This is a genomic window from Paenibacillus sp. MAH-35 (assembly GCF_058135425.1).
Genome location: NZ_JBYUPU010000014.1, coordinates 57,672 through 164,131, shown reverse-complemented (window position 1 = coordinate 164,131; position 106,460 = coordinate 57,672). Strand labels below are relative to the sequence as shown.

Genomic DNA, 106,460 nt, shown 5'->3' with positions numbered 1-106,460 from the left:
AATTTATTTCAACAAAGGGGCTGGTGCTCTGCCATGGACGCGCAACCTTTATGGGACCGGCAGCTGATGCTGGATTATCAGTTTTATTTCGAGCGCAAGGAACAATTTGAAATGCAGGCGGATACGTATCCGGTATGGGTGCTCTTTGCCGTCGAGACAGGGAAGTTCCGGTATCGGATCGATGCGGAAAGCGGGGAAGCCGGCGCGGGTGAGCTGATTTTTTGCCCGCCGGGCAGCACGTTTCATCGCGAAATGGTGTCGCCTCTAAGACTCCACTATATCGGCTTCCGATTCGCCGGAAGCGGACCAGCCGAAGCGAGGCCGATGCTGCCATCCGTCAAATCGCACCCGGCGGACGACAAACGGCTTTTTTCGGACTTCGCCTACTTGCGCAAGCTTCATCTCGCAGGCGATGCCCGCAGCTTCCACCGCAAACAGACGGTACTTAACGATATTTGGCAGCTTGCATGCGAGGATTGGGAGGAAGACAGGCATCTCGAAGATCAGCTGGAGCCTCCTCCCGTATCGGAAGACGAGCTGATGAACCGGGCGACGGAATGGCTCCATCGTCACGCCCATGCCCCGTTCGGCATGAACGACCTTTCCAGCCAGCTCGGACTAAGCCCCGTCCAGTTTACACGCCGGTTCCGGAAAGCGTTCCGCATGACGCCATCGGATTTCGTGCGGACGTTGCGCATCCGCAAAGCGGCGGAACTGCTGCTCGATACCGACTTGACGCTGGATCAGATTGCCGGCCGGTGCGGCTACGAGAACGGTTTTTATTTAAGCCTTGTATTTGCCAAAAGTATGGGGATGCGGCCTTCCAAATATCGCGAGATGAACCGGGTATAGACGGCGTGTGTGCACCCCCGTCTCCGTAGGAAAAGCTTCCAAACGAAGTCTTTTCCACCCGTCCAAGCGGGTTTTGGCAAAAATAACGGGTACGAATCGCTCTTATTCGCATTTCCTCCCCCGCTTGAAGCAGGGCGGAAGGTCCAAACCGCTACGAGCATGAACAACTTGCGACACCTGCTCACCTGAAAAGGCGGATGAGCCCTTATCTGCTTTAGCACGGTGAGAATTTGAGCATTCTAATCAAAAAGACCGGCCCCATGTCAGTCTGCATGAGGACCGGTTCTTTGCTCGTTCTGCCGTTCTGCCGTTCTGCTGTTCCCCCGTTCCGCCGCTCCCGTCCGCCGAAGCCGGAATGTTCCGCTCTGTGCTCCGTCGTCATGGCTGCGGCAAATGCCTGACGCAATCATAAAGCTTATACGCCCACTTCCCGTCGTTACAAACGACCTTCGTAACGGAAGTATTGCGCAAGTCGTCGCCTGTCGATTCGTCCTTCATCAATTCCTTTAACGTCTGCCCCAGGAAATACCCGTGAGTGACGACGAGCACGTTTTGGCCTGCATAACGAGAGGCGATATCCTCGATAAAGCCGATCCCGCGCGCACGCATGGACTCATGGGTTTCCTGGCCCATATCCAGCTCCTTCCAGGCAGCCCCCCATCGCGCCACCCGTTCTTCCTCCGTCGTGTCGGCGATTTTCCCTCTGTCCATCTCGCGCAGCCGCCGGTCGAAGCAATCCACCGGCTTGCCGATCGCCGCAGCTATAAGCTCCGCTGTTTCCCGGGCTCTTCTCAGATCGCTGGAGATAAAGACGTCCCACTGCTCCTCGGCGAGACGCCCGGCCACGAGCTGCGCTTGCGCCCTTCCTTCCGCATTTAGCGGGTTCGGCGTATGTCCTTGCGCTCGCTTCTCCAGATTGTGATCGGTCACGCCGTGTCTGACGAAAGTGATTACAGCCATGCTGGTTCTGCTCCCTCCTCATTCGTAATATGCCGCTTTTGCTCCAAGCCGGCTTCAGGCTCGGTTTCCGACCTGGCTGGCCGAAGCCAGGATAGACGAAACTGTCGCCGTCTCGCCTTTTTCCGGATGATAAGCATAAATGCCTCTCGTACGTTGCGATCCTGGATGACGGCTGTGCAGCGTTATGACCGCCTTGGGCGCAATCCCCTCGATCAGATCGGCGATCGCATCAGGATGCGCATGCCCTCCGTTGCACAACGAATGGCCTGTAATGCCGAACGTTTTCAAATATTTGGCCACATCGGGATGCTCCAGCTTTACGCTGTAATCGGACTGGATGAAATGCGATCGCCCCTGCAGATCGCCAAGCGTTTCCAGCTCGATCAGATGGGCAAGGTCGGGGAATTTGAAAAAGTATACGTATTGCTGTTTACGCCCGGCCAGTTCCTCCAGCGAAATCGTCCTGTAAGGCATCGTCGTCATCGGGTTCGTCACAGTTGCGTCGATCACCCGGATATCCGCGCCGAGAGCCGGATGCCCCTCCAGAATGCGCAGCCCCTCACGATTGGCGGCATGCCAGATCAGGGCATGGGACGCCTCCATCACGATCTCCCGCCCGTTCTTGTTGGCAATGGCTATCAGGTTAGCCATTCGTTCCAGATCGCGGGGCGACATTTGCACATACACGAGTCCTTCCGCTTCGTCCACAATATCGGAGTATCGGGCCAACAGTTCGTCTTCCGTCATCTGACGCGTAACCTCGGCGGACGGGTCGGCCGCCAGACGCGTGCCTTCCGTAATCAGCAGGTCGACCCGTTTCTCCCGGCATAGCCGGATGAACCGGTCGATCCGCTCCGGATGTTTGCCGTGCCGCCGCCAGTCTCCTGTATAAGCGATTTTGCGGACGCCGTCATCGATGAGGATTCCCGCTGATCCCGTCGCATTATGGTCCATCTCAATAATCTGCATCGTAAATTCGCCGAAATCGACGACGCTTAGATCCTCGCATGCCTGAATCTGCGCCGCAGTATCCGGAGAGTGCCCTCCCGCCACCATGCCCCGATACAAGGCATAGGCGTCGCGGTTCATGTAGACGGGAAGGCCCGGCTTCGCATAAGGAAGAACCGCCATATGGTCCGTATGCATGTGCCCGATAAACACGCTGATCTGCCCGTACGAAGGAAACTGCCGTTCGCCCCATACCTGGCGCACCTTCCGCATATCCAACCCGCCCAGCTGCTCCGGATCGTACAGCTGAACCAGCGGCGCGGTCATCCCGCCCAGCATATATTGCCGCAGCTCCCGGCCGGGCGTCGCTCCTACCGGCTCGTACAGCGTCAGCTGCTTGGGGAACAGCAGACTGCTATGCTCTACGCCAAAATCGAACAAAAGCCCCTGATCACCTTTGCCGTAAACAACCTGTACGCCTCCCGACTTCCCTACCCCGCCGAAAAAAGTCAATTGCCCTTCGGGCATAACGTTCTCCTCCTCCGCTCCTTCAGTCTGCTCCCGCCATCCGGAACCGCTTCATCGCACATGCTTCCTCTCCTCTTTCAAACCATTTCCGCATGCAAAGGAAGCCTGGCCGGAGCAGTGGTTACCCGTGCCCGTCCAAAGATAGGATCGCCCCGTGCTCCCGCAGCTTTTGCCGGATCGTTTGCACATCCACCTCTTCGGGCGTGATATTTTGCTTCGCCGCTATCGCGGCCCCGATGCCCACCCCTTCGCCTACGGCCATACAAGTAGGCATCACACGGGAGGAACCGAATACAACCGGGTCCACGCTGATGCACCTGCCGCTTAACATGAGCCGCTTGATGTCTTTGGAAATCGTCGCCCCGTAGGTGATGCCATAAGGGCCGGCAAGCGAACGGATCAGTGTCGAATCCCCCGAGCCGCTGTGAATATCGATAATATACGATCCTAAAGCGATCGTGTCTTCGGGAATGATTCCTTGCACCGCCGCGTCTTCGCGTATCATCTGCATACCTTTGATCCGGCGGGTTTCGCGGATGCCCAGAAACGGCGCGATGGAGGACAAATAAATATGTTCAAAGCCGGGGATATGCTCCTTCAGCATCCGGATGAGGGGGAGGATCTGCAAATGCGACTCGACCTCGCCCCGGCTCAGCTCCTCGATCCGGGTGCCGTCAAAGTTCAGGATGCGAATGCAGTTTAAAGCGATATGCCCCTCCCGCGGCAAGTTGATATAAATAATCGTATCCCGATCAATCGGGCATTTCCCTTCTTGTCTCAGCCGGGATATCGTATTTTTTAATCCGACGAATACATGATTTTCGCTGGCCCGCAGAAATTCCGCCGTATATCCGGGACGTATTTTCATCGAGGAACCGTGCTTGAGCTCTTCCGGGTGTTCCTCCAGAAAATTCATAAACCGCTCCAGCTCGAAGCCTCCGACCGTAAACATTAAGGTGGGGGGTTGCGTCTCGCCGTTCGCATACTGCCCCTTTTCAAATTCGGCTCCCGCCATAAACGCAACGTCGCCGTCCCCCGTCGCATCGACAAATACGTCGGCAAACAGTTCGATTTCTTTGCCTTTGCCCTTCACAATAACCGATTGTAGCTCGCCGTTCTTGACGGTGGTCCCGATAATTTCGCAATGGAGCAGCGGACGCACCCCGTATTTTTTTACTTTTTCGAAAAGCACGATTTTCATTAGATTCGGGTCAATCACCGTCGTCGAATTGTGCAAGGGACATGCCCGGTGGCCGAACGAACCGTCCAGTTCGATCAGACGGTCCACGATCTCCTGGGGCAGCCCGCCGGTCACCTGCCGTCCCCCAGCGTCCAAAAAAGCCAATAAAGGCAAGCCGATCGTCATATTTCCGCCTAAAAAGCCTTGCCGGTCTACCAGAATGGTTTCCGCGCCTTCACGCGCCGCCGCGATCGCCGCTCCAATCCCCCCGGCGCCGCCGCCCAGGACGAGCACCTGCGTTTTTATTTGTTCTCGTTTGACATTATCCTGCATACGGGTCCCTTCTTTCTTCTCATCATGTCGGTTCTTTGAAAGGGAATATCGCTGATCCATAACTTCATTTCATTATATAGAGGCGATCATCGCCCGAACATGCAAGATTATTTCATTTGCGCATATATTTTGTTTCACCACGAGGCACTGTAGCAGTTTACAACTAGCGACAACATGAAAAGCCCTGTCGGGCGGATTCATTCCCCAGAATGATCCGTCCAAGCAGGGCTTAACGAGAGACTGACGATTCATTGTGTAGAAGTGTTAGTAGGCCGTTCCAAGTGAAAAGTTACCTTCTTCTGCTCAGACAGGTTGTCCGGAATCCCTTGATTGAATAAGGATTGTAAGGTAGGGGATTCCAGACAAAACTCGCCAGAAGGTCATCTTTTCCCTTTCCACTTGGTTGTCCACATGGAATCGACAGCCTCTAAGGAGCAAGCTTACTTTGGAATAGCTGACGATACCCGCCGGTGCGAACGGCTTTCCAAAACCTTAATAGCCAAGCACCGTAACATAAAAGTCGCTATCAACCGGAGTATCGCCCGGATTGGCAATCTGCACCCGAAAACCGTTCGCGGCGGACGATACGACCGAATAGACCAGTGCCGCGCCGCCTCTTGCCGTAATTTGCGGGACGATGCTGTCCGCCGAGCTCAACGATTCGCCAAGGACGATATCGACCAAGCCGGTACCGGCTCTCGTTACGGAAGCAATCCCCTTTCCCGCCTTCAGGATCGCATCGGTGCCGTTCAAGCGGATATGCCCATAGGCGACTGGCGTCAGAAACCACGACCCTCCTGCTTCGTTGGCCGCTGTGTTCACCTTGGCGTTCATCGCTCCGTAGAAGGCGTTGTCCTTCCCGACCTTGACTCCGTAGCCGGACGCCGGAGCCGGAAGCGATACGCCGGCGGTCATAAACGGTTGATCGCGATTGCGAAACGTATTGCCGTTTATGACACCGCTTACATTGGCTGAAGCCACGAGCACTCCGAAAGCGACATTGTAGTCGCTCACCTGAACGTTGTCTACGACATTGCCTGTGAACGAAAAATCTTTGACCGTATTCCGCAGTGTAAGCGCGGATCGCAGTGAATTGCGAAACACATTGCCGCTGACGGTCACATTTTCGAAGAAGGAGATGCTGACCGCACCGTCGTTCGGATGGTAGCCGTAGCCTTGGATATAGTTGTCCGCGACAATCAGGCTGCGCCCGATCAGATCGTCCGTTCCGCCCGGGCTGAAGGCGGTAATGGCCGCTCTCCGGTAAGGGTCCGACGGCTCCAGGATCAGCTCGTTGCCGACGCATACGATATTACGCGGCGGAGCCTTGCCGTTCGTATCGTTGGAGCCGCCCTCGTCGATGCCGATGGCGATATACGATCCCCGCGTCACGTTGCCGATGAACCGGATATTGCGCCCCCCGTGGGTATCCAGCGACTTCCATGTCGTTGCCCCCTTGACATGGTTGAAGGCGATATCTACGTTATCCGACGGCCGGCCGATCGTCAGATTCGGATCAGGCACGCTCGTGCTGCCATGAAGCCGCGTGACGGCGATGCCGTACACGTTGTAGTTCGGCTTTGCACCTGCAAAGCCGGGGGACAGCTGCTGTATCGTATTGCCGACGCATGTGCCATCGACGATGCCGTACAAGCGGATGCCGTCCCGGCCGCATCTGCTGATCTTGTTGTTAATCGCGCGGAAAGAGGTGACGTTGTCGGCTAGGATGCCCGACTGGCCGAAGCCCTCGATCCGGCAATTCTCGACGACGATTCGTTCCCCTACGTCGGTAAGCGCTTGCATTTGAGCGGCGTTGTAGCCGAGAACTCCCCGCTGATACCACCGGCCCCGTATATCGATGCCGATATTTTCAGCGTATTGGGCGTTCCAGATCGCTGCATCCTGGTCTCCGTTCACCCAGTCGGGCACGCCCGTGCCGTACCACGGACCGCGTATGTCGAAGCCGTCGATCGCAATGTCCCGGCTCCCGGGCTCGATGGCGAAGCCCGCATAAGCGCCCGGATTCGGCTGCAGGATGATCACGTCGCCCTCCGCCGCCAGACGGGTGCCGGATCGAACGATCGGCGTGCCGCCCGTAAAATCGTAAGTACCCGGCGAGAAGCGAATCGTCCTTCCTTGCGCGCCGTCGAGCGCCGTCTGCACGTCTGCATAATTTTTGCCGCCTGTGTAGATCAGCGTTCCCAGCACCCCGGCCACCGTTCCTCCGCCGTAGCCGATAAGCTCCGCTCCCTTGGCCGGGTCCGCCCCATCGGCCAGATCGGCGGCGAGCTGTTCGCAGCAGTCCTCCGCCCTTCCGCCATAGACGGACTCCGTTACGGAGCCGGGCATAGCTGCTGCGGAATAACCGAAGCTTGCGGCCGAGGCGGCTCCAGCCACCGCCATCGCCATCCCGGATAGCAGCTTGCGCCGGCTGATTGCCGTTTTCCTTTCGGACATGTGCACGACCTCCTGTTATGGGGCAACATCCCTTATTGTTTTAATGCCTCCGCTATTACTTTCACAGCATCCTCATCCGCCTGGCGCAGTGCCGTGTTCAGATCGAGCTCACCTTTTTGCAGTTTCAGTCCGTAGGTCGTGTACAGATCGATCAGCTTTGCGTCGTAAAGCGCTTTGGGAGCGTTCGGTGCAAATTTTTTCTCAAATACGGCTTTCAGGTTTTTATCCTTGAACGGCGATTCCGTACCGAACGTTTTCAGCACCTCATCGTTTTTCAAGACCGGCATAATGCCTTTTCGGGCCAGCTCCATCTGAAACTCGTCGGATACCATATATTTCAATACTTCCATAGCGGCCGCCTTGCTCTTCGATGTTTTCGTAATGCCGAAGTAGGTCGGATAAGAAGGCGAGCCCGTATTCGGGAGATTGGAGAAGGATGGCAGTGCGACGATATCCCAGTTGAACGCCTTAAGCTGCTGCTCCCATGCGTAGATCAGACTGGACAAGTAAGGGAACATCGCTACCCTCTGCTTATCGGTAAAATCGTAGATATCCGGAATTTTCCCCGAAGTTCTCATATAATCGGTTACGACGGAATCTTGGAAAGGGTCCATGAACAGCGTGCGATAGAACGTTTTCCAGCGTTCGTCCTTATTGATGGTGGGCGCGTTGGATGCCAGATCGGCATTCGGGATCGAGAGCGGATTTAACCGGAACATATGCTTCTGGGAATGGGTCATGCCGAAATAGGAGACGCCGTCTTCGATGCGGGCCATCTTCTTGGCCGTTGCGATCGTTTCCTCCCAAGTGGCGCCGGATTTCGGATACGGCACGCCGAACTTGTCGAATAACGTCTTATTGTAATAAAGGACGAGATTGCTGGTGAAGACGGGCAAGCCGTACATTTTCCCGCCGGAAGCCTGCCGCACCGCATCGATGATCGTCGGCTCGAACTTGTTCAGGTCGACCTTGTGCTCGCGGATCAGTTCGGTCATGTCGTACTCGAGCGCGGCCGGCATCATAAAGTTCTCATAATTCCCGATCGATTGGAAGAAAATGTCGAACGTCGTATTTGTCGCGATCATTTGCTCAAGCGTGATGCCTTGGCTTTGAATGTACTTGATCGTATATTCGGGAAATTTCTTGCGCAGCGTATTGCCGAAACGGTAGTCGAAGCTTTCCGCCGGATCGTTATTGTTCGAATAAAACACCACCTCCGCCGGTTCTCTTTTGGCCGGCGTTTGCTCCTGGAGCTGAGAGGAATCCGAGTCGGTTCCCCCTCGCTTCCCTTCCCGTTCACCCGAGCAGGCCGACGCCAATACGATGGCGGCAACCATGATCGCTACCGGTGCGGCATACCTTTTAACAGACATGTTGAACATCCCCCTTATGAGTTACGGTTATTCTCTCTGACGATCAAATGAGACAAAGGTATACGGAAGGCTGCCCCTTCGGCAATGTCGTACACGTATCCTTTGGAAAAATCGTTCGCATCCGCATACTGCCGCACCAAGGACGCTTCCCCGATATCGAGACGGAAACGCGCGCCGCCGAGTCGTTCGGCATGCTCAATCCGATAAGCCGCATTGCGGATTCCGTCATTCGCCACATAAACGAAACGGCCGATCCAGTCTTCCCATGTATCGCAGGCGCCGTCCCCGGGCAATGCGTCCAGTTCCACCACGAGTACGTTGCGAAAGGAAAGTTCCCGCGTAAAATCAACGACCGTCCCCGCCGCAAACGCGCGCCTCTCGCCGGAGAAGTCCGTGAACCGGCCGTCATTCGCATAGACAAACACCTCGCGACCGTCCCGCTCCGCGTATACACCGAAAAATCCGGCAAACTTCAGCGTCCCGTCCACGATATACTCGGTATCCGACGACAGCGTGCAGACGACCGTATCCGACCTGCCGCCCTCCAGCGCGATGCGGATCGCTCTCGCTTCGAAGTTCCCTGCAATCGTCCCGTCAGCCCTCCTCACCTCCAGCGATTCGATAGACCGGATAAACCGGCGATCCCGGTAAGGCTCTATCACGGAGCTGAAAATCGATTCGAGATCGTTCCCCTGCCGGTGCGCGATGACATACTTCAGGGACGGCGGGTTGGTCGGTTTCTGCGGAGGCACGCCGTCGGCCAAAGCTACGTCGTCAACCTTTCCGAGCATGGTCAATCGCAGATGGACGTCTCTCGCATCCGGCGAAAGGCCGCGAAAGTCAACGGCCGCCCAATCGACGCTGAACTGCTCAGGGGGAACCGTATCGCGCTCCACATTCCGCAAGTAATGATAGCCGCTTCCCTGATACAGCTTCTCCTCGGGATCGGCATCGTTCGGAATCCCGTAGGGGACGTCCGGTCCGGCGTAGGTTCCGGCGAACTGTCCCGTTGCGTCCGTCTGCGGCACGAGACGCAGTCCTTCGACGGTAACGCCGCCTACCGTCCCGTGGAAGCTGTAGCGGTGATCGCCGCCTCCCTTGATACGAAAAAAATCGATCGTGTAGCTGTTCGTCTCATCCACCCGGATCATAGCCGTCGTCCTCCGGTACAGATCGGTTTGCGGATACGCCTGCGGGTCCTCCACCTCGATCAGCTGTACTTGCGGACCGTCGTCGAAATGACGCGGAAGGCCGACCCAGGAACCTTTCTGCTTCCGGTTGTCCACGACTACCGTATTGTGACTGATCGTATTGTTCTCCCACTCATGCCGCTTCGGCCACATCCCCGTCGCCTCCGGATATCCGAGATCAGGGCTCAAATCCAGACCGAAAGCGTGCACGCCGATATTCAGCTTATCGCGATGGGCATGACTCGTCCCCGAACGCCCGTAATACATCCAGATGTCCCGCCTCGTATCTCCGAAGGCCGGGTCCGCTTTGTCTCCATCCCGCAGAACGGCAAAGCCGAAGCCGGTCATCTGATCGCTCCGCGGCTTCCACTCGCCGTGCGTGTCGATCTCATGTCTGATCCTAGCCGCCAGGCGGTCCGCCTCTTCCGAGAATATATCGCCGTGAATGCCCTCTGCCGAATTCCCGTTTAGAAAATAGGCGACTTGAGCCATCACCGGTTCGCGATATAGCTCGTAGGCTTTCACAGCCACCTTCAGATCTATCAGGCGGAAAGCGTTGCCGGTCAATCCCGTATCCCCGATCTGGGCTGTATACCGGTCCAGCATGATCAGCGGAAGCTGGGAGTGGAACATGCGCTTCAGCCTTACGTTCCGGTACAAATCGGCGCCCCCCGGCCTGTTGTCGTATCCGGACAATAGATCGGAAATAAGCACATAACCTTCCAGCCAGCCGCTGTTGTAGCCGGGAGAGCCTTCGTCGCCATGGCCGTCCCTGTCCACGAGATTGACGAGCGAGGCCAGCATGTTGCCGCCGGATATATGATGGACGGGCTTTTTCAAGTACGCGCCCGGTTGGAAGACGAATTGCAGCCACTCCTCCGTCGTACCGGGCTCGTCGAGCACGACGGCCGCCATCGCCAGAGCGCTTTGGTGGTAGCCCGTATTGCCGCGGATGCGCGCGGTTCGTACCCCCGGATATACTTCCCGGATTATGCCGTTCTCGATGTTCAGGCGGATCGCCTCCGCCGTGCTTTTCGTATTGCCTAGGCCGTACCGCCGCGCTTTTTGCGCAAGGAAGTCAATCGTTTCCCTGTCGTCCATCATCGGGTAGAACGCATCGTAAGCGCTTGCGTATAATTTGACGAGACGGGTTTCCCATATCGAGCCGATCGTTTTGCCGAGACCGTCTCCGCCGTGAGAATTAAGGAATACCGCTTTGTCATAAGGCAGTGTATCCATATCGGGATAAACGTCTGCGATCCGGTCCAGCAGGATGACTCCTGTCCGGGCATAACGAATATCGCCCGTATACAGATAAGCGTCCCGAAGGCCGGTAAGTACGTCCATCACGACGTTTTTCCACAAAAAGTGATGGTAATAGGCGACGAATGTCCACCGGTTGCCTTGTTCGTCCACCCATCCGAAGCCGTCGTCGACCCCCCACGACTCCCCTTTGTCGGGATAACGCGAGTTTACGAGAAGCCTTCGGTCCGCGAGTCGCGGATCGAAGATGCCGTGCCGGTCGAGGCCGCTGGCGTAATAGGCGGCGAAGTCGTTGGTCGGGAATTGGCAGCCGCTGCTCGGGTCGGTTATTGTCCAGGGTTCGTCCAGATTCAGCGTGTAACCGTAAGGGCCGTACATAGCGAGAAACGCTTTCCCGGTAATCGGTGAACCTTCCACCTGGTTCGTAGCGTAGCTGCGTGGAACGGACTGGGGAGGAATCAGGCTCCACCAGAAGTCCGCTCCGCGCGCCAAAGCCTCGTCCGCCTTGGCGGTCGCCCGTTCCATCAAGTCGCGGGCCCATGAGCAGGTTGCGATATTCGCCCGCGCATTGGCGATTTTACTTGGGGTGTATAGGGTGACCCTGCGCTTTGCGTTCGTGATAACCATTCGTTCCTTCTCAACTCGCTTTCGGTTCAGACTGCAGATGACGGACTATTTTACGGACCGCATAAGCGGCGGCGTCCCGTTCGAAGTTCGGATCGTCGGAACGCCATAACGCACCGTGACGGATGGGTCTTGCGATTGTTCGCCGCTTCCTCCCTCCGGAACCGGAATATACAGCACCGCCTCGATCTTCTCTGCTTCCTCCGTCCCGGCTGCCACGGAGATTTCCCCATCGTCCGCGACGCTTACGATTCGCAGGCCTCGTCTGGCCCGTTCCCAGTCGTTGATCCGCTTCCCGGTCCAAAATTCGAAGCCTCGCGCCTTCGCTTCCTGAACCGTGCGCCGGAACGCTTCCCGGACGGGCGGTTTTTGATGAAGATGCACTTGGTGGAACAGGAAATGGGCAACCCCTTCAGCACGGCGCACTTCCTCCAGGAAAGGAACGATTACACTGGTGTCCGTCCACTTGCCATGATCCAGATCCTGGGTCAAAAACCCGATCTCCAGCACATTGTACCGCCGGTTTCGTTCCTCCGACCAGGCGATCGGCCGGTAGGGGTGGCACGTTCCGAACAAAAAGCCGACGTTTCCCTTCTTGCTCGGTCCTCTCGTCTGGTCGCTCTCGATGCCGTACTTTTCACACCAGCGGAACAGTTCGCCCCAGCCCTCGAAGCGGGTAACGTGGTTTTTGTTCGACACGACGTCCGTATCGCTTGCAACCGCTCTCAAATGATCCAGCTGGCGCTTGAATTCAGTCTCAGCCCAATAGCCGTTCCGGTCGATCGCATTATAGTGGAACGCGATTTCATGGCCGTCCTGTTCGATCCGGTCATATAGTTTCCGGGTGTATCCGCTCTCGATCATGCACCAGGTCGTACGGATGCCGCACTCCTTCATCAGCTCAAGCGTCGTCATGCCGTGCTCCTCGTCATTGCCGTCGCTGTCGTGGGAAATCATCGCGACCGCTTCGACCCCAGGCGGCCAGTAGCCGATATACGGAACGCTCCAGCCGTGCTCGGCTGCACGCCGAACGAGATGTCCGATTATGACCTCGCGCCATTCGTCGGCGTAGGGATAAGCGAAATAGGGAGCCCCGGTCTCGCTGACCCGTCGGTCGCGCTGCCAGCACATCTCTATCGTATCGTCCGCCTTCAAAATTCCGTCGTTTACGGAAGCCGTGCCATCCGGTGCCGGAGCGCCGTCCTCGGCAAGCGGCGCGGACCCTTGCTGCAGCCCCACGATTGTCGTCAGCAGCCCGACCGACCAACGGTCGACGAAGCCGGTGCCGACCCGAAAGCGGAGAAGCGCAGGCAGCACCTCATGCTGGGCGACGCGGGCGTCGTCCTGCAGCGCATCCAACCGGATTTCCCCGAGCTTCCCAGCCGAAGCGGCGTTTTCTCCGAATGGCTGCCACGGCAAAGCATCGAGAAAGCGCAGCGGCCTAGATTCCGTGCCATCCGTTCCTTTCCCGCCGGAGCCGAAGCAGGCATACCCGGATTGGTACCGCGGCATCCGGGTATATCCGAACCTTGCGGCCATCCGGTTCAGATTGGCGAACAAGACAACGCCCCCTCCCTCGCTGGCGAAGCGGTACAGGACATCGACCGTAGCCTCGTTCTCGGCGGCCAAGGCAACCAGCACCAGATCATAACGGCTTCGCTGCAAGTCATCCAGCCGCTTCGGCATCTCATACGTTATTCCCCGATGATTCAGCAGTTCCTCCAAGTAAGCTTCAAATACATTCATTCCGTAGTGCCAGCGAGCTTCTGCAACTTCCGGATCGAACCATATCGCGATTCGTGCCAGTTCCATATGCGTTCCCCCAATGCCATTCGCAGCCAGTTTGTGTTAAAGCGGTTTCGCGACCGGAATCATACCGGTTATAAAAATCTTTGCTCGCAAGAAAAGCGGCAGGTCACGCACCATCAACTACTCCGTTTCGAAGCTTTGTTAACGCTTAGATGTCGTAACGGTCACAGTTCGCAAAGCCTAATAGCGGACCAAGACGTTCTGAACCGAGAAAAGCTGCCTTTGGCGCAGGCTCATTCGGCATGGACATAGCTTCGTTTAAAAGCTCTGTTTAGTGAGGCAACAAGGATTTCGCGGCTTGTTGAACTGAGTTCCCTGTTGCTCTGTTGCTCTGTTGCTGGTGCTGTTGCCCTGTGTTGCTGTTGTTGCCCCGATCGCCTGATTTCCGTAAAAAAACGCCTCCCCCATTTCGCTCAAAGATTCATCTCCAACTGGTTTACATTCAAATTATTGAACCGGTATGATACCGGATGATTTAAAGTATATAAGGTTTCATATCATCTGACAAGGAAAAATATAAGTCATCGTTCGAAAACCATGTTGTATGATTCCGGTTTGCTTTGCTACAATAGCGATACGATGATTTTAGAAAAGGATATGTTCCCATGCGCAGAGAAAACGAGTTGAGATATACGGAATTGGCCAATATTTTACGCGAGCAAATCTACTCGGGCTACATCAAGCCCGGCGAGTACCTGTTGTCGGAAAACCGGTTAAGCGAATATTACGGGATGAGCCGGACATCCGTCAGAGCTACCCTGGATAAACTTATGCAGGAAGGCCTTATTGTCAAACAGCCTTCTCGCGGCTCGATGGTTTCGCCCGATCTGGTTATACCTGGGGAGCAGCATAAGACGCTGCATATCGTCTGCACGTCCCCTTCCGAATTTATGAACGCCTGTCTCCCGATCGTCATCGAGACCTTCGAGCGCGAGAATCCGCATGTCCAGGTGAAAGTGGTCGGCTATCCCGCCGGTTCGTTCTGGGACTGTATGAACGGTGGCATGGAGCCCGACCTGCTGCTGATTACGGATCGGCAGTACGCCGATATCGAGAACGACGCGGCGTTCGGCGAGCTTCACGGCTCCGTATCCAAATCCGCCTCAGGTATATATCCGAAGCTGCTGTCGGCCTTTCAGGAGAACGGCCGGTTCAAAGCGATCCCGGTGACGTTCTCAACCATCTTCATGGCGTACAATCCCGGGCTGTTCGACAAATATAACGTACCGAAGCCAAATGCCGATTGGGTGCGGGAGGATCTGCTGCGCGCCGCCCAAAAATTAACGCTCGATACGAACGGCGACGGCATCACGGACCAGTACGGCCTATCCTTGTCATCCACTTTCAGCCGATGGCTTGTTTTTGCTCTGCAAAACGATGTCCGCTTCTTCACCAAGTCGGAGCAAATCGAACCGCTTCAAAACTCGCTGGACTTTATCCATGACTTGCTCTTCCGCTACAAGATTGCAACCTTGTTCCAGAGCCGGCGTTTTCTTATCAACGGGGACGCCTTTCCCAGACAGCGGGCGGCCATGGTGCTGACGACATCGATGGAATTGGCCGGTTGGAGAAAGCAAATGCCGTTCGAACCTCAAGTTACTGCGATGCCGTTCGGCCCGTCGGAAGCAACGACAGTAGTGGCAAATTTACTCGCGATTCCTGCCACGTGCCGCAATTCCGAGTTGGCCAATCTGTTCATTCAGACCTCAATCCGGGAAGATGTCCAGAAATCCATGGTCGAGCAGACCCGGTTCATCTCCGTACTGAAGCAAGTAAACCGGCAAGTATGGAGTGACGATTATTTGCATTCGCTAAATATTCATAACGACGATATCGAAAATAGTTATTTCCTGCACGAGCTGTTTCCGAATCCGATGGATATTCTGGATCTGGAGCAAGGCATGGAATGGTTTTGGGCAGGCCTGGAGTCCGCCTCTTCTTTCGCCGGGCAGCTGCACGACATTATCACGCGCCGGTGGGTATAGGGCATGTGGTCGACCGACCACCGTCATACAGCGAAACACCGCGCGCTGGGAGTTACGTCCGGCCGAACGGGCGTCGATCTTGTATAGGAATTATCGCCGCAAATCCGGCCGCGGCGGAGACGAACCTGTACGTCGGATGCCGGTTGTCGGATGACCCGGGAACGTCCCGATCTTAGAAACGAAAGGACCTCAACTTCCACTGGAAAGCGGAGGCTGAGGTCCTTTTACTTAAGGAATCGGTCCGAGGCGGGGCTCCCAACATCACAAAATATCTTGGAGACAGCCCCTTTTGCGTGCAACCCTCTACCTTTTTACATGAAAAGGAAAAGAAAGGAAAGGGAAAGGGCACCATGTCATTGCAGAGGTGGTGGTGTGGGAACCATCCGCGTCCACTTGAGCCCGTTCCCCTCTTGCTTGCGAGGACGATGCCCCAAAAAATATAGGCAGTCATTCTACATTTATCGAAAACATGTAGGTGACCGTCCCCTTGCTATATTTGGCGAAAAAATGGTACAAATAAATCCCGTTTTCTTGTGGCAGTGTTAATTTGTTATCCTCCAGCCTTACGGATGCAGGTATGCTGTTTCCGCCAGATTGTTCGATTCGCACCTCAACTGTTTGGGGTTCTTCATCAAACTTCAAATTAATTATCGCGGCCTTGGGTAGTTTAACCGGATCGTATTTCTTAACTTCCAATAATTCGGAAGGTGGAAGCGTGTCAACACACTTCTCAGTAAATGCGCCAGACCAACAATAACTACCGGTTACAGTATCGATTTTTTTCTTATTTGCGGTAATAGCTAATGAAGGAGGGGAGCTGCAGCTTATCAATAAAAAAAATGAACCGATAACAACTGAACAAAATAGTATTCTTTTCACCACTATTACCTCCATGTAGGGTACTGCTGCTCTTATCTATTATGACATACATTTGTCCCATAAATAACCATTCCGCAGGTAGATGGTGGAAATGAGAGTTAGCCGCTTAGTTATGGAGGAACGCACAAAAAAGAGAGCAGCCGGCGTAAAACCGCACTACTCTCTTACCGTCTTGCTAGGATCTACTTGTCGTTCTCCGGGGAAGCTTTCTCACCGGGTTCACTGCCAACACCCTCCGTTTCGGAGGAAGATTCCGCAGCGGCACTGCTAGACGTTTCCATTACAGGTGCGGAGTTTGTACCCGTCAGACCGCTGATACCGGCGCTTTGCAGAAGAAGTGAAAGAACTTGAGGATCAACGCCTTTAGCCTGCTTCAAGAGCTGGGCGATGCTGTTCGGGTCGAATTCACCCGTTTGACCGACACGGCCGTTGGTCATGTGGGCAAGAACGTCACCCAGCTTGATCCCCGTCATGTCGTTTACCACTTCCGGCAGGAACTTCATGAGGTTCGTCACTTGGCTCGTAACTTTCCCCATACCGCTTCCGGCTTCACCGTTGCCGTTAGCGTCGATGATCGTCAGCTTATCGATGTTGGCCATAGGCTCCGCAATCTTACCTGCAACTTCAGGCAGGACAGCCGTGATCAGCTCGACATAACGCAGTTGACCCAGTTTCAGCGCGGCGTCGGCAAGACCCATTTCCTTCTCGACTTCGACTTGCGCCAGACGCTGAGCAACGTCCGCTTCAGCGGAACCTTTTTCACGTGTAGAAGCCGCTTCGGCAAGACCTTTCGCCTTGGTCACTTCGGCTTCCGCTTTCCCTTCCAGCTCTTTCGCCTTGGATTCCGCTTCCGCTTGCAGACGGCGTTTCGTCGCATCTGCTTCAGCCTGGCGTTCTTGCTCGATTTTGGCGGCTTCGGCTTTTTGCGAACGCTCATAAACCTCGGCGTCGGCTTTAACCTTAACTTCCGCCTCGAGCTTCTGGGTCGTAAGGGCAACTTGCTTTTCAGCGAGTTCCGTCTCGCGCTCAAGCTTGATCTTTTGCACTTGCATCTCCGCCTCGACAGCTTCGCGGTCGGAGACCGCTTTTTGTACCGAGTAGGCGACATCCGCCTTCGCTTTCGCTTTGTCCGACTCTTCTTTAAACTGCGACACTTTCAGGTTGCGATCCTTAGTAGCTTCTTCAATCTTTGCTTCACGCTCTAGCTCAGCCTGGCGGGCAATTTGCTCAGCCTCCGCCTTTTTAACCCGGGCTTGCTGCAGAGCTTCCGCTTCGGCAATGTCAGCATCGCGCTTCACCTGCGCAATCCGGGGTTTACCAAGAGAAGCAAGGTACTCGTGTTTATCGCGAACGTCTTTGATCGTGAAGGAGTCGATGGCCAGACCCATTTTCTTCAAGTCAACCACGGCAACCGCCTGCACGTCTTGAGCAAACTTATCACGGTTTTTGTAGATTTCCTCTACCGTCATCGAACCGAGAATGGAACGGAGGTGACCTTCAAGCACCTCGCCCGCTTCGAGCTTAAGGACTTCATCGGACTTATCCAGGTAACGCTCTGCCGCTTTGGCGATATCCTCGATCATACTGCCGACCTTAATGAGCGCTGTCGCATCCACCTGAACCGGAACGCCTTCTTCTGTGTACACTTCGGGTGTTCGAACCTCAATCATGTGAGATTTCAAGCTCAGACGTTTTTCAACCTGCACGACTGGCAGAACGAGCGCGCCGCCGCCTTTGATGATCTTGATCCGACCGCCGTTCTGGTTCTCCGATTCGACGATGTTCCTCGAACCGAGCATGTTCCCCGTAACGATCATCGCTTCGTTGGAAGAAACCGTACGGTAGCGGTTAATGAATACCAATACCGCCACGATTAGTACGGCTACCCCGATACCGCCAAGAATCAGTGTACTGCTTAACTCAAACATAGAATTATTCCTCCTCGTCCAGATCTATTATTTTACTTACCAGGCAAATGCCGTCTTTCACATCAATGACGTGGACCTTCCTGCCGCTAGGTATCGCTACCTTGTCAAAACTGCTGGCGGGTTGATTGGATACGGAAATCCCCCTTGGGAAGTAAATCTCACCCACGCCTGTTTCCGAGATCGGGACCGTTACGATAGCACTCATACCGACCAAACTGGCCTCAGAAGCTCCATTGGAGTTCTGCATCTTGCGGAGTTTGACTACCACTAAGAAATGAACGGCAATTGTGAAAATGATAGCAAACACCGCTGCGATGATCCAGTTGCGGGTTATGTAACCACAAGCTCCAAACGACATGAAACAGCATGCAAGGGTCAAAGTTTCAATACCGATGTAGTCTCCCAAGTCCACATGGAACATGGCTAATACCACAAGCAGAATCCCTACACCGAAAAGAATCAAATACAGGTCAATACGAATCTCCTCCCCGTCGATATGGATGTTAAGGAACTAAACGAACCAAACTTATACTATTATAGTCGTTCTCAACAAAAACTGCATAATATTAGCACAGAAAGTCGAAAATTCCCCTATTACGGCCAGCATCAGATTCATTACCTCCTCCTCATTCAAGCAAAATGCAGGACGAATTCGGCGGTATCGCATGCAATTTAAAAGATGGAGGGATGATGGCCGGTGCGGAAAAAACGCAGATTGCCATTCAGCTCGCCCCCCTACATCGGTTGTCGGAATCCGCACAGTTGTGATAGGATGAAAAACAGACTCTCCTCTTGGAATCGTACAAGCCGGCTTCCGGAACTGGTGCAGCTTCGAAATCGGCAACTAGAGATTAAGAGTTTCGGATATGGAATGAAGAATAGGAGATTCGCTTTATTATGAACAACAAGAACAAACAGCATGTGGTTAGACTGGTTTTACTGCTCGGATTATTTTCGACACTCGGGCCTTTTACGATCGATATGTATTTACCGGCGTTTCCGGAGATTGTGAAGCAATTCGATACGACAGCTTCGCTGGTGCAGCTCAGCCTGACCGCTTGTTTGCTCGGACTTGGCATCGGTCAGCTCGTCATGGGTTCGCTGAGCGACGTTTATGGCAGACGTTATCCGCTGCTTATCTCTATGGCCGTTTATGTGGCCGCTTCGTTAGCTTGCGCATTCTCGCCGAATATCGGGCTCTTGATCGCCTTCCGGTTCGTGCAAGGTTTTGCCGCTTCCGCGGGCATCGTCATTTCCCGCGCGATCGCACGCGACCTGTACAGCGGTCACGAGCTTACCAAATTTTTCTCGATGCTCTTGCTTGTCGGTAATTTGGGTCCGCTCGTCGCACCGGTTACCGGGAGCGGGATTCTTTCTTTCACCACCTGGGTCGGCGTATTTCTAGCGCTCGCCCTGCTGGGAATCTACCTGTTGACGATGACCAAATGGCAGCTGCAGGAGACTTTGCCACCCGATCGCCGCAGGCCCAGCAATTTCGTAGAGCAGTTGCGGAACTATGGATCGCTCTTGCGGGATCGCCAGTTCGTCGGCTATATGCTGGCACAGGGTATTATGATCGCGGGGGTTTTCGCGTACGTTTCGGGAACGCCTTTTATTTATCAAAACATTTACGGGGCCTCGCCGACCGTATTCGCCCTGTTGTTCGGGTCGAACGGCATCAGCCTGATCATCGGTTCCCAACTGGTCGGGCGGATGGCGCATCGCGTATCCGAACAAACCTTTCTGTTGTTCGGCCTATGGCTAGCCTGTCTGGCAAGCGTCGCTGTCTTGGTGGTGGCTATCGTTCACGGCCCTCTTTTCGCATTAGTGATTCCGCTGTTTTTCTTCGTAGCGGCAATCGGCATTACATCAACCGCGGCTTTCCCGCTTGCGATGGAGAGCCAGAGCCGGATGGCGGGTAGCGCCGCCGCGCTGCTCGGGGTCATTCCCTTCTTGCTGGGAGCCGTCGTTTCCCCGCTGGTCGGCATCGCGGGTGAAGACACTGCCGTTCCGCTGGGTGTAATTATTTTATTGACGAGCGCCGCAGCCATGCTGGCTTATTTCTTTCTGGTAAGAAAAAAATCGCGGGGAACCGATCTACCTGATCCATCGACAGCTCCGTCTACCGGCAAGCACAGTTGATCCGTGCCCTGTTGAATGAACAAAGAAACCGTCTCCTTGAAATGGTGGCTCGCCCTTCCATTTCACCAAGGAACGGTTTCTTTGCGTTAGCGAAGCGTATAGAGGAAAAGGGATTGGTCGTGCCATGTTTCAGTTTATTATAGATTACGCAGACCAAATGAAAGTAGATGCAGTTGAGTTAGATGTGTATGCAGCAAATAAAGAAGCTGTCGGATTATATGAATCCATGGGCATGAAAGACAAGTTTAGACGATTGGAGTTACAGCTTTAGTGAACGGGGATCAAAAACCCCCGCCACATCGCATGATACGATCGCAGCGGCTTGAGCCGCTCCCCTCCTCTTGCTTGCCGCCGCTTTGCTGGATTTTCTACGTCTGCGGGCTTGCTTAATCACACGATTAACTGCTTGATGCACGAGATAGGTCAGGCCCGACGCGCTGATCAACGGTGGGAACAGCAGTTGGACCTGTGCGAGCTTGGCTGCCCCCCCGGTCACATGCAACTATCGGCACTTTCAGTACATCATTAAACAAGTTGTTCTGCCGCCAGATGAAAACGTCGAAAATCTTTGGTCAAAAAATTAATTTTTTTCTCGATTTTTCTTTTGACTTTCGGATCGGAACATTTCATAAGGTTATCTATATGCCGATCGAGCGTCTCTTTAATTTCAATGAGCCAGAACACATTATTGTAAGGATTCAACTCGTGCAAATCTTCCGCAAAAGCTTCGGATAAAAAACGAATATTCGGTTTATCCAACCACATGCGAACAGGAAAATAAGGAGGTGTGAAGTCTTCCCGATAATCTTGTCCTGGTACTTGATCCCAGAATTGTTTCCACTCGTGGATGAAGCCCGCTTTGTAGAAGATAAACTTTAGGAACCCGCACAGCCATGCCGTGCAGCTTGTATTCCGTTTTTGACAACCGAAACCATGTTTGATCGAGCGGCAACCCGAGCAGCAGGAACTACCGCCAGCAATACAAACTCGACAGATATGATCTGCCCCTACCCCTTGGAGAAAGTCAAGACCGACCTCGATCACTTTTTGTTTTGTTGTAGAGCATACCATCTCTTGCATACCAGACATGCAATCACACCTTTCCGTTTATATAAAAAAACTTCTTTCGATTTAAATATTTGATTATTTGAATATAATGCATTATACCCTTTGGAGTTTCTTATTCAAAGAACAAAAAAAAGTCCTTGGGATTCAAGGACCAGATGGATTTGCTGAACAATTATTCAGATACATCGCTCATCAATAGTTTCTTTTCCAACTTGGCGCTCATCAAAATGAATAATTCCCTTTAAAAATCTGATATGGCTGTGAACATATTCCGATAAAATGCTATGGCTGCCTCTACAGAGAAAGCCCCTCTTTGATTTGTTCCATATGCCTTAGTTCATGTAAATACAGCGATCTGACCCAGTCCGACAACAACATCTCTTTGAAGACCGGATGTGTAAAATGTCTTCGGTTCAGCAAGGACGGATCTTCTAGTGCGTTTAATAGTTCATTCAACCTTTCTCGGGAATGGTGCAGCTTTTCAATGATCGATTCGGCTCGCACGATTTCATCGGTCGGTCTGGCAATGTCGGGGGCTTCCCATTTATGACTCCGATCCAGCATAAATTGTAACGGTTTATTTTCTACGGGTGAATCCTCATTACTCTTTAACGCTTTTTTTATTGCCATCACGTACAATTCCTCTGTCCTACTCAAGTGCTGGCACACCTGGCCGATACTCCAGCTGCGGGGATCTTTCCGTTTGTTTAATTGCTCTTCACTCAGATCTTTAATCATTTCCAGCAAACCGTCTCTCGTTTCTTTTAAGTGTTGCCTGATTTCCTGAAGCTCCATGATAAATCCCCTCCTCTATTCCATATCTTACCACATGTTGCTCTCCCCTTTCGAGACAGCTCCTTGCGGTTCAAGAATGAACGTTATCTGCCGCGTTTGAACGTCTCGGGCGGGGAGCCCCAATACTTCGCAAACACTCTCGAAAAGTGGCTCGTATCCTGAAAACCGCTTTCGGCAGCCGCTTCGTACACTTTCATGCCGGATTCCAGATACGATCGGGCCCGGTTCATCCGCTGCATCAAAATGTATCTGGAGAACGGTTGTCCGACATGCCGTTTGAACAGGCGGCTCAAATAAAACGGATGCACATTGGTTCGCTGCGCGACCTGCTGTAAAGAAAGCTTTTGCTTCAGCTCGGTCTCCACGATCGTCAGCGCCTGCCGGATCACGGGGTGCATGTCGGCGCCGGCCGGAGGACGCGCAAGGTCCATGATCCGCCAGGCAAGGCGGCTGAGCAAAGCGAGTCCCTGAGCCGGAGCCCGGATTCGATGCATCGTGTAAACAGGCTCCAAGTCTTTGCCCCACACCTCCGAAGCCGCCCACCCACGACGGTTTATATAGCTGATGAACAAGGAGCAGCCGTGCAGCAGGCGCAGCCGCCAGTCGTCTCCTGCTTGATTCCACCAGTTCGAGAGCAACATGCCGAACGATTCCTTGTCCGTTGTCTCCAAGCCTATAATCAATTCCTCGTCGGCAACGGCTCCCGACACGGCAGCTACCGCTTCCCCCCTTTCCGGCAGACTTGCAGCCGGATCGACCAGGCTTACCTTCACCTTCGCCCCCGTCCGCGCAGCATCCGAAATTTCCAGTTGAACGCATCGGGTTTGTCGGATATATCGCCATCCGGATCGCGACTTCGCCTTGCCCCCCTTTTCCGGCAGCGGCATCCCGTTCAGTTCGATACCGGCTGGTCGGCCGCCGGTGAATACAGACAGCTCGTAGCTCCGCTTGTCCGGCATTCCGGCATACGATCCGGTTCGAGGCCCGATTATCACCGTGATCTGTCCGGCTTCCGACTCGCAGGAAACTTCTGTAGTGGCCATATGGCCATGCTCCTGGGCCAACGTTATCCCGTCATCCTCAACTATCGTAAACCGACTGCGCTCTCCCGGATAAATATGCAGCGTCATGCGTGTAATCTCCGTCTGCCCCACATATTCGATTTCCGGCCACAACGGTAAAATCGCGCCTGCGCGTACAAACAAAGGACCTCCCGCCTCGTCAGGGGTCGTGCAAGAAACCGTCTGTCCGCCATCAACCGTTTCGCCCGTCCAGTAGTTGATCCAACAGCCTGCAGGCAAGTAAACGCGATCGGTAAAAACGGCTACCAGCAAAAACGGTCCCAGCATGTACTGCTGACGCAATTCCCCGCAATGCGGGTCGTCCGGAAACATAAGCGGCATCGCTCGGGCAATCGGCATTCCCGTACGAGCGGCAACGTGCGCCGTTGCATACACGTATGGCAGCAGCCGGTACCTCAATCTGGTGTATTTGCGGAACATGTCCCGAAGAGGTTTTTCCAGAACGCACGGATTCCGGAAGTAGCTGCCGCTATTGATAAACGACCAGGGCTGCAAAAAACCGGCATGGATGCTTTCGCGCATATCCACGTTAATATGGGAAGCGGTGTGCGCATGACCCGACAAGCCCATGCTTAGCGCCTGAACAGCCGCCGCGACGCCGCTGTTGTATCGGCCCGATTCCAAAGCGGTAAACTGCTGAATGCCGGTATACCCCGAAACGCAATGGATAAACGGTCTTTTCCCCGTTTGCTCCACATATCCGTCATAAGTTTGCTTGACCAGCAGCACCGGATACAAATTGCACAGCTCGCGGTCTTTCATGCCATTCGTCCACTTCCGGTTCCGTTCCGTTTCCATGCTCATCTGACTGTAGGAGGAGTAGCGAAAGGACGCGACCCCCTCTTCGGCGAACGGGCGCAAATGAGCATACCATGGCTCCGGCTCGACATCAGTACCGCTTCCGGCTGCTTGGCTCACAGAAACTTCCGCATACGCTGTCAGATCATAGTTGATGCAGTGCATGAGCAGGCCGAGCTTGAAGCCATGCCGCTGCAGCATGTCCATAAACGTAAACGAGCGGTCCTGACCGCCTGTCGGCGCGGAAAAACGCGTCGAATGCCACCGCATATCCGTCGCTTCCCCGTTGCCTGTATCGTTCCAGCCGCTGCCTAGACCGATGAGATCGCATGGGATGCCTTCCTGCCGGAACTTCAGTACGTCGTCCAGCAACTCCCGATCATGGGTCGTCATGTCGCGAATATAGGCCAAACCGTACGCCCAGATCGGCAGCAGCCTGGGCTTGCCGGCAATATCCGTGTACCGCTCCAACAACTCCCGGTAATCGTCTCCGCCGAATACGTAAAGATCAAGCTCCCCTTCTTCAGCAGTGATCCTCATCTCGTCCGGATTCGTATGGCCCAGATCGAAGGCTTGCGGCCATGTCGTATTGATCAATAAAGCCCAACCGCCGCTGCTCATTACGAAAGGAACCGGTACCGGGCATCCGTCTGGCGTGGCCGACAGGACAGTTCGGCTGCCGCGCAGTTGAAGCCGATCAGGTACGGCATTCCCCAAGCCGTAGAGCCGTTCCCCCTCCGTCAAGGCAAAGCGGATATCAAATCCCCCCTCCGCGCCGATCGTCAGGGCCGACATCGTAAGCGGCAAACGTTCCTTGCCCGAACCTCGAAACGTGATCGGTCCGTCGGCACTCCCGATGTGCAGGCTAGCCTGTTCGGTACGTATGGTGAACGAGTACTCCGTTTCTTCCGTCTCCACTGCGACGGTCCGGCCCGTCTTCCGCAAGATGCCGTATCGATGAAGCGTCGATTCGGTAAAATCTCCGTGAGCCTTTGCCCGGATGCGAAACGTACGGGGCGCGACCGCGAAGGCCGCCAGCTTTCCTCCGTTTGACCAACCCGTTTGCAGACCGCGTTCACCATCAGCCGCCGGACCGTCTCCATCGTATCTCCGCATGCACCGTTCACTCTCCTCTTTTATGATCGATATTTCCTCCGGAACACGGATGGAAGGTTATGAACATCCATGATAACAGAGGAGTTGGTTATCGATCGTCAAACAATGGTTATCGTACGCACATACTCTGCACCATTCATCCATGCTAATCTGAGGGTGCACATTTCAATCAAATGAAACCAAGGGGGCGCACAAGTTGAAAAAAATAGCGGTTGCCGGCGCGGGAGCGCGCGCTCATATTCTCGTGAAACCGTTGGCCACACAATTTCGCGAAGAGGTCGAACTGGTAGGCGTCTATGATCAGAATCCGTCCAGAGCGCGCTTGCTCGCGGAAGAATGCGGACATGTTCCGGTTTACGACAGCTTCGACAGCATGCTGCAGAAGAGCGGCACGGATCTTGTATTGATCACGACGATGGACAGTACGCATGATGCCTTCATTATCCGGACATTGGAAGCCGGACTGGACGTCATTACCGAGAAACCGATGACTACAGATGCCGTGAAATGCCAGTCCATTCTGGATGCCGAGAAACGGACCGGTCGCAGCATCAAGGTCGCTTTCAATTGCCGCTATATGCCCTACATGATGCGGGTAAAAGAGCTGCTGGACGCCGGTACGATCGGAGACATCCTCAGCGTGGACTACAACTGGTATTTGGACTCGAACCATGGGGCGCAATATTTCCGGAGATGGCATCGCCATATGAGCAACAGCGGCGGACTGCTCGTCCATAAGTCGACACATCACTTCGATCTGGCCAACTGGTGGCTGTGCGATGAGCCCGTTGATGTAAGCGCCTTCGGTGAACGGCGTTATTTCGGCCCGACGCGCGAGGAACGCGGCTTCCGCTGCTTGAATTGCAGCTTTGCAAGCACATGCGAGTTTTATTTCGATATTACGCAACACCCGTTCAACAACGACTATTTTTATAAAAGCGAGACGGACGACGGCTATATTCGCGATCGGTGCGTATTCGGCGACGATATCGATATTTACGATACGATGTCTGTCCATGTCCGCTACCGGAAAGGTGCAGTCTTGAATTACTCCCTGGTTGCGCACAGCCCGTATAAAAATTGGACCGCCACCTTCAATGGCACCAAGGGCAGAATCGAGGCCGGCGAATATTACACCGGCGACAGAGCGGACGAGCCGACGCAGCAAATTCACCTCTTCAATCGAAAAGGGGAAAAAGTCGTGTATGAAGCCCGAAAAGCAACGGGTTCGCATGGAGGGAGCGACGACCGCATCCGCAAAATGTTCGTGCAGAACGAACCGGTTGATCCGTTGGGGCAGCGGGCCGGTTCGTGGGAAGGCGCCCTGTCCATGCTCATCGGAGCGGCCGCGAATATCTCGATCCAGGAACAACGGAAAGTCACGATCCAAGAGCTGTTGAATCCGAATGCAATCACCAACCAGCGATGATAAAGGAGAGAACATCCGTGAAATCCGTGAAACCCATTCCGACCATTTCAAGTAAAGCCAAGCGAGCCGTCAGTTGCCGGGCTGCCATGACAGCCTTGCTGCTGGTGCTTGCGTCCGGCTGCGCTTCCGCTCCGGCTGAAACCATTCGCGAGGCCGGGGACGCCTCCCCGCAAGACGGCCGGAACGAACAAGCGAAGCTTGTATTTTACTCCAATAACGGCAACTCCGAAGAAAGCTTCGATCAATCCTTCGGCAATGCCCTGCGTAAAAAATTTCCGAACTACACGATCGGATACATCCGCGCCGCAACAGGTACATCGTTGCAGGATTTACTGGCCTCGGGCACGAAATTCGACATTTTCTTTACTACCATCGGCAACTTCGAACGTTATATGATCGAAAGCGGCATGGAATATGATATGCGCGAGCTGATCAAGAAACATAACGTCTCCTTGTCTGATCTGGACCCGGTTTACGTGGAGTATATGAATGGTGTCACAGGCGGTGCGATCTACGGTTTCCCGATTCAAAACAACGTGATGACCTTATACTACAACAAGACATTGTTCCAGAAATTCGGCGTCCCCTTCCCGCAAAACGGCATGACCTGGGATGAAGCGATCGAATTGGGGCGAAAGCTGACCCGGCAGGAATCCGGTACCTCTTATGTCGGATTAACCGTAAATCCGGCCAACACCGCCAACCAGAATCAGTTTTCGCTGCCGAGCGTCGATCCATTAACGATGACACCGACAATTAACACGAACCCGCTTTGGAAACCGTTGTTCGAAACGTTGTTTGTTCGTCCATTCGAAAATGAAATCGCCCGCACGGAAACGATCCGACTGAAAAAAATACCCGACCATTACACCTTCGTACGGGACCAAACGTTAGCCATGTACGGCTATTCGTCGGGATTGATCACCGCCTTGGGCGAGGAAATGAAACAGATCGATTGGGACATCGCGGCGCTGCCTGCTTTTCACGAAAAACCGGGAGTTGGCGCGCAGCCTTATCCGATCCAGATGGGCATCACTTCATTCAGTGAGAACAAGGATGCCGCTATGACGGCCTTGAAATTCCTGCTTTCCGAAGAATACCAGAAAGAAATATCCGAGAAGGGACAAATGCCGGTGCTGAAACTGGAGAGCGTAAAGCAAGCCTTCGGCAGCAAGTCCGCCTTCAGCAATAAAAATTATTCGGCCTTATTTTATAACAAGATGGCTTCGATCGCATTTAAAACTCCGCCTTACGGCGCCGCCATCGACCGGTTTTATACTAACGGCGCCTTACAGCTGGCACAAGGACAAACCGACATCAACACCCTGTTCCGCCAAGCGGAGGAAGAAGCGACGAAAGAGATTAATGCGTTAAGACAAAACGCGAAGTAACCGGCAAGGATCGTTAAAGCCTCTAATCCGCTTTGAAGCGGATTAGAGGCTACTTTCCGTTGAGCGGCTCAGATCGACCATAAGCCGGGAAACAGCGCTTGCGCCTTATAGATCATGCCCGGTTCGATCAGCAGACTTGTCGCCCCGGCCGCTCCAGACAGCTGCAGCACATCCGTTCCGGAAGCCAGCAGCCGGATCTTTCCTCCCGATTGGGAAGCGTTGACGAATACGTACTCCAATCCGATCGATACTGCGGAATCGGGCAGTTGCACCTCCTTCGTCCCCGTTTCGGTGGCCGGGAGCATCAGTTCGATCCCTGCGAATAATCCGCCGCTCAAGGTAAGGGTGTCATCCAGTACGTATCGGGGTCGCGGGCCCGTATAGGTCAGCCGGCTATCGTCAGAGACGTTAAGACGCAAAAAACCGCGACCGCCATCCAGATCGTTTTCCGAATACGGATCGATAATGTGTAGGCCGTTAATCGACGCCCCGGATGCCGCATACGCCCAAAAAGGGACGAGCATCTGCGGCGTGCTTCTGGTGTCGATAGCCCTCGGACGTATTAACGTTATTTTGCCGATGCGGACTTGACCGCTCGTCACGTGGGAGGCAACGATATGGATCGAGAACGCGCTCCGCTCCTGCGAGTAGGAAGAGCCGGCAACGGCCGCCTCGTTGGGGTCCTGTACGGTAACGTCCGTCGCGATCACTTCCGGTGCATTCGGCCCCCAACGCGCCCACTCCACCGCCTTGCGTTCCGGCCGCACGATCATCGCCTTCTCGATCACGATCGAGCCCCGGATCTTTTTCGTAAGGTTAACCCCGCCGCTCAGTCCGGGAAAGGCAAAGCGAAGTCCCCCGACCGGACCGTCCGACTCGGAACGATAGTTGGCGATATATACGTCAAATAATGGATTTACGGTACTCGAGGCGGTCAGGAACCCTGGCACGAGCTGCAAACCGCCTCGTCCGTTGTTGCTGGTCTTGACATCGATAAGCGATACGTCGATCTTGTTCCCGAACTGACTGTTGGGTTCGATATCGATGCCGAAACCCGGGTTCGTCAGGACGATCTTCCCCGTATTGCGGTAATCTCCTCCGACGATCCGTCCACTCTGGACGGTGACGATCGACAACCCTTGCCTGCGATTGGAATCGGCGATGCAGTCCTGAAGCAAGATATGCTCGGGGATCGGCAGCGCCGTATTATGCGGGTACACGCCGATATAATAGCCATCGCCCCAAAACTTCTCGGCAGTTCCGTTATGGATGGCGATATGTTTGCTGCCGGAAGCGATATAAAAACCGAACCCCCACTCTCCGCCAGTCCCCGTATGAGTCCCGATATCCCCGATCACCCAAGGGCGCCACATCGTAACGTGCTCGCAGCCTTGCAAGTTAAAGAGTACGTGCTCGCCATAAGGGCTCGCTTTTGCTTGAAAACGGAACCGGCCGTCGAACCAATGGGTGCTGTCGCTCGGCGGCCGGATGCCCCCGTTGAACTTGGTCGCCGGATAAGCGGGGTCGTCGCAATCGATGACCGGCGCTATGTCCCCGGTATAGAAATAGTTCTTCGCCCCTTTGCCATACGCGGCCCGGACTCGTGCCGTGCAGTCGACGCCTGTCTGGACGCCGACCTGCAACATATCGATTCCCTGCGAGATTTCCAATACGGCGACTTGGCCCGATGCGATCAACCCGTGATCGGCATAGCCGTCCGGCGACCCGGTATAACCGGCCGTTGGCGTAATGAAGTACCAGGCGCCGCCGCCGTCCCCGGGAGCGTAATAGCCGCGCGTCCTAACGAGTTGACCGTCCTCCGGCGACGACAAGCTTTTCATTGCGGTGATCGTATCGACTACGATTACTTGTTCGCCGCCGGTCGCCCGCACTTCAGTCTGACCCAGCACGCCGCCCGCCACCAACATCGCGCCCGCGCTTGCGGCCGTACCGAGCAATGCCCTGCGGCTCATCCTCATCCTCTTGTTCTCCACTATACAGCCCTCCTTCGTTCCTCTTGCGCCTCACTCAAGAAACCCCTGATTGTCTTGCATTATTACGAAACGTGTTCCTCCAAAACAAAAATGGCGGCATCGCGATCGTTTTCTGCCCAAAAATGAAATCGCTTTCATTTTAACTGAAACCTAAGCAGCTCCAGCCGAGAAGACTTCCCCCTTGCAGTAAAGCCGCATGCAGGACTGATATGGCCTCCTTCCTTCCCTGCAAGTCCTTCCGCCCGAAGAATTTGTCAGGGTTACAGGCTTTTCTCTACTATATAGAACACGGAAAGGAGAGGCTATTGCGGAAAAGGACAGACCGTATGCCGATCCGGTCACATTCCCGCTTTCCAGGGATCGGTCGGTCTGCTTCAGGCAGCGGCTAACCGTTTTTTTTGGTTTCGATACGGCTACCGGTACTGTTCTCTATATTTGCCCGGCGAACAACCGCATTGGCGAACAAACAATCTCCCGAAGGAAGCGGCATCCTCGTAGCCGACCCGATGTGCGACAAACGACACAATGTCGTCGGTTTCGATCAGCAATTGCTTGGCCTTTTCGATCCGGATGAACTGCACAAATTCGTATACACTGGTGCCCCGGTACCGATTGAAATGCCGATTTAACTGGCGCTCCCCGACGTAAAACAGTTTCGACAGCATCGGCAGCGTGATTTTCTGGTTGTAGTGCCTTTCTACATACCCACAGACCCGACTTACAAGCAGTTCGTTCGGAGAAGGGCTTTGCAGATTGTGCTTCCTCTTGTTGTAGTAGCGGGACAGCAGGATGAACAGCTCGGTCATTCGCAGCTGCACTAGAGCTTGATAACCGGAATCCTGCTGCGTCATTTCCCGATGCAATTCCTCTAGAATGCCCCGCGTTTTGTCCGCGTCAGCCGCCCCCAAATTCAGCTTGTGGTTAAACCTGATTTCGCGATTTAAAAAAGGCTGTACGTAAAAAAAATCTAACGAATCGCCCAACCGTAACTCACGAAGCACATACGACGCTATAAAATCCGGATGGAACAAACAGTTGATCACTTCGATGGTCTGACCTTCAGTGACGGTGTAACCGTGCTTCTCGCCCGGGTTAATCATAAAAATATCGCCCTTGTTGATCTCGTATGAAGTATCTTGGAACAAATGCGTCGCTTGACCGCCATCCACATAAATCAGTTCGACGAATTCGTGAGTGTGCAAAAGAGGCATGCTTCTTTGGTCATGACGGTTGCGCTGAATCCAAAACGGAAAATTATCGGGATGGTTATAATGAGCCAATGATTTTACCAGCATAAATCGGATTCCCCCCTCTAGTGTATAAAATCTGCGTTTCCGCCGGTTGCCGTTCCGGATTGAAATATCGTTCCGATGTTGGAGGTGCTTCTCCGCCCGGTCAACAGACGTAGGGATATCTCCACTTCTCTCTATTTTACTTCACCAGATGACGCTTATCTAATCTATTATTCTCGCGAACGGGAAACTGCCAGTTTGATTTGACCGTTTCTGACCACTTGTAGATTTCCTGTTGTTGTCGGATTCGCGGCATCGGTCTTGTTTTGACAATACGATTATGGTTATATGTTCTTGTCCAAATACAGCAAAGGATATATATTCTTGTCCTGCGCTGAGGACAAGAATATATATCCTTAAAAATAATATGTCTTCGATGGTAGTATGAGCCATCGGACTCCCTTCCTGCACTTGGTCCAGTGTAGCGGGTCTCGGCTTCCTCTTGTTCTCGTTGCGGGGCCTTTTTGACAGCTGCAGGATTCACTTGATGGTATTCGCCATTCGCAAGCATCCTAGCCACGAAGATGGCTTGGTCCCTCCTTCGGTTACAGTATTACTTCTTCCCCTTCTCCTGAATCACCTTCTCGGCTTGCTCGGCTGCAGTGCGAAATGCCGTGTTTATGTCAGTTTGTCCCATCGCCAGCGGTAATGCCTGATCCCGGTAAAATCGGAATACGTCAGTATCATACTCTGGAACTTTTGGCGTGATCGGAGCAAACTTCCGGGATATCATCGCCTGGTAGTTTTTGCTCTTAAATTCCGTGTTGGTTCCGAGCAGCCTCTTCGTCGAGTCGGATTGTACGATCGGCAATACTCCTTTTGCAGCCAATTCATTCTGATACGCTTCAGATACCATGAATTTCAACAGTTCCATCGCTTCATCCTTGTTTTTCGTTTGCGAAGTAAGACCGAAGTATACTGGATACGATTGCGATCCAACATTCGGCAGTTCCTTAAAGGTCGGCATCGGGGCTATATCCCAATCAAACGTTTTTAGCTCATTTGGCACAGAGGTCGGAAGCGTGTTGGGGTATACAAGCATGGCTAAGCTTTGATCTTTCGCAAACTGGTCCAGAGCGGGGAAGTTTTTCAGCTTAGTCATCCCGTCGCGGTAACCGCTGTCGGCTGACGGAGTAATGAAAACAGTTTCGAACAATTGCTTCCAGCGGCTGTCGGTTGCAAGCGTCGGCTTCTTGGTAGTCATATCCACATTTGGCACGGAAAGCTGGTTCATCCGGATGATGTGATCACGCGAAGAAGCGATGCCGTAATATTGCTTGCCGTTTTCAACTCGAGTCACTTTGCGAGCCAACTCGTTCGCCTGATCCCACGTCATATCCGTCGTGGGCATCTGTACACCGAATTTATTGAAAATATCTTTGTTATAAAACAACGTCAGAGTGTTAGTCGAAACCGGTAGCCCGTACATCTTCCCTCCTGAAATTTGTTTCATCGCCTCGATTACGGTTGGTTCCAGCCGGTTCAGATCGATGCCGTGCTTTTTGATCAGATCCGTCATATCGAATTGCAAACCATGTTCGAACAACGCAGTTTCATAGTTGCCGATCGACGTCCAAAAAATATCGATTCTCGTTTTCGAGGCAATCATCTCCGGCAACGTTGAACCAGCCTTGCTCTGTATGTAGTTGATGGTAAATTGAGGGAAGGCTTTCCTGAGAGCGTTTCCATAATTTTCGTTAAACACTTGCTCCGATGCGTTGTTATTCGAGTAAATATTGATTTCCACCGGGTCCGTCTTAACGGCAGCCGGCTGACTTGGTCCCGGAGTTATGCTGTCCCTAGCATCTTTCGAATGATCCGAAGTACTGCTACATGCTGATATCCCTAGTGCCATTGTCCCGGCCAACAAACCGATTGAGATCCCTTTCATATTTCGGTCCCCTTTCAAAATGAATAGGTGATTTTTCCCATCCTTGGCCATCCTCACTGTAGCTTTCTGTTGCCGTCTACATTTCACCCACCTCCATCACATGATCATTATACGTTTACTCATTTTGTGAGAAATAATTCGACCTATTTGATATTAAACGTTTACTTAGCGGATAAAAAAATTTATACTTTCTCAAAGAACCCGCAGTCCGGGAATCACCCCGTCGAACGAGTTGATTCCCGGACTCTCAGCTCCGTCGTTAGCACCTTTCGAAAAAAATGGCCTTCTTCTGCGGCATCCGCTTCATCCGTTATCAGATCGATAATTGTGCGGGCCAGTTCGACGATGTCAGGTCCTACTGTCGTAATCGCGACGGGCAGCAGCGACTGCGTTTCCGGCAAGTCGTCATATACTACAAGTGACAACTGCTCTGGAATGCGCACACCTTCTGCATAAGCTGCCTTGACGAATTCACGCAGCAGCCCTTCGCTGTCAATTACAATCGCCGTAGCCCCGTATTCGTGAAAATGCCTCATGAAGTCGCGCACCTTGAGCGACATGTCCGGATTTCCAATCAAGGTCATCACATTCAGCTCTGGACGAAATTCCAGCCCAAGCTCCACCAGCGATTCCGTGTACCCTAGCCATTTGTCCGAATGTCCTCCCAAAAAGGCGATGTGCGTATGTCCGAGTTCGAACAAATGACTCATCGCCAGCTTGACCGCTCCTTTGCGATCAATATCGAGCCAGTGGGCATTCTCCTGATTCCAACCTTCCCGGCCCCCGACTTCGAGGATGGTGCCGTTAAACTGCTCCTTGGCAGCGATATACTCCGGAGTCTTACGTCTGTCCAGCCAGCATACCGCCCTGTTGATAAAATATTCCCGGAACGAGCGGAGCGCCTCATCCCGCTCCGCCATCGATACCATCACGGTGTAGCCTCGGCTCGACGCCTCCTCCTGAATTTGATTGCAAGTACGGTAAAAGAAAGGCTCTTCCCGCTTCGGCCAAATCAAGCCGATTCCATTCGAGGAACGGTCGACCAGACGTTTGGCTGCCAAGTTAGGTACATAATTGATTTGCTTGGCAATATCGAGAATTTTCCGGCGTGTCTCCTCGCTCACACCGGGTTCGTTATTTAACGCCCTGGATACCGAAACAAAGGTGACGCCGGCCAATTTTGCTATGTCTTTAATAGTGGGCACCAACATCCCCCCAATTCATAACTAATTTGTTCCGTTTGCTGAAAGTATAGAGTTAAACGTTTCCTTTGTCAATTAATTCTATCCCACGACAAGCCCCCCCAAAAAAAGTCTTTACCAGCAAGGACTTTTATTTAATCATATATCAAGATAAGCCGGAAGCATTATTATTATTTACAAGGTTAACGTTTAAGTATATAATCGCCATGAACAGACTACGACCACTTCAGCTAAATCAACGGCAATCCACTCTGTAGAACCGGCCTGCCGGTTCACCAATTTCAGGAGGCGGTATTTTATGGCTGACTTAGCGGATCTGCAGATAGCAGAGCAGACAGAGAACACAGAGAACACGAAGAAGAGCTTACGGATGAACCGGAGGACGCTTCTGGCATCGCTTGGCAGCGCCGGAATCGCTTTAGGGTCCCGGGCTTTAATGGCTCCAGGATTGGTCCAAGCTGCGGATTTTCATGGAAGCGTTACCAGATCCGTGTACGGCGAAGGCGACCTAGATACTTGCTGTAAAGAGGCGCAGGCGCAAATCGCAAGCATAATGAATCGTCTTGACCACATGTGTGTCATAAATGTAAAAGATCACGGTGCGCTGGGTGACGGAACAACAGATGATACCGCAAGTATTCAGGCCGCTATCAATATGGCCTCAACCAGAGGAGGCGGCACCGTATGCGTACCCGGCGGAACGTATATGATCAGTTCACCGCTTGTGATGGCTTCCCGTGTAATGCTGCACGGAGAGGGAGAGGCGAGCGTTATTAAAGCTTTTGCCACCAGCGGCTGGGGAAGTACATATTTATATCGGGGCATGATCGACATGGTTGGCGTTCAATACGGCGCGTTAAAAGATTTATGTCTACACCAGAACGGCTCTGCACGAATACCCGCCAATGGTCTAAGCTACGCCGTACTGGTCAACGCTTCCAGCGATTTGGTTATCGATAATGTATCATTTATTGACCCAGGGCTCAATGATGAATACAGTCATCCTACTGGCCCGCAACTAGCACTGATCGCTCAAGATGAATTAAAGCCTGGCTGGGGTGGTGGAATCGGCGGCTGCTATCGCGTGTCGGTACGCAAATGCCGGTTTATCCAAACCGGTACATCCAGTTGTGATTTTGCAATACGCGTACTTAGCAATTGGGAAAAGCAGATTCCAACTGAAAATTTTATGCATTACAACGAAGGTCATACCTTTATCGACTGCTACTTTAAAGGAGAATATTCTTGGAACACATTGGAGTTTGCCGGTGGGGCAACCAGATACAATAAAGTGACGCATTGTTTGTTTGACGGTAAGACGCTTACCCATATCGATTTTGATAAAGGGAGCAACCATAATATTGCCGCTTTCAATACCATCTATAGCGGAGGCAAGGCAAATCGTTATATTACTGATACAACAAAACGAATGAATTGCATCGATGACCATGGTACCGCTGCCGGTTACTTGAATTACGGCAATACCATTGCTTACAATTCCATTAATAATCTGAACAATGACAGTGCAACCGATAATTATGAAAGCGCGATCAGTGCATCGTATACTAGACAGTCGCTCATAGTGGGAAACACCATCAACAACGTGAACAAAAAGTTGATTGGCGGCGGCATATTTATATCTAAAAATGTGGATGGAATTACCATCGAGGATAACCGGATCCGCAATGTGCGCAAAGGCATTTATACAGATGCGAACTCCAATAACACCAACGGAGTGCGGATTCATAATAATGAGATCGAAGCCTTAGATCAAGCGATCATCATTGCTTTGCTGTCTGGCGGCGGCAAAGGGTTCTCCTTTACGGGCAATAAATTGAAGACGACATCTGCTCAAAACTGTTTACACGTATCGGCAGGAATACTGGAAGCGCCGATATACGCTCTCAACACAGCGGAAAATGGGGTGATCAACTTCGTACTTGCCGGGCAAAATGCCATTGCGATAGGTAATGTCTCTAGGAACGCTTCATCATACTCCTTTCAGGTGCGCGAGAAAATGACATTAATCGGAAATGTTTCGCTAAATCCTACCACAGGCGATCTGACCAAGCTCAGCGCTTCCCCGCTGCCTTCCCTTATCGGTAACACTTTCACCGGGGCTACGGAGACCTCGGCTCCGGCTTTCATGTACGGGACTGCTGCGCCTATCGATGGTACGTGGAAACAAGGGGATATTTTCTACAACACGAATCCGACTGCAGGAACAAACGTGGGCTGGATCTGCACGATCGCAGGTACACCTGGTACATGGAAGTCTTTTGGGGCAATTTCCGTTTAAACTGGTGGCTGTGGCTCTTGACGATGTCGGATGTGCCGCGGTATAACGCAACGTTGCACAATTTGTTGTATGATAATCGTAAATGAACGATTTCTTCACTGGGAATTTTACAGCCAGGAAAGAGGGTCGGCATGGCTACGATACTTGTTGTTGAAGATGACGCGAACATTCGCGAGCTCCCCCGCTCTTCCATGACTCATGCTCACGGCCAGAGGAGAAACGTGGGAGAAAGTGAAAGGGTTCGAACTCGGGACGGACGATTACTTGACCAAACCGTTTGATCCATTGGAATTGACGGTTCGCGTGAGAGCATTGTTGAAAAGATACCGCATGAGTTCCGCCAATATCATTCAACGCAAACGCAGCATTTGCGAATGACCGCGTTCCAACTGGATGAGCAAATTCGGAGAGTCATCGTGGCCATCCAACCGCAGTGGTCTGCCCGCCACATCCATTTTGACATGAATTTGAAAGAAACCGGCATCATGGGCGACTATGACCTGCTTCATCTAGGCTTCGTCGGAGACGTCCGCGAACGCTGTTTCCCTTCGGGACGAAAGGGGGTCGGGAACAGAAGAAGGATTCCATGCAACGGTAATGCGATCCGTACTTATTGAAGTGACATGCAGCCCGCTGACGGAAGGAGGAGCAGCCCAATCCTGCTCTGTCGCAGGCGCCCATTCCCGGGACGCCGCTTTAGACTCGTTGCCCCATTCATCCACGGCGAATACGCTTATCACTTTCCCTCGTTTTCATACTGTGGACTCACGCAAAAAGGCACGACCTCTCAAAGGCCGTGCCACCTTGCTGTATAACAAAATGCCTCGGGATTGCTCTGTACTGAACATATGCGGCTTCGTTGTTTGATCACTTACCTTAAGGCACTGTTCGGTAAATCAATCTCCATACGTAAGGGTTGCTTCATCCAAGTAACCAGCCAATACGGTACCGCCAGGGGAGTAAACCAGAATATTAGCCGTCACCGCATTTTCCGGAGCTACGGCCGATAATAACAAGGGGGTCCACTGACCGATCGGAACGTCAAACGATTTCCATTGAACCGGAGTCAGTCGCGCCCCGGAAGCGTTGAAAAACTGTAAGTAAAATTGGGTGTAGGATGCCGGTCCGGAATTGTACAGCAAAATGGAACCCTGATACGTTTTGCCGGGTACGACAGGCTTGCGAGCAGTCTGGATCGAAAGCGTCGCCGTGCTGCTTCCGTCGGAAAACCGGAGGCTATGGGCCCCGTTATACCGAACAACTCCGCTTACTGATACGCTTTGATCGGGAGCTAGCGTCGACACGGACCACTCGGCGATCGAGCCGTCCGCCTGCTGTGGCGTTTCGAATCCCGTATTATCCAAAGGAACGGCGTTGTGCATCACCGCAACCACGATTTGATCGTATTGGGCGATTACCGCATTATCAGACGACAGAAGCTTCCAGCGAAGCGTATACGCTCCAGGACGATCCAGCTTGATGGACCACGGAATCGTCTCGCTGTAATCTGCGCCCGCGACAAAACCGTCGCTCCGGATCTCGCCGCTATTTTGGAACGAATACGATCGGCCTTGATCGTTCAGCTCAAACCATGCGTTGCCGACTGGTAACGACTTGTTTTCCACCGTTATTTTGGCTCCATTGTACCCGTTCGCGCTTAAGATGTCCGTTTTGAGCAAGACCGGCATGGAGCTGTAAACGTCGTACGTTACACTTGTAACCGAGGAGCGGAATTTGTATAACGAATTCGCCGGCTTTGGCTTGACAGTGAAGCTGTGCACCTTCTCCGCGAGTACGCCTGCACCGGGGTCAACGAGCCTGATTTTCACTTCATACTGCCCAGCCTGGGAGAAAGCGACGCTCCAGTTCATCGTGTCGTATAGGATGGCCGGGATAACGAGTCCCGGCTTGCCGTATTCGCCGGCATCGACAATCGAATGTTCTTCGCCATCGGCCCCGGTATAGGTAAAGACGGCCTCCCCTTCACCTTGTGTTTTTTCCAGCACGTAATAGGCATGCTCAAGCGGAGACAGCCCCGTCTTTAAGGTGCGAAGGTAGATATCGAACGCCGCCCCCGATTGCTCGTAGACGTCAGACGAAGATTCCAACTCGATTCCATAGGTGGAATACGTCCTCTCCTTCACCGTCACGAGAACGGAATCGCTGGACTTTCCATTCGGGTTCGATACGGTTATCGTTGCAGATCCCGCCGACACGGGTATTATTACCCCTTCCGAGCTGACCTTGGCGACAGTATGGTCGGTTGACGACCACACGACGTTTGGCGAAGCGTACGAAGGCGAGACGACTGCGTTCAGCTTGACCGTTTCGTCGAGGTATAGCTCCACGGTATGCGCTTCCAGCGACACTTTGCTGGCCGCTACCGTATTATCCTCGAACGTATAACGGTACAAATTGGATTCGTTCTCCTTTAACTTGAAGTAGAAGTTGCCGTAACGATCCTGCGCCAACAGTGAAGCTCCGTTTGCGAGCACCGTAATTTCGCGGGTTTGTTTATCGATACGGAAAAAATAGTTGCCTGCGATGGTTCCATACACATGCCCGTCGCGCAAGCTAACTTGCATCTGAGGATCGCGCCAGCCGCCGGTCGATTCGGGAAAAGCTTCCTCGCTATGAACGACCTGCCGCAAGACCGGGTCATAGACGAAAAACGTTCCTTGAGCAAACCCCCAGATGTTCCCGTCCGGTCCGGCTACCAGCGCGTTAACCGCGCCTTTTCCCGGCACCGGAACCGTCTCGTACTCCTTTTGCCCCGTCGCGATGTCAAAAGCAAACAGGCGTCCGTCCGCGTATGGCCACGTCTGGCCCATACCGCCGACATACGAGGTGCCCCCGTATATTTTTCCGTCTTTATAAGCAAGCGATACTACGCTCTGGTCCTGGACAATGTTCCGATACACCTGGTAGGAGTTCGAACCTTTCGTCGGGTCATATACGGTTAAAGCGCCGCCGCTGACGGCATAATCCGGTACCGTTCCGATGAACACCTTGTTAACCTCGGGCACTCCGAGCATCGCATAGGCGCGGTCCTGCTTATAGTCGGTCTTCAATTCGAATTTTTGCACAACCGTTCCACCGAGTTGCCACGCTTTCGTCGTGTCGTATTCGAATAGGATCGCGCTCGGATAGACGCCAAAATACATTTTGTTGCCAAGCGCGGTCATCCCCTCGACCTGATTCATCGGAAGGCCGACGATATCTGTTCCCGTCGCAGGGTTAAAGATGCCCATCCCTCCCGGAAGAAAGCCTGCCGAAAAGATGTTTCCGTCCGTCGAAGCGCCAAGCGTATTAAGCTTGAGCGGGACCTTAGGCAGCTCAATATTGGCTAGTCGCCATTTTTTGGACTGCAGGTTATACTTGAAAAACCCTCCGGATGTTCCGGCAAACCCTACAAGCGTATAACCAGAATCGCTTTCCCCGCTCATTTCGACCAGACCCCAGCCTACGACGTTGGCTTTCAAATCCATCTTCCCGGTTGCCGATATCGTATCCGTGATCGTATCGGTATTCAGATTGTAAGTCTTCATAACGCCGCCATAAGTCAGATACACTTCGTCCGCATAAGGAGACTTTGGCGATACGCCGCTTGAATGAATAGCCTGATCGCCGAAATCTTTCGTAACGCCGGTATGCGTATCGATTACGACCAGGCCGTTGTTCGGATCCATTTTGGCGAACAGCTTCCCTTCTATCAGATTCAGATCGTAGGTCAGCCTGTATTTGTCCCGAATGGAGTCGGGCATAAGCTCCGTTTTGGCGCCGGAACTCAAATCATAGCGGACGAGGGATGCCCGATTTCCGCCCACGCCGACATACAGAGAATGTTCGGTCTCGCCGTATACCATGCTACGCGAATAAAACTGATCGTTTGCCATTCGCCCGAGGTCTTGGAACTGTCTTGTCGTCGGATCGAAACGGAATACGCGGCTCTCGGGGTAGACGCCGAAATAGATCATTCCGTCCCTGTCCTCGGCCATTTGGTAGATGATGGCTCCGGAAGCGGACTCCATAGGACCGTGAAGGTCCGTCACTTCGTTCAACGCCGGGTCGTACTCGAACAACTTCGATTTCGTATAGGTGCCGATGTATACCTTTCCGCTTTTGGCGGGCCAAATGCTCCATGTTCCTTCGGCGATATTCAAATCGAAATGTTTGACGGCCCGCTCCGACTCGATATCGATCACGACGAATCTCGAATTCGGACTGGACGGTATGACCGTGTAACCAACAGCCCGGCCGCTTTCTTCCCCGATGGCACCACGGTACGATGTGTTGCCCATCAACACCTGCGGACCCAAATTCACAATCATGGGAGTTACGTTCACTGTCTGCATATCTTCCGCCAATATGCGTCCCTCCGCATCTACGGCTCTTATCGCAAGCTCGTATGCCCCGACTTCGGAAAACTTAACGGTCCAGTCGACCTGATCGGTCGAATTCCCCGGAATCGAAAATCCGCCTTCCCCGTATACGCCATTATTTTTAATGTCTGTCGGCTCGCCGTTCCGATCGCTGGCGGACCAGTATATATCGCCGTCTCCGGATCTTTTTGCAAGCTCATAATGCACCTGTTCTAGTCCTGTATGTTTTAGATTAGTCGCCGTTGTCGTTACAGTCACATATTCTCCTGCTCCTACCGACTCCGGAACATCCAGCTCGATTGCGGCTTTTTCCGGTACCTCGGATTTAACCCGGACCAGCGCGGTAGCCGTCTTTCCTCCGTCGACCGTCGTGACTGTGACTGTTGCCGTACCCGACTTCTTTCCTTTAATTTTGCCTTTATCGCTGACCGTCGCTACCCCGGGGTCGCTGCTCGTCCAAACAACCTTTTTATTCGAAGCCTTCGATGGTTCAACGATGGCCCGCAGCTTCGCTGTAGCGCCGATCTTCACAGACAGTTCCGTCCGGTTCAGTCTTACCCCGGTTACCGGCGTATTCGGCTTATTCGGCTTGCCTCGAAGCGAAAGGGGTACCCCGTCCGCATCTGTATACCTGCCGTCAGCCGCAATTTCGGATCTGTTCGCAACGGAGTCGGGCGGACCGTTATCCGCCATAGCTAAGGGGACCAGACCGAATACGGATGTGACAAGCGTGAGGAGCATCGTCAGCATACTGACAATTGTTGTTTGATATAGAAACTTGCGTTTTCTCATCAATTTTCCTCCCACTGCGCCTAGTTTTCGGTTATCTGACTTGAGGCACATCCAGCCACACGCTTCCTTGCTCCACAGCCAGCTGCGCGATAATGCCGGGCAGCGTATACTCCATCGACCGGTACACGTCGATCGGCGGAGCTGCCCGACGATTCAAAGCGTCGATGAAGTCACGAAGCAGCTCATACTCGGATGTTCCGTGACCCCCTCTGCTGGCGTGAGCCGGCGCCTCCGGGTCGGTAATGCTGCAAATGAGTGGTTTTGCTCCTTTCTCATATTCCGGGTCGCCCTCCAAATAAATCCATCCGTCGCTCCCATAGCCCGTTCTCCCATTTTCGATAAAGCCTTTCGAGCCGTATATCGAGTAAAATCCGACTGCCGGCTTTCGTGACGCTACAGAGCTGCGGAGCAGCTTGATCGCCCCGCCTTTCTCCGTTTCGAACAAGGCCGCCTGCATGTCGATGCAGCCGACGCCGCCCTCGGGCACGATCGTTTTCGTGCGACCTACTCCAGTGGCCCGAACGATTCGGTCGTCCATCATCTCCAATATCGGACCTAGCGAATGCGAGCAATAGTGCAGCGGAGGACGTTCGTTCCGCCAGTAGGTTCGGCCCTCCGGGCTAACGATCAGATCTCGGATCTCGTGTACATATTCGCACTCCGCATAAAAAACGGTTCCGAGCCGACCGCTGCCGATAATGCGCTTCCATTGTTTCCAGAAGTGGAAATAGACCGCATTTTCCGCCATCATATACGTATTTCCGGTACGTTGCACCGCCTTTACGATGTCAAAGCACTCCTCCACAGTCGATGCCGCCGTCACCTCGCTCAGCACATGTTTGCCGGATTCCAGGGCGGCTACCGTCTGACTGGCGTGAAACGGCAGAGGCGAACCAATGATAACAATATCGATGTCCGACTCCAAGAAATCCTCATACTTCTCATAACGAGCGCTTTCCGCTATTCCCAAATCATTCCCGGCCCGCTCCAGCACCGCCGAGTCCGTATCGCATAGGGCGGTCACCTCAACTTGAGGATGATTCATGTAGGCCGCCGACCGGCCGGCTCCGCCAAGGCCTACCAGCCCGATTTTCCACTTGCCTGTCACTTTCGACAACCTCCCGCCTGTTGTTATAGGGTACGTTTTGCGACCGCTATATCCGAAATCCGTCCCCCTCCCTTTCTGTCCGAATATGGCCTGTAACCCGGTACCCATTGCGATTCGGTCTGCGCTTTCAGCCTATGGATACTGCTTAATCATACTGCCAGAGGCATGCTCCGATGAATGTCCAATTGTTCGTTTTTACTAGTCATTTTGTTCGGTTGGCTCGATACTGGCTGGGAGATATGCCGTAGTAATTGCGGAACGCGCGCGTAAAGGCATAAAGTTCCGAATATCCGAGCGACAGAGCGATTTCGGTGATCGGAACGGCCGTCTCTTCCAGCATTTGCTTACCTTTACTCAGCCGGAGCTGCTGCAAAAAATGACCGGGGGATACACCCATTTGTTTCGTAAAGGCATCGGTAAAATAAGAACGCTGTATCCCTACGTATTCGGCCACATCTTGAACTGTTATTTTTTCCGAGTAATGCGTGTCCATAAAGATTTCACTTTCGCGTATCCACACATTGGGGCTCTTCTCTTGCAAGCTATGACGTTTGGGTCGTTCCGCGACCGTAAAATTCTCAATCAGTTCGTAAAATTTTCCGAGCCACTGAAAAAAATTCCTCTCGAGAGGAAGCTGGCGAAACAGGTCGAGCAATTGGTGCAGACTCCCTGACAATCCTGGTAGAAGCACCTTTCTCGAATAGGAACGGGTTCTGGTTAGTCCTATGGATTGAAGGAGCGGCTCTACGCCCTCCCCGCATAAACCGATCCAAATAAGCCGCAATTCCGGCTTCTCCGGAACGACCCCATATTGAACGGTAGTGCCCGGCAGCAGACAGAACATATCGCCTTTATTTAAACGAACGGCATGTCCGTCCGCCGCAAAATTCAGTTGACCTTCGAGAACGAACTGCAAGATGAAATGATTCAATATTCTCGGTCCCGACCGGTAATTGGGTTTTGCCAGCATTCTTCCGGCGTATAAAGGACATACGCCGATCGCCTTCTCTAGTGCGGACGGCGTAAAGTAGACAATATCGGCGAACTCGTAAGCATATTCTTTCAACCCGCGCAAAAGTGTCCCCCCTTACATGTAAGCGCATTCAATTCTACTCACCTGAATCAAAAAGCTGGACAAATCTTGAGACATTTCTCTTTGGGGTTGCATCGGGCCAGGTGGGGGACACGCCTCCTCCTAGAATCCTGTGCCTTCTTTATACCACAGTCCCCTCCGCTGGAGGGGACTGCCTGACCTTCGCTTCATAAGCCCTAAATAGATTTTACAATATCCACTAGGCTTTGTGACATGACGCTTATTTCTTCCATAGATGCATTCAATTGCTCTGTTACAGCTGCCTGCGATTGTGTCATCGTCGTCATATTGCTGATATGCTGTTGAATTTGGCCAATAAGAACGTTCATCTCACCCAAGCTGTTTTCAATATTCTCTGTTGCTTCTGCGCTGTTGAAGGCTAGCTTTCTAACCTCGTCAGCAACGACGCCAAAGCCGCGTCCAAACTCTCCGGCACGGGCTGCCTCGATTGCGGCGTTTAGCCCCAACAAATTGGTTTGTGCTGCAATTTCGCGTATAAATAACGAAATATTTTTAGTTTCCTCCGTTCCCGCTTTGGCTTGATTAGCCGCTTGCATCGATTGTTCCTGCGCTGTGGCCATTTCTTGAGCTTGAATCGTTACCGATTCTATTGCTTTTACCATTTCGTTAATGGAATCGGAAAGCTGTATCATGCTCTGATTCATGTCTTGAATGGCCCGTTCCTTATTTTTTTCCAGCGTAATATCGCGTATTGTTCCGGCGAACCGAAGGGGCACTCCGCTGCCGCTGCGAAGCGTTGTACCTGACGCTTGAAACCAGCGATATTCACCGGTTTTCAAACCTAATCGATACTGTGTATCAAAGGGCGTCTTCCCTGAATAATCATTTAAACTATCGGCAAACAACTGGAGCACACGATCCAAATCCTCCGGGTGCAGCCTGCTGCTAAAGCTCTCAAATGTGTCAGGGAAATCCTGTTCGTCCTTAAAGCCCAGTGTTTTTCTGAATTGAGAGGAGAACCACATATCATTATTGTAGATATCACCGTCAATAATCGTGATGTCCCAAGGTGCTTCTACCAATGCCTGATGAATCAAATCATACTTTGTAATGATCGCGTTTATTTCAAATTCTTTCATTTTTTTCTCATGGCTATCAAAAAGCGCACCTACTACCCGAAGGGGAACGCCGTTTTTATCTCTAAGGGTCGTCCCTGTAGCGCGGAACCAGCGGTTTTCACCGGTTTTCTTAATTAAGCGGTATTCGATGTCATAGGGGGTTTTACCGGAATGGTCATTTAAATGATCGGCAAAAGCCTTCATCACCCACTCCTGATCTTCCGGATGTATTCTCGATGCCCAACTGTTCAAAATGTTGGGAAAATCACTTTCGTCGTTGTAGCCAAGCAACCTTCGAATCTCGTCAGACCATATGAACTCGTTATTGGGGTTAATAGGATCTCCGGCAATCACCAACATATCCCACAAACCTACCTGGATAGCCTTCGTCACTAAATCCAAACGAATTTCCGTGTCCTGTGCCGACTCCCTTAGCTTATTTAAAGCGAAGTTTATATTTCCGGCGATTTCCTTCGATAAAAGAGAAGCCAGGGACGATAACGGGAGATCCGCAGAAAGATCATTATTCTCCATTTTCTTAAATAAAACTCGGCTTTCTTCCGCTAACACTTGATCAGGAATAGTCGTTTTGAAGAAATTCATTCCACTGTGCTCCCTCATTGATGTTCTATGCAGCGTCGTAGCTTCGTATTGCCATCCTTATAAGCACATTATCAAAAAAATAGCAGTTTAAGCATAACCGCCAGCTTGTAGAATGTCTATCCAACAAGCACAAAAATTATCGCAGGCTGGCGCCTTGTCAGGATTAGCTAGGGGAGGTTCGTTGCCAGCGGAAGCTAGGCCAGGCTCTCGAGTAGCTCTATTGCAATACCGTCCAGCCTCTCAGCCGTTCCCTTGGCGGCAAAACACCATTCCTCACACGTTTCGTACCCGCCAGTTTCCTCGTAAGCTTCGGCACTCGGTATGTACTCAAGCGAAGCGTCCGTATAAGCCATGGCCATCAGATGCAAATGTCCGAATTTTTCTTTGAGCTTCAGCGTGCTTTGTATAAAGCTTTCCCCGGGAAAAAAGACCATTCGCACATCCCCGAAGCCAACCGCCGTTACTTCAGAAGGCATCCGTAAATCCGGATAACGTTCAAGCAGCAAAATTCGCTCCGTCAGACTCAATATGTTGGAGCTGTTGTATACGGGCGGGTTGGCAAGCAATTGTTGCCGGCATCGGGCAATCTCCTCCGCCAGCAGAAGCTCCATTTCTTGCTTGCTACGAAAAATGCGCAAGTCCGCCGCTACCGTCTCTCCGGCATGCAGCAAGCGGTCGGCTTGAACCTGCTTCGCGGCGCTGAAGCTTTCCATAGCGGCGGCAGCTAATCGCCGGCCCATGCTTCTGCTGTCGTCGAGCGGCTTGCCCACCGTGTATTTCCCCGGACTAATATTCCCCGCACAGCCTTGCAGGAACAGGCTCGTTCCTCCAAGTTCCCGTTCGATCCGATCCGTCGCAAATCCCGGGTAATCCCAGCAAATATCCGAATATTGATTGTAGGTAGTCGCATGACAAGCATAATTGATCAAACTACCGACTATCTGGCCGGACAGGTGGGCGAACCAAAGGCATTGAACCTCAGGATCGATCAATCCATCTGGATAGGCCCGCAGCTCTGCCGATACGCCGCGGCCATACCGAACTCCGATCGTTCCGTCAGGCAACGGCACTCGGCGATTGCAGGCAATCTGTCCGACTGTTCCCGACGAGCGGAGAATTCGTACAGGGGCCAGCCGGTCCGCCGCTTCACCTGCCGCCTTCCGAACTTGCTGTAAGACGTTATGATAATAACCGGAATCAAGAAAAAACTGATTTTTGTCAGCCAAATAATCTTGTGCCGCACGATGGAGAAAGGGCGATGAGTGGGTATGCGACGATAGTACGACGATTCGCTCCATGGACGCTCCGGTCGATTCGGAAACTACCCTCCGTATATCTGCAATGACACAGCTGTAAAGCGAGGTCGTGTCAACCGACACGATTACGGTAGCTTGATTCCCGTCGCGAAGCAAGCATACCTTTGCTTTAAGCGGCGTTATGATTTTGTCGATAGGCCGACCGATAGTCAGGGATGTTAACGTTCCCGGTTCTGGCGTAATGTCTGCCGCCCCGAAGCCCGCTTGTATCATCGAATCTTCCTCCTTTTCGAACTCAAGCTCTTATCGGAAGTCTCCACTTCCGATTACTCGTCCATGATTCCCCACGCAGACTTCCAATTGGATTCAACGGCACTCGCACCCTCTGCGTTATCGGTGAAAACGGCAACCGTATCGTTTAACCGGCTTTACATCTCTTTCCTTATCCTATCAGGGACACCGAACTTTGCAAATGAATCAAGTAGTCATAGTATTGCACTATGTACTCATATGTGAAGTACGTGTAATAGAGGTTAGTACCTGAACGACCAGAAAGGCCGTCGAAGTAATCGACGACCTTTCTGGTGATTTCAACTATTGTAACTGTCGGAATAATTGCAAACGAACCGGTCGCAGCGTATAGTCCGAGACCGGTCGGGTCGTTCCACGGACGGCCAATTGAGAAGCCACTTTTATATGACGATACCCGCCTTCCGCCAGATGTCCGTGCCCGGCCAAAATATCCAATAAAGCCTGTTGAATCGCCTCTTGCCGGTGGTCTCACCCTATTCACAAATGTGTTGTCGCAGAGAATAATAGGCTTGTTTTCAAAAAATGTTATTTCGATGAATCCTGGTATTCGGTATCATTGGATGAAGGTGAACTAGCATGACCGGACCGCAAACTGTCAACCTATGTGAATGCGTTGGCAAAAGCGGGATTTGTAATTGAGCAGATGATAGAGCAATCTGATGAAGAAATTATGCAATCGCGGAACGATAACAGCGATTTTGCACAAAAAGCAAAGATGCTTCCTGTAACTTTTGTAGTCAAAGCAAGAAAACTATAGTATCCGATAGCATGCTCAGGACTAGCAAATAAATATATCGTATTCAAATTTAACACTTCCCATAGTTCGATCTCATCTAGCGGAGCATCCCATCGAAATAATAAAAAGATCTGGATTGATTTAAGCCGGAACCAACACAACCCGCCAATGTACGGAGGATTTTTTTATATTTCAGTGATTAGGTGAAATGGATATGAAAAACCACATGTAATGTCCAGAAAAGTCCGTTTTCAGGCAAATGTATGTGAAAAACCGTATACATTCAGCCAAAGAGCCGTATCGAGACGAATCGTACGTGAAAAACCGAATACAATCGGGCGCTGCATCCACCAAGTAGACCAATTTTCACCCTACATCACCCGCTGCCGACCGCCTTCACCCTACATTGCCCGCACTCGGCCGCCTTATCCACCTGGAAGAGCTATTTTACTTTTTACACCACAATATCTAGTACATTTTTCATCTGTTCCATTTGCTCTCCTTGAAAGTCCCTATTACCGATCGGAATTCGTGAACACACTCCGTCCGCCGGCGATCGTCTCGACGATCTCCATTCGCCCGTCCTCGCCGGTTTCATACACGATCAGATCGGCGGGCGAGCCAGGGCGAAGCGAGCCGAGTCCGGCTTGCGAGAGGCCAATCACTTCGGCGGGACGAAGCGATGCCATCTCGATCGCTTCGCCGAGCGAGCAGATGCCGAACCGGGCGACGTTCTCCACGCAGCGGTTGAGCGCGGTCGCCGCTCCGGCGAATATTTGAGGGTGATCCTCCATCACCAGCCGGCCGTCCGGCCGCAGCAGCACTTCATAACGTCCACGCTTCATGTACCGTCCCGGCGCGAACCCTTCGTAATGGGTCGCGTCGCTGACGATAACCGCTTTAGTTCCCTTGGCTCGGATCATGGATTTCAAGGCAGCGGGAGGCAGATGATGGCCGTCGCCGATAAGGCCCGCATAGAGGCGATCCTCCGCCAGTTGGCTCCAGATGTAATTCGGATGACGCGGAAGCAAGGGATGGGAGCCGTTGCCCAAATGAGTCGACATCGAGGCGCCTGCGTCCACGGCTGCCAGCAGCTGCTCGTCCGTCGCTCCAGTATGTCCGATCGCCGCAACGACGCCTTCGCTTACGAGACGCCGGATGAAGTCGGCCGCGCCTGTCCGTTCGGGGGCGACAGTCACCATACGAACACGGTCGCCCGAAGCTTCCTGCCATCCAAGGTACTCCCGCACATCAGGGTCGCGGACATGCTCAAGCGGATGCGCGCCCCGCGGACCAGACTCTCCGGAGATGTACGGGCCTTCGACGTGAATGCCCAGGACGGCGTACGCAACTTCCGGATACGCATCGCAAGCCTCCGCGATCGTGCGGATGCACCGAAGCATGCCGCTCCGATCCGACGTGATGACCGTCGGACAAAAACGAACGACCCCTCGTGCGTACAAATAACGAACCGCCTCCTCGATCCGTTGCGGTGTCGTCTCCAATTCGTTAAAATCGACCCCGTCTACGCCGTTCAACTGGAGATCGATCAGCGCAGGCGCAATCCATCGCTGCTTGTCCGGCACTCCCCTCGTTGCCGGAGGCTCCAGTTGTTCGAAGATCTTAACTACACCATCAGCCATCGTCAGACGAATGGTCCCCCCGTGTAACCAATGCCTGCCAATCCGCTCATGAGCGTCGTTCATATCGTCTCCTCCCCCTAATACGCAATAAAATGCGCCACGGACGACGCCTGCGAGACGCGGTTCGCCCTGGAGCTTATCCGTATCCTATCATCGGAGCCGGCCGCTTTGATATACGAAAATGTTCAGATCGATGGCCCATCGTTAAGTCGGGCAGCGTTCTTAAGATAATTTTTATAAAAATCCGACCTGCGCGGCTTACCTGGACCTGCAGTGATTTTTACGACGGTTGCGATTCTTGTTCCAGAACAGCGTGAGGCGTTTTCGGATGTACCAATCGATCTTCAGGAATTTGGCTGCATACACGGCTCCGCGTTACCAAACGTTTTTACTGATACACGCCATGCTCTTAGAAACTAGAGTTTCAAACGTACGCAAATAGGCTTCAAAGGGAAAATTTCAAAAAACAGGCCGTCCCTCAGGTCACTTTCGGACCTGCGGGAACGGCCATTTTCTCGTTTCGTCTTCTACTTGCCTTCGATCATTTTAATAATTCGCCCAATCACCATGACCGCTTCCGCCCGAGTCGCTTGGGCATGAGGCTTCACCGTACGGTCCGGGTATCCCGAGAGAATCCCCCGTTCTGCCGCGGCTTCGATAGCATCTTTTGCCCACCACGAGATCTGATCCCCGTCCCCGAAGGACAGAACGACCTGCAGATTTTCCAAATGTAAGGCATTCGCCGCCATCACCGCCATCTCCTCCCTCGTGAGGGGTTGATCCGGTGCGAACGTATTGTCGTCGTATCCCTGAATCATACCATTGGCGAATGCCGTGGATACAGCCACCCGGGCCCAATGGTTCTCCGTGTCGGCAAACGTTTTATCGGCCCTTGGTTTCCAACGAAGGGCCGCAGTCAGGATCGAAACGAACTCCGCCCGAGTAATCGGACGGTCCGGCCGGAACGTGCCGTTCGGATAGCCGTTAACTACCCCGCTTCCCGCGAGACGCTGGATCGTTTCCCCAGCCCAATGGTCCCGGATATCCGTAAATGCGGCTGAAGGTTCGTGGTTACTGATCGTGCGGGCGATGGCCGCGAACTTCGTGAAATGGTTGGTCGTGCCGCTGACCGTGCCGTTCTTGAGGTCGATTTTAGGGTCGCCAAGCGCAACCCATTGCCCGGTTTCCTCGTTCAGCCAGCAGAGCAGAATCTGAATGCCGTCCCGCCGGGCAACATCGGCGTTCAGGCGCAGCTTGACGGTCACGTTGACGAGGAAATCCCCCGGCAAGTCTTTCCTGAACTCGAATACTCGGCTGGCCAGATTTTCGGCACCGGACAACGGGAGGGCATCCGTATCGGCAATTACATCAACCGTCAATTGAAAAGGGCGGTCCATCGCACCGGCGGTAAACGCGATTTCTCCGCCGTCGAACTTCACCAAGCCGCCGTTCCATCCGATGAGGTACGAGTTGTTCGGCAATGGCGCCGAGCCGCCATTCAGTCCGATCGAGTCCGTGTTGTCCGTTAACGGATCCGGGCTGCTGTTCGGCTGGCCCAGGCGGAACCGATTCGATACGGCTGCCGTTCCGTTACCCGCTAGATCCGCCGCTCTCACGTGCAGGTACCAGTCGCCGGCCGTTCCGCTCTTCGTCAAATCGGCACCGCTGGCAAACGACATCCAGCCTTCCGTGGGATCGGATGGATCCGTAGACCAAGCATATTGAAGCGTGGAAGCGTCGATTCCGCTCCCGGCGTCCACTACCGTCGTCCGGGATGAAGCGGATGGGGCCGTGGATTCCCGGCCGTTCGGGGAGAACGCCACGGAAGGAAGCGACCGATCGATCTTCACCTTCAGCTCGTCGGACAGCCTATGGCCGGCCTCATCCTCCGCTTGGAAGACAATCGTGTGGTCGCCGTCCTCCGCGAATTCAATCGGAGTACCGTTCGCGTAAGTCTGCGAGGACCCTCCATCCACGGTATAGGTCAACGAGACGACCCTGCCGGCTCCCCCCTCGGCGTACACGCTGACGGTTACGCTCTGATTCGTCCATTCGCCTGCCGCATAAGCGCTTCCGTCCGCCTTTACCATCGTCGGAATCAACGTCAGCCCGCTGCTGCTGATTTTCACCGTGCGTCGTTCCGCCGCTTCCATGCCCACCGCATCGACCGCCTTGAAATCGAGGACATGTACGCCGTCCTCCTGCAGCTTGATGCTTGACATAACCATCTTCCATGTCTCGCCGCCATCCAACGAGTAAACAAACTCGGTAACCGCCCCTTTAACCTCATAAACCGATGCACTCACCGTAACCGATTGGTTCGTCCATGTTCCGTCTTGATATTCATTTCCATCCGCCGTTGTCATCGAGACCGAGATTTCCGGCGGCCAGGGTTGATCCGTCACGCTGAGCAAAGGGTGATTCGCCAGGTCGACGATACTTCCCACTTGCGAGTCGTACGACAGCTTTATGTCTTGACCGCTCCGCAATTGTTCGCTTACGGTCACCTCAACAGTTCTTGCCCCGGTCTTTACGACACCGACAACCGTGGCGTTAACGCCGTCCACTTGAACCGAAAATCCAAGCGAAGATCGCATGTTCACCACTTCATCGAACGTCAACAGGATGCGATCCGGCTGTTCGACCCGCATAACCACGATTGCCGGGGGAGCCGCATCCATGCCGAAATTCGCTGTAATTCCTTGCAAGGCGGGGTAAGTTATCCCTTCCTCGATCGTCCAGGTCTCGTTGAAATCCCAACCCGCAAAAGTCGACTTCCGCTTCATGGTCGCAGTCGTATTGCCGGCTCCTCCGCCTGTCCTTGCGGAATCGAAGTAGCCCGAAGTCACGATGGAGGTCGGGCTAAAGTCCCTCCCCACTAACCCTCCGATCCCCGAACCTGAGCCCGAGACATGACCTGCGGCATAAGCTCGATTGACCGCACCGACATGCCGTCCGATCAGCCCGCCGACTTCCGCGTTCCCCGCGGCCGAACCGATGGCGTAAGCATCCTCGACCAGACTTCCCAGATCGGCGCGGCCCACCAGTCCGCCAACTGCATACGAGCCGGAAACGTCGCCTGTCGAATAGGACTGCCTGACTACGCCGGGAAACATATTGCCTACAAGACCCCCGACATTGTTGCCGCCGCTAACGTCGGCCGTCGAAAAAGCCAGTTCGACCGTCCCTCCGCTGTTATCGCCGACCAATCCGCCGGTTGAAGATCCTCCGCGGATGCTGCCGCCATCCACTCCTATGTCGCGTACCAGGCCTCCAGCGCCCAGGTAACCAATCAAGCCGACCTGGCCGGCTCCCGGGCGGTTGATGATTAATCCGCGGACCACATGCCCTTTACCGTCAATTCGGCCCACGAAGGGCCCCAGTGCCGGATCGCCGACCGGTGCGAATCCAGCCCCTGCTCCGACGCTCGTTGCCCACATATCCGCCCGGCTGCCATCCGTGAACGTAGTGCCGAAATCGATATTGCCCGCGAGCGCATACCCCGCCGACGGATCCATCGCCATCAACTGCAGCTGATGGGCGTTGCCAATCGCCCGCGACCATTCCGTCCGGTGGAAGGGGCGGGTCGCTCCGTCGACCATGAACCAGTCCGCGGTGAAATCGAACCCCGAATAGCTCGCTTGGCTGAGCGCCTGCGCTGTCATTAAGCTCGCAGCGACGCAAAATCCCCCATAATCGTCGTTGTTGTAGCCGCAACCGCTGCTCTGCCCGGAAGTCTCCGCATCCCAGTAGTTATATTCCATCATGGCGCCGTTATTGGCGCCGAGCGCCCCGCCGACATCGCCTGCGACGGCGCTTACCGGACCGGTGGAATAGGAATAGCCGACGTGTCCATAAGTCGTGATCCCTACCAAACCCCCGACCACATGGTCTCCGCTCACGGAACCAATATTGTAAGACAGACGAATGTCCCCGCCATTCAGAGAACCTGCCAATCCGCCTACATAATAACCGCTGCCGTTAACCGTACCGGCGAAATAGGTCCGATTCAGGTCTCCTCCTTCCTTCAACCCGACAAGTCCGCCAACGATGTTGCGTCCGTCCACATGCCCGGTCGCATGCGATTCCGTTACCGTTCCGTCGCTGCGCCCTGCCAATCCTCCGACGTTATCGGTTCCGGCAACGTCGCCCGTGACGAATGAAGCGCTGATCCGGCCATTATCATAGCCAATCAGACCTCCGACCACTCCTCGCCCCTTGACATCGGCGCTTGCGTGGGATCGCTCGACCGTCCCGCTATTGTTCCCCGACAGAGCGCCGGTAAAATTGCCCCCGGTAATGGATCCTCCTTCAAGGCGAAGATTCCGGACCACCCCTCCCGAACCGATCATGCCGAACAGACCGACGCCATCCTGAGACGGCCGGTTGATCGTCAGATTTCGGATGACATGCCCCGCTCCGTCGAACACCCCCGTGAATTGCGTGGAGCTGCTCCCGCTACCTCTTTCCCCAATCGGCTCCCAGCCCGCTCCGCCATCCCAATCCGCCGTCTCCGAAGCGTTGATATCCGCGCCAAGCCGATAGTGCGCCGTCAAGTTGTTCCGCACGCGGCTCAACTGATCCATCGTCGTGACAATAAAGGGATCCTCCGCAGACCCGCTGCCGGCCATCGCGGTTCCTTCCGAATCCGCGAAAACGGATATTGGCAGGATACCAAACACCAGCAACAGAACCATAAACCATACGAAAACGCGTTTCATTCCATCCGATCCTTCCTTCTCTCATTCGATAGTGGAAAAGCAATCAACAGAAATTATAAAAGATCGCTTCGGCTATCGAAACTAACCGCGGTTATAGCCCCGGTTATAGAAGATTGGAACGAACTCAGTAGTATCAGCGTCAGCCCCGCAGCTCTCGCCCACGCTTGATCGCCTCCAAGCGGTTTTTCACCTGCAGCTTGCTGTAAATGCGGTTTATGTGGGCTTTTAGGGTGCCCATGACGATTCCGAGCGTTGCGGCGATCGTCGCATTGTCCATGCCCTTTTCCATGTGGCGGAAAATCGCGAACTCCTTCGGTGTCAGAAGCGTCTCCAGGGCGGCCGGCGAGATGTTCAGCGAATCGGTCGTTCCGCCGTAACAGGCCAAGATTTTACGCACGTAGGCGAGAGCGGGCAGGTTCCGGTCCCGGATGCCCCCTCTTTGGCGCTGCCGCACGTATTCCGCGAGCAGCTCCGCGACCGGCTTTCCCTTGTCGAGGAACACGCGGACGTATTCGTCCGGCTCGGCGTGCCGCAGCGCCTCTTCCAGCTTGAGCAACGCCTCCTCCGTCTTGTCCGTGCGCTGCAGCATCATTGCTTGCATAATTTGGAGATCCAATGCATCCATCGGACGATGGCCCTTTACCGCGATGGAGAACAGCTTCTCCGACAACACCCACGCCGCTTGCCGCTCGCCCGTTTCTAGTAGCACCCGGACGAGGAAGACGTAAACGAACAGCTGATACACGGACACCGGATCGTCCGCGGAGAGCTTGTACCGTTCCTTCCACCGGACGGCCTCCGTAAGGTCCCCCTGTTCGAGCCTCAGAGCGGCCATTTCCGCTTCCAGGAGAATCGGCGCTGATTCGGATCCGTCCCTCAGAGCTCTGGCGTAAGCCTCTTCCAGCCATTTTTCCGCTTGAGCGGCGTCCAGCCTCGCTCTTCCGATCCGCGACAGGAACAGACATGCGGGGACGTAAGCCTTTTCCGGCTGATAACCCTCGTGGCTGCCGCCCGCGAGCCCTTGCTTCAAATATTTCTCCGCCCGCTCTAATTCGTTCCGCTCATACAGCAATTCCCCGTAGCAGATCACAGTCAAGTCCTGCAACCCCATCAGCCCCATGAATTCGATCATACTCGCGAAAAAGTCGTCCGACAGGCCCCTAGGCAGATGCTTGCCCCGCTTCCCGTTATACGAGCGGAAAACCGACGGAGCCAGCGGCATATAGGGAGACGCGAAGATCAGATCCGTTCCTTCGGGACTATGTCGGAGCGATAAGCGGATATACTCCAGGCCTCGGAACATGTCCATATCGTACTGGGTCGCCTTGAAATTGCGAACGTAATACAAGTAACCCAGATAACGGTTCTTCTCTTCCTCCCCCCAGCTTGACGAAGCTTCCTCGTAATGCTGCCCGGCCAGCCGTATATGCCGATCCGCCGTATCAACATCATGCGCCCACAATAGCGAGAAAATATACGAAAAGTACAGGTAGGGCCGCTGCATCAACATTTGCTCGGGAATCTTCGACAACCACGACCTGATTGCCTGGAACTCCCGACGAATCATGACGCTGCGCATCCGTTCCAGCAAGCGCATGGCTTCCTCATACTGCTGCCCGGCCAAATAATAATCGACCGCTTCCTCGAGCATCTCCTGTCCTTCGCACCATACGGCGGCGGTTCGGAACAAAAAGGCGGTTCTACCGGGATCCTGGAGCTTCAGCCGATTCCGCAAAAACTCTCCGAACAAGTGGTGGAACCGGTACCACATCTTGCGGTCATCCTGCGGGACCAAAAACAGGCCGAGGTCCGCCAGTTCCGCGAGCTTCACTGAGCCGTTCTCCCCTCCCAGCGCTTCGCACAGGGGACCGTTCATACGCTCAAGAACCGACACATCCAGCAAGAAGCGCCGGGTCCGCTCGTCCAAAGCTTCGAACACTTCCTCCAGCAAATACCGTTCCAAGCTGCCTCCTGCTGGAGAATGGCCCCTCTTGCCGGTGTCCGTTCGTCCTCCCTGTCTCCAAGACAGCGCGATCAGCTTCAGGCCGGTCACCCAGCCCTCGGTCTCGGCGAGACACCGCTCGATCTGCTCCCTTCGCAGGTCTCGCCCGGCATAAATCCGGAAGAAATCCACCGTCTCCCGCATATCAAACCGCATCTGATCGGCATCGATTTCTTGGATCCAGTCCCGGCTCCGCCATCTCGCCTTGGTAATCCTAGTCAAGGCACGGCTTGCGAATAGCAGGTGCACGGAAGGAGGCAAATATTCCAGGAAGAAGGAGACGGATTCGGCGATCTCCGGTTCCACGATCAGGTGCCAATCGTCCCAGATCAGCGCGAGCGGATTCTTCAGGCGGTTCAATTCGTTCAGCAAATTCACAAGAAACGGCTCGGACTGTCCGGGCTTCAGTGCATCAGCCGCGGCATGGACCGGGCCCGGCAGCTCTCCGATCGCCATCTCGATGGAAGTAGTGACATAACGCCAAAACCGGACCAGATCGTTATCCTTTTCGTCCAGCGACAACCAACCGACGGGAACTTCCGTTTGACGCGCCCATTCGCTGACCAAGGTTGTTTTGCCGTACCCCGCCGGCGCGGTCAGAAATGTCGCTCTCCCGGCCATACCCTCATTCAATCGCGCGATCAAATGAGGTCGAGACACGGATTGGGCAGCCGGATGCGGAACCCGTAATTTCGATAAGAGAATCCCAGGTCTGTTGCCGTTCCAATCGCTCGTCATCCTCCGGTCCTTTCCCAAGCAAAAGATTCGTATCGTATTTTCTATATTAACATGTCGAACTTGGAGAAGGATTCGAAATGTTAATAAAAAACCGCGCCGCTTCTTCTACTCTTTCAAAGAGCCGACCAAAACGCCCTTTACAAAATATTTTTGCAAAAATGGATATAAGAGTAAGATCGGTAAGGTTGCTACCATTACCGTCGCGTATTTGATCGTCAAGGCAACCTGATACCGGTCAGTCTGGCTGATGCCGGTCAGCATCTCTTCCATGCTGTTCGATAGCAGCACTTCCCTCAGGACGAGCTGGAGCGGGAATAGCTTGGCGTCCGTCAAGTAGATCAAGGCCCCGAAGTACGAGTTCCAGTGGCCGACGGCATAAAACAACGACATGACGGCCATAACCGGCAGCGATAACGGGATGATCACGCGAAACAGGATCGTAAAATCAGTTGCGCCATCGATCTTCGCCGATTCCTCGAGACTCTGCGGAACCCCCAGGAACGAAGTTCTCATGACGATCAGATTCCAGGTGCTTATCGCACCCGGGATAATGAGCGCCCAACGGGTATTGTAGAGACCGAGATCGTTGATCAACAGGAACATCGGAATGAGGCCGCCGCCGAAAAACATCGTGATTGTGATCATCAGCATCAGCGGATTCTTGAGCATCAAATTCCGGCGGGACAGCACATACGCGCCCAGGCTTGTCATAAACAGATTAAACAGCGTGCCGACGATCACGTAAAAGATCGTATTCTGATAGCCGGTGATGATGCGTTCATTGGCAAATACGGTTTTGTAAGCGTCCAAAGAGAAGCCCAACGGGTTGAACAAAATCCCCCGATGTTTCGTCAACTCGACGGCATCGCTGACCGATGCAAAAGCGATGTATATGAACGGGTATAACGTGGAAGCCATAATCAACAGCATAAACAACACATTAAGCATATCGAAGGAGAGCTCGCCGACGCTGCGCCGGGTTTTCATCGTGCCTGCCCCCTTACCATAAGCTCGTCTCCGACACGCGTCGGCTGATCTTGTTGGCAAGAACCAACAGCGTGAAGTTGATGACGGAGTTGAACAGCGAGACCGCCGTACTGAAGCTGTAGCTCGACTCCAGAATGCCCTTGCGGTAGACGTAGGTCGAGATAACATCGGCGCTCGAGTAAGTGAGCGGATTGTACAGCAGGATAATTTTCTCGTGACCGACGCTCATCATGGAACCGAAGTTCAGGATCAGCATAATGATTACAATCGGCAAAATGCCGGGCAGCGTAATATGCAGCGCCATCTTCAAGCGGCCCGCGCCGTCGACCTTGGCTGCTTCGTAAAGCGTCGGATCGATATTCGCGATCGCGGCCAAGTAGATAATCGCCGACCAGCCGAGCCCCTGCCAGATGCCGGAGCCTACGTAAATCGTTTTGAACCACTCGGGCTTCTGGAGGAACGGAATCGCATCGCCGCCGAACATCACGATCAGCTGATTAATCAACCCGTCGCGCGTCGTGAAGTCCGTAATCATGCCGGCGATGATGACCACCGAGATGAAGTGGGGCAAATACGAAATCGTCTGCACAAGCCGCTTGAACAGGCTCAAGCGAATTTCGTTCAGCAGCAGAGCGAATACAATCGGCATCGGAAAGCCGAAGAGGAGCTCATAAACGTTGATTAGCAGCGTGTTTTTGATGAGCCGCCAAAAATAGTAGCTGTCAAAGAAGGCAAGAAAATGTTTGAAGCCAACAAAAGGGCTTTGCAGAAACCCTATACTCGGACTATAGTCTCGAAAGGCGATTTGCAATCCATAGATAGGCATGTAATGGAAGATAATGTAATATGCAACGACGGGAAGGGCCATCATATAAACAAATCGGTTCCGTCGCAAGTCCCGTAACAGCCGCACACCATATGGCGGAAGGACGGCTTCGCCGCCCTCCGCCTGTCCCGGCGTGCTGCTTCTCCATTGGTTAGGCAGTCGCATGGTTGTCTCCGTTTCCCTGTATGAAATTTGTCCGGTGTTATCTTGCGTTAAAACGCTGCAGAGCCGCTTGCTGAATCGCGATTGCTCGCTCGATTCCCATATTTTTCAGCGTTTTGACGAAGGAGTCGAATTTGTCCATCGGCTCCACGCCCATGACGAACTTGTCAAGCATTTCTTTGGAGAACGTCTTGATGTCGTTCATGATCGACGCGTATTCGGAGCTTTCCTCCGGAGTCGGCGTCAGACGCGGAAGATGCTTTTGGTTTTCCGCGTTCATCCAGAGATCAAGCGAATGGCTGCCGTTTCTGGACGTCGCCGATTTCTGCTCCATCCAGCGTTTGTCTTGAACGAAAGGACCGTACGCGGAAGATAGCGTCATCCTACCCATCAGGTTATTGTCATGAAGCGCTTCCGGAATGAACTTCGGATAGTTGTTCTCCATCTTGTACGTTTCGCCTTCGATGCCGAAGTTGAATAACATGTGGCCTTCCGGTCCGTAGTTGAAGTCCATCCATTGCACGAGGGCCGGAATGTTCTTAGCCGACGTCGTGATGGCGGCACCGGTTCCTGTAAAGGCTGGATCTTTCTGTCCGATGATCGGTTTCGTGCCTTTGGTCATCACCGGATACGGGGCCGCCTTCATCTCGAATGTCGGGTGTTTGCCCTCCATCAGCGCATTGTAACGCCCGACCGTGTATTGCACGTGAGCGCCGAGTTGATCGCCGGTCAGCTTGGCGTCCCGCAGCTTCGAGTCCATCGTAGCGTAGTCGGGATCGATAAGTCCTTCCTTGTACCATTTGTTCAGCATGGCGATGTATTCTTTGAACTGGGGCTCCAGCATGCCGTATTTCACTTTGCCGTTTTCTTGGTAGAACTCGTTCAGGATGCCCCAGGCCGATTGGAAGCCCAACTGATCCCACTTGTAGTACAGAGGCACTTCGTCCGCTTTGCCGTTTTTGTTCGGATCCCCCGTTTTAAACGCTTTCAACACCGTGTACCATTCATCGATCGTTTCCGGAGTCTTGAGGCCCAGATTGTTCAGCCAGTCCTGACGTATAGCGATGCCCATGAACGTCAGCAGGAACGGGTCCCCGCGATAGAACGGGAAGGAGTAAATCGCACCGCTGTCCGTGCTGATCAACTTTTTCATCTCCGGATTTTCTTTCAGCAGCTTGGTTAGATTCGGCGCGTACTTATCGATGTAATCATTCAGCCGAATGATTTTGCCGTCCTTGATGTACTTCTCCGGTCCGCCGGGCAAGCTGATCCATCCAGCCTCGATGATATCCGGCAAATCCTTGGACGCCATCATTAGGCTGAACGCCTCGTCGCTCTGCGGATGAATGAACTCGGCGACTACTCCTGTTTTTTCTTGCTTTTTTTTATAGACGCCGTGTTCGCTGAGGTTTTTAATCGAAGCCCCCGCATTGCTGTTCAGATACACCCAATACTTCAGCTTGTCGATTTTTTCAACAGGAGCTGGCGTCTGAGCCGACTGCGGCGCCGTTGACGACGGCGATGGCGAGCTTCCTGTGCCAGCGTCCGAGCTGCAGCCTGCGAGAGCCCCGATGAGCGGCATCGCAACAGCTGCCCTCACCCACTTCTTTTTGCTGAACGTCCCTTTCATTTTTTGAATCCTCCTCAAGATTGGATAGGATACGAGGTACGCTTTGCGCTCCCCCGACTCCATCATGCCTCAGCCCGCCATCTGCGCCTATGCTCCAAGCTTCCGTTCCGTGCGCTGAACTTCATATTCCAATAGGCATTCGTTCATGCCATTTCTTCATTTTTAAGATGCTCCCGATATTTTCCCGGTGTGACGCCGACGTATTTCTTGAATACGCGGATCAAGCCGGCATCCTTGGCGTATCCGACCGACTCCGCGATCCGGTTCAAGCTGAGCGTTTCATCGCGCAGCAGCCGCTTCGCGTGCTCTATGCGCACCCGCGCCAAATAATCGGCAAGATTAATGCCTTTGTACTTTTTGAAAAAGCCGGACACATACTGCGGCGTCAGCCGGAAGTGATCGGCGATGGAGATCAGGCTAAGCGAGTTGTCCGCGTACCGCTCGTCGATATAGGCGGCGATTCGATCCGCAAGAACCGTCCCAGGGTCCTGCTGTGCAGATTCCACGCCTTCGCAGATTTTTCGGTAAATGTCGCGGATCTTCTCCTGCATCTCGCCAAGCGTCGAGCAGTCCGACAGTTCGGCAAGCGGGTCGAAATCGTTCTTGAATGCTGAACGTATCCGATCCGGCGCGTCGTTCCAGATTTGGATCAGGGTGCTCATCATATTAAAATACAGCAGCCGGCCCATCTCGAGCGAAATTTGCCGCGATTTAAAATTCATTTCGTCCACGTGATTCAGAACAAACTCGGCCTGCTCATAGTCGCCGGCACGGATCGCGTTAGCCAGCTGCAGCTCCACGTCGAGCGGGTAATGATAACGGGCCTGGGCCTGGTCGATTTCGCGATAATGCGTCACCCGATTTTTCCCTTTCACAATCCGGTAATCGACGGCCGCCATCGCTTCGTTCAGACAAGCGCGGATCTCGGGGAACCCGTTCTTGACGTTACTGACGCCGATGCTTGCCGCGATGCCGAACTTGCGGTCGACGAACACCTTCAGATTCTCGATAGCCGATTCCAACAGAATCGCAGGCTCCACCATATGATCGGTCTTCAGATTCACTAGCAATACGAGCCGGCTCCGATCCGTCTCGACGACGTATACATGTTGCCGCGCGCCGAACAGCTCTTGGCTGACATTGGTCACGACGAACCGGACCATCGCCCATTGCCGTTCGTCGTCTTCGCCAGGGAATTTCCGGAAGTCGTCCACATCCACAACGATAACCGCGAATTGGTCGGACACGAACCGGAGCCCAACGAACTGCAGCGACTCCGCGTTCATCGTCTTCGGATCGACCAGCCCGCGAAGCAGCCGGTTGAGAAAATTCGCTTGAATTGCCGGAGCTTGGCGATCCAGCAGCGTCTGCAGCTCCTCCCGGGAACGCCAAGTAAGCGATAGCGTCTCTTCGATCAGCAGGAACTCGCTCCGACGCTTTCGGTCGGCCCCCTCCTCGCGTTTCACAATGGAATCGACCAGCCGGTTGATCGGTCTGTACAACCGCTTGGCCAGAACGTACGCTCCTCCGGTCCCGAGCAGCAAGCAGATGCCTAGCAGCGTCAGGGCCAGCGACTGCACCCCGTGTACCGTTTCCATCAACGTCGCCTTCGGCACGAGAGAGACGTACCGCCAACCCGTCTCCGGAGAGACGACCGTCGTAACCGTCAGCTCCTCCCCACCGATTTCGGATACGAATGAAGCTTCGCCGGCTGTCGGCTGTACCGATAAGGGGAACATCACTTCGACGAAATTCAGACTATCCAGCCGATCGTCACCGCTGTACTCCGCCAGCAACCGTCCCGTCTTGTCCGCGATAAATAGTTTGGCTTGGTGTGCCCCCGTGAGATTTTCCAGCAGCTCCCGGATGCGCTTCTCTTGAATGAGGACGACAAACGCACCTTGCGACGAACCGCTCTCCCCGTACGGGATCGGTCGAATGTAAGTAATTACGCGTTCCGGGACTTCCTGCCGGCCTTTTTCTGTGACCGCCATCACCGGCAAGTACAGCGCTTCGGGCCCCCTGCTCCGCAGAAATCCCCGCCACTGCTCCTCGGTAATGCCGTCATATTTATAGAAATTTTCGTAGAACACACCGGCGTCGCTTTTGATCGTCGGCGTCACGATCGTGTCCTGTTCGCGAAAATACACATACTGCTCTTCGATGAACTCGTTAGCCATCGAATAGTGCGCCAGCGAGTCCCTGACTTCTTTGTAATCGTATGGGGTCGGCGGGCCCATTGCCTTGGAGCGGCCGAGCAGCAGCTCGATTTTGGGCCGGAACGAAACTTTAATAGCCAGCTGCTCTACTTCCCGCAGCCGGCTGTCCATCATCATACTGATTTGTTTAAGCATGGCCGTATTCGACCGGTTCACGTCCTCTTTAAGAATCCCCTGCATGTTTTGGTACAAAGCGATCGTCAATAGCGTCGGGAAGAGCAGGACGAGAATCAAGGCCAGCAGCATCGCCGCAAAAAAACTCATTTTTCGCTTCATGTCGGAGCCACCGCCTGTTTATTCGTAGAATCGAAACAACGTATCGAACAATACCAGATGGTGATCCAGAATCTCGTCGTGCGTACACCGGAGCCGCCCGAAATCGAGCCCCATGTTCGTCTCGTACGTACAGCTGATTCCACCGCATACGTGGTGCATGGCGGCGTCGAATGTTAACCCGGTTGGACGGTCTCGGTCCTCCGGCCGTTCTTCGCGCGCATTCACTAAGTACTCAAGCCCGCGGGACAAACACGCCTCGCGAACGTTTTGAGCAAAGCGGACCGTTTCTTTCCGCACTTTTTTCGGCATGTAAGCGGTGTCAAGTATTTGGTTCACACAGTTGTCACCTCCATGCAAGTGAAGACAAAAATCGGCCGCCTCCCGTTCCGCAATTTCCAGCAGCAGCTTCGTCTCCTTCGCCAACGGATCGTAAAACCGGTCACAGGCGATATTGACGCCGTCGTCGTTGAAATAGCCTCCAAGATGAGCGACATGCTCTTTGATCGGGTGGACGCTTTTGCACTGCGGCCATCCGCACAGCGTCCCGTCCTTCCAGGTCCCTTGGACGTAGTAGCGGAACGTGTCGTAGTCGAGCCCGACCAGCGAATCGACCGGAACGCGGGCACGGCCATCCGGGTTGGCGCAGGGCACGAGGACCAGCCGGAACCGGTCGCGATTGTTATAGAGATAGTTCCACTCCCTGCCCCGATAATCCTTCCCGATCTCGAACACTTGGATCAAATTCAGAATCGCGGCAACTCCTTCCAGCTCTCCGCCATGAACCCCCCCGATCAGGTATAGCACCGGTTTGGCGTCTTCCCGTTTGTCCGCGTAGTAGCGAACGTCGCCAGCCCCGCAAGCCGAGCTGTAATTGGCCTGCCGATTGAAATTTTGCTTCTCGCCGTAAGTCACCAGGTAGATTGGCCGTCCCCCTGCGGAATATCCGGCGATCGTCGTTTCGCCTGCCCGCACAGCCTGTATTTGCCTTTCCACGTCCGTTAGTCTCGTCTTCCAAAACTCAGGAATTGCGGCATGCTCGGCCATTGTGGTCTCACCTTCCTCGTCCTTATTGTTTACCTCCATCCTAACCCGTACGGATGTCGGACGACATGCCCTGCTCTTCCGATGCATGCTCCATTCTTCCGATAGCGGTGCAGAGATGACGCCCGCGCCAGGCGAAAAAAAAGAAAGCTGAGAAAATGTTCCTCTGCTTTCCGATTATTTTTACAGCTTCGGAATGTATTGCTCTACACCGGATTTGACCTCATAAGCATGATCCGCCGATGCTTCCTGAATCAGTCCAAACGCCCAATGGTATTGCGGCACATCGACCCATTTCGGCGCTGCGCCGGAGAGCGGCGCTCTGCCGAGCAGCCTGCTCACGATCGCTACTGTCTCAGCGCGGGTGATGCTGCGTTCCGGTCCGAAAGTCCCGTCCGCATAGCTTAGTCTTGAGATCGATTGGATTTTTTAGGCAGCCAGGAAAGCTTGTCTGTGATATCGAAGACAAAACGAAGCTGGCTGGCGGTTTTGGCGGACCTGCGAATGGCAGGGATGAAGAAAGCGGAGCCCGTGAAAGCTATCGCCGAGAGTATATGCAAAACGAGCAGCAATCCGAACATACAGGGCCGTCTCCTTCCGCGCTCAGCATACCGGCAGCTCGCTGTGGTAAGCGAGACCGACTCTTTTGCCTTTAAACAGCATACAGTTCGCTACATCCTCGTAAGCGACATCCAGCTCCTTCAACCGGCTGAACAGGTGGCCGGCAATTTCGGCTTCGGAGAAGTCCTTGATTGTCTCCGGAACAGGCACGGCCAAAATGTCTGTGCTCACATACAAACGAACGGACGACCGAAGATCGATTCGACCATCGTTCCCGGACACATGACGGACCAATCGAGCTTGGTCTGTCGCAGCCGGTCCAGATTCCGGTTGTGAGTTTGGTACATGGGCGGGAACCCGGGCAAATTTTTGCCGATCATATCGGTATAAGGAATGTCGAGCAGCCCGGCGCCTCCCATTAACCATACCCGTCCGGCAAAATGGCCAGCATGACCCTGGAACGGCCATTCTTCGTATCCATTTCCGAACCGGACTTACTTGACCGGCCCCATCCAGGTTGTAATCGTCTTCTTCTGGTGCGGCAACGGCGGTTTCAACTTCCCGTTATCGATCAAATGCTTCAAAATATAAGCGATCAGCCGGCCTCCGCCGGTATTGCCTCTCACCATGTAAGCAAGCTGCGGCTCCAAATGCTTCGGCTGATTTTGCAGGAACAGCTTGAGCATTTTATCGTAGAGCTTGCCGACAGCAGGCGCATACAGGGCGGACAAATCCGGCATTGCCTTGTTCAACCGATCCAGCGTTTGCGGAGAGTCGATCCAAACCGCATTGAACTTGTACCCCTCCTCCGTCTTGCGGATGTACCCCTTCTCCAGCAGGAACGAATATTGCTCGCTGTTCCCTTCGTTGTCAGGCAGTTCCCCTTGTTGAAACGCATGGCAAACCTCGACATTCCGGTATTCCAGGAAACGCCAATCCACCTGGCGGTCGCTCCAGTACGTATTGAATTGCCACAAGTATAAGGGACTGTCTTCGACGTAGCGGAGACTCGGACCGAAGGTGACGTAACTACTCAGATCAAAACCCGGATCGGCATTGCGGCTCCGGTTCAACGCCGCATAGGCGATATACTGCCCTCCGTCCTTTCGCATCGGCGCGACCGCATCGAAGTTGTCGCCCGCCGGCATGCTCCGCCAGGATTGCTCCTCGACGTTCTTGGGCAGCAAGGTCCAGAGCAGGAAGTTATAGTCGCCGTCCGGAACGTACACTCCGCTATCCTCGACTTGCCGGCGAACTTCCATTAACGCGTCGAAATGAACATCGGCCACTTCGGCGGCGCACTCTTGCCAGAATCGATGACCAGCTACGGCCAACTCGAAGAGGTCCCAGACGATGGTATTGCTTTGATATTTGCCGGGAGAGGTTTGGACGAGAAAATTGTAATCGGCCAGGTGCCGGACTTCGCCTTCCAGCAAAGACGGCGGCATTCCGAGCTCCTCCGCGATTTGATGGACGGTACGCGCCTTGTGATAAGCCGCGTAAACGATATTTTGCGCCAAGGCGCGTCCAAGAAAATCGTTGGTTTCGCCCAGTCTGCCGGCCGAACCGGAATGGCCCATTTCCCCCATGCTGACCGGATTGACACTCAAAGTTCCTGTTGCGCGTATACGTTTCATCCCTTTCCTTAACTCCTTTTTGGCCTCGCTCAGATGCCACTTCACCGTGTTGACAGGAATGTTCAGAGCAATCGCGATATCGCCGATTTTAAGCTCGTCGTAGTAATGCATGACCACGATCCGGCGATGGATGTCGGACAGAAACGCGACTTCACGGCGCAGCTCGCGGTAAGCTTCGGTTACCAGCAGCCGGTCAAGCGGCTCCCGGGAACGGTCGGCCGACAGTTCGGACATGCCGTTGATTTCGATCGCTTGGGGAGCGTGCGCACGCTTTTTCAACCAATTCACCCAAGTGTATCGGGCAACCGTCCAGACGTAAGCCTCCAGGCATCGAATGTCCCGCACCCCGGAGAAGGATTTCAACAACTGCAGCATAATTTCCTGAGCCAGATCCTCCGCCTCCGCCCGCTGCTTGACCCGGTTCAACGCAAAACCGAAAATCGGTTTGACATAGCTCCGAATCGCTTCCGCCGCTTCTTTTCCGTTCTGCCCGATCGAATCCATCTTCCGCCTCCGCAGTTGCATCTGTAATTCCTAACAATCAAATAGTGTGCCAGGCGAAATAAAGGTTGGGATATTTTCAAAAAAAATTTGGACGTCCTACCGGATCACCCACACATGTACAATTACAAACATCGCGGATAGGTCATTTGAATGGTTAAAGAGACGTTATGAGCTTTTTGTTGAGTATAAATGAAACAAGGATTAAACAAGCTGAAGATTACTTGATTTAAAGGTCTCACTTTTAGTATATAAAGATACTTTTTTCCGTTCAACTAAGGTACGTTAGTTCAACAACACAGCCGCAGTCTAATACTTGATTTTCTTTGGCCAGCAGCGCCCAAGCGAAGGCGCGGGAGCTATTGATTTTGGTTTGGTATTCTTCTAATGGCCAGCGAGCGGACGTCATAAGACTATCACATGTTATGGTGCTACAAGATGTCAAGACAGTTTTTTTAGATTTTTAAGGTGTGAAATAATGCACAATGTTTGTTAACTTCGCCCCGAAGGGGCAAGCAGTTAATTTTTCAGAGTTAGGAATTATGTAGCATTATAATCTGCAATAACCATCACTCTCCTGCTCTATTGGTGGTACTCAAGAATAGGAGCCAAGATTTTGGAAAATGGTTACCACAAAAATAAATTTTTCCGGGCTAATGTGTCTGTATATTACGAGCTGAAGAGATTGATAATGGGGTGTCGAATGAACTTTATATCAAGAGAGCGATTGGAGGGAGTATGGCAGGTGGAACCGGAATATATCGTGGTGGACATTCCTGTAGAAGCTAAGAAATTGCCTTTGAAAAAAAGGGAGCGTCTCCGTTATGATTGGGGTGCAACGGGTCAATCAACCTAAAATCCCAATATCAATGGAGACACTCTACTATGAATTTTAAATCATCGCATGCTCAAAATCAACGGATCGAAAAAATCACGAAAGAAGAAGCTGTAAGATTGAGCGATGAGATTGGACCAAAGAAAGCCGCCGAGCAGTTGGGCGTATCCTACTACGTTGCAGGAATGGAGAAAGCGAAGAACCCTGCACGGCGACGGAGCGCATATCGGGAGCGGACGCTCTTATGCATCTGCCGATATCATGCTTATATTTCAACAATACCCGGATATGGACCCGATCTGAGACACGCCATTGTTACTCATGAAACTGGGCATGCACTAGGAGTAAGTCATTTAGATAATAGTCCTGCTCATACTGGATCTAACAACATGAATTCAGGAGGTACAACGAAAACACTCACAACGACAGATATTCAACACGCACAAATATAAATTTCAAAATGATTATCCCTGATTGCCTAAATATAGTTCACTTATAATAATATTTAATATTGCCTCAAAAGGAGTGACAAGGCCAATGTCCCATTTAATGAAAAGAAGAACCACAATATTAATTATTCTAGCTCTTGTTGGCATAACTTCTGTAGCATTATTCTCTTTATTAGGGAACAAAAACAATCAGGAAGATAACATTATAGTAAGATCAGACTCTGCTTGGATTTATCCCTTCAGTAGCGCAGAAGAACTTTTAAACGATAGCAACGTCCACTTGGTAGTAGAGGCAACCGTGTTGCCGAATACCCGACCTTATCAAATAATCAATGAAGAACCGCTCCGAATAGTTTTAGATCGAACTCTAACTGATATTAGAGTAGAGCGCATTTTCAAAGATACTAGAGGAGGAGTTATTGTAAATCAAACACTTCCAATTATCGAGACTACTTCCATAAAACAAGATAAAGAGTTAGGTAAAACAGTCGAGACTCCATTAGAGTTTTATCGAAAAGCCGAAACCGGACTTAAATATCTGTTCCTCTTACACTGGAACTCCAAAGAGCAAAAGTACCATATAGCTGCTGCACATTATGGAAAGTATAACTTAGACAACAAAGATGGCAGAGAGATCGCAGTGGAGAAGGATTATGAACCCTATGGAAAGATAAAAAAGGAAATGGTAGCTAATTATAGATCAATTCTTTCGAAAAATTGAGTCAGAACTTGATTACTTCCATGTAGGCAAAGTAACTGGCTAGAGTAAAATTAATTTTAACAAAAAAACTCGTCTTATAGGGTGCCGGGTTCTTATATTTCCTCTCATGCCTATGTTTATTTGTACACAATGGCCACCAAATTACTTATAGCAAAGTCCACCGAGTACTACGGTTGACCAGAAGAAGGATCCATTTCAAGTCCAGCAAGGACGTGTTTTTGATAATCCTGCCAATAAATGCGGGTCGGTTGACGAGCCCGGTCAAGCAATTGTCCAATTTCCGAAAACGAGAGTCCTTCCAGATGAAGCCGAACGGCTAGATAACTTTCGTAGTGGCGTTTATCGGGTGTTTCTTTCAGGGCTTTGTTTCATTATTCGATCTTTGCTTGCTTGCGTTTTGTGCTATTCATGTTCATCGCCGCCTTGGGTTGAAGGATACTATTTATTACCCAGTTTGGCGGTGAGTTCGACTTCGTTAGATCATTAGTTGCGGTATATATAACCCCATATTTTCAAACTTTATTTTTACTTTTGCTTACCTTTTGAAGGATAACATCGATAAAAAAATAAAAGGCAACTGAAAAAATCTCAGCTGCCTTTAGTGTATATTTGTGTTGGGATTCCCCCGTGCTTCCTCCCACCAATCAAGAACACTTGCTATACCCGCAGTTCGCGCAGTTTTTGCAGCCTTCGCTGTTCACCAGCGATGCGGAGCCGCAGGACGGGCACAGGTCGGTCGACGTGCTCGTGGACGGCGTATACGGCTTCACCGATTCGACGGTGGCGGTGATTTCCTGCGTCGCCGTAATATACGGCTCGGAATCGTCGCCGCTGTGCATCTCGAGCGCCTTGGCGACGGCGTCGGCGATCGACTCGACGCGGTTCGGGCCAAAGCCGATGGCGCCGGAGCCGCCGATGCCCTTCAAGTGCTTGACGAGCAGCTCCACCTTGTTGCCGTGGTCGCCGTAGCGGAGGAACAAGGAGCAGACGCGGCCGAGCGCTTCGGACATTGCGAATACGTCCGATCCGGCTTTGCCGACGTTCATGAAGATTTCGCTCGGCGTGCCGTTCATATCATTGATCGTAATGTACGCCATACCGAACGGCGTGTTGAATTTATAAGTCGCTCCGCGAAGAATTTGCGGACGTTTTTTGTACTGCTTATCGAAAACTTGCTGAGTCTCCGGACTGATCCCGGTCGTCAGTGTCGACGACAGCTGGGTCAGCGCCCCCGTGTCGCCCGCTTCCGAAGAACCGGACGGCTGCTCGGCCGCCGCCTGAACGGGTTCCGCCTTCGCCTCTTCTTTCTTGTCTTCCTTCTTCTCGGTCGAGAGCACTTGAACGTCGCGGCTGCCGTCGCGATAGATCGTTACGCCTTTGCAGCCGAGATCGAAGGCCAGCTCATACAGCTTCTTCGTCTCTTCCACGGTAAAATCGGACGGGCAGTTCGCCGTCTTCGAGATCGAGCTGTCGACCCAAGTCTGGATGGCCGCCTGTGCGCGGATATGGTCTTCGGCAGACAAGCTCATCGCCGTGACGAAGTAATCCGGCAGTTCCTCGTCCGGATGCTGATCCTTGTACTCCTGAGCGATCGGCACATACTGCTTGTCGTAGCCGAGACGGCTCTGGCGGTAATATTCAAAGGCGAAGTAAGGCTCAATGCCCGTGGATGTGCCGACCATCGTTCCGGTGCTTCCCGTCGGAGCTTGCGTAATGACCGTAACGTTGCGCATCCCTTGGCTCCGGATCGCTTTGCCCACTTCTGGGAACGTCTTCGTCATCTGCTTCATGAAGCCGCTCTGCAGAAACTTCTCGCCGTCGAATGCGGTGAAAGAGCCTTTCTCTCCGGCGATTTCCGAAGAGGACAAGTACGCTTCCTTCGCCATAAATCCGTACAGCTTATCCAGGAACACGAGCGATTCCGGGCTTCCGTAACGGATCTTCAGCTTGATCATCAGCTCGGCCAGTCCCATCGTGCCAAGGCCTACGCGGCGCTCGCTTTTCTGGTTCTTTTCGTTTTCCTCGAAATGATATGGAGTCCGGTCGATGACGTTGTCCAGGAAACGGACCGAATAGCGAACCGTTTTGCCCAGATCGTCCCAAGCGACATCGTGGTTCTTCTCGTCGTAAAACTTGGACAGATTAACTGCCGACAGGTTGCAGACGCCCCATGCGGGAAGGCCCTGTTCGCCGCAGTTATGGACGACTACCCCGTTTGCTATAAGCGAATGCGTGACCGGCTCGGTAATATCGTACACCGTTACCGTCTCGCCCGGCTCCACGCTTTCTACCTGGGACACAAACTTCTCCGATTTTCTCGATACCCGCGAGATGCGCTCCAGCGCCTGTTGTTTGCGTCCAATCAGACCAAAGCCGACCTGCTCCTTGAAGGCGACGATGTTGTTGCCGCTCAGGATCAGTTCATAGAACATGCGGCCGGCATATTCCCGCTCTTCCCCATGGATGGTCGTATAGGCGAACGCACGCTGATTCGCCTTCGGACGGGCATAAATATGGCCATGTATGCCGAGATTGAGCAAAAGAAGCTGCACGTCCTGCAACAGCTTGCGGGAAGCCGACGTCAGTCTGACGCTCCGATGCATCTCGTCCTTGTCATAAACGGTTCCGTCCGCACTGAACAAAGCTTGCAGGAAGGCGACTACGGTCGAACGAGATGCGGTGAACAGCGCTGACGGAACTTCTTTCTCGTGGGACTTGACCCGCTTGACGCCCAATTCCTCCAAACGTTCGCGCAATTCTTTTTTCCACCAGAAAATTTGCGAGGTGCCGTTGCTTCGCTCGAACACTTTCGCGTCGTTGCCGGACACCGACCGCCCTGCGGCGAGCAATGCCGGGATTGCCTCGCGATCGTCGCGACCGAATACCATGCCGATGTCGCCCCGCGAAGACAACCAGCCGTCTCCGGTCAGCCAGCCCAGAAACGTTCCCCACGCTTCGCCCAACTGATCCTCGGCGGCAAAAGCGCCCGCTCCCGACTGAATGTACACCTTGTCGTCGGCAGTTACGTGTCTGGCTTCCTTCCAGCCTTTGTCCGTATAGATGCGATGCTCCGGCGTCACTTTCAACTCCATGCCGTTTCGCAAGCTAACGACCAGCGTCTGCCTGACCCCGGTCGGGAATACCGTCGATCTCCTCATCGTAACACCGGGTACTTCATAAGAACGCCCGTTAACAACAGCCGCCTGGCTTATGAGGCGATCGTCCGTTGCCGTCAAGAACGACTGGCTGCCGACCTTTTGATACAACTGCTCGATCGTGATCAGGCCATATTCGGTCGAGATGCGAGTTTCCGGGTGAAAGCAAGGATTCGTACAAATAATCGGGTTGAAATACCAGCTGTTCGACATCTGGTTGTAATATTCCATGAACACGACGCCCGGCTCCGCGGAGCGCCATGCCGATTCGATAATCGTATGCCACACTTCGCGCGCTTTAACGGTGCGGAACGGCTTTACTTTTTTACCGAGCGACTTCCACTTGTCGAGATTGCCGTCCCAGATTTCGTTGTACTCCGGATCGGTCGTGTCCGGGAAGACGAGCTCCCAATCCAAATCTTCCTTGACCGCTTTCATGAACCCGTTGCTGACGCAAACGGACAAGTTCGCATTCGTAATCTGGCCCATCGTCGACTTGACGGTGATGAAGTCAAGCAGATCCGGATGCCAGTCGTTAATCATCAACATCAGCGCGCCGCGCCGGCTGCCGCCCTGCTCGATCAGCCCGGTCGTATAACTGAACAGGCCGCCCCAGGAGACGGCGCCGCTGGACGATCCGCTCACGCCGCGTACCACCGAACGGCGGGGACGCAAGCTGGACAGATTGATGCCCACACCGCCTCCGCGCGACATAATCTCGGTCATCTCCGACAGCGTAGCCATGATGCCGCCCCGGCTGTCATGAGGCGAAGGAATGACGTAGCAGTTAAACAGCGTCAGCTCATCGCTCGCTCCTGCCCCTGCCGCGATCCGTCCGCCCGGAACGAGTCTCCAGTCGTCGAGAATGTAGCGGAACTTGTCCTTCCATTCCTTCTGCTTCTCGGTAGTCGTCTCCACCGAAGCCATCGCCGCCGCCAGACGATCCCACAGCTGCTCAGGCGTTTTCTCCTTCGTCAAGGTCAATTTATCTATGCTGGATTCGAACAACTCGCCGCTGCGAAGCCGAATCTTGACTTGTCTGCCGTTTCGTTCGATAACTTCTCCGACTTCCTTGCTCGGAAACTTCGGATCGTCCTTCGTCAAGACAAGTACGAGATCTCCGACAAGCGTGTTTTCCGTGTCGGCGTCCTTCATCGCATACCGGTCGAGAAATATTTTTTCGCTGAGTCCTTCAAGCCGTTTCAATTGAACCGTCTCCAATGGTAACCCTCCCGAATAAATGAAATCAGCGCGAAAATGCGCGGAAACCGTTCTTCATCATGCTATGTAAAACCGTTCCCCAATTGCATGTCCCCCACAATATATGGGTGAGAATTTCATTATACAACACTAGATCTAGTGCATCTATTAACGAATCGATGAATTAGCGGAAATTAATTGGACTAGCATCCCGATAGCTCCGATTTTCTCCGCAAAGCTCCTTATTTCAGATCGGACACCCTTTCGATTTGTCGACAAATTCCGATTTTTTTTGGTATTCCGGCAATAAAATTTCTTGGAAATTCCGACCACCGGATCATGCGGAAAACGTTTTCATGTGAATCTTAAACCGGCATTTTCCGCCCTCTCTCGCTTCTATAATTTCATCAGATTTAGTATGATATACAGATAGCTTGAATATGCTTCCCGGGCTTTGATGATCGGCTCCCGGACGAGATCCGCAAAAAAGAGAGGTGCCTGCCTTGATCCTGATCGACGACCGTTTCCTCCCCGAATCCGAAGCTTCCGTCTCTTACATGGACAGAGGCTATTATTTTGGCGACGGCATCTATGAAGTATTCCGCATATACAACGGGCAGTTGTACGAGAAACCGGCCCACTACGAACGGCTTATCCGAACCGCCCGCGAAGTTAAAATGCGTCTTCCGGCCCCCATCGAAACGATCGATGACCGGCTGACCGAGCTGCTGGAACGATCCGGCGTCCGCAATGGCATTTTGTACGTCCAGATCACCCGGGGCGTCGCCCCAAGATCGCATGCATTTCCGCCGGCCGAGACGAAGCCGGTTCTTCTGGCCTACTGCAACGAGCTGGAGCGCCCTGTCGGCAAAATGCAAAGCGGGATCTCCGCCATCACCCTGCCCGATATCCGCTGGCTTCGCTGCGATCTGAAGACGCTCAATCTGCTCGGCAGCGTGCTGGCCAAGCAGGAGGCGGCAGAGGCGGGAGCCGACGACGTCATCCTTCACCGGGACGGCATCGTAACCGAGTGCAGTGCGTCCAACCTGATGATCGTCAAGGACGGCGAGGTTTGGACCCATCCGGCCGATCATCTCATTTTGCATGGGATTACCCGTGCTGTCGTGCTGCGGCTTGCGGAAGAGAACGGAATTCCGGCGCACGAAACCGCCTTCTCCCTGGAAACGCTGCGTCAGGCGGATGAAGTGTTCCTGACCGGAACGACGATGGAGCTGTTCCCGATCGTAACGATAGACGGCGTCTCCGTTGGCGGCGGCCAGCCGGGGCCGGTGACGAGGAAGCTGCATGCGGCTTTCGAGAAGACGATCCCGGTCTAAGAAACAGACGACACGCTGTCCGATCCGAATGCTCCTGCCGTTCACAAGCACCGATACGATCCTGCACTTATCCATAATCCGTAACGCTTCCAGCTCGATTCAATATTCGCTTCTCTTACATAAGGAGTGTGCCAAAAGTCATGAATATGTCCGGATTAGCCGCATACTGTCTGACCCAACCCGGCGCCCGGGAAGATTACCCGTTCGGTCCGGAGCCTCTCGTGATGAAGGTGGGACCGAAGATGTTCGCCCTCCTGTCCGTCGACGAGAGCGGCCAACCGTCCATCTCGCTGAAGTGCGATCCGGAACTTGCTTATTTGCTTCGCCAGCAGTATGCCGCCGTGAAGCCGGGCTACCATCTGAACAAGCAGCACTGGAATACCGTCGTCATCGACGGGACGGTACCGTACGAGGAGCTGCGGGGGATGATCGACGATTCCTACGCGCTCGTGGCGCGTTCCTTGACCAAAGCGGACAAGGAAAAGCTCGGCCTGATTCGTTAGCCGCTGCCCGATTTGTCCAGACACAGCTGCTAAGACGTAGGAGCCCAGCCTTTATTCAGAGGTTGAATACCGCTGCATGAACGGCAGCTTTCTTGTGAACGGAGGGTGGGTTCAACGTGCGGCTGTAGAAGACAGTAAGAGTTGTTTACGCGAGACTGTCGATTAAATGTGTAGAAGTGTTATCTGGCCGTTCCAAGTGAAAAGTTGCCTTCTTCTGCTCAGACAGGTTGTCCGGAATCCCTTTATTTTAATGGAATGTAAGGTTTGGGATTCCAGACAAAACTCGCCAGACGGCAATCTTTTCACTTTCCACTCGGTTGTTCCTAATGAATCGACAGTCTCGTTTGCACCCGCTATTTTCGGCATATTCGAAAGTCGGGGGCGGATAAAGGCGGTTTGCATCCCTTATTTCAATAGGGTCTCCCCTTTTCGCATATATTAGCAGCTCCAAACCGCCTCTATTTCTCCATCCAACACCACTTTTGCGAAAATAAGAGGTACAAACCGCTTATATCCGCCCATCAGACGGATGTCTGCCGCTCCCGCCTCCCCGGCCGTCAGACGGATGTCTATCGCTCCCATCTCCCCGGCCGTCAAGACTCGGGCTGGAAATGCTCCATGCCCAGCTTCTGGCCCCTCAGCTCGGACGGTGAACAGCCATGCCATTTCTTGAACTGTCTGGAGAAATGGAACGGGTCGGCGAATCCGACGGAAGCCGCGATCTGACCGATCGTCAGCGGTTCGCCCAGCAACTGCCTGGCCCGCTCCATGCGAAGCTTAAGCAAATACTGCGCAGGGCTCTGCCCCGTCGTTTTTTTGAACATCCTCGACAAATAGGCGCGGTGGTAGCCGGTTTCCTTCGCCAGCTCGTCCATCGAAACCGGCCTGTGGTACTGAAGCGCCAAATAGCGGGCCGCATGTTCCATCCTCCGGCTCGTCTCCGCCTCCACCAGCCGCCCCCTGCTTCCATCCCCTTCCCATTGATCCGTCTTGCGATCGGCCCATTCTCCGAAAACAAGTCTCAGGTTGGCTCCCGCCTTCAGATCGCAGCCCGGTCCGCCAGTGCGGAGCGCATCCTGAACCCGCCAGAACAAAACGTTCGCGCGCCGGGTCCCTCCTCCCTCCAAAACCGGCCAATCCGGCTCGACGCCAAGCTCTCTTAGCCGGTAATCGACCTCCGTTCCCCGAAACCCGATCCAGCGGTAACTCCATGGCTCCGTCTCATCCGATACATACCCCGCCAGCTCTCCCGGGTAAATGAAAAAGCAGTCTCCCGCCTTCAACTCCCGGCGTGTGCCCCTTGAAGTCAAGCTCCCTTTCCCCGATACGACCAGATGGACGAGGTGATAGCCGAGTACGTGGGGCCCGACCTGGTGGAGCGGCGGCGTCCGGTTGTTTCCGGCGAACAGCACCGTTATTTCCCCGTTTCCGGCAAAAGGATTAATCGTCACGCCGTGCAGTTCCGGTCTCATCAAACGACCTCCTTGTCCGCTTCTCCCCTAATGGCTTTATTGTACTACGGAAGCTTTCTTTCGTGCAGTCCGCCGCATCCCGCCAACCTCCCCTTTCCCTTCACTTCCCTCCATCCGCATGTCGAAGCACGCGTCTTAGCAAGTTACAAAAACCTATGCGAAGGTCATCTTTCTCTATGGCCGCCACGTTTCGCCTGATCTATGATTCGTACTAGAATCCAACCAATGCCTTGCAGACCAAGTGTAAAAGAAGGGGAGCGGCGATATGGAACTTAAACAAACGATCGATTTCGGCAAAGCGTCCATCAAGGTAATCGGGGCAGACCGGACTTACAGCGAGGGCAAGACGACGATCCGCAGCCCGGGGAGCCCGGGGAGCACGACGATCCGGCGCTGGGAGACGGTAACGGTTACGTTAAAGCAGGACGAGGAGGGCATCTGCAGCGTCTCGATCGCCAATAGCGGGGACGAGGCGTTCCGGCTCCAGCGGGTCTGTATCGAGTGGACGGCCGGACAGTTTACCCCCCGGCTGGACAGCCGGGATTACATCCAGCTGTACCACTCGCGGGACTTTTCCAAACTATCGGGCGTCCGTCCCGTACACCGTCCGAACGATTGGTCCGATCCGGCGGATGCTTCGGGTATGGTCACGGTATTGTCGAAGCGGCAAGACGGCACCGCACTGCTGATCGGCGCCCTGCCACCTTACGGGGACTGTTTTGCCGACTTTCCCCTGCTGCACGACAAGCCGCACCGGGACGGAAGCTTCGGGTTCGGCATCCATCTGCAATCCCCGAGGCGGCTCGCTCCCGGACAGGAAGAAACGCTCGCCCATCTGGCCGCGCTGGAAGGCGTGGACGGAGCGGAGCTGCTTGAGCGGTACGGTGAGCTGATCCGCAGCCGTCTGTCCGGAATGATCCGGGGTCTCCCCCGAATCATCGGATGGAACACGTGGGATTATTATGCCGGAGCCGTCCGGCAAAGCGACATAACCGATAACGCGGCCGTCGCCCGGACGCAGTTCGGTGACGCGCTTCGTTATTTCGTTGTGGACGAGGGCTATGAGTGCCAATGGGGAGTCTGGGAAAGCGGCTGGAAGTTTCCGGACGGATTGAACGGACTTTGCGCAAACATCCGGGAAAACGGCTACGAGCCCGGCATCTGGACCGCTCCGCTTATGGTCAACGTGTATACGCCGCTGTACCGGCAGCACCCGGACTGGTTCGTCGGGGACGGACAGGGCAATCCTTACTTGACCCAGATGGGATACGGCACGATGGCTCAGCTCGATATAACCCGCCCCGGCGCTGCAGCGCACATCCGGGATGTGTACACTCGTCTGCACGCGAACGGGTTTACGTATTTCAAATGCGATTTCACGCAAATGCTGCTGGGCGCTTCATCGTTCGCAAGCGGAGACCTCTCGCATGCAGGCATGCTGCGCAAACTGTTCCTGACGATCCGGGAGGCGATCGGAGACGACGCCTACCTGCTCGCCTGCGGCGCGCCTTACGAAGCAGCGGCCGGCATTGCGGACGCGCACCGGACGACCGGCGATATTCACAATTACTGGAGCCATATCCGCCAAAACATCCGATCGATGTTGGCCCGGTGGTGGATGCAGGGAACACTTGGCAATACGGACCCCGACTTCGCGATCGTCCGCTGCGGCGATACGACCGACGACACGCTGCTGAACCGCAGGCAGAAGCTTCAGCCGTGGAAAGCCGGGGGCAATTGGGGCACCGGCCGCGAGATGAATCTGGAGGAGGCGAAAACGCTGCTGCTCGCCTGCCTGGTGACCGGGGGCGATCTGGTGCTCGGAGACGCGCTGGGGAAACTCAATGCCGAAGGAACGGCGCTGCTTCGCCGCATGCTGGACATTCCCGTCGAACGTGGCCAACCGCTCAACCTGTTCCGACCGGACGGAGACGACTTGCCGATCGTGGTCGCAGATAGCGGCGGCGGCAAGCTGATCGCCCTCTTCAACCTGAGCGACGACTATCTGGAGCAGTCTATCCCGGAAGCGGTGTTCCCGCACTCAGGTACGGGAGTGGAACTATGGAGCGGCCGGGAAGAAGCGCTTCCTTCCAGCGGCGTCGTGCCTCTAGCCCCTCGCAGCGCGAAGGCTTGGCTGATCCGGCCGGGCGCTCCATAGACGGCAACGGCAGGTCCATTCATTCTTTTGGTGATAGGCGCATGCACAAACGCCGGCTGCAGTTAATTGTTTCTGCCTGCCTGCACAGCGCAATGCAGTCCGTCCGGCTAGTAACTTCGGAACACGTCGTCGATGCGGTCTTAGCGGAAGGTTTAGTTCCGTTATCGCGGACAGCGGACGTTCCAACGGACAATAGCGGAAGCATCGCTTCCGCTATTTGTGCATATGACGCCGCTTTAAGCGTTTTTCCCCGAAATAGCGGAAGTATTCCTTCCGGTTTCCCCGCTTAAACGGCATTTCCGAACGAATAGCGGAAGCTATTCTTCCGCTAAGGAAATCCGTAACGCTTGGCGCGATCTATACTCATCCAAGCCCCTGCCGGACAACCGGCTCAGCGGCGCAGGTTCCACTCGTCGCTGCCGTATTTCTCGGCGCTAAGCTGCGCAGCCAGCTCCCGCTCGTACTCCGTCAGCTCGCCCTCCACCAGACGGATGCCGAGTCCTTCGGCGATCCCTTCGCGGAAGGCGGCTTCCGCTTCCTCATACGTAACGGGCTGCCTCCCCATCCCGCGACAGATGTCGCCGATCGCTACCGCTTTCGTATGGAACGACGTCATCAACCGTTCCTTGATCCGGTCGCTGGAGAAACGAAGCAGCGAGAACAGCTGATCCACGTCCATCTCGAGCAGGATCGAGCCGTGCTGCAAAATAACGCCTCTGGATCGCGTTTGCGCGCTCCCAGCGATTTTCCGGCCTTCGACGACGAGCTCGTACCAGGAAGGCGAATCGAAGCAGGCGGCCGAACCGGCCGTTGACGTATATTTCGCCTTTTCCTCCGGCATGCCGAGGTTCACCATCTCCGCCCGCAGATCCAGTCTCCGGAAGCCTTGCACCAGCCCCTCGCTAAGCACGCGGTACGCCTCGTTAACCGTAGTCGGCATGTCCGGGTATTCCTCGGAGACGATCATGCTGTACGTCAGCTCGCGGTCGTGCAGGACGGCGCGTCCCCCCGTCGGTCTCCGGACGAAACCGATCCCTTGCCGCTGCACCTCCGCCAGATCGATCTCGTCCTCCGCCTTTTGAAAATATCCGATCGACAGCGTCGCCGGGTTCCATCCGTAAAACCGCACTGTCGGAGGCGCCTTCCCTTCGCTGTGCGCGGTCAGCATCGCCTCGTCAATCGCCATATTATCAGCCGGCGATCTTAGTCCGGACCGGATCAATCTCCATACGTTGTCTTTCATCGTCCATCCCCCTGCTCCACCTTGATCGCAACAATCGATACAACAAAAGGAGCCCCGCAGCTCATAGAGGCGGAGACTCCCTGTACATGACTAGCTGTTCGATTTTATCGTACTCCATTTCGAAAGGAATTACAAAACGTGATTCCCTTCAGTCGTTGAGAAGCGCTTATCCGCACGTGCAGTTCAGGACCGGCTTGCGTGCCGCCTGCGTTTCGTCCAGACGTTTCACAACGGTCGTATATGGCGCATTCACGACAAGATCCGGCGTTTCCTCGGCTTCCTTGGCGATCTGAATCATCGTATCGATGAACCCGTCGAGCGTTTCTTTGCTTTCCGTTTCCGTCGGCTCGATCATGATGCACTCTTCGACGTTAAGCGGGAAGTAGATGGTCGGCGGATGATAGCCGAAGTCGAGCAGCCGCTTGGCGATATCGAGCGTGCGGACGCCGAGTTTTTTCTGGCGTTTGCCGGACATGACGAACTCGTGCTTGCACGCTCTGTCGAACGGCACGTCGTAATAAGGCGCGAGCCGTTTCATCATATAGTTGGCGTTCAGTACCGCATTTTCGGACACTTGACGCAGCCCTTCGCCGCCCAGCGTGCGAATGTACGTATACGCACGAACGAGGATGCCGAAGTTGCCGTAAAACGCTTTGACCCGGCCGATCGACGACGGATCTCCCGCTTCGAGGAAGTACGTGCCGTCCGCTCTGCGCGCTACGTTCGGCGCCGGCAGGAACGGGATCAGCTTCTGCTTCACGCCGACCGGACCTGCGCCGGGACCGCCGCCGCCGTGAGGCGTACTCATCGTTTTATGCAAATTCAGGTGAACGACGTCAAAGCCCATGTCGCCCGGACGCGCGATCCCCAGAATCGCGTTTGAATTGGCGCCGTCGTAATACAACAGCCCGCCCGCTTCGTGAACGATGCGTGCGATCTCGACGATCTGCTCCTCGAACAAGCCGAGCGTGTTCGGATTCGTCAGCATAAGCGCCGCCGTATCCGTTCCTACCGCTGCGCGGAGCGCATTCAGATCGACCAGTCCCCGGTCGTCGGACTTGATCGTAACCGTCTCGAATCCGGCGACCGTAGCGCTGGCCGGGTTCGTGCCGTGCGAGGAGTCCGGTACGATGACCTTGGACCGTTTCTCTCCGCGGCTTTCGTGGTAAGCGCGGATCATCATCAGACCGGTCCATTCGCCGTGCGCGCCGGCGGCCGGCTGCAGCGTCACTTTATCCATGCCGGTAATTTCCGCCAGATCGTTTTGCAGCGTATAGAGCAGCTCGAGAGCGCCCTGCACCGATTCCTCCGGCTGGTACGGATGGATTTTCGCGATTCCCGGGAACCGCGCTACGTCCTCGTTAATTTTCGGATTATATTTCATCGTACAGGAACCGAGCGGGTAGAAGCCGTTGTCGATGCCGAAATTCCGGCGGGACAACGCGGTGTAGTGACGGATCACGTCGACCTCGTACACTTCCGGCAGCTCGGCCTGCTTCGTGCGAAGATGCTTTTGCGGGATCAACTGCTCCAGCGGCGTCTCCGGCACGTCGCAATCCGGCAGCGAATAGCCGACCCGGCCCGGTTTGCTGAGTTCGAAAATAAGCGCCTTATCGTGTTTGACCGGCTGGGCGTTTGCGCTTTGCTCTGCGCTCACCGGTGTTGTCGTTTCCGTTTGGCTAGTCGTTGTCATACCAGCTCCTCCAATCTGTCGGCAAACTGTCCGATTTCTTCTTTCGTACGCTGTTCCGTTACGGCGATCAGCATGTGGCCCTTCAGCTCGGGATAGTCGCGGCCGAGATCGTAGCCGCCGATCATGCCGTGCTCCAGCAGCTTCGAGTTAATCGCCGTCAGGTCGGCCTGCTCGCCCAGGTTTACGACAAATTCGTTAAAGAAGGGCGAGGCGAACGCCAATTCGATTCCTTGGCGGGAGCCGATTTCATTTGCAGCGTAATGCGCTTTTTGCACGTTCAATTGGGCCACGTCGACAATCCCCTGCTTGCCCATAGTCGACAAATAAACGGAGGCGCACAAAGCGAGAAGCGCCTGGTTGGAGCAAATGTTGGACGTCGCCTTCTCGCGGCGGATATGCTGCTCGCGAGCCTGCAGCGTCAGCACGAAGCCGCGCTTGCCGTCGCGGTCGACCGTCTGGCCGACGATCCGGCCCGGCATCCGCCGCATCCACGCTTCCGCTACCGCAAAGTAACCGCAGGACGGGCCGCCGAACGAAGCCGGAATGCCGAACGGCTGCGTGTCACCGACGACGATGTCCGCGCCGAGACGTCCCGGAGCCTCGAGCAAGCCGAGCGTCAGCGGGTTGCTGCTGACGACGAGCAGGCCGCCCGCGCCATGAATGACCGGCTCGATCGCGGCGATATCTTCGATGCAGCCGAAGAAGTTCGGCGACTGCACGATGACGGCTGCCGTATCGCTGTCGACGGAAGAAGCGAGCTGTTCCATGTCCGTCAATCCGTCCTTGAAGCCTACTTCGACGACTTCGAGATTCAAGCCACGCGCGGTCGTGTTCAAGATGTTGCGGGCTTCCGGATGCACCGCGCGGGAGACGACGATCTTGCGTCGCTTCGTCGCGCCGTGAGCCAAAGCTCCTGCTTCCGCAAGCGCCGTGGCGCCGTCATACATGGAAGCGTTCGCGACCTTCATACCGGTCAGCTCGCATATATACGATTGAAATTCGAAGATCGCCTGCAATTCCCCTTGCGAAATTTCCGGCTGATACGGGGTGTATGCCGTATAAAACTCGGAACGGGAGATGACGTGATTGACGACTACCGGCAGATGATGGTCATACATACCGGCTCCCAGAAAGCTTGCATAACGGTCGAAATCGGCGTTTTTGCCGGACAATTGGCGCATATGGCGAAGCATCGCCTGTTCGTTCAGCTGCTCGGAAATATTCAGCGTTCCCTGGAAGCGCACGCTGGCCGGGATATCGGCAAACAACTCGTCGACGCTTGCGACGCCGACAGCCGCCAGCATGTCCGTGCGGTCCTGCTCGGTCATCGGTAAGTATCGATGTTTCATGGATGATAGCTCCTTTATAGCGAATTGGACAGGGCCGGCTCTCGGGGCCGGCAGCCTGATCCGTTTCGGAATGATATTTTATGAAGGGATCGCGTCCGCTCCGGCGGCGCGTTTCATTGCGATCTTACTGTTTCGGCCGTTTGTAGAACGGGGTCGGCACCACTTTCGCCTTCAGCTTTTTGCCGCGAATCTCGACGAACAGCTCGGTATCAATCGCCGCATGGGACGTCTCGATCAGCGCCAATCCGACATTGCGTTTGAAGGTCGGAGACTGGGTACCGGTCGTCACTTCGCCGATCTGCCGGCCGTCTGCCGAATATACCGGATAATGCGACCGCGGAATGCCCCGGTCGATCATCTCGATTCCGACCGATTTGCGCGGCAAGCCTTGTTCCTTCTGGGCGGCGAGTGCTTCTCTTCCGATAAAATCGCCTTTGCCCAGCTTCACGAAAAAGCCGAGTCCCGCCTCAAGCGGGCTAATGTCTGCGGACAGCTCCTGGCCGTATAGCGGCAGACGCGCTTCGAAACGCAGCGTGTCGCGGGCGCCGAGACCGATCGGCTCGAGCCCTTCCTCCTGCCCGGCTTCCAGCAGTTGCTCCCACAGACGGATCACGTCGCGGGCGCTGACATACAGCTCGAAACCGTCCTCGCCCGTATATCCCGTACGGGATACGAGTGCATGGATGCCGCCGACGTTCACATCCGGCAGGAAACGGAAGCTGTTTAGCTCCGCCACGGGACTGTCCGTCAGCTTAGATAAAATCGAAGATGACCGTGGACCTTGCAGGGCAAGAAGCGACGTGTCGTCCGATACGTTTTCCAGCTTGACGTTCCCTTCCAGATGCTCGCTGAGCCAAGCAAAATCTTTGTCGATGTTCGAGGCGTTCACGACAAGCATAAACCGGTCTCCGGCCAGCTTGTAAATGATCAAGTCGTCAACGACGCCGCCATTCGGGTAGCACAGCAAGCTGTACAGCGCCTGATTCGTCTCCATCTTGGACACGTCGTTCGTCGTCATCTTCTGCAAAAACGCTTCGGCGTCCGAACCGGTTACCCAAAACTCGCCCATGTGCGACACATCGAACAAGCCGGCCCGCTGGCGCACCGCTTCATGCTCGGTTTGAATGCCGCCGAATTGCACCGGCAAGTCCCATCCGCCGAAATCGATCGTTTTGGCGCCGTGTTTCGTATAAATCGGGTACAACGGGGTTTGCTTCAAAGTCGTCATACGCTCACCTCAATCGACATTATCGTGTTTCCGCCCCGGACCGCCGGTATGGCAAAGTCGCGGGTGCTGCCCGCCGGCTTCGCCAGTCCGCTGGACCAGCCGCTCCAAGGCAAGGTTTTGGCTAGGTTTCCACTTCGCGGCGACTTTCAGTCGAAGCAACGCAAAAAGGACAAAGCAAAACGAAGCACGCTTACCGCTTCCAGGTAGCCTGCGTCCTTTTGCCCTGTCCTTGTACCTGAGAGTTCCCCGTGCGGCCTACTGCTTCCATCCTGCTGCCGCAAAGTTACCCCTTGGGTGGTCCGCTTCCGTCGCCAAGCACTTTTGCTATCCACGCTTGTAGGCTTACAGAACGAACACTCTCCAGAGTTGCGTCCGGGTCAAGTCCTTTTGCCTGAGAGATTCACCGCATGCGCGGCTTACTCCTTCGGCGCCGCCGTCCCGCCGCCCGCCGGTTCCGGACCGGTGTCCGAACCTGACGGTGCATACGCCCGGCAATCTCTCCTTGAACCTTCATCCGCCATATCCGATTGTTTCATACCTACATCATTCTACATGATTCGAGCCGATCGGGGAAGGGGATATTTTCCGAAATTCGGGCATAATCCGAAAATAACATTTGGTTTTTTGCGAAATGTACGTTTTTTCTATGTTTTTCAACCTGTTTTTAGACGGAATCCGTTTCTTTTACGTCCATTTTTTATTACCCCCCTTCGGGAAGCGAACCTTGCCACTGCCCACACTTCTCAACGCCCGATCCGTCCTTGCGATCATTTCCAGCATGAATGGACGAGGCGCCATCGTCTCCGTTCTCCCTTGGTTGCTCAACCGCATTTCGTTCTCTTTCCGTTATTGTACTCCCCTCCTCCCTCTTTTGCTTCCAAAAACAACACATGCACGCGCCTCCTAGGCTTCCGGACGCCATCTATTTTCGAACTTGCGGCCGTTCACGAACCCGGCATTTGCGGCTTGCAGCCGATCCGCTTCCCTGCGCGCTTCGCCACCGGCCAATTCACCTTCTGCGTTATGTTTCCTCCCAAATTGGTTAATACTAGCCTATATTCCCTGGGAAGTCCCGCTCCCGATCGGGAACCGGAGATCGATATCCGGCACAGGCCGGCAGAGCAAGGAGGACACCCGAATGAATACGCCATCAACGGAGCATATCCGCAGTCTGAACGAACATCTGAATATTCATTTCGACCGTTCCTGGTATGACGATCTGGAAGCGAGGATGCGCAAAAACGGTCCGTGGGACGACTGGACGATGTTCCAGCTCGCCTACGAGGCCGAACAGTCCGGTCTGATTTCCAGCTTCGACGACCTCCAGTGTCTGGCCCATATTCCGCAGCTGAAGCCGCTGACTCACCAGATCGACACCGCCAAAAAAGTACTGTACGAGATGAGAGGCCGCGCCATTCTCGCCGACGAGGTCGGACTCGGCAAGACGATCGAAGCCGGACTGATCATTAAAGAATATTTGATCCGCGGGCTCGTGCGCAAGGTGCTCATTCTCGTCCCGGCCTCGCTCGTGCTGCAATGGGTGCGCGAGCTGAACCAGAAGTTCGGCATCTCGGCCGTCGCCCAGAAAAAAGAGTACATGTGGACGCAGTACGACGTCGTCGTCGCCTCCATGGATACGGCAAAGCGCGATCCGCACCGGGACATCGTGCTGAATCAGGAATACGATATGCTGATCGTCGACGAAGCGCACAAGCTGAAAAACAAAAAAACGTCGAACTATAAATTTGTAATCGAGCTGCGCAAAAAGTATTGTCTGCTGCTGACCGCGACCCCGGTGCAGAACGATCTCGGCGAGCTATACAACCTCATTACGCTCCTGAAGCCTGGCCAGCTCGGCGGACAAGGGCAATTCGCCGCCAACTTCGTCGTCGACAAGCGGATGCCGAAAAATGAGGACAAGCTCCAGGAGGAGCTGTCCAAGGTGATGATCCGCAACCGGAGGGGCGACGGCGACATCGAGTTTACGAAGCGGATCGTCAAAAACATCCCGCTTCGGCTGTCCCCCGAGGAGCAGGCGCTGTACGACGGAGTTTGCGACTTCGTACGCGGCCGCTATGCGGATGCGCAGGGCGATATCGGCAGCATGCTGTCGCTCGTCACCTTGCAGCGGGAAGTGTGCAGCAGCCGGGACGCCGTATTTCTCACCCTCGTCAATCTGTTCAAGAAAACGGCGGAAGATTCTCCGCTCCGCCCGAAAATATGGGAGCTCGTCGAGCTGATCAAGAGCATCCAGGCGAATACGAAAGCCGAAAAAACGTTGGAGCTCATTCAGGACATCGGCGACAAGGCGATTATTTTTACCGAATACCGCGCCTCCCAGGAATATTTGATGAATTACTTGAAGGAACGGAACATTACGGCCGTCCCTTACCGGGGCGGGATGAACCGGGGCAAAAAAGACTGGATGATGGATCTGTTCCGCAACCGCGCTCAAGTGATGGTGGCGACGGAAGCCGGGGGCGAAGGGATCAACCTGCAATTTTGCCACAACATCGTCAATTTCGATCTGCCATGGAACCCGATGCGGGTCGAGCAGCGGATCGGCCGCGTTCACCGGCTCGGGCAGAAGGAAAACGTAAATATTTTCAACCTGTCGACAATCGGTACGATCGAAGAGCATATCCTCTCGTTGCTGCATGAGAAAATCAATATGTTCGAGCTGGTAATCGGCGGCCTGGACACCATTCTCGAACGATTCGAGAAAAAGACGTCGCTCGAGTCGAGTTTATTTAAAATGTGGGCGGAAGCGAAAACGGAAGACGAGATACGGCGCCAGCTCGACCAGATGGGCAGCTCGTTCCGTACCGTCCGGGACGAAGTGGAGCAAGAACGCGGGGAACGCGCGCCCATCCGCACCATCCTGAACGCGGTCGGCCAGACGGTTACACCCGAAGCGGAGGCAAGCCATTGAACACCAAGCAGATTCAGAAATTTACGCTCCGATATTTGGAGGCGACCGGCTGTCACATTATCGAGAAACATCCGGCCTACGTCACGGTCAAGCTGTCTCCCGAAGCGGACAAAAAGCTGACCAACCGCCCCTATTACTGGGGGTTTGTCGAACGTACCGGAGCGCCGCCCGAGACGATGACGTTCACGTTCGTCTTCGATCCGGAGAAACTTCAGGCCGAGACCGAAGCGGCGAAAGCCCGGCAGGACGCCGCGGACGCCAAAGCAGGGGCTGCGCCGCAAACCGGCCCCGTCGTGCTCGGCCCTTCGGGGCAGCCGCTCGCCGGTCAAGCGGGCGCGGACTCGATTCTCGGCCGCTATTTCGGGGTCACCCCTTCCCCCGGAACGTTCGGGCCGGGCCGTATCCCGAGAGATGAAGTGACATACGGCAGCCGGAGATTGATGCAGCTGTTCGACGTGGTCAAAGCGTGCGGCCAGACCGTTCAGCTGTTCGAGGACCCGGGGACCGCCCTGCGGGGAGGAGCGGGCTCCTCCGGTTATGCTTCGTATCTGAACATCAATGTGAAGGTCGAGCTGGCTTGCGATATGAAACGCGACGAGCTCCATTCCTTCGGCATCGATCTGGCCACGGGAGAGCTGACGGATCATTTCTATGAGAAGGTCGCCGGCCGCAAGCTGACTCCCCGTCTCCCTCCGAACGTATACATCGCCCGTCCCGTCATTACGATCACCCGGGCGAGAACGATCGTGGAGCTTCATCTGGAGAAGATGCTGAAACGGTACGATCACGGCTGGGCAGCTGATGCGAACGACAGGCTAAGCGATGAATTCGCCCGGGTGGACCGGTATTACGAGGACGCCCTGAAAGGCCTTGAGGAGGAGCCGCGAATGCAAGCGGAGGAGCAGTGGAAGCGCCGCCGGGAAGAAATTGACTGGCAGTATCGCCCCCGGATCGCCGTGTCGGTCGTCAGCGGCGGATTATTCCATCTCGCGCGGTAGGGAAACGGCACGAACTGACGAATCCCGCTAAAACTTCTCAAAAAAACAACCGTAAAAAATCGGCGGGGCTGACAGGAAGCAACAACATTTTTTAGTCATATTCGTTACAATGGGGACATAGAAATACGATACACCGCCCTCGCCTAAACCGTTTGTCCCCTAAATCCCAATACGGCAGGTGATGACGATGTACTACCGGTGGAAACTCGGAGCGGCGGCGCTTACTCTGGCTGCGGCCATGCTGCTCGGCGGCGCTTTCGAAAGCGCGGCGTTGCAGCAATTGGAAACGCATTCGCAGGCTCCCTCCCAAGACCCGGCAGACGTACCGGTTCAGGCACAGTCCGAAACCGCTTATCCGCCCGGGATCACAAGCGGGGATACGGACCTTGCGGCGCAGCTCGATCCTCAGATCGAACAATGGATTCGCACTTTGTCCGCTCAGGACGAATTCAAGAGCTGGCAATCCGCCCGCTGGACCCGGCATCCGCTCGGAGCCGGCATGCACGGCTGGCTTGTGCTGATTGAGAAAGACGGAACCGAAGTCGGTTATCTGATCGTCAGCGCTGCCGAGAACGGCGAACTGAAGCTGACCGAATACGGAGCCGGCGAGAACCCCCTTTTCAGTATGCGAACGCTGTACCGCTCCATGGTGCAGCTTGAACTTATCGATTCTGCTATGGATATGACCGCCTGGCACCAATCTTCGTCTCTCCCGGAGCGAATCTACTACAGCCCGCTGCATGCAGTGTGGAAAGTCGCTAACGGGGACGGATGGATGTATATCGATGCCAAAACCGGCGAACAGTTGCCGCTAACCGAACAAAGCTTTACTTCGCTTACTCCGTACGGAGCCGAAACGGCCATCGGCCAAACAACCGGATTCTCATCCCGTTCCATCCGGCTCCAAACGTTCGATCCTTTTGATAACACCCACTGGCTGACGGAACCGCCTCTTCAGCTGCAATCGGTACAGCCGCTGCTAGGCGCCCTCGCGGACGGATATCCGCCCGTCACCTTCTCGGCTAACCTGTACGGCCGGACCGTGCTCGCTCCGTTCGCCGTTACCGGGTTCCAGGAATCGGCTTCCGGCTCCGCTTATATCCGGCTCGAGCAGGAAGGCGGCCGTTATGTCCCGTTCGACGCCCTGATCGCTTACGGCACGTTTCATCAGCGGCCGGACGCGGATGCAACCTAACTTTCGGTATTTCTCCTCCTCTTCCCATATCAAACACCCCATTTACTATCCGTTTACGGATCGGGGTGTTCTTTTTATGTTCTCGCGGAAACACGATTCGGGCTACTGCCGAAATAACAACAGCGGCAGACCGGACTTAGGGATAAGTCCAAATCTGCCGCCGTATTGGGCCTGATATTGCCGCCATCTGCCGGGTTGTTCTCTGAAAGCTGCTGTCGGACTGGCGCGGCCGATGGTCGTTTGACCGTTTAGCCGTTTAGCCATCCGAAGCCTTCCAAGGCTGCTACGAATCGTGCGGGGACGTTTTCTGCCGCTGCGCCTTACGTTCGCGACGGCGTTTCCACCATATGGCTATCGAAAGAGGAATCATGCCGAACCAACGGACGTGCCACGGCATCCTCGTGCTTTTATGCAAAATTCGCTGTTCCTTCCGCACTTCAGGCGGCGTATCCATGTAAGCGACGACCCGCTCCGTCAAATACTTGATGTAATCTTCCGTTTTGCTGGCGATGGTCGCTTCGCACCTCCCGGACGCGGATGTTTTGCGGCTGGTACAAGCCGGGGGCTGAAAACCGGCACGCTGCCCCATCGAATCCCTATTTCGCTTAAGCCTCGGCTGCAAGCCTCCGGAAGAATCCGGACCAAAGAGCTGGTTAGGCAGAGCAAAACTTTAGAGACGCATGGTGTGCGTGACAGGTTCCGGGACCGCTGCACGGATTACGCAGCTCCCTTCCCGGCTCCCGCTTGATCGAATCGCCGTATCGCCTGACGTCCGTTCTTTATTATTTCCATATTTTCACTGTTCTATACGCATTGAACCCTGAACTCTGAACCCTGGCCCCTTTTACTTAGGCTGATCCTTCGCCTGCTTCGCTTTCGTAAGCTCCGTCTGTCCTCTCTCCTGAATCGCCTGGATGGCATCGTCGACCGATTTCTTGCCTTCCATCACTTCCTTAAACTCCAACTCGGCGTGCGGATACAGCTGGCTCATGAACGTTTGCGGAAGTTTGGCCATCGATCTGTTATAAGCGGCCGAATTGCCCTTAATTTTGTAGAAAGCTTCGACGTTGCGTCCTTCCGGATCTTGGAAATATTCGCTTCGAGTTGTGACGGACCCTGTCATCGACGACGATTTGGACATCACCCGGGCATACTCGGCATCGTTGATGTATTTCACGAATTCCCATGCGGCCCTCAGGTTGGGGGACTGCGAATTTATTGCAAAAATCTGGCCGATGTTAAAGGAAGACGGGCTTCCTTCCGGATTGTTCGGATCTACCGGAATCGTCACAAGGTCCCATTGCGGCGCATCGTCCTTAAGTGCGGTCTTGGCCTGCTTCAAGCTTTCCATATAATAAGTCCCGCTGAGCATCATCGCGACCTTCCCGCCGATAAACGGCTCCTGCTTGTAATATTCCTCCATGGAACCGCCGCGAAATTGCTGGTTCGGATTCGGCCGGTAAATCGCGTTCGACTTGTAGCTGTCCAGCGCAAGCTGCGCCGCCTTCTTCCAGCCGTCGGTATTCATCGTCATCGTAAGCGTGTCCGGATCGGCGAAGCTGAGCCCCTTGGTCGAACCGATCATCATCGCGAAACGGAATACACTGTCCAGATTGCCCAGACTGAAGCCGTATACCCGGCTGGAATCGTCTCCCGTCGTCGGGAAACGTCTGGCAAGCTCAAGCAGCTCCTCCCAGCTCATCTCGTCTTTGGGAAGCGGTACGCCGTGACGCTCGAACAGCGTTTTGTTGTAAAACAGCGCCTGTGAATTGAAGTTAGGGGCCAACCCGTACAGCTTGCCGCCGCTGTAAGTCTTGATCGTGTCCAGCACCCCCGGCATGATGCCGGCCAGGTCGAATTTGTCCTGCTTGATGACCGATTCGAGTTCATACAGCTTGCCCTTCTCCACCATACGCTCATACAGATCGGGAGTCAGCATCAGCACGTCCGGGTTATGTTCCTCGATAAATTTCTCGAACTCGGCGTTAACATCCGTGTCCGGTCCATACGTAATTGCCCCTTGGGTAGACGCTACCTGGATTTCGATATTCGGATGTTTCGCATAAAATAATAGTCCGTATTGTTGATTGAAAATTCTTTCGTCCCAAGTGCTCATCACCTTGATGGTCGCCTTCTCGTCTTTGCCGAGAGCTTTCAGCTTCGGCTCGGCATCACCACCGCCCCCCATGTTGCACCCGGCCATCAGGAGCGCCGCTGCGGACCATGAGGCGATTCCGCTAACCAGTCGTCGCTTCAATTCCTTTCCCTCCACCTTTCTTCCCTTTCGGATCAGATCTATGTTTCCGTTTTCGTAGATGAATAGGTTTAGAGTATCAAGATTGCACCTCAAAATCAATTATTTTCCAAATAAAATGGTAAATTACTTGAGTGGAAGATTAATAGCTGTAAAGAGTGAGGACCGGCTAAGACTGCACCGATTCATCCTGGCGGGTCAATTGTCAGGTTGGCTGATGCTTATAGGTGTCGGGGGTTGACGACTGGCAGATATTATATGGCGGCAGTTGCGTGCGGAGGTCCCCCGCTGCGAGCACAGGGTGTTTCCGGTAACAGGCGGGAGATGGCATGTGGGTTAGGTGGTACCCGTGGGCTAGGTGCGCAGTGGCTTATAAACCCTAATGGAAGGTCGCCTTTTGCTGGATGCACCGGCGGACTGTCCCCCGGTTGTACCAATTAGAATTAGAAGCGGTTTGCAACTCTTATTGTACGCGAAACGATCTGTTATTGCGGATTAAGAGCGGTTTGCAACTCTTATTTCCACTGAAACGGTTGAAAATACGTCTAGCCGCGCATAATACGAGCTGCAAACCGCTCTTATTGTTGGGTCAAAGCGCCCGCTTGTCCAAATAGCAGGTACAAACCGCTCTTATACGCGGCGCGGTCGCTAGCTTGCTGCTGCCCTTACGGTCCAAAAGCCCTGACAGCATCAGGAGATGCCGGCAGGGCTTTAACGGTCAACTAGAGGCTGTCGATTCAATGTGTAGAAGTGTTAGCAGGCCGTTTCAAGTGAAAAGTTACCTTCTTCTGCTCAAACAGATTGTCCTGAATCCCTAGATTGAATAAGGATTGTAAGGTAGGGGATTCCAGACAAAACTCGCCAGAAGGTAATCTTTTCCTTTCCACTTGGTTGTCCACATTGAACCGACAGCCTCAACTACCATCTTAGGTTGTGCCGCTCCCATGCTCAGAGACGCAACTGCGCAGTGCCGGAGGCGGTCATGTGCAAAACGCCGATCGAGCAAGCAGATACCCGTGCTTAATACAACTCGGCAAGCGCCGGATACAGCTTGACGTATTTGGCGTATTTGCGTTCGTATGCCGCCGCGTTCGCTTCGTCCGGGACATACGTCACGCTCGGCCGCGTATGCAGCACACGTCTCGTGAAGTCCGCATAGCTGTCCGCCCAGCCGAGCCGTACAAACCCGGCGGAGGCGCAGCCGAGCGCGGGCAAATATTGCGCGTCGCCCGGAACGGATACTTCGGCGCCGCATACATCCGCAAAGATGCGGCACCACGTATCGCTGCGGCTGCCGCCGCCGATTAAGGTAAGCCGCTCCGGCAGACGGCCGCCGGACAAAATCTCCATCACCTGCCGCATCGCCAAAGCGACTCCTTCGAGCACGGCGCAGCCCATCTCCGCCCGCGTCGTCGTCGTCCGCAGTCCGACGAAGCTGCCGCTGGCCGACGCATCTTGCACGGGACACCGTTCCCCGTTCAGATACGGCAGGAACAACACCTCGCCCGCCGCCCGGTCGAACGAAGCCGCCTCCCTCTCGAAGGCGGCATACGCGTCCTGCCCCTCATCCCCGCCCCCGAATACGGACACCGCCCATTTGTGGGCGTTGCCCGCATTCATCAGCGGCGCTATCGCGATCAGCAGTCCGCGCTCGGCGTGCGCCAGATGAAACAGCCCGTCCGCATGATGGCCGGGCCGCTCCACCGAAGCGGCAACCCATCCGGTCGTCCCAAGGTAGACGTACATATCGCCGTGCTCCGCCACTCCGGCACCGAGCGTGGATGCGCCCGCATCCCCGATGCCGCACAGCACCGGCGTCCCGGCGGCGAATCCGGTCAGCGCAGCCGCTTCCGCATGCACTTCGCCGGCGATGTCGTCCGTCGCCAGCAGGTCGGGCAGCTTGGCCGGGTCCAGCCCGAGCCGCTCGAGCCAGTCGCTTCGCCACGTCCGGCCTGACAGTTCCATCAAACCTGCCGTCGCCGCCGAGGTCGGATCGGTGACGTTGCGTCCGGTGAGCCGGCGGATCACATAATCTTTGGAGCTGAACAAAATCCGGTCGGAAGCGGTCATGAGCTCGGGCTCCCGCTCCTTCATCCAGAGCAGCTTCGCCAGCGGTATCGAACCGTCCATATGGTTGCCGGTTACTTCGCGGATCGTTGCTTCTCCGAGCTCGCAAGCGATCCGCTCGGCCTGCTCAGCCGCGCGCGTATCCGAATACAAGATAGCGGGCCGGACGGGTAATCCGTCCGCGCCCACCGGGATGACATCCTGCATCTGTCCGCTCATGGCGATGATCCGGACCTGCTCGGGGCGGACGCCCGCAGCCCACCAGCTTTGGGCGATCGAAGCGACCGCCTCCAGCCATTGCTCCGGATGCTGCTCGACCGTCCGCTGATCGCGGGCGGCCGGATCGCCTTTGCCGAACAACGTCTCCACCGGAACTTCGGCTTCGTAATCCAGCCGGCCGTCCCGCCCGACCAGCGTTCCTTTGCAGCCGGTCGTCCCGATATCGAAGGAAGCGATATATTCGTTCAGGTGCATCGCTACATCCCAGCCTTTCGCTTCGTCTCCATCTTCATGTCGGCGATAAGACGATACAAATAATCGAGCTCGCCCTGCTCGCATCTGGCTACGAGAGCCGTTCCTACGACGGCTCCGTCGAAGCCGCTCTCGACCGCTTCCCGGACTTTTTGAACGGAGCGGAGACCGAAGCCGGCGACGACGAGCGCGTCCGTATGACGGCGGACTTTGCCGTACAGCGTGTTCAGATTGCCGAGCTCCGCCAGCGGATTGCCGGTCGAGCCCCGGTACGTCTGCGCATAAACAACCGTCGCTCCGTCCGTCGCGTCCGCCAACTGCTCCTCGCTCATGCCCGAGTGGGCGAAGCGGATCACATCGATGCCGCTCCCCAGCGACTCCAGCTCGGCGCTCACTTCACGCTGCTCGGCCAAACTGCAGTCAGGCAGAACCAGCGCGTCGATCAGACGCCGCTCGGCCAGCATCCGGTGAAGACCGGCTCCGACCAGCTCCGACCGGTAGCCCATCGCCCAGATCGGCGCACTGACTCGCTCCCGCAGCTCCGTCCAATACGATTCCGGCAGCATCCCGCCATCAGAATCCGGATTGCCCAGCGCCCGCCGGTGTCCGCGGCGGATGATCTCCCCGTCCAGCTTCGGCATCGAGCTGGGCACCCCGATCTCCAGGATGTCGACGCCCGCGGCAACGATTCCTTCCGCGATCTCGAGGGAACGATCCAGATCCGGATCTCCGGCGACCACATAGCCGATGAGCAACGCTTCGCCAGCGGACGAAGCTTTCCGCCACGCGTCGGTGTTATTCTGGTTGATAAACGCCGCTCCTGAACGATTCAACGTCCGCCACGCCCTAACCGCTGGACGATCACCGCAGCGATGACGATACATCCCGTGATGACGTCCTGCATGAACGTCGGCACCTCGAGTATCGTAAGACCGTTCGCCAAAATCCCGATGATCGCAGCTCCGATAAACGTTCCCCATATGTTCGGAACGCCTTCCTTAAAAGCCGTCATTCCTAAAAATGCCGCCGCATAAGCGGGCAAAAACAATCCGGCGCCCCCGGTAGGATGAGCCGAGCCGAGACGCGAAGCCATCAGCACGCCCGTTAGGGCGGCCAGCATCGCGCACAGCGCAAACGCGATGTTTTTGTTGCGGGCAACGCCTACCCCGGCAATCCGCGATGCCGCTTCGTTTCCGCCGATCGCATACAGCCTGCGGCCGAACGCGCTGTTATTCATCACATGCCAGAACAAAATACTGATCAGCAACATGATAAGCGACAGCAGCGGCAGTCCGAACCACTCCGACTGGCCGACGGTGCCGAACGATTCCGGAATGTTCTCGAACACAGTTGCCCCGCCCGTAAGCCAGAACGTAAACCCGCCGAGTATCGTACCCATCGCAAGCGTAGTAACAAAGGAGAGGACGCGGAAACGGGTAACGAGAAATCCGTTGACATACCCGATCGCGAATGCGATCAGCATCGGAGCTATCAGGGCGACCCAGATCGGAACGCCTGCAACCGCCATTTTCGCGGCAACAACGCCGCCTAGGCTGGCCATCGCGCCTACCGAAAGGTCGAACTCACCGACCGACATTACGATGGTGGCGCCGATCCCGATAATAACAAGAAACGAGATTTGTCTGCTTATATTAACTGCATTGCCCCAAGTAGCAAACGAGTCCGGACTAAGCACACTGAAGACGATAATGATCAGCAGCCCCGCAATCGCGGTGCCGTACGTGCGCATCAGTTTGCCGAACGAAAAGGCGTTACGCTTAGCGGCAGCCGCAGCAATCGGCCCGCCGGAATTAGACTGATCCATGCTTGGGCTCACTTCCTTTCTCGTGGTTGTAGATCAGCTTAAGCACATCTTCGGGACGGACTCCGTCGTTCGGAAGCTCCGCGATCGTCTCGCCGCCGTGCATAAGGACGATCCGGTCGGCGATCTCCAGCACTTCCTGCAAATCCGACGAGACAAACAACACACCGCGTCCGTTATCGGCCTGGTCGCGCAGCAGACGATGAATCTCCTCGCGAGTCATCACGTCGACGGCCTGCGTCGGCTCATCGCACAGAAACAGCTTCGGCTCGCTCATCAGCGCCTTGGCGAACACGACCTTCTGTTGATTGCCCCCGCTCAGCTCGCCCACCGGCTGCTCCGCTCCGGCCGCCTTAACATTCATCGAAGTCATCCAGCGAGAGACGCTTGACCGCTCCGCTCTGGCACGGATTCGGACTCCGTCGGAAAACGAGTTCAGCACCGGCAGCGTCATGTTCTCGCGGATCGTCATGCCCATAATAAGCGCATGACCGCGACGGTCTTCCGGGATCAGGACGATCCCGCGGTTAAGCGATTTCTTAGGCGCCGGCTTCTGTACCCGCTCCCCGGCTACAGCCAGCTCGCCAGCCGACAGCGAGCGCAAGCCGTAAACCGCTTCCAATAGTTCCGTACGGCCCGCTCCCGCCAGACCGAACAGCCCGACGACTTCCCCGCCGCGCACTTCCAGACTGGCCCGTTTCACTCTGCCGTCGGCCGTAGCTATGCCGGCCGCCCGCAAAATAACCGGCCCAGCCGTTGCAGCCGATGACCGGCGCGGAGCCGCCTGTACGGAGCCGTCTCCGGCCGGCTTCGCCTTGCCATCCGTCATCAGCTCGATCAGCTTGTCCCGCGTAGCTTCCTGCTTCGTTAACGTTCCGGCGAGCTTGCCGTTACGCAGCACCGTAATCCGGTCGGACAACCGGAAGATTTCATCCATCCGGTGCGAGACGTACACGATTGCCGTTCCTTGCGACTGCAGTCTGCCGATGAGCGAAAACAGCAGCTCGGCCTCGCGGTCGGTCAGCGCCGCCGTCGGTTCGTCTAGAATTAACAAACGGCATTCGAGCATCATCGCCCGCAAAATTTCGAGCATCGTCCGCTCCGGAGGCGACATATCGCTGGCCGGCACGTCGAGGGGCACTTCGATGCCGAGCCGGGCGGCCGTCTGGCTCGCCCTCTCGCGCATTTCTCCCCACCGTACCCCGAGACCGAAAGGCCGCTTCGGATACGGAAGCCCCAGATATAAATTTTCAAGTCCCGTAAAAGCCGGAACGAGCTGACGGTCCTGATGGATGACATTGATGCCCAGCTCGCGTGCGGATTTCGGGTCAGGCACGGTTACCTGCTTCCCTTGCCACGACAGCTCGCCGCCGTCCGGCTTGTATACGCCTGTTACGATTTTGATAAACGTCGATTTGCCGGCACCGTTCTCGCCTACGAGCGCGTGCACTTCGCCAGGCTCGATGGCCAGCGATACGCCCGACAGCGCGTAATGCGCGCCAAACCGTTTATCGATCCCTCTTGCTTCAAGCAAGGCCACGCGCATCTCCCCCTAACTTATTTGCCTTTCGTAATAAGCGAAGCGGGCGCATACATTTCTTTGTCCTTCACCGGCTGGCCGCTAAATACGTTGCCGATCTGCTCAACGACAATATCCGCCATACCCGAGAAGTTTTGCTTGATCGTCGCTACGATCGGAGAACCTTTCTGAATCATATCGATCGCCTGACTCGTTCCGTCGATCCCGGTTACGATAATATTTTTGCGGCCCGCCGCTTCGATTGCCTGAGCGGCTCCGATTGCGGCTTCGTCCCAGCCCGTCCATACGGCTGTAATCGAGCCTTCGTCTTTATTGGCCAGCAGCAAGCTTTCCATTTGCTTGCGCGCGTTTTCGATCGGACCCGGAACTTGAACCTGCTGCTCGGTGATAACTTTAATGTTCGGGTTTTGCTTCAGCATTTCGTCCAGAAGCTGGGTTCTTGCCAGAACGCCCGGATGCGGACGGTGAGTCAGCACGACCAGGTTGCCTTTGTTGCCCATCTGTGCAAACAAATGCTCCGTAATTGCTTTAGCCATCGCTTTATTGTCGCTCGTTGCATTCATGGTCATGCCTTCAATGTAGCCGGAGTCGCTTCCGAATACCGGAATTTTAGCGTCAGCCGCTTTTTTGATTTGGGCTTTGAGTTGATTCGGATCGGTGCTGACGATAACAAACGCATCGACCTTGGAAGTAATCAAATCTTCCATCCGGCTCGCCAGTTGGCCCATATCGCCTTTCGTATCGACAACGTTCGCCTTCCAGTTTTTCTCCGTCATGCCTTTTTTCAGCTTTTCAACCATTTCATTCGTCGTTACCGAAGAGAGGTACGGTGTCAGGATCGCGACCGTCTTCTGTTTCCCTTCCGGCTTCGCACCGCTTTCGCCGCCGGTTTCGCTTCCTGCCTTGGAGCAAGCCCCGAGGATAAGCGTCAATATTATGGCTGCCATTACGAAACGGACTTTTTTCATATTCGTACAACTCCCCTTTTCGGATCTCGAATAAATGTCGGGCCGGGTTCTCCGCCCGTCATAGTTTAACCGGATGCTCGTTATGCCACTTCAATACCAGCTTGGCCGTCTCCATATCGGTGATCAGTACGTCGATCCAGCGGCCGCGCAGCGTCGCGCATATCGCCGGCACTTTCTCCTCGCCGCTTGCAATCGCAATTACATTAGGCACCTTGCGAAGTTCGCCTGCCGTCATCCCGATCATCCGCTGTTCGAGGTCGTAGGGCACCAGCTTGCCGTTTTCGTCCAGGAAGGAAGTGCAGTAACTCGCCACCGCTCCCAGACTGCGTACGTTTTCGATGTCGCTTTTGCTGAAGTATCCGGATTGGACGATCGTCGCCTGCTCCGAAACTTGTCCGATTCCGACCAGCGCAATATTCGTTTGGCCGGCCATCCGGAAAACGTCGGCAATCTCCGGTTCGCTGACGAACACGTCTCTCGCTTCCTTCGAAGCGACGACTGCCGGAGCGTTAAGCAGCCGATATTTCGACTTCAGCTTTTCCGCAAGCGAACGGGCGTTGGAGTTGGCATGCCACGGCGCCCCTTCGGAACCCCAGCCTCCGACCAACGGAACGAACTGCAGTCCTTTGCGCTGAACGAAACCGATTTCATTTCCAATAGCGGCAATGCTTCGTCCCGCCATCACACCAACGATATCATGATCCTTCAAGGCCGATTCAAGCAGCGCGCTGCCCGCACGGGCCAGTTGGGTCTCGATCGTTCTCGGATCGGCATCCGGGACGTTCAAAACGCTTACATCGTGAATGCCGAACGTCTCGGCGATCGCCCGTTCGTACTGCTGCTCCTCCGAGTAAGGATTCTTGATCTTGATCTGCACGATGCCTGCGGCTCTCGCCATGCTTAACATCCGGCTTACTTGCGGTCTCGATATGCCTAACCGGTCTGCGATTTCCTGCTGGTTCAACCCGTCGTTGTAATACAGGTTGCTGACCTTGACGAGCAGCCGGGTTCTCTCCTCTCCAATATCGCTCACGCGCTCACCTCCATCCTGCCATAGTTTATTCGGGTGAACATATGTTCAGTGAAGTAATTATGTTCAATGCCAGTATAGTAGGCTTGTCGAAAAAAAGCAACAACTATTTTATTATCCTGCAGAAAATCGTCGAATTATGTGCAAAACACGAAATTATGCGACTAATAACCTATGATTTATTTCCCTGGAAATAAAGAAAGCTTGTTTTCGAGTGTCAGTTCTTTATCGAATGACCCCGATCAGGACGAATGCCCCATTCTGGAACATGATCCGCGCAGATCGAAGATCAGGTTAGGTTAGGTAAAAGTTCATACCGCCGTTGCCGGCGATACCACAAGAAAAAGGACCTCAGCCTCCACGTTACAGTGGAATTTGAGGTCCTCCATTTGAAAATGGGAACGTTCCCTGGTCAGACGAACACTTCTGGGACAAACCCTTCATTTCTTCCGCTTCTTCTATTTTGTGTTGTACTTGATAGCAAGATGAAGTACGGCTCACTCAACGTACAGCTTTGCCGCACGTCGGGCCGATCTATCGCACGCGGGTTGCTCCCCGGCATCCCGGCCCACGGTGTTTCTTTGCGGCAATGACGGCGGTCGGTCGACACCAACCAAACGTCCTACACCGCCCGTTCCTCGACTCCCGCTTTCGGCTTCGCCATATTTCTTTGCGCCGTTACGAGTTTGTAGTAAATGCTTTTGTTTTCCATCAGCTCATGGTGCGTGCCGATCTCGGCGATTTTCCCTTTCTCGAGCACGAGCAGCCGGTCCGCATTACGCAGGGTGGAAAGCCGGTGGGCGATCGCGATCGTCGTCCGATTCCGGGTCACCCGCTTGAGCGCTTCCTGAATCGCCGTCTCCGTATCGATATCGAGCGAAGCCGTAGCTTCGTCCAGGATCAGGATACGTGGATTGTTCAGCACCGCCCTTGCGATCGCAAGCCGCTGCCGTTCTCCGCCGGACAAATTGTTGCCGTTCTCATCCAGCTTCGTATCATAACCGTCCGGCAGTCGGATAATAAAGTCATGCGCATTCGCCACTCTCGCCGCCTGGATCACTTCCTCGAACGTCGCGTCCGGCTTGGAATACCGGATGTTGTCGAAGATCGTGCCGCTGAACAGGAACGTCTCCTGCAGGACGACGCCGATCTGCTGTCGCAGCTCTTCCTGACGAATCGAACGGATATCGATGCCGTCAATCAGAATGCGCCCCTCCGTCACGTCGTAAAACCTGGATACGAGATTGATCAGCGTCGATTTGCCTGAGCCGGAATGTCCGACGAGACCGATCATCTCTCCCTGCTTGACCTCGAAGTTAATGTCCTTCAGCACCGGTTCATACGATTTGTAGCCGAAGATGACGTCCTGGAACTGAATCGAGCCGCGGATCGGATGGTTGACCGAAGACTCCGTATCCAGCACTTCCGGCTGCTCGTCGATTACCGAGAACACCCGGTCCACCGAGATGACCGCATTGGCGACCCATCTCGGCATAAACATCAGCCACGAGATCGGGCCGAAGATCATCCCGGCGTACATCGTAAACTGGATCAGTTCCCCGAGCGACATCTGCTTATTCAATATCATCGTACAGCCAATCATCAAGACCAGATACTGTCCGAGCTGGATCAAGTAGTTGGTTACAGGCGACAAAATGCTGAACACTTTTTCGGTTTTGATCGAAGCCCGCATAAAGTCGCCGTTGTATTTTTTAAATTTGCGGATCTCGGTCTCTTCCTTGCCGAACGCCTTAACCACCCGGATTCCGCTCAGCACGTCATGCAGGAAGGTGCTCGATTTGTCGTAGATTCTCCACTGCTTGTGAAACAGCTTCCACATGACGAATTTCCAAATGTACATATGGAGAACCGCTACGATCGGCGCCGGCAGCAGCACAACAAGCGCAAGTCTCCAGTCGGCATGAAACAGCAGATACGTGGCCGACGCTAGCATAATCAGCTGGAAGATCGCGGTCGTACACAGCTCCTGAATCAGGTGGCGAATCCGGTCCGTATCAGACGAGATCCGGTTCATCATATCTCCGGCCCGCTGCGAGGTGAGAAACCCGAGCGACAGGTTTTGGATTTTGTCGTACACCATCTTCCGCAGATCCGCTGCGATGCCCGAGCTGACACCGGCCATGATCCGGCTTTTGGCAATCCCGAGCAGCTCGCCGAACACGAGGACGGCCAGCATCCCCGCGAGAGCGTAGAAAAACATCGGGATGCTCCCGGTTTGTCCTTCCGGAGGCTGCAAAGCCGAGTTGATCAGCACCTTCTGAAAATACGGTCCGAGCAGCGCTAGTCCGGCGGAGATGAACAAGACGACCAGACCGAGGCCGAGCAGAGGCCAGTGCGCCTTGGATACTCCGAGCAGCCGCTTGAACGCCGCCGCCTTGCTCATGCATTTCGGGCATACTCTCGTGCCGGAGATGAGAGGCCCTCCGCACTTGACGCAGATGGCCTCCTCCTCGTTATTGTAGATGCGGATCTTGCTTTTGGCCGACATGTCGTTCAAAACTTTGGCGATATACCCGTATCTGGCGGCATGCTGCATCGTCACCCGGACGATGATCCGCTTCGTGCCGTTTTCCACCGTTTCGAGCACGGCATTGCCGATCAGCGGGACGATTTTGTATTCCGTTCCTGACGAGATTACGCCGCTGGAGAGAGTTTGCCCTTGCTCGACATAAGCCCACTTCTCCGTCCCGATGACCAGATAGCCCGGCGTTCGCTGTCCGCTCAAAGACAGGTCGGCAGGGACGCAATAGGCGATAGGCTCCCCGACGGCATGCTGGGCGGCATGCATATCCTGCTGCGAGAGCGTATAATTTAAGTTCATTTCAGCCTCCGATTTTCTTAGGAAGTGCGTTTGCGTTTGCCTACATGCACATCTCGACCATGCGGTATTCCTTGTCGGTCAGCTTCTCCAGATCGGGGATGATGAACCGGTTGCCGTCGACATCGGAGATGAGAAGCCGGCTTTCCGATACCAGCTTCACATTGCCTCCGCCGCCCCGTACGGTGAACCGGCAAAGCCCGGCGGTCGTTTCCGTCTCCCAGTAGGAGTAGCCGAACTCCTCTTTGATCTTGACCACTTTCGTAATCTCGGGAGCGAAATACCGGATTTTCACCTGTTCCTCAAGCAGATCGGCCGTCTCCTTCGGAAAGTCGTCCAGCGATTGGATCATTCCGATTTCTTTATTCTCAATTGTCCGGATCGAAATGTAGATCCGCTTGTTCGTATGCGGGAACGAGCAATGCACGTACACGGAAGGCGTTTCTTCGCCGTCAACGGTTACCGTCAGCATATTGCCGGGCGTTTTCTTGAACGAGGTGTTGTCTTTCGTCAAGTAGCGGATTTTGGCCGCATCGGCGAGATCCGACTCTTTGCTCCCGGTCTGCTCCTGGCCTATCGGCACCTCTTCCTTTTTTTCCTCCTCCGGGCTTGCTTCCGTAACCGCAGCCGTAGTCGTCATGCGATAACCACCTCTTTCATCTTCAATGCCTCATCGTGCTTTTTCACAAGACCGTGATAGGTGCCTTCTTTCGCCATCAGCTCATCGTGCGTCCCGGCTTCAACGACTTTGCCGTGATCCATCACGACGAGGTAATCGGCATTTCTCAGCGTGGACAGCCGGTGCGCGATCGCGATCGTCGTTCTGCCCTTGATTAGCGAATCGAGCGCCTCCTGGATTTGCAGCTCCGTCTCCGTATCCAGTGAAGCCGTCGCTTCGTCGAGTATTAGCACCTTCGGATTATGAAGGATCGCGCGCGCGATCGACAGCCGCTGCTTCTCGCCGCCGGACAAATTGTACCCCCCTGTGCCGATAATCGTATCGTAGCCGTCAGGCAGCTTCTCGATGTAATCGTGGGCGTTGGCGATCTTCGCCGCATAAATAATATCGTCTACGGTGCATTCAGGATCGGCGTAAGCGATATTCTCGGCGATGCTGCCGGAGAACACGTAGACGTCCTGCGAGACGATGCCGATATGTTTGCGAAGCGACGCAGTCGTCATATCTTTCACATTGATGCCGTCGATCCGGATCTCGCCTTCATTGACGTCGTACAGTCTGGAGATCAGATTGACGAGCGTCGATTTGCCCGCTCCGGAATGGCCGACGACTCCGATCATTTGGCCCGGCTTCGCTTGCATGGACACCTCTTTCAGAATCGCCTTGTTCGGCTCGTAGCCGAAAACAACGTTCTGGACGACGATATCGCCCTTCATCTCGGTCAGCTCGACGGCGTCCTTTTTCTCCGCCACTTCCGGAACCGCGTCCTGGATCTCGAAGATGCGCTGGGCCGCCGACATACAGTGGGACCACCAGTTGACGATATTGTTCATAAACTGAATCGGGCCGTACAGCATATACATATAATTGACGAACGTCAGCACTTGACCGAACGTAAACTGATCCTTCATCACCATCCAGCCGCCGAACGCCCAGATGAGAATTCCGCCTGTCTGCGTCAATAGGTTCAGTACCGGGAATACGGTTCCGCCCATCTTGTTAACCGTCTGCTCGGCGTGCGAGAACGACAGGTTCGCCTTTTGGAAGCGCTCTATCTCCTGCTGCTCCTTGCCGAACGCTTTGACGACCCTCGTCCCGCGGATCGTGTCGCTGATGATCGAGTTCAGCGCGCTCACCTTCCGGTGTCTTCTCCACGACAGCCTCCACAGTCTCGGAAACACTTTGCGGACGATATAAAAGACGATCGGCAGCGGCAGGAAACATAACAGCGTAAGCTTCCAGTCCATAACAAGCAATATGGCGGTAATCCCGATAATATTCATCGCATTGACGATAAAATACGACAGCCCGTCAACGAAGAAATATTGGAGCTCGGTCGCATCATTATTCACCCTGGTCATCAGCTGTCCGGTCTGCTTCCTCTGGAAAAAGTTAAGCGACAGCCGCTGCATCGACGAAAACACGCTGGACTTCAGGTCAAACGATACGAGAGCCGCCGTTTTGGCGATAATCATTCCGAAGAACACGCCGAACAGCAGCGATAACGTGCGAAAGGCGACAATGAGCAGGACGACCAGACCGATTTTCCCGGCGAACGTCCCTTCTCCTCCAAGCGCCTGATCGAACAGGATCGTACCCTGCAAGTAAGGAATGACAAGTCCCGTGCCCGAGTTCAGCAGCATAAACAGGACGATGAAAAAGATCGAAACCTTGTACTTCCCCGCAAACGACAGCAGTCTCGTAAAGATCGCATGTTTCTTGATGCACTTCGGGCATACCTTCCGGCCTTTATCCGGGTAGATCATCCCGCACTTCGGACAAGAGGCCGATTCCTCTTCCGCTAATTCCTGGCTGTCGATCTCCTCGTTGTTCTTCAGCTTTTTGAACAGCGTGGTCAGCTTCGCCGCACGGCTCATATGCTCGTTCGTAAAAGCGGCGACAACCTTTTCCTTCCCCTCCTCCTTGACAACGATCATCCCCGAAGCGACAAGATTGACGACCGACACGGCATCCAGTTGATCGAGCCGGATCGATTCCATCGTCCACGGTCCGGATGAGACCGTTTTCAGAGATACTTTGTCCTTTTGTTTCCGGACGAACCCTTTGTAGTTTTTCTCTTGGGACGGCTGCCCGCCGCTCGACACAATCGTCAACGATTCCCGGCTGAGCAGCAAGTACGTATCCACGAAGCTGCCTTCCGTCGTCCGATCGCAGACCATCCAGTAGACGATCTCGTCCGCCGTTCTCCGGTTCTGCGCAAGTACGGTTACCATTTCGTTTGGAAGTGTCCTCATCATCTCTCCAAATCCCTGCAAATTGGAATTTTTTTGGTACATAACACCAATCATACAACGTCTGCGCCGATCCGAAAAGGGAAAAAATCTTTGATAAACAACATGTAATCGAGTCGTTTTACGACTTAAGTCGAAGCTTCTCCGCCGTTCCTACTTTAACGAAAGATTACGGCGAAACGGGGAACGTCCGGGTTCGTTGAAGCAAGATAAAAGAATCCCAAACATTTGTTCCCACACAAAGATTACCAGAACGTGCGTTTGTAAGCAACAAAAGTTTTAGCTCCTCGTGTTATTAATAAATGTATCCGAAAAAAACAAAAGAAGGCCCCTTGAATGGGGCCGACTGTTCAATCAATCGAGCTGTTCGTTCATAACGAAGCAGGAAAGCCAAGCTTAGCTTCAGCAAGGCACCTTGCCTGATGCCCTCTAACGGTCTGTGCGATCACCGTTTCTTGCTCAGGAAAAACATTGCGGCAAAGGAGAGCTAGATGCGCTCCGGCGACTGCATGCCGATTAGGCTCATGCCGGTGCGCAGCACCGTGCACAACGAGCGCACAAGCGCAAGGCGCGCCGCACGAAGCCCGGGATCGTCCACGAGAATCGGACATTCGTGGTAGAACCGGTTGAAGCTTTGCGCGATATCGATCAGATGGCGGCTGACGACCGATGGTTCCAGTTTTTCCATCGCCTGCATCACTTTATCCGGGAACGCCGCCAGCTCCTTCAGCACCTGCTGCGCTTCCGCGTTGTCCAGCAGCGCCGCGTCGATATCTTCGACCGAAGGCGCAAGACCGCCGCCGGCCGCTTCCGCCTTGCGAAGAACGCTGCGTGCGCGGGCATATGTGTATTGCACGTACGGACCGGACTCGCCTTCGAAGTTGAGCACGTCCTTCCAGGAGAACGAGATGTCCTTGATCCGGTTGTTGCTCAAATCGTTGAAAATAACCGCGCCGA

The 106,460-nt window shown here is 54.3% G+C and carries 69 protein-coding genes, 4 pseudogenes and 1 riboswitch (1 of these 74 only partly in view); of the genes and pseudogenes, 18 read left to right on the top strand and 55 right to left on the bottom strand.

Annotated features, from left to right (window positions below):
- Window positions 1–852 (top strand): AraC family transcriptional regulator (locus AC3Y2E_RS17295; RefSeq protein ID WP_379212480.1); only part of this gene is annotated, 852 nt, incomplete at its 5' end.
- 378 nt (window positions 853–1,230) lie between these two features.
- On the opposite strand, the gene AC3Y2E_RS17290 is transcribed toward AC3Y2E_RS17295, so the two are convergent.
- The 7 genes from AC3Y2E_RS17290 to AC3Y2E_RS17260 all read right to left on the bottom strand — a co-directional run bounded on the left by AC3Y2E_RS17290 (window position 1,231) and on the right by AC3Y2E_RS17260 (window position 13,520).
- Window positions 1,231–1,812, bottom strand: coding sequence for a histidine phosphatase family protein (locus AC3Y2E_RS17290; protein ID WP_379212478.1), 582 nt, complete (start codon window positions 1,810–1,812; stop codon window positions 1,231–1,233).
- 54 nt (window positions 1,813–1,866) lie between these two features.
- On the bottom strand, window positions 1,867–3,288 hold the full coding sequence (locus AC3Y2E_RS17285; protein ID WP_379212476.1) for an MBL fold metallo-hydrolase: 1,422 nt from the start codon (window positions 3,286–3,288) through the stop codon (window positions 1,867–1,869).
- 121 nt (window positions 3,289–3,409) lie between these two features.
- Complete coding sequence (locus AC3Y2E_RS17280; protein ID WP_379212474.1) at window positions 3,410–4,801, bottom strand: FAD-dependent oxidoreductase; 1,392 nt, start codon at window positions 4,799–4,801, stop codon at window positions 3,410–3,412.
- Between the two features lie 492 nt (window positions 4,802–5,293).
- The gene (locus tag AC3Y2E_RS17275) at window positions 5,294–7,258 is read right to left on the bottom strand and encodes a right-handed parallel beta-helix repeat-containing protein (RefSeq protein WP_379212472.1); all 1,965 of its coding nucleotides are present in this window, start codon (window positions 7,256–7,258) and stop codon (window positions 5,294–5,296) included.
- Window positions 7,259–7,290: 32 nt separating this feature from the next.
- Window positions 7,291–8,631, bottom strand: coding sequence for an ABC transporter substrate-binding protein (locus AC3Y2E_RS17270; protein ID WP_379212470.1), 1,341 nt, complete (start codon window positions 8,629–8,631; stop codon window positions 7,291–7,293).
- Between the two features lie 14 nt (window positions 8,632–8,645).
- On the bottom strand, window positions 8,646–11,711 hold the full coding sequence (locus tag AC3Y2E_RS17265) for a heparinase II/III domain-containing protein (RefSeq protein ID WP_379212468.1): 3,066 nt from the start codon (window positions 11,709–11,711) through the stop codon (window positions 8,646–8,648).
- A gap of 45 nt (window positions 11,712–11,756) precedes the next feature.
- Window positions 11,757–13,520: a polysaccharide deacetylase family protein gene (locus AC3Y2E_RS17260; RefSeq protein ID WP_379212465.1), complete on the bottom strand. Its 1,764-nt coding sequence runs from the start codon at window positions 13,518–13,520 to the stop codon at window positions 11,757–11,759.
- Between the two features lie 602 nt (window positions 13,521–14,122).
- On the opposite strand from AC3Y2E_RS17260, the gene AC3Y2E_RS17255 reads away from it, so the two are divergent.
- Window positions 14,123–15,502 carry an extracellular solute-binding protein gene (locus AC3Y2E_RS17255; RefSeq protein ID WP_379212463.1) on the top strand — a complete coding sequence of 460 codons (1,380 nt, stop codon included), beginning with the start codon at window positions 14,123–14,125 and terminating at the stop codon, window positions 15,500–15,502.
- 447 nt (window positions 15,503–15,949) lie between these two features.
- Here AC3Y2E_RS17255 and AC3Y2E_RS17250 read toward each other — a convergent pair whose 3' ends face one another.
- From AC3Y2E_RS17250 to AC3Y2E_RS17240, 3 genes are all read right to left on the bottom strand, one after another.
- Complete coding sequence (locus AC3Y2E_RS17250; RefSeq protein ID WP_379212462.1) at window positions 15,950–16,381, bottom strand: hypothetical protein; 432 nt, start codon at window positions 16,379–16,381, stop codon at window positions 15,950–15,952.
- A gap of 182 nt (window positions 16,382–16,563) precedes the next feature.
- Window positions 16,564–18,309 (bottom strand): SPFH domain-containing protein, encoded by a 1,746-nt coding sequence (locus tag AC3Y2E_RS17245; RefSeq protein WP_379212461.1) that lies wholly within the window; start codon window positions 18,307–18,309, stop codon window positions 16,564–16,566.
- A 4-nt stretch (window positions 18,310–18,313) separates the two neighbouring features.
- On the bottom strand, window positions 18,314–18,742 hold the full coding sequence (locus AC3Y2E_RS17240; RefSeq protein WP_332072758.1) for a hypothetical protein: 429 nt from the start codon (window positions 18,740–18,742) through the stop codon (window positions 18,314–18,316).
- Window positions 18,743–19,206: 464 nt separating this feature from the next.
- On the opposite strand from AC3Y2E_RS17240, the gene AC3Y2E_RS17235 reads away from it, so the two are divergent.
- Entirely contained in the window at window positions 19,207–20,451 is a 1,245-nt protein-coding gene (locus tag AC3Y2E_RS17235; RefSeq protein WP_379212459.1) for a multidrug effflux MFS transporter, read from the top strand.
- 73 nt (window positions 20,452–20,524) lie between these two features.
- Window positions 20,525–20,722 (top strand): annotated as a pseudogene (locus AC3Y2E_RS17230) (GNAT family N-acetyltransferase); the annotation flags it as partial.
- A gap of 254 nt (window positions 20,723–20,976) precedes the next feature.
- Here AC3Y2E_RS17230 and AC3Y2E_RS17225 read toward each other — a convergent pair.
- The 3 genes from AC3Y2E_RS17225 to AC3Y2E_RS17215 all read right to left on the bottom strand — a co-directional run bounded on the left by AC3Y2E_RS17225 (window position 20,977) and on the right by AC3Y2E_RS17215 (window position 25,310).
- Window positions 20,977–21,540: a hypothetical protein gene (locus AC3Y2E_RS17225; protein ID WP_379212457.1), complete on the bottom strand. Its 564-nt coding sequence runs from the start codon at window positions 21,538–21,540 to the stop codon at window positions 20,977–20,979.
- A 273-nt stretch (window positions 21,541–21,813) separates the two neighbouring features.
- Window positions 21,814–22,314 carry a DinB family protein gene (locus AC3Y2E_RS17220; RefSeq protein ID WP_379212455.1) on the bottom strand — a complete coding sequence of 167 codons (501 nt, stop codon included), beginning with the start codon at window positions 22,312–22,314 and terminating at the stop codon, window positions 21,814–21,816.
- 83 nt (window positions 22,315–22,397) lie between these two features.
- Window positions 22,398–25,310, bottom strand: a complete 2,913-nt coding sequence (locus AC3Y2E_RS17215; RefSeq protein WP_379212453.1) for a TIM-barrel domain-containing protein — start codon at window positions 25,308–25,310, stop codon at window positions 22,398–22,400.
- Between the two features lie 196 nt (window positions 25,311–25,506).
- On the opposite strand from AC3Y2E_RS17215, the gene AC3Y2E_RS17210 reads away from it, so the two are divergent.
- Both AC3Y2E_RS17210 and AC3Y2E_RS17205 read left to right on the top strand, forming a co-directional pair.
- Window positions 25,507–26,739 (top strand): Gfo/Idh/MocA family protein, encoded by a 1,233-nt coding sequence (locus AC3Y2E_RS17210; protein WP_379212451.1) that lies wholly within the window; start codon window positions 25,507–25,509, stop codon window positions 26,737–26,739.
- A gap of 17 nt (window positions 26,740–26,756) precedes the next feature.
- Window positions 26,757–28,130, top strand: coding sequence for an ABC transporter substrate-binding protein (locus AC3Y2E_RS17205; protein WP_379212449.1), 1,374 nt, complete (start codon window positions 26,757–26,759; stop codon window positions 28,128–28,130).
- Between the two features lie 68 nt (window positions 28,131–28,198).
- Here the strand turns inward: AC3Y2E_RS17205 and AC3Y2E_RS17200 are convergent, their stop codons facing one another.
- The 4 genes from AC3Y2E_RS17200 to AC3Y2E_RS17185 all read right to left on the bottom strand — a co-directional run bounded on the left by AC3Y2E_RS17200 (window position 28,199) and on the right by AC3Y2E_RS17185 (window position 34,518).
- Window positions 28,199–30,124 (bottom strand): hypothetical protein, encoded by a 1,926-nt coding sequence (locus AC3Y2E_RS17200; protein ID WP_379212447.1) that lies wholly within the window; start codon window positions 30,122–30,124, stop codon window positions 28,199–28,201.
- A 413-nt stretch (window positions 30,125–30,537) separates the two neighbouring features.
- Window positions 30,538–31,419 carry a helix-turn-helix domain-containing protein gene (locus tag AC3Y2E_RS17195; protein WP_379212445.1) on the bottom strand — a complete coding sequence of 294 codons (882 nt, stop codon included), beginning with the start codon at window positions 31,417–31,419 and terminating at the stop codon, window positions 30,538–30,540.
- Window positions 31,420–31,969: 550 nt separating this feature from the next.
- Entirely contained in the window at window positions 31,970–33,307 is a 1,338-nt protein-coding gene (locus AC3Y2E_RS17190; protein ID WP_379212443.1) for an ABC transporter substrate-binding protein, read from the bottom strand.
- A 215-nt stretch (window positions 33,308–33,522) separates the two neighbouring features.
- Window positions 33,523–34,518, bottom strand: a complete 996-nt coding sequence (locus AC3Y2E_RS17185; RefSeq protein WP_483875102.1) for a LacI family DNA-binding transcriptional regulator — start codon at window positions 34,516–34,518, stop codon at window positions 33,523–33,525.
- Between the two features lie 289 nt (window positions 34,519–34,807).
- On the opposite strand from AC3Y2E_RS17185, the gene AC3Y2E_RS17180 reads away from it, so the two are divergent.
- Together AC3Y2E_RS17180 and AC3Y2E_RS17175 are read left to right on the top strand one after the other, a co-directional pair.
- Window positions 34,808–36,808 carry a glycosyl hydrolase family 28-related protein gene (locus tag AC3Y2E_RS17180; RefSeq protein WP_379212438.1) on the top strand — a complete coding sequence of 667 codons (2,001 nt, stop codon included), beginning with the start codon at window positions 34,808–34,810 and terminating at the stop codon, window positions 36,806–36,808.
- A gap of 195 nt (window positions 36,809–37,003) precedes the next feature.
- Window positions 37,004–37,162 (top strand): annotated as a pseudogene (locus AC3Y2E_RS17175) (response regulator transcription factor); the annotation flags it as partial.
- Between the two features lie 542 nt (window positions 37,163–37,704).
- Here AC3Y2E_RS17175 and AC3Y2E_RS17170 read toward each other — a convergent pair.
- The 5 genes from AC3Y2E_RS17170 to AC3Y2E_RS17150 form a co-directional block, all read right to left on the bottom strand.
- Window positions 37,705–41,982: an Ig-like domain-containing protein gene (locus tag AC3Y2E_RS17170; RefSeq protein WP_379212436.1), complete on the bottom strand. Its 4,278-nt coding sequence runs from the start codon at window positions 41,980–41,982 to the stop codon at window positions 37,705–37,707.
- Window positions 41,983–42,013: 31 nt separating this feature from the next.
- On the bottom strand, window positions 42,014–43,090 hold the full coding sequence (locus AC3Y2E_RS17165) for a Gfo/Idh/MocA family protein (RefSeq protein WP_379212434.1): 1,077 nt from the start codon (window positions 43,088–43,090) through the stop codon (window positions 42,014–42,016).
- Window positions 43,091–43,292: 202 nt separating this feature from the next.
- Window positions 43,293–44,165: an AraC family transcriptional regulator gene (locus tag AC3Y2E_RS17160; protein ID WP_379212430.1), complete on the bottom strand. Its 873-nt coding sequence runs from the start codon at window positions 44,163–44,165 to the stop codon at window positions 43,293–43,295.
- Between the two features lie 194 nt (window positions 44,166–44,359).
- Window positions 44,360–45,865 carry a methyl-accepting chemotaxis protein gene (locus AC3Y2E_RS17155; protein WP_379212428.1) on the bottom strand — a complete coding sequence of 502 codons (1,506 nt, stop codon included), beginning with the start codon at window positions 45,863–45,865 and terminating at the stop codon, window positions 44,360–44,362.
- A 194-nt stretch (window positions 45,866–46,059) separates the two neighbouring features.
- A complete protein-coding gene (locus AC3Y2E_RS17150) occupies window positions 46,060–47,394 on the bottom strand; it encodes a hypothetical protein (protein WP_379212426.1) in 1,335 nt (444 codons plus the stop codon).
- A 502-nt stretch (window positions 47,395–47,896) separates the two neighbouring features.
- On the opposite strand from AC3Y2E_RS17150, the pseudogene AC3Y2E_RS17145 reads away from it, so the two are divergent.
- Window positions 47,897–48,190: pseudogene (locus AC3Y2E_RS17145) on the top strand (class I SAM-dependent methyltransferase); the annotation flags it as partial.
- A 494-nt stretch (window positions 48,191–48,684) separates the two neighbouring features.
- Here AC3Y2E_RS17145 and AC3Y2E_RS17140 read toward each other — a convergent pair.
- From AC3Y2E_RS17140 to AC3Y2E_RS17075, 14 genes and pseudogenes are all read right to left on the bottom strand, one after another.
- Complete coding sequence (locus AC3Y2E_RS17140; protein WP_379212424.1) at window positions 48,685–49,875, bottom strand: N-acetylglucosamine-6-phosphate deacetylase; 1,191 nt, start codon at window positions 49,873–49,875, stop codon at window positions 48,685–48,687.
- Window positions 49,876–50,339: 464 nt separating this feature from the next.
- The gene (locus tag AC3Y2E_RS17135) at window positions 50,340–54,533 is read right to left on the bottom strand and encodes an S-layer homology domain-containing protein (protein WP_379212422.1); all 4,194 of its coding nucleotides are present in this window, start codon (window positions 54,531–54,533) and stop codon (window positions 50,340–50,342) included.
- Window positions 54,534–54,672: 139 nt separating this feature from the next.
- On the bottom strand, window positions 54,673–57,156 hold the full coding sequence (locus AC3Y2E_RS17130; RefSeq protein WP_379212420.1) for a winged helix-turn-helix domain-containing protein: 2,484 nt from the start codon (window positions 57,154–57,156) through the stop codon (window positions 54,673–54,675).
- A gap of 222 nt (window positions 57,157–57,378) precedes the next feature.
- Entirely contained in the window at window positions 57,379–58,260 is an 882-nt protein-coding gene (locus tag AC3Y2E_RS17125) for a carbohydrate ABC transporter permease (RefSeq protein ID WP_379212418.1), read from the bottom strand.
- 13 nt (window positions 58,261–58,273) lie between these two features.
- Complete coding sequence (locus AC3Y2E_RS17120; protein WP_379212416.1) at window positions 58,274–59,251, bottom strand: ABC transporter permease; 978 nt, start codon at window positions 59,249–59,251, stop codon at window positions 58,274–58,276.
- Window positions 59,252–59,288: 37 nt separating this feature from the next.
- The gene (locus tag AC3Y2E_RS17115) at window positions 59,289–60,878 is read right to left on the bottom strand and encodes an extracellular solute-binding protein (RefSeq protein WP_379212413.1); all 1,590 of its coding nucleotides are present in this window, start codon (window positions 60,876–60,878) and stop codon (window positions 59,289–59,291) included.
- Window positions 60,879–61,021: 143 nt separating this feature from the next.
- The gene (locus tag AC3Y2E_RS17110) at window positions 61,022–63,373 is read right to left on the bottom strand and encodes an AraC family transcriptional regulator (protein ID WP_379212411.1); all 2,352 of its coding nucleotides are present in this window, start codon (window positions 63,371–63,373) and stop codon (window positions 61,022–61,024) included.
- Window positions 63,374–63,391: 18 nt separating this feature from the next.
- Entirely contained in the window at window positions 63,392–64,366 is a 975-nt protein-coding gene (locus AC3Y2E_RS17105; RefSeq protein ID WP_379212409.1) for a M14 family zinc carboxypeptidase, read from the bottom strand.
- Window positions 64,367–64,597: 231 nt separating this feature from the next.
- The gene (locus AC3Y2E_RS17100) at window positions 64,598–64,756 is read right to left on the bottom strand and encodes a hypothetical protein (protein ID WP_379212407.1); all 159 of its coding nucleotides are present in this window, start codon (window positions 64,754–64,756) and stop codon (window positions 64,598–64,600) included.
- A gap of 12 nt (window positions 64,757–64,768) precedes the next feature.
- Window positions 64,769–64,831: pseudogene (locus tag AC3Y2E_RS17095) on the bottom strand (S-layer homology domain-containing protein); the annotation flags it as partial.
- Entirely contained in the window at window positions 64,819–64,995 is a 177-nt protein-coding gene (locus tag AC3Y2E_RS17090) for a hypothetical protein (RefSeq protein ID WP_379212405.1), read from the bottom strand. The pseudogene AC3Y2E_RS17095 and the gene AC3Y2E_RS17090, both read right to left, overlap by 13 nt.
- Window positions 64,996–65,017: 22 nt before the next feature.
- Window positions 65,018–65,191: a hypothetical protein gene (locus AC3Y2E_RS17085; RefSeq protein ID WP_379212403.1), complete on the bottom strand. Its 174-nt coding sequence runs from the start codon at window positions 65,189–65,191 to the stop codon at window positions 65,018–65,020.
- 11 nt (window positions 65,192–65,202) lie between these two features.
- Window positions 65,203–65,394 carry an NAD(P)-dependent oxidoreductase gene (locus AC3Y2E_RS17080; protein ID WP_379212401.1) on the bottom strand — a complete coding sequence of 64 codons (192 nt, stop codon included), beginning with the start codon at window positions 65,392–65,394 and terminating at the stop codon, window positions 65,203–65,205.
- 75 nt (window positions 65,395–65,469) lie between these two features.
- The gene (locus AC3Y2E_RS17075) at window positions 65,470–67,116 is read right to left on the bottom strand and encodes an RNA polymerase sigma factor (RefSeq protein WP_379212399.1); all 1,647 of its coding nucleotides are present in this window, start codon (window positions 67,114–67,116) and stop codon (window positions 65,470–65,472) included.
- A gap of 613 nt (window positions 67,117–67,729) precedes the next feature.
- Between AC3Y2E_RS17075 and AC3Y2E_RS17070 the strand changes: the two genes are divergently transcribed.
- From AC3Y2E_RS17070 to AC3Y2E_RS17060, 3 genes are all read left to right on the top strand, one after another.
- Entirely contained in the window at window positions 67,730–67,969 is a 240-nt protein-coding gene (locus AC3Y2E_RS17070) for a hypothetical protein (protein ID WP_379212397.1), read from the top strand.
- A 29-nt stretch (window positions 67,970–67,998) separates the two neighbouring features.
- Window positions 67,999–68,400, top strand: a complete 402-nt coding sequence (locus AC3Y2E_RS17065; protein WP_379212395.1) for a hypothetical protein — start codon at window positions 67,999–68,001, stop codon at window positions 68,398–68,400.
- An 85-nt stretch (window positions 68,401–68,485) separates the two neighbouring features.
- Complete coding sequence (locus tag AC3Y2E_RS17060) at window positions 68,486–69,118, top strand: hypothetical protein (protein WP_379212393.1); 633 nt, start codon at window positions 68,486–68,488, stop codon at window positions 69,116–69,118.
- Window positions 69,119–69,762: 644 nt separating this feature from the next.
- Here AC3Y2E_RS17060 and AC3Y2E_RS17055 read toward each other — a convergent pair.
- Window positions 69,763–73,428 carry an LAGLIDADG family homing endonuclease gene (locus tag AC3Y2E_RS17055; protein ID WP_379212485.1) on the bottom strand — a complete coding sequence of 1,222 codons (3,666 nt, stop codon included), beginning with the start codon at window positions 73,426–73,428 and terminating at the stop codon, window positions 69,763–69,765.
- A gap of 548 nt (window positions 73,429–73,976) precedes the next feature.
- Here AC3Y2E_RS17055 and dat point away from each other — a divergent pair.
- Both dat and AC3Y2E_RS17045 read left to right on the top strand, forming a co-directional pair.
- Entirely contained in the window at window positions 73,977–74,810 is an 834-nt protein-coding gene (gene dat / locus AC3Y2E_RS17050) for a D-amino-acid transaminase (RefSeq protein WP_379212391.1), read from the top strand.
- A 140-nt stretch (window positions 74,811–74,950) separates the two neighbouring features.
- On the top strand, window positions 74,951–75,313 hold the full coding sequence (locus AC3Y2E_RS17045; protein WP_379212389.1) for an MmcQ/YjbR family DNA-binding protein: 363 nt from the start codon (window positions 74,951–74,953) through the stop codon (window positions 75,311–75,313).
- Window positions 75,314–75,751: 438 nt separating this feature from the next.
- On the opposite strand, the gene AC3Y2E_RS17040 is transcribed toward AC3Y2E_RS17045, so the two are convergent.
- Both AC3Y2E_RS17040 and AC3Y2E_RS17035 read right to left on the bottom strand, forming a co-directional pair.
- Window positions 75,752–75,895, bottom strand: coding sequence for a hypothetical protein (locus AC3Y2E_RS17040; RefSeq protein ID WP_379212387.1), 144 nt, complete (start codon window positions 75,893–75,895; stop codon window positions 75,752–75,754).
- A gap of 11 nt (window positions 75,896–75,906) precedes the next feature.
- A complete protein-coding gene (locus AC3Y2E_RS17035; RefSeq protein ID WP_379212385.1) occupies window positions 75,907–76,785 on the bottom strand; it encodes an AraC family transcriptional regulator in 879 nt (292 codons plus the stop codon).
- A 265-nt stretch (window positions 76,786–77,050) separates the two neighbouring features.
- On the opposite strand from AC3Y2E_RS17035, the gene AC3Y2E_RS17030 reads away from it, so the two are divergent.
- A complete protein-coding gene (locus AC3Y2E_RS17030; protein WP_379212383.1) occupies window positions 77,051–78,943 on the top strand; it encodes a glycoside hydrolase family 36 protein in 1,893 nt (630 codons plus the stop codon).
- A gap of 391 nt (window positions 78,944–79,334) precedes the next feature.
- Here the strand turns inward: AC3Y2E_RS17030 and AC3Y2E_RS17025 are convergent, their stop codons facing one another.
- The 4 genes from AC3Y2E_RS17025 to gcvT all read right to left on the bottom strand — a co-directional run bounded on the left by AC3Y2E_RS17025 (window position 79,335) and on the right by gcvT (window position 84,456).
- Window positions 79,335–80,186 (bottom strand): lipoate--protein ligase family protein, encoded by an 852-nt coding sequence (locus tag AC3Y2E_RS17025; RefSeq protein WP_379212381.1) that lies wholly within the window; start codon window positions 80,184–80,186, stop codon window positions 79,335–79,337.
- Window positions 80,187–80,352: 166 nt separating this feature from the next.
- The gene (gcvPB, locus tag AC3Y2E_RS17020) at window positions 80,353–81,879 is read right to left on the bottom strand and encodes an aminomethyl-transferring glycine dehydrogenase subunit GcvPB (protein ID WP_379212379.1); all 1,527 of its coding nucleotides are present in this window, start codon (window positions 81,877–81,879) and stop codon (window positions 80,353–80,355) included.
- A complete protein-coding gene (gcvPA, locus tag AC3Y2E_RS17015) occupies window positions 81,876–83,228 on the bottom strand; it encodes an aminomethyl-transferring glycine dehydrogenase subunit GcvPA (RefSeq protein WP_379212377.1) in 1,353 nt (450 codons plus the stop codon). Before gcvPA ends, gcvPB begins: the two co-directional genes overlap by 4 nt.
- 124 nt (window positions 83,229–83,352) lie before the next feature.
- Complete coding sequence (gcvT, locus tag AC3Y2E_RS17010; RefSeq protein ID WP_379212375.1) at window positions 83,353–84,456, bottom strand: glycine cleavage system aminomethyltransferase GcvT; 1,104 nt, start codon at window positions 84,454–84,456, stop codon at window positions 83,353–83,355.
- A 369-nt stretch (window positions 84,457–84,825) separates the two neighbouring features.
- Window positions 84,826–84,970: riboswitch (glycine riboswitch) on the bottom strand.
- A gap of 624 nt (window positions 84,971–85,594) precedes the next feature.
- Here gcvT and AC3Y2E_RS17005 point away from each other — a divergent pair.
- The 3 genes from AC3Y2E_RS17005 to AC3Y2E_RS16995 all read left to right on the top strand — a co-directional run bounded on the left by AC3Y2E_RS17005 (window position 85,595) and on the right by AC3Y2E_RS16995 (window position 89,581).
- Window positions 85,595–87,388: a DEAD/DEAH box helicase gene (locus tag AC3Y2E_RS17005; RefSeq protein WP_379212373.1), complete on the top strand. Its 1,794-nt coding sequence runs from the start codon at window positions 85,595–85,597 to the stop codon at window positions 87,386–87,388.
- Entirely contained in the window at window positions 87,385–88,386 is a 1,002-nt protein-coding gene (locus AC3Y2E_RS17000) for a YqhG family protein (RefSeq protein ID WP_379212371.1), read from the top strand. Before AC3Y2E_RS17005 ends, AC3Y2E_RS17000 begins: the two co-directional genes overlap by 4 nt.
- Window positions 88,387–88,573: 187 nt before the next feature.
- Window positions 88,574–89,581, top strand: a complete 1,008-nt coding sequence (locus tag AC3Y2E_RS16995; RefSeq protein ID WP_379212369.1) for a hypothetical protein — start codon at window positions 88,574–88,576, stop codon at window positions 89,579–89,581.
- A 283-nt stretch (window positions 89,582–89,864) separates the two neighbouring features.
- On the opposite strand, the gene AC3Y2E_RS16990 is transcribed toward AC3Y2E_RS16995, so the two are convergent.
- The 12 genes from AC3Y2E_RS16990 to argS all read right to left on the bottom strand — a co-directional run.
- A complete protein-coding gene (locus AC3Y2E_RS16990) occupies window positions 89,865–90,203 on the bottom strand; it encodes a YqzE family protein (RefSeq protein WP_379212367.1) in 339 nt (112 codons plus the stop codon).
- 222 nt (window positions 90,204–90,425) lie between these two features.
- On the bottom strand, window positions 90,426–91,838 hold the full coding sequence (locus AC3Y2E_RS16985) for an ABC transporter substrate-binding protein (RefSeq protein WP_379212365.1): 1,413 nt from the start codon (window positions 91,836–91,838) through the stop codon (window positions 90,426–90,428).
- A 1,017-nt stretch (window positions 91,839–92,855) separates the two neighbouring features.
- The gene (locus AC3Y2E_RS16980) at window positions 92,856–94,376 is read right to left on the bottom strand and encodes a xylulokinase (RefSeq protein ID WP_379212363.1); all 1,521 of its coding nucleotides are present in this window, start codon (window positions 94,374–94,376) and stop codon (window positions 92,856–92,858) included.
- A 2-nt stretch (window positions 94,377–94,378) separates the two neighbouring features.
- Window positions 94,379–95,206, bottom strand: coding sequence for a tryptophan synthase subunit alpha (locus AC3Y2E_RS16975; protein WP_190932511.1), 828 nt, complete (start codon window positions 95,204–95,206; stop codon window positions 94,379–94,381).
- The gene (locus tag AC3Y2E_RS16970) at window positions 95,203–96,198 is read right to left on the bottom strand and encodes an ABC transporter permease (RefSeq protein WP_379212360.1); all 996 of its coding nucleotides are present in this window, start codon (window positions 96,196–96,198) and stop codon (window positions 95,203–95,205) included. Before AC3Y2E_RS16970 ends, AC3Y2E_RS16975 begins: the two co-directional genes overlap by 4 nt.
- Window positions 96,185–97,735 carry a sugar ABC transporter ATP-binding protein gene (locus tag AC3Y2E_RS16965; protein ID WP_379212358.1) on the bottom strand — a complete coding sequence of 517 codons (1,551 nt, stop codon included), beginning with the start codon at window positions 97,733–97,735 and terminating at the stop codon, window positions 96,185–96,187. Before AC3Y2E_RS16965 ends, AC3Y2E_RS16970 begins: the two co-directional genes overlap by 14 nt.
- A gap of 17 nt (window positions 97,736–97,752) precedes the next feature.
- Window positions 97,753–98,703 carry a sugar ABC transporter substrate-binding protein gene (locus tag AC3Y2E_RS16960; RefSeq protein ID WP_379212356.1) on the bottom strand — a complete coding sequence of 317 codons (951 nt, stop codon included), beginning with the start codon at window positions 98,701–98,703 and terminating at the stop codon, window positions 97,753–97,755.
- A 58-nt stretch (window positions 98,704–98,761) separates the two neighbouring features.
- Entirely contained in the window at window positions 98,762–99,736 is a 975-nt protein-coding gene (locus tag AC3Y2E_RS16955) for a sugar-binding transcriptional regulator (RefSeq protein ID WP_379212354.1), read from the bottom strand.
- Window positions 99,737–100,355: 619 nt separating this feature from the next.
- A complete protein-coding gene (locus tag AC3Y2E_RS16950; RefSeq protein WP_379212352.1) occupies window positions 100,356–102,575 on the bottom strand; it encodes an ABC transporter ATP-binding protein in 2,220 nt (739 codons plus the stop codon).
- Between the two features lie 40 nt (window positions 102,576–102,615).
- Complete coding sequence (locus AC3Y2E_RS16945) at window positions 102,616–103,212, bottom strand: DUF1854 domain-containing protein (protein WP_379212350.1); 597 nt, start codon at window positions 103,210–103,212, stop codon at window positions 102,616–102,618.
- The gene (locus AC3Y2E_RS16940; RefSeq protein ID WP_379212348.1) at window positions 103,209–105,509 is read right to left on the bottom strand and encodes an ABC transporter transmembrane domain-containing protein; all 2,301 of its coding nucleotides are present in this window, start codon (window positions 105,507–105,509) and stop codon (window positions 103,209–103,211) included. Before AC3Y2E_RS16940 ends, AC3Y2E_RS16945 begins: the two co-directional genes overlap by 4 nt.
- 481 nt (window positions 105,510–105,990) lie before the next feature.
- Window positions 105,991–106,460, bottom strand: the end of a protein-coding gene (gene argS / locus AC3Y2E_RS16935) for an arginine--tRNA ligase (RefSeq protein ID WP_379212346.1). 1,249 nt of this gene lie beyond the right edge of the window; the window shows 470 of its 1,719 coding nt (coding positions 1,250–1,719); the start codon falls outside the window, past its right edge — the gene reads right to left on this strand; its stop codon occupies window positions 105,991–105,993.

Coding starts and splice junctions, on each gene's coding strand:
- AC3Y2E_RS17180 (WP_379212438.1), top strand. CDS start 34,808: ATGGCTGACTTAGCGGATCTGCAGATAGCAGAGCAGACAGAGAACACA.
- gcvPA (WP_379212377.1), bottom strand. CDS start 83,228: ATGAAACATCGATACTTACCGATGACCGAGCAGGACCGCACGGACATG.
- AC3Y2E_RS17040 (WP_379212387.1), bottom strand. CDS start 75,895: ATGGGAGCGATAGACATCCGTCTGACGGCCGGGGAGGCGGGAGCGGCA.
- AC3Y2E_RS17270 (WP_379212470.1), bottom strand. CDS start 8,631: ATGTCTGTTAAAAGGTATGCCGCACCGGTAGCGATCATGGTTGCCGCC.
- AC3Y2E_RS17190 (WP_379212443.1), bottom strand. CDS start 33,307: ATGAAAGGGATCTCAATCGGTTTGTTGGCCGGGACAATGGCACTAGGG.
- AC3Y2E_RS17245 (WP_379212461.1), bottom strand. CDS start 18,309: ATGTTTGAGTTAAGCAGTACACTGATTCTTGGCGGTATCGGGGTAGCC.
- AC3Y2E_RS17030 (WP_379212383.1), top strand. CDS start 77,051: ATGGAACTTAAACAAACGATCGATTTCGGCAAAGCGTCCATCAAGGTA.
- AC3Y2E_RS16940 (WP_379212348.1), bottom strand. CDS start 105,509: ATGATGAGGACACTTCCAAACGAAATGGTAACCGTACTTGCGCAGAAC.
- gcvPB (WP_379212379.1), bottom strand. CDS start 81,879: ATGACAACGACTAGCCAAACGGAAACGACAACACCGGTGAGCGCAGAG.
- AC3Y2E_RS17140 (WP_379212424.1), bottom strand. CDS start 49,875: ATGAACGACGCTCATGAGCGGATTGGCAGGCATTGGTTACACGGGGGG.
- AC3Y2E_RS16960 (WP_379212356.1), bottom strand. CDS start 98,703: ATGAAAAAAGTCCGTTTCGTAATGGCAGCCATAATATTGACGCTTATC.
- AC3Y2E_RS17290 (WP_379212478.1), bottom strand. CDS start 1,812: ATGGCTGTAATCACTTTCGTCAGACACGGCGTGACCGATCACAATCTG.
- AC3Y2E_RS17235 (WP_379212459.1), top strand. CDS start 19,207: ATGAACAACAAGAACAAACAGCATGTGGTTAGACTGGTTTTACTGCTC.
- gcvT (WP_379212375.1), bottom strand. CDS start 84,456: ATGACGACTTTGAAGCAAACCCCGTTGTACCCGATTTATACGAAACAC.
- AC3Y2E_RS17130 (WP_379212420.1), bottom strand. CDS start 57,156: ATGGCCGGGAGAGCGACATTTCTGACCGCGCCGGCGGGGTACGGCAAA.
- AC3Y2E_RS17065 (WP_379212395.1), top strand. CDS start 67,999: ATGAATTTTAAATCATCGCATGCTCAAAATCAACGGATCGAAAAAATC.
- AC3Y2E_RS17155 (WP_379212428.1), bottom strand. CDS start 45,865: ATGAATTTCTTCAAAACGACTATTCCTGATCAAGTGTTAGCGGAAGAA.
- AC3Y2E_RS17185 (WP_483875102.1), bottom strand. CDS start 34,518: ATGTTGGTGCCCACTATTAAAGACATAGCAAAATTGGCCGGCGTCACC.
- AC3Y2E_RS17125 (WP_379212418.1), bottom strand. CDS start 58,260: ATGAAAACCCGGCGCAGCGTCGGCGAGCTCTCCTTCGATATGCTTAAT.
- AC3Y2E_RS17275 (WP_379212472.1), bottom strand. CDS start 7,258: ATGTCCGAAAGGAAAACGGCAATCAGCCGGCGCAAGCTGCTATCCGGG.
- AC3Y2E_RS17005 (WP_379212373.1), top strand. CDS start 85,595: ATGAATACGCCATCAACGGAGCATATCCGCAGTCTGAACGAACATCTG.
- AC3Y2E_RS17265 (WP_379212468.1), bottom strand. CDS start 11,711: ATGGTTATCACGAACGCAAAGCGCAGGGTCACCCTATACACCCCAAGT.
- AC3Y2E_RS17280 (WP_379212474.1), bottom strand. CDS start 4,801: ATGCAGGATAATGTCAAACGAGAACAAATAAAAACGCAGGTGCTCGTC.
- AC3Y2E_RS17255 (WP_379212463.1), top strand. CDS start 14,123: ATGCGCAGAGAAAACGAGTTGAGATATACGGAATTGGCCAATATTTTA.
- AC3Y2E_RS17035 (WP_379212385.1), bottom strand. CDS start 76,785: ATGAGACCGGAACTGCACGGCGTGACGATTAATCCTTTTGCCGGAAAC.
- AC3Y2E_RS17170 (WP_379212436.1), bottom strand. CDS start 41,982: ATGAGAAAACGCAAGTTTCTATATCAAACAACAATTGTCAGTATGCTG.
- AC3Y2E_RS17195 (WP_379212445.1), bottom strand. CDS start 31,419: ATGCTGGTAAAATCATTGGCTCATTATAACCATCCCGATAATTTTCCG.
- AC3Y2E_RS17090 (WP_379212405.1), bottom strand. CDS start 64,995: ATGTTCGGATTGCTGCTCGTTTTGCATATACTCTCGGCGATAGCTTTC.
- AC3Y2E_RS17150 (WP_379212426.1), bottom strand. CDS start 47,394: ATGATACAAGCGGGCTTCGGGGCGGCAGACATTACGCCAGAACCGGGA.
- AC3Y2E_RS16945 (WP_379212350.1), bottom strand. CDS start 103,212: ATGACGACTACGGCTGCGGTTACGGAAGCAAGCCCGGAGGAGGAAAAA.
- AC3Y2E_RS16995 (WP_379212369.1), top strand. CDS start 88,574: ATGTACTACCGGTGGAAACTCGGAGCGGCGGCGCTTACTCTGGCTGCG.
- AC3Y2E_RS16980 (WP_379212363.1), bottom strand. CDS start 94,376: ATGCACCTGAACGAATATATCGCTTCCTTCGATATCGGGACGACCGGC.
- AC3Y2E_RS17215 (WP_379212453.1), bottom strand. CDS start 25,310: ATGCGGAGATACGATGGAGACGGTCCGGCGGCTGATGGTGAACGCGGT.
- AC3Y2E_RS17260 (WP_379212465.1), bottom strand. CDS start 13,520: ATGGAACTGGCACGAATCGCGATATGGTTCGATCCGGAAGTTGCAGAA.
- AC3Y2E_RS17285 (WP_379212476.1), bottom strand. CDS start 3,288: ATGCCCGAAGGGCAATTGACTTTTTTCGGCGGGGTAGGGAAGTCGGGA.
- AC3Y2E_RS17045 (WP_379212389.1), top strand. CDS start 74,951: ATGAATATGTCCGGATTAGCCGCATACTGTCTGACCCAACCCGGCGCC.
- AC3Y2E_RS17135 (WP_379212422.1), bottom strand. CDS start 54,533: ATGAAACGCGTTTTCGTATGGTTTATGGTTCTGTTGCTGGTGTTTGGT.
- AC3Y2E_RS17025 (WP_379212381.1), bottom strand. CDS start 80,186: ATGAAAGACAACGTATGGAGATTGATCCGGTCCGGACTAAGATCGCCG.
- AC3Y2E_RS17115 (WP_379212413.1), bottom strand. CDS start 60,878: ATGAAAGGGACGTTCAGCAAAAAGAAGTGGGTGAGGGCAGCTGTTGCG.
- AC3Y2E_RS17220 (WP_379212455.1), bottom strand. CDS start 22,314: ATGGAGCTTCAGGAAATCAGGCAACACTTAAAAGAAACGAGAGACGGT.
- AC3Y2E_RS17120 (WP_379212416.1), bottom strand. CDS start 59,251: ATGCGACTGCCTAACCAATGGAGAAGCAGCACGCCGGGACAGGCGGAG.
- AC3Y2E_RS17075 (WP_379212399.1), bottom strand. CDS start 67,116: ATGGATTCGATCGGGCAGAACGGAAAAGAAGCGGCGGAAGCGATTCGG.
- AC3Y2E_RS16950 (WP_379212352.1), bottom strand. CDS start 102,575: ATGAACTTAAATTATACGCTCTCGCAGCAGGATATGCATGCCGCCCAG.
- AC3Y2E_RS17060 (WP_379212393.1), top strand. CDS start 68,486: ATGTCCCATTTAATGAAAAGAAGAACCACAATATTAATTATTCTAGCT.
- AC3Y2E_RS17055 (WP_379212485.1), bottom strand. CDS start 73,428: ATGAAGGACGCCGACACGGAAAACACGCTTGTCGGAGATCTCGTACTT.
- AC3Y2E_RS17110 (WP_379212411.1), bottom strand. CDS start 63,373: ATGAAGCGAAAAATGAGTTTTTTTGCGGCGATGCTGCTGGCCTTGATT.
- AC3Y2E_RS17080 (WP_379212401.1), bottom strand. CDS start 65,394: ATGGGAGGCGCCGGGCTGCTCGACATTCCTTATACCGATATGATCGGC.
- AC3Y2E_RS17225 (WP_379212457.1), bottom strand. CDS start 21,540: ATGTCTGGTATGCAAGAGATGGTATGCTCTACAACAAAACAAAAAGTG.
- AC3Y2E_RS16970 (WP_379212360.1), bottom strand. CDS start 96,198: ATGGATCAGTCTAATTCCGGCGGGCCGATTGCTGCGGCTGCCGCTAAG.